Origin of the sequence: Chryseobacterium sp. BIGb0232, from assembly GCF_024810195.1 — a bacterium.
In the GTDB taxonomy this organism is placed as follows: Bacteria; Bacteroidota; Bacteroidia; order Flavobacteriales; family Weeksellaceae; genus Chryseobacterium; species Chryseobacterium pennae.
The window spans coordinates 1-115,343 of sequence record NZ_JANUEH010000013.1; the positions used below are offsets into that span (position 1 = coordinate 1).

General features: G+C 35.9%; 110 protein-coding genes, 1 tRNA gene and 1 riboswitch. Of the genes, 40 read left to right on the forward strand and 71 right to left on the reverse strand.

Features of this window, described 5'->3' with window-relative positions; genetic code table 11:
- The 7 genes from M2372_RS21705 to M2372_RS21735 all read left to right on the forward strand — a co-directional run.
- Positions 1-2,170 (forward strand): RHS repeat domain-containing protein (locus tag M2372_RS21705; RefSeq protein WP_148060826.1); only part of this gene is annotated, 2,170 nt, incomplete at its 5' end.
- Between the two features lie 19 nt (positions 2,171-2,189).
- Positions 2,190-2,693 carry a hypothetical protein gene (locus M2372_RS21710; RefSeq protein ID WP_148060825.1) on the forward strand — a complete coding sequence of 168 codons (504 nt, stop codon included), beginning with the start codon at positions 2,190-2,192 and terminating at the stop codon, positions 2,691-2,693.
- A 333-nt stretch (positions 2,694-3,026) separates the two neighbouring features.
- The gene (locus M2372_RS21715) at positions 3,027-3,164 is read left to right on the forward strand and encodes a hypothetical protein (RefSeq protein WP_185018960.1); all 138 of its coding nucleotides are present in this window, start codon (positions 3,027-3,029) and stop codon (positions 3,162-3,164) included.
- Positions 3,154-3,903 (forward strand): hypothetical protein, encoded by a 750-nt coding sequence (locus M2372_RS21720; protein ID WP_185018958.1) that lies wholly within the window; start codon positions 3,154-3,156, stop codon positions 3,901-3,903. Before M2372_RS21715 ends, M2372_RS21720 begins: the two co-directional genes overlap by 11 nt.
- A gap of 249 nt (positions 3,904-4,152) precedes the next feature.
- Positions 4,153-4,917: a type I methionyl aminopeptidase gene (map, locus tag M2372_RS21725; protein WP_115973594.1), complete on the forward strand. Its 765-nt coding sequence runs from the start codon at positions 4,153-4,155 to the stop codon at positions 4,915-4,917.
- A gap of 108 nt (positions 4,918-5,025) precedes the next feature.
- A complete protein-coding gene (locus tag M2372_RS21730) occupies positions 5,026-6,558 on the forward strand; it encodes a M20/M25/M40 family metallo-hydrolase (RefSeq protein ID WP_123321392.1) in 1,533 nt (510 codons plus the stop codon).
- Between the two features lie 242 nt (positions 6,559-6,800).
- The gene (locus M2372_RS21735; protein WP_123321391.1) at positions 6,801-7,496 is read left to right on the forward strand and encodes a hypothetical protein; all 696 of its coding nucleotides are present in this window, start codon (positions 6,801-6,803) and stop codon (positions 7,494-7,496) included.
- A 97-nt stretch (positions 7,497-7,593) separates the two neighbouring features.
- On the opposite strand, the gene M2372_RS21740 is transcribed toward M2372_RS21735, so the two are convergent.
- From M2372_RS21740 to M2372_RS21750, 3 genes are all read right to left on the reverse strand, one after another.
- Positions 7,594-8,424 (reverse strand): DUF2490 domain-containing protein, encoded by an 831-nt coding sequence (locus M2372_RS21740; RefSeq protein WP_123321390.1) that lies wholly within the window; start codon positions 8,422-8,424, stop codon positions 7,594-7,596.
- Positions 8,425-8,621: 197 nt separating this feature from the next.
- Positions 8,622-9,536: a hypothetical protein gene (locus tag M2372_RS21745; protein WP_123321389.1), complete on the reverse strand. Its 915-nt coding sequence runs from the start codon at positions 9,534-9,536 to the stop codon at positions 8,622-8,624.
- 87 nt (positions 9,537-9,623) lie between these two features.
- Positions 9,624-10,166, reverse strand: a complete 543-nt coding sequence (locus M2372_RS21750; RefSeq protein ID WP_123321388.1) for a helix-turn-helix domain-containing protein — start codon at positions 10,164-10,166, stop codon at positions 9,624-9,626.
- Between the two features lie 356 nt (positions 10,167-10,522).
- Here M2372_RS21750 and M2372_RS21755 point away from each other — a divergent pair, with 356 nt between their 5' ends.
- Complete coding sequence (locus M2372_RS21755) at positions 10,523-12,994, forward strand: TonB-dependent receptor domain-containing protein (protein ID WP_123321387.1); 2,472 nt, start codon at positions 10,523-10,525, stop codon at positions 12,992-12,994.
- 164 nt (positions 12,995-13,158) lie between these two features.
- Here M2372_RS21755 and M2372_RS21760 read toward each other — a convergent pair whose 3' ends face one another.
- The 4 genes from M2372_RS21760 to M2372_RS21775 form a co-directional block, all read right to left on the reverse strand.
- Entirely contained in the window at positions 13,159-13,893 is a 735-nt protein-coding gene (locus tag M2372_RS21760; RefSeq protein ID WP_148060824.1) for a hypothetical protein, read from the reverse strand.
- A 127-nt stretch (positions 13,894-14,020) separates the two neighbouring features.
- Positions 14,021-14,434, reverse strand: coding sequence for a hypothetical protein (locus M2372_RS21765; RefSeq protein WP_123321385.1), 414 nt, complete (start codon positions 14,432-14,434; stop codon positions 14,021-14,023).
- A 446-nt stretch (positions 14,435-14,880) separates the two neighbouring features.
- Positions 14,881-14,967: transfer RNA gene (locus M2372_RS21770), tRNA-Ser, on the reverse strand.
- A gap of 46 nt (positions 14,968-15,013) precedes the next feature.
- Positions 15,014-16,042 carry an asparaginase gene (locus M2372_RS21775; protein ID WP_123321384.1) on the reverse strand — a complete coding sequence of 343 codons (1,029 nt, stop codon included), beginning with the start codon at positions 16,040-16,042 and terminating at the stop codon, positions 15,014-15,016.
- Between the two features lie 164 nt (positions 16,043-16,206).
- Here M2372_RS21775 and M2372_RS21780 point away from each other — a divergent pair, with 164 nt between their 5' ends.
- On the forward strand, positions 16,207-16,881 hold the full coding sequence (locus M2372_RS21780; protein WP_228455796.1) for an RNA methyltransferase: 675 nt from the start codon (positions 16,207-16,209) through the stop codon (positions 16,879-16,881).
- Positions 16,882-16,951: 70 nt separating this feature from the next.
- On the opposite strand, the gene M2372_RS21785 is transcribed toward M2372_RS21780, so the two are convergent.
- From M2372_RS21785 to tsaD, 3 genes are read right to left on the reverse strand one after another with little or no spacing between them, the layout of a single operon-like run.
- Positions 16,952-17,647: a 16S rRNA (uracil(1498)-N(3))-methyltransferase gene (locus tag M2372_RS21785; protein WP_115972859.1), complete on the reverse strand. Its 696-nt coding sequence runs from the start codon at positions 17,645-17,647 to the stop codon at positions 16,952-16,954.
- Positions 17,644-18,039 (reverse strand): hypothetical protein, encoded by a 396-nt coding sequence (locus tag M2372_RS21790; protein WP_123321382.1) that lies wholly within the window; start codon positions 18,037-18,039, stop codon positions 17,644-17,646. The genes M2372_RS21785 and M2372_RS21790 overlap by 4 nt, the downstream gene beginning before the upstream one ends.
- Positions 18,036-19,052, reverse strand: coding sequence for a tRNA (adenosine(37)-N6)-threonylcarbamoyltransferase complex transferase subunit TsaD (gene tsaD, locus M2372_RS21795; protein WP_123321381.1), 1,017 nt, complete (start codon positions 19,050-19,052; stop codon positions 18,036-18,038). Before tsaD ends, M2372_RS21790 begins: the two co-directional genes overlap by 4 nt.
- 4 nt (positions 19,053-19,056) lie before the next feature.
- On the opposite strand from tsaD, the gene M2372_RS21800 reads away from it, so the two are divergent.
- From M2372_RS21800 to M2372_RS21810, 3 genes are all read left to right on the forward strand, one after another.
- Positions 19,057-23,859, forward strand: a complete 4,803-nt coding sequence (locus M2372_RS21800; RefSeq protein WP_123321380.1) for a translocation/assembly module TamB — start codon at positions 19,057-19,059, stop codon at positions 23,857-23,859.
- A gap of 134 nt (positions 23,860-23,993) precedes the next feature.
- A complete protein-coding gene (locus M2372_RS21805) occupies positions 23,994-24,464 on the forward strand; it encodes an Lrp/AsnC family transcriptional regulator (RefSeq protein WP_115972855.1) in 471 nt (156 codons plus the stop codon).
- Between the two features lie 69 nt (positions 24,465-24,533).
- Positions 24,534-24,911 carry a hypothetical protein gene (locus M2372_RS21810; RefSeq protein WP_115972854.1) on the forward strand — a complete coding sequence of 126 codons (378 nt, stop codon included), beginning with the start codon at positions 24,534-24,536 and terminating at the stop codon, positions 24,909-24,911.
- Positions 24,912-24,963: 52 nt separating this feature from the next.
- Here M2372_RS21810 and gwsS read toward each other — a convergent pair whose 3' ends face one another.
- The 5 genes from gwsS to M2372_RS21835 form a co-directional block, all read right to left on the reverse strand.
- A complete protein-coding gene (gene gwsS / locus M2372_RS21815) occupies positions 24,964-26,043 on the reverse strand; it encodes a grasp-with-spasm system SPASM domain peptide maturase (RefSeq protein ID WP_115972853.1) in 1,080 nt (359 codons plus the stop codon).
- A gap of 175 nt (positions 26,044-26,218) precedes the next feature.
- Complete coding sequence (gene gwsG / locus M2372_RS21820) at positions 26,219-27,121, reverse strand: grasp-with-spasm system ATP-grasp peptide maturase (protein WP_123321379.1); 903 nt, start codon at positions 27,119-27,121, stop codon at positions 26,219-26,221.
- Positions 27,122-27,133: 12 nt separating this feature from the next.
- Entirely contained in the window at positions 27,134-28,042 is a 909-nt protein-coding gene (locus tag M2372_RS21825) for a hypothetical protein (RefSeq protein ID WP_123321378.1), read from the reverse strand.
- An 82-nt stretch (positions 28,043-28,124) separates the two neighbouring features.
- The gene (locus tag M2372_RS21830; protein ID WP_115972849.1) at positions 28,125-28,322 is read right to left on the reverse strand and encodes a hypothetical protein; all 198 of its coding nucleotides are present in this window, start codon (positions 28,320-28,322) and stop codon (positions 28,125-28,127) included.
- 581 nt (positions 28,323-28,903) lie between these two features.
- A complete protein-coding gene (locus M2372_RS21835) occupies positions 28,904-30,751 on the reverse strand; it encodes a hypothetical protein (protein ID WP_123321377.1) in 1,848 nt (615 codons plus the stop codon).
- 239 nt (positions 30,752-30,990) lie between these two features.
- Between M2372_RS21835 and M2372_RS21840 the strand changes: the two genes are divergently transcribed.
- The 9 genes from M2372_RS21840 to M2372_RS21880 all read left to right on the forward strand — a co-directional run bounded on the left by M2372_RS21840 (position 30,991) and on the right by M2372_RS21880 (position 35,789).
- Positions 30,991-31,311: a DUF4870 domain-containing protein gene (locus M2372_RS21840; RefSeq protein ID WP_123321376.1), complete on the forward strand. Its 321-nt coding sequence runs from the start codon at positions 30,991-30,993 to the stop codon at positions 31,309-31,311.
- Between the two features lie 20 nt (positions 31,312-31,331).
- A complete protein-coding gene (locus M2372_RS21845) occupies positions 31,332-31,805 on the forward strand; it encodes a hypothetical protein (RefSeq protein ID WP_123321375.1) in 474 nt (157 codons plus the stop codon).
- 16 nt (positions 31,806-31,821) lie between these two features.
- Positions 31,822-32,781, forward strand: coding sequence for a DUF3829 domain-containing protein (locus M2372_RS21850; protein ID WP_123321374.1), 960 nt, complete (start codon positions 31,822-31,824; stop codon positions 32,779-32,781).
- Positions 32,782-32,805: 24 nt separating this feature from the next.
- A complete protein-coding gene (locus M2372_RS21855) occupies positions 32,806-32,982 on the forward strand; it encodes a hypothetical protein (protein ID WP_185018956.1) in 177 nt (58 codons plus the stop codon).
- Between the two features lie 111 nt (positions 32,983-33,093).
- A complete protein-coding gene (locus tag M2372_RS21860) occupies positions 33,094-33,627 on the forward strand; it encodes a DUF4303 domain-containing protein (RefSeq protein WP_123321373.1) in 534 nt (177 codons plus the stop codon).
- Positions 33,628-33,664: 37 nt separating this feature from the next.
- Complete coding sequence (locus tag M2372_RS21865; RefSeq protein ID WP_123321372.1) at positions 33,665-34,204, forward strand: DUF4375 domain-containing protein; 540 nt, start codon at positions 33,665-33,667, stop codon at positions 34,202-34,204.
- Between the two features lie 22 nt (positions 34,205-34,226).
- Positions 34,227-34,775 carry a hypothetical protein gene (locus M2372_RS21870; protein WP_148060823.1) on the forward strand — a complete coding sequence of 183 codons (549 nt, stop codon included), beginning with the start codon at positions 34,227-34,229 and terminating at the stop codon, positions 34,773-34,775.
- A gap of 41 nt (positions 34,776-34,816) precedes the next feature.
- Positions 34,817-35,296, forward strand: coding sequence for a hypothetical protein (locus M2372_RS21875; protein WP_123321370.1), 480 nt, complete (start codon positions 34,817-34,819; stop codon positions 35,294-35,296).
- Positions 35,274-35,789, forward strand: coding sequence for a hypothetical protein (locus M2372_RS21880; RefSeq protein ID WP_228438876.1), 516 nt, complete (start codon positions 35,274-35,276; stop codon positions 35,787-35,789). Before M2372_RS21875 ends, M2372_RS21880 begins: the two co-directional genes overlap by 23 nt.
- Positions 35,790-35,988: 199 nt before the next feature.
- On the opposite strand, the gene M2372_RS21885 is transcribed toward M2372_RS21880, so the two are convergent.
- From M2372_RS21885 to M2372_RS21895, 3 genes are all read right to left on the reverse strand, one after another.
- The gene (locus M2372_RS21885) at positions 35,989-36,936 is read right to left on the reverse strand and encodes a transketolase family protein (protein ID WP_115972839.1); all 948 of its coding nucleotides are present in this window, start codon (positions 36,934-36,936) and stop codon (positions 35,989-35,991) included.
- A 41-nt stretch (positions 36,937-36,977) separates the two neighbouring features.
- Positions 36,978-37,832, reverse strand: a complete 855-nt coding sequence (locus tag M2372_RS21890) for a transketolase (RefSeq protein ID WP_259081184.1) — start codon at positions 37,830-37,832, stop codon at positions 36,978-36,980.
- A gap of 107 nt (positions 37,833-37,939) precedes the next feature.
- The gene (locus M2372_RS21895; RefSeq protein WP_123321369.1) at positions 37,940-38,458 is read right to left on the reverse strand and encodes a hypothetical protein; all 519 of its coding nucleotides are present in this window, start codon (positions 38,456-38,458) and stop codon (positions 37,940-37,942) included.
- Between the two features lie 345 nt (positions 38,459-38,803).
- On the opposite strand from M2372_RS21895, the gene M2372_RS21900 reads away from it, so the two are divergent.
- A complete protein-coding gene (locus M2372_RS21900; RefSeq protein ID WP_123321368.1) occupies positions 38,804-41,038 on the forward strand; it encodes a reprolysin-like metallopeptidase in 2,235 nt (744 codons plus the stop codon).
- A 98-nt stretch (positions 41,039-41,136) separates the two neighbouring features.
- Here the strand turns inward: M2372_RS21900 and M2372_RS21905 are convergent, their stop codons facing one another.
- The 13 genes from M2372_RS21905 to M2372_RS21965 form a co-directional block, all read right to left on the reverse strand.
- Positions 41,137-42,696: a sodium:solute symporter gene (locus M2372_RS21905; protein WP_123321367.1), complete on the reverse strand. Its 1,560-nt coding sequence runs from the start codon at positions 42,694-42,696 to the stop codon at positions 41,137-41,139.
- A gap of 559 nt (positions 42,697-43,255) precedes the next feature.
- Positions 43,256-43,543, reverse strand: a complete 288-nt coding sequence (locus tag M2372_RS21910) for a GNAT family N-acetyltransferase (protein ID WP_185018954.1) — start codon at positions 43,541-43,543, stop codon at positions 43,256-43,258.
- A gap of 3 nt (positions 43,544-43,546) precedes the next feature.
- On the reverse strand, positions 43,547-43,942 hold the full coding sequence (locus M2372_RS21915) for an OsmC family protein (protein ID WP_115972834.1): 396 nt from the start codon (positions 43,940-43,942) through the stop codon (positions 43,547-43,549).
- A complete protein-coding gene (locus M2372_RS21920) occupies positions 43,942-44,160 on the reverse strand; it encodes a (4Fe-4S)-binding protein (RefSeq protein WP_123321366.1) in 219 nt (72 codons plus the stop codon). Before M2372_RS21920 ends, M2372_RS21915 begins: the two co-directional genes overlap by 1 nt.
- A gap of 1 nt (position 44,161) precedes the next feature.
- Positions 44,162-44,740 carry a TMEM175 family protein gene (locus M2372_RS21925; RefSeq protein WP_123321365.1) on the reverse strand — a complete coding sequence of 193 codons (579 nt, stop codon included), beginning with the start codon at positions 44,738-44,740 and terminating at the stop codon, positions 44,162-44,164.
- Positions 44,733-45,269, reverse strand: a complete 537-nt coding sequence (locus M2372_RS21930) for an NADPH-dependent FMN reductase (protein ID WP_123321364.1) — start codon at positions 45,267-45,269, stop codon at positions 44,733-44,735. The genes M2372_RS21925 and M2372_RS21930 overlap by 8 nt, the downstream gene beginning before the upstream one ends.
- 18 nt (positions 45,270-45,287) lie before the next feature.
- On the reverse strand, positions 45,288-46,187 hold the full coding sequence (locus M2372_RS21935) for a pirin family protein (protein ID WP_123321363.1): 900 nt from the start codon (positions 46,185-46,187) through the stop codon (positions 45,288-45,290).
- Between the two features lie 47 nt (positions 46,188-46,234).
- Positions 46,235-46,546: a GNAT family N-acetyltransferase gene (locus M2372_RS21940; protein WP_115972829.1), complete on the reverse strand. Its 312-nt coding sequence runs from the start codon at positions 46,544-46,546 to the stop codon at positions 46,235-46,237.
- 224 nt (positions 46,547-46,770) lie between these two features.
- Positions 46,771-47,646, reverse strand: coding sequence for a pirin family protein (locus M2372_RS21945; RefSeq protein ID WP_123321362.1), 876 nt, complete (start codon positions 47,644-47,646; stop codon positions 46,771-46,773).
- Positions 47,647-47,754: 108 nt separating this feature from the next.
- The gene (locus M2372_RS21950) at positions 47,755-49,158 is read right to left on the reverse strand and encodes an MFS transporter (RefSeq protein ID WP_123321361.1); all 1,404 of its coding nucleotides are present in this window, start codon (positions 49,156-49,158) and stop codon (positions 47,755-47,757) included.
- Positions 49,159-49,298: 140 nt separating this feature from the next.
- Positions 49,299-50,141 (reverse strand): hypothetical protein, encoded by an 843-nt coding sequence (locus M2372_RS21955; RefSeq protein ID WP_228438874.1) that lies wholly within the window; start codon positions 50,139-50,141, stop codon positions 49,299-49,301.
- Positions 50,142-50,440: 299 nt separating this feature from the next.
- Positions 50,441-52,108: an asparagine synthase B gene (gene asnB, locus M2372_RS21960; protein ID WP_123321360.1), complete on the reverse strand. Its 1,668-nt coding sequence runs from the start codon at positions 52,106-52,108 to the stop codon at positions 50,441-50,443.
- 812 nt (positions 52,109-52,920) lie between these two features.
- A complete protein-coding gene (locus M2372_RS21965; protein WP_123321359.1) occupies positions 52,921-54,126 on the reverse strand; it encodes an RsmB/NOP family class I SAM-dependent RNA methyltransferase in 1,206 nt (401 codons plus the stop codon).
- 337 nt (positions 54,127-54,463) lie between these two features.
- Here M2372_RS21965 and M2372_RS21970 point away from each other — a divergent pair, with 337 nt between their 5' ends.
- The gene (locus M2372_RS21970) at positions 54,464-54,808 is read left to right on the forward strand and encodes a zinc ribbon domain-containing protein YjdM (protein WP_045493665.1); all 345 of its coding nucleotides are present in this window, start codon (positions 54,464-54,466) and stop codon (positions 54,806-54,808) included.
- A gap of 357 nt (positions 54,809-55,165) precedes the next feature.
- Here M2372_RS21970 and M2372_RS21975 read toward each other — a convergent pair whose 3' ends face one another.
- Complete coding sequence (locus M2372_RS21975) at positions 55,166-56,101, reverse strand: sulfate/molybdate ABC transporter ATP-binding protein (protein ID WP_123321358.1); 936 nt, start codon at positions 56,099-56,101, stop codon at positions 55,166-55,168.
- Positions 56,102-56,176: 75 nt separating this feature from the next.
- Here M2372_RS21975 and M2372_RS21980 point away from each other — a divergent pair, with 75 nt between their 5' ends.
- Both M2372_RS21980 and pheS read left to right on the forward strand, forming a co-directional pair.
- On the forward strand, positions 56,177-56,836 hold the full coding sequence (locus M2372_RS21980; RefSeq protein ID WP_115972822.1) for a YceI family protein: 660 nt from the start codon (positions 56,177-56,179) through the stop codon (positions 56,834-56,836).
- A 127-nt stretch (positions 56,837-56,963) separates the two neighbouring features.
- Positions 56,964-57,974: a phenylalanine--tRNA ligase subunit alpha gene (pheS, locus tag M2372_RS21985; RefSeq protein ID WP_123321357.1), complete on the forward strand. Its 1,011-nt coding sequence runs from the start codon at positions 56,964-56,966 to the stop codon at positions 57,972-57,974.
- Positions 57,975-58,307: 333 nt separating this feature from the next.
- Here the strand turns inward: pheS and M2372_RS21990 are convergent, their stop codons facing one another.
- From M2372_RS21990 to M2372_RS22015, 6 genes are all read right to left on the reverse strand, one after another.
- Positions 58,308-58,688, reverse strand: coding sequence for a thiol-disulfide oxidoreductase DCC family protein (locus M2372_RS21990; protein ID WP_123321356.1), 381 nt, complete (start codon positions 58,686-58,688; stop codon positions 58,308-58,310).
- A 50-nt stretch (positions 58,689-58,738) separates the two neighbouring features.
- Positions 58,739-59,524: a GLPGLI family protein gene (locus M2372_RS21995; protein WP_115972819.1), complete on the reverse strand. Its 786-nt coding sequence runs from the start codon at positions 59,522-59,524 to the stop codon at positions 58,739-58,741.
- A gap of 4 nt (positions 59,525-59,528) precedes the next feature.
- Entirely contained in the window at positions 59,529-62,069 is a 2,541-nt protein-coding gene (locus M2372_RS22000; protein WP_123321355.1) for a carboxypeptidase-like regulatory domain-containing protein, read from the reverse strand.
- Positions 62,059-62,961 (reverse strand): HTTM domain-containing protein, encoded by a 903-nt coding sequence (locus M2372_RS22005; protein WP_115972817.1) that lies wholly within the window; start codon positions 62,959-62,961, stop codon positions 62,059-62,061. Before M2372_RS22005 ends, M2372_RS22000 begins: the two co-directional genes overlap by 11 nt.
- Positions 62,927-63,523: a hypothetical protein gene (locus tag M2372_RS22010; protein ID WP_123947413.1), complete on the reverse strand. Its 597-nt coding sequence runs from the start codon at positions 63,521-63,523 to the stop codon at positions 62,927-62,929. Before M2372_RS22010 ends, M2372_RS22005 begins: the two co-directional genes overlap by 35 nt.
- Positions 63,524-63,595: 72 nt before the next feature.
- Entirely contained in the window at positions 63,596-63,862 is a 267-nt protein-coding gene (locus M2372_RS22015; protein ID WP_115972815.1) for a hypothetical protein, read from the reverse strand.
- A gap of 807 nt (positions 63,863-64,669) precedes the next feature.
- On the opposite strand from M2372_RS22015, the gene M2372_RS22020 reads away from it, so the two are divergent.
- Complete coding sequence (locus M2372_RS22020) at positions 64,670-65,221, forward strand: hypothetical protein (RefSeq protein WP_123321354.1); 552 nt, start codon at positions 64,670-64,672, stop codon at positions 65,219-65,221.
- An 81-nt stretch (positions 65,222-65,302) separates the two neighbouring features.
- Here M2372_RS22020 and M2372_RS22025 read toward each other — a convergent pair whose 3' ends face one another.
- Complete coding sequence (locus M2372_RS22025) at positions 65,303-66,073, reverse strand: DUF3108 domain-containing protein (protein ID WP_115972813.1); 771 nt, start codon at positions 66,071-66,073, stop codon at positions 65,303-65,305.
- A gap of 151 nt (positions 66,074-66,224) precedes the next feature.
- Here M2372_RS22025 and M2372_RS22030 point away from each other — a divergent pair, with 151 nt between their 5' ends.
- Positions 66,225-67,280, forward strand: coding sequence for an NAD(P)/FAD-dependent oxidoreductase (locus M2372_RS22030; RefSeq protein WP_115972812.1), 1,056 nt, complete (start codon positions 66,225-66,227; stop codon positions 67,278-67,280).
- 12 nt (positions 67,281-67,292) lie between these two features.
- Entirely contained in the window at positions 67,293-67,622 is a 330-nt protein-coding gene (locus M2372_RS22035) for a 2Fe-2S iron-sulfur cluster-binding protein (protein ID WP_047495204.1), read from the forward strand.
- Between the two features lie 75 nt (positions 67,623-67,697).
- Here the strand turns inward: M2372_RS22035 and M2372_RS22040 are convergent, their stop codons facing one another.
- The 4 genes from M2372_RS22040 to M2372_RS22055 form a co-directional block, all read right to left on the reverse strand.
- Positions 67,698-68,279 carry a TIGR00730 family Rossman fold protein gene (locus M2372_RS22040; protein ID WP_115972810.1) on the reverse strand — a complete coding sequence of 194 codons (582 nt, stop codon included), beginning with the start codon at positions 68,277-68,279 and terminating at the stop codon, positions 67,698-67,700.
- A 167-nt stretch (positions 68,280-68,446) separates the two neighbouring features.
- Positions 68,447-69,889 carry an aminoacyl-histidine dipeptidase gene (locus M2372_RS22045; RefSeq protein WP_123321353.1) on the reverse strand — a complete coding sequence of 481 codons (1,443 nt, stop codon included), beginning with the start codon at positions 69,887-69,889 and terminating at the stop codon, positions 68,447-68,449.
- Between the two features lie 122 nt (positions 69,890-70,011).
- Positions 70,012-70,503 carry a hypothetical protein gene (locus M2372_RS22050; RefSeq protein WP_115972808.1) on the reverse strand — a complete coding sequence of 164 codons (492 nt, stop codon included), beginning with the start codon at positions 70,501-70,503 and terminating at the stop codon, positions 70,012-70,014.
- A gap of 20 nt (positions 70,504-70,523) precedes the next feature.
- Positions 70,524-71,129, reverse strand: coding sequence for a hypothetical protein (locus M2372_RS22055; RefSeq protein ID WP_115972807.1), 606 nt, complete (start codon positions 71,127-71,129; stop codon positions 70,524-70,526).
- A gap of 372 nt (positions 71,130-71,501) precedes the next feature.
- Between M2372_RS22055 and recR the strand changes: the two genes are divergently transcribed.
- Both recR and M2372_RS22065 read left to right on the forward strand, forming a co-directional pair.
- Positions 71,502-72,113 (forward strand): recombination mediator RecR, encoded by a 612-nt coding sequence (recR, locus tag M2372_RS22060; RefSeq protein ID WP_115972806.1) that lies wholly within the window; start codon positions 71,502-71,504, stop codon positions 72,111-72,113.
- Positions 72,109-72,948: a glycosyltransferase family 2 protein gene (locus M2372_RS22065; RefSeq protein WP_123321401.1), complete on the forward strand. Its 840-nt coding sequence runs from the start codon at positions 72,109-72,111 to the stop codon at positions 72,946-72,948. Before recR ends, M2372_RS22065 begins: the two co-directional genes overlap by 5 nt.
- A gap of 238 nt (positions 72,949-73,186) precedes the next feature.
- Here M2372_RS22065 and secG read toward each other — a convergent pair whose 3' ends face one another.
- The 3 genes from secG to M2372_RS22080 all read right to left on the reverse strand — a co-directional run bounded on the left by secG (position 73,187) and on the right by M2372_RS22080 (position 77,167).
- A complete protein-coding gene (gene secG, locus M2372_RS22070) occupies positions 73,187-73,540 on the reverse strand; it encodes a preprotein translocase subunit SecG (protein WP_115972805.1) in 354 nt (117 codons plus the stop codon).
- Positions 73,541-73,815: 275 nt separating this feature from the next.
- Positions 73,816-75,846, reverse strand: coding sequence for a pitrilysin family protein (locus M2372_RS22075; protein ID WP_123321352.1), 2,031 nt, complete (start codon positions 75,844-75,846; stop codon positions 73,816-73,818).
- 7 nt (positions 75,847-75,853) lie between these two features.
- Complete coding sequence (locus M2372_RS22080) at positions 75,854-77,167, reverse strand: pitrilysin family protein (protein ID WP_123321351.1); 1,314 nt, start codon at positions 77,165-77,167, stop codon at positions 75,854-75,856.
- A gap of 219 nt (positions 77,168-77,386) precedes the next feature.
- Here M2372_RS22080 and M2372_RS22085 point away from each other — a divergent pair, with 219 nt between their 5' ends.
- A complete protein-coding gene (locus M2372_RS22085) occupies positions 77,387-79,720 on the forward strand; it encodes an ATP-dependent helicase (RefSeq protein WP_123321350.1) in 2,334 nt (777 codons plus the stop codon).
- Positions 79,721-79,966: 246 nt separating this feature from the next.
- On the forward strand, positions 79,967-82,741 hold the full coding sequence (locus M2372_RS22090; RefSeq protein WP_123321349.1) for a TonB-dependent siderophore receptor: 2,775 nt from the start codon (positions 79,967-79,969) through the stop codon (positions 82,739-82,741).
- Positions 82,742-82,842: 101 nt separating this feature from the next.
- Here M2372_RS22090 and tenA read toward each other — a convergent pair whose 3' ends face one another.
- The 9 genes from tenA to M2372_RS22135 form a co-directional block, all read right to left on the reverse strand.
- Positions 82,843-83,493: a thiaminase II gene (tenA, locus tag M2372_RS22095; protein ID WP_123321348.1), complete on the reverse strand. Its 651-nt coding sequence runs from the start codon at positions 83,491-83,493 to the stop codon at positions 82,843-82,845.
- Entirely contained in the window at positions 83,480-84,313 is an 834-nt protein-coding gene (gene thiD / locus M2372_RS22100; protein WP_123321347.1) for a bifunctional hydroxymethylpyrimidine kinase/phosphomethylpyrimidine kinase, read from the reverse strand. Before thiD ends, tenA begins: the two co-directional genes overlap by 14 nt.
- Positions 84,310-84,945 carry a thiamine phosphate synthase gene (thiE, locus tag M2372_RS22105; protein ID WP_123321346.1) on the reverse strand — a complete coding sequence of 212 codons (636 nt, stop codon included), beginning with the start codon at positions 84,943-84,945 and terminating at the stop codon, positions 84,310-84,312. The genes thiD and thiE overlap by 4 nt, the downstream gene beginning before the upstream one ends.
- Positions 84,942-85,739 carry a hydroxyethylthiazole kinase gene (gene thiM / locus M2372_RS22110; RefSeq protein ID WP_185018962.1) on the reverse strand — a complete coding sequence of 266 codons (798 nt, stop codon included), beginning with the start codon at positions 85,737-85,739 and terminating at the stop codon, positions 84,942-84,944. The genes thiE and thiM overlap by 4 nt, the downstream gene beginning before the upstream one ends.
- 61 nt (positions 85,740-85,800) lie before the next feature.
- Positions 85,801-85,894: riboswitch (TPP riboswitch) on the reverse strand.
- A gap of 59 nt (positions 85,895-85,953) precedes the next feature.
- On the reverse strand, positions 85,954-87,795 hold the full coding sequence (locus M2372_RS22115; RefSeq protein ID WP_185018952.1) for a carbon starvation protein A: 1,842 nt from the start codon (positions 87,793-87,795) through the stop codon (positions 85,954-85,956).
- Positions 87,796-87,989: 194 nt separating this feature from the next.
- Positions 87,990-89,027 (reverse strand): alpha/beta hydrolase, encoded by a 1,038-nt coding sequence (locus tag M2372_RS22120; RefSeq protein ID WP_123321345.1) that lies wholly within the window; start codon positions 89,025-89,027, stop codon positions 87,990-87,992.
- A 22-nt stretch (positions 89,028-89,049) separates the two neighbouring features.
- Positions 89,050-89,433, reverse strand: a complete 384-nt coding sequence (locus M2372_RS22125) for a DUF3037 domain-containing protein (RefSeq protein WP_115972796.1) — start codon at positions 89,431-89,433, stop codon at positions 89,050-89,052.
- Complete coding sequence (locus M2372_RS22130) at positions 89,420-90,193, reverse strand: HipA family kinase (protein WP_123321344.1); 774 nt, start codon at positions 90,191-90,193, stop codon at positions 89,420-89,422. The genes M2372_RS22125 and M2372_RS22130 overlap by 14 nt, the downstream gene beginning before the upstream one ends.
- Positions 90,194-90,208: 15 nt before the next feature.
- Positions 90,209-91,462, reverse strand: a complete 1,254-nt coding sequence (locus M2372_RS22135) for a PKD domain-containing protein (protein ID WP_185018950.1) — start codon at positions 91,460-91,462, stop codon at positions 90,209-90,211.
- A 61-nt stretch (positions 91,463-91,523) separates the two neighbouring features.
- Here M2372_RS22135 and M2372_RS22140 point away from each other — a divergent pair, with 61 nt between their 5' ends.
- Together M2372_RS22140 and M2372_RS22145 are read left to right on the forward strand one after the other, a co-directional pair.
- Positions 91,524-92,366, forward strand: coding sequence for a S9 family peptidase (locus tag M2372_RS22140; RefSeq protein WP_123321343.1), 843 nt, complete (start codon positions 91,524-91,526; stop codon positions 92,364-92,366).
- A 183-nt stretch (positions 92,367-92,549) separates the two neighbouring features.
- A complete protein-coding gene (locus M2372_RS22145; protein WP_123321342.1) occupies positions 92,550-93,065 on the forward strand; it encodes a hypothetical protein in 516 nt (171 codons plus the stop codon).
- A 198-nt stretch (positions 93,066-93,263) separates the two neighbouring features.
- Here the strand turns inward: M2372_RS22145 and M2372_RS22150 are convergent, their stop codons facing one another.
- From M2372_RS22150 to M2372_RS22190, 9 genes are all read right to left on the reverse strand, one after another.
- Entirely contained in the window at positions 93,264-94,085 is an 822-nt protein-coding gene (locus M2372_RS22150; protein ID WP_123321341.1) for a flavin reductase family protein, read from the reverse strand.
- An 8-nt stretch (positions 94,086-94,093) separates the two neighbouring features.
- The gene (locus M2372_RS22155) at positions 94,094-94,831 is read right to left on the reverse strand and encodes an FRG domain-containing protein (RefSeq protein WP_115972791.1); all 738 of its coding nucleotides are present in this window, start codon (positions 94,829-94,831) and stop codon (positions 94,094-94,096) included.
- A gap of 57 nt (positions 94,832-94,888) precedes the next feature.
- Entirely contained in the window at positions 94,889-96,136 is a 1,248-nt protein-coding gene (gene fahA / locus M2372_RS22160; RefSeq protein ID WP_123321340.1) for a fumarylacetoacetase, read from the reverse strand.
- Between the two features lie 56 nt (positions 96,137-96,192).
- A complete protein-coding gene (locus M2372_RS22165; protein ID WP_123321339.1) occupies positions 96,193-96,654 on the reverse strand; it encodes a hypothetical protein in 462 nt (153 codons plus the stop codon).
- Positions 96,655-96,727: 73 nt separating this feature from the next.
- Entirely contained in the window at positions 96,728-97,858 is a 1,131-nt protein-coding gene (gene hppD / locus M2372_RS22170) for a 4-hydroxyphenylpyruvate dioxygenase (RefSeq protein WP_115972788.1), read from the reverse strand.
- A gap of 235 nt (positions 97,859-98,093) precedes the next feature.
- Positions 98,094-98,888, reverse strand: coding sequence for a hypothetical protein (locus M2372_RS22175; RefSeq protein ID WP_115972787.1), 795 nt, complete (start codon positions 98,886-98,888; stop codon positions 98,094-98,096).
- 138 nt (positions 98,889-99,026) lie between these two features.
- On the reverse strand, positions 99,027-100,301 hold the full coding sequence (locus M2372_RS22180) for an acetyl-CoA hydrolase/transferase family protein (protein WP_123321338.1): 1,275 nt from the start codon (positions 100,299-100,301) through the stop codon (positions 99,027-99,029).
- 220 nt (positions 100,302-100,521) lie between these two features.
- Complete coding sequence (locus M2372_RS22185; protein ID WP_123321337.1) at positions 100,522-102,033, reverse strand: succinate CoA transferase; 1,512 nt, start codon at positions 102,031-102,033, stop codon at positions 100,522-100,524.
- A gap of 184 nt (positions 102,034-102,217) precedes the next feature.
- Complete coding sequence (locus M2372_RS22190; protein WP_123321336.1) at positions 102,218-103,369, reverse strand: homogentisate 1,2-dioxygenase; 1,152 nt, start codon at positions 103,367-103,369, stop codon at positions 102,218-102,220.
- 122 nt (positions 103,370-103,491) lie between these two features.
- Here M2372_RS22190 and M2372_RS22195 point away from each other — a divergent pair, with 122 nt between their 5' ends.
- Positions 103,492-105,561, forward strand: a complete 2,070-nt coding sequence (locus M2372_RS22195) for a TonB-dependent siderophore receptor (RefSeq protein WP_185018948.1) — start codon at positions 103,492-103,494, stop codon at positions 105,559-105,561.
- Positions 105,562-105,611: 50 nt separating this feature from the next.
- Entirely contained in the window at positions 105,612-106,019 is a 408-nt protein-coding gene (locus M2372_RS22200) for a thioredoxin fold domain-containing protein (protein ID WP_228455795.1), read from the forward strand.
- A gap of 365 nt (positions 106,020-106,384) precedes the next feature.
- Here M2372_RS22200 and M2372_RS22205 read toward each other — a convergent pair whose 3' ends face one another.
- A complete protein-coding gene (locus M2372_RS22205; protein WP_123321334.1) occupies positions 106,385-106,861 on the reverse strand; it encodes a cupin domain-containing protein in 477 nt (158 codons plus the stop codon).
- A gap of 3 nt (positions 106,862-106,864) precedes the next feature.
- The gene (locus M2372_RS22210) at positions 106,865-107,857 is read right to left on the reverse strand and encodes an NADP-dependent oxidoreductase (RefSeq protein ID WP_123321333.1); all 993 of its coding nucleotides are present in this window, start codon (positions 107,855-107,857) and stop codon (positions 106,865-106,867) included.
- A 91-nt stretch (positions 107,858-107,948) separates the two neighbouring features.
- On the opposite strand from M2372_RS22210, the gene M2372_RS22215 reads away from it, so the two are divergent.
- Positions 107,949-108,338, forward strand: coding sequence for a helix-turn-helix domain-containing protein (locus M2372_RS22215; protein WP_115973891.1), 390 nt, complete (start codon positions 107,949-107,951; stop codon positions 108,336-108,338).
- Positions 108,339-108,408: 70 nt separating this feature from the next.
- On the opposite strand, the gene M2372_RS22220 is transcribed toward M2372_RS22215, so the two are convergent.
- The 4 genes from M2372_RS22220 to M2372_RS22235 form a co-directional block, all read right to left on the reverse strand.
- On the reverse strand, positions 108,409-109,263 hold the full coding sequence (locus tag M2372_RS22220) for a glycine betaine ABC transporter substrate-binding protein (RefSeq protein ID WP_123321332.1): 855 nt from the start codon (positions 109,261-109,263) through the stop codon (positions 108,409-108,411).
- Between the two features lies 1 nt (position 109,264).
- A complete protein-coding gene (locus M2372_RS22225) occupies positions 109,265-110,092 on the reverse strand; it encodes a proline/glycine betaine ABC transporter permease (RefSeq protein WP_209920518.1) in 828 nt (275 codons plus the stop codon).
- 1 nt (position 110,093) lies between these two features.
- A complete protein-coding gene (locus M2372_RS22230; RefSeq protein WP_123321331.1) occupies positions 110,094-111,344 on the reverse strand; it encodes a glycine betaine/L-proline ABC transporter ATP-binding protein in 1,251 nt (416 codons plus the stop codon).
- A gap of 545 nt (positions 111,345-111,889) precedes the next feature.
- Positions 111,890-112,255, reverse strand: a complete 366-nt coding sequence (locus tag M2372_RS22235) for a DUF1304 domain-containing protein (RefSeq protein WP_115973893.1) — start codon at positions 112,253-112,255, stop codon at positions 111,890-111,892.
- A gap of 65 nt (positions 112,256-112,320) precedes the next feature.
- Here M2372_RS22235 and M2372_RS22240 point away from each other — a divergent pair, with 65 nt between their 5' ends.
- From M2372_RS22240 to M2372_RS22250, 3 genes are all read left to right on the forward strand, one after another.
- Complete coding sequence (locus M2372_RS22240) at positions 112,321-112,893, forward strand: Crp/Fnr family transcriptional regulator (RefSeq protein WP_123321330.1); 573 nt, start codon at positions 112,321-112,323, stop codon at positions 112,891-112,893.
- Between the two features lie 63 nt (positions 112,894-112,956).
- Positions 112,957-113,388: a DoxX family protein gene (locus M2372_RS22245; protein ID WP_185018946.1), complete on the forward strand. Its 432-nt coding sequence runs from the start codon at positions 112,957-112,959 to the stop codon at positions 113,386-113,388.
- A gap of 5 nt (positions 113,389-113,393) precedes the next feature.
- Complete coding sequence (locus M2372_RS22250) at positions 113,394-113,837, forward strand: carboxymuconolactone decarboxylase family protein (protein ID WP_115973877.1); 444 nt, start codon at positions 113,394-113,396, stop codon at positions 113,835-113,837.
- Between the two features lie 265 nt (positions 113,838-114,102).
- Here M2372_RS22250 and M2372_RS22255 read toward each other — a convergent pair whose 3' ends face one another.
- Positions 114,103-115,071: a cyclase family protein gene (locus tag M2372_RS22255; protein WP_123321329.1), complete on the reverse strand. Its 969-nt coding sequence runs from the start codon at positions 115,069-115,071 to the stop codon at positions 114,103-114,105.
- Positions 115,072-115,343 lie beyond the last annotated feature (272 nt).

The window sequence follows — 115,343 nt, forward strand, 5'->3', positions numbered from 1 at the left end:
GGGAGTACCTACCTTAACTGAGACAATATCTTCAGAAGGAAGAAGCACCAAAGGACTTCCTGTGATGAGCCTGGTAAAGAATATTGAAGATGACAACTGGTCCAAAAACTACACCTATTATGACACCAAAGCAAGAGCTATTGGAACTCATTCTATCAATCATTTAGGGGGTTATACCCAAACAGAATCCAAGCTGGATTTTGCCGGAGTAGCTCAAAATGTTGTTACCAGACATAAAAGACTGGCAACCGATACAGAAACAGTGATCACAGAAAATTTTGAGTACGATCACCAGAACAGGCTGCTTGTCCACAAACATCAGGTGAATTCCAATCCTGTGGAAATCCTTACCCAGAATACATACAATGAACTTTCCCAGCTGGAATCTAAAAAGGTGGGTGGAATTTCTGTAGGAACTCCACTTCAGCAGATTAACTATAAATACAATATCAGAGGCTGGATGACTAAAATTAATGATCCTGCTAACCTGAATGGGAAGCTGTTTGGGTATGAAATAAAATACACTAATCCAGTTAATCCACTCTATGCCACTGCAAAATACAACGGTAATATCGCAGAAATAGACTGGAATACCCCCAACGATAATGTATTGAGAAGGTATACCTATGATTACTATGCAGATAATAAACTGAAGTTTGGGCATTACTCTGAACCCTGGGCAACAGTACCTCAAAACAGTTTTTACAGTGAGTATATTATTTATGACCTTAACGGAAATATCAGTCAGTTATACCGTAATACTAAGAACTCCACTACTGGAGTCGCAATGCAGATTGATGATCTTACTTATAGCTATGCCGGAAACAGGCTTTTGAATGTAAAGGATAATGCTCAAAATAATTTAGGATATGTAGGAGGAGGCAACACCATCTCCTATGATGATAATGGGAATATGACCACTCATCCGGATAAAAAAATATCTTCCATAAGGTATAATTATCTGAATCTGCCCCAGCAGGTTACCCAAGATTCAAAAACAACTTATTATATCTACAGAGCGGATGGAACAAAGGTTAAAAAATCAGGAATTGCTGGCTTAGCTACAGATTATCTGGATGGTTTCCAATATACAGAATCGAATTTGAAATTTGTTCCTACTTCAGAAGGTTATTTTAATTTTGAAAATAATAAGTACATTTACAATTACGCAGACCATTTGGGAAATGTACGATTGAGCTATTTCAAAAATGGTACGGGAATAGAAGTTCTTGAGGAGAATAGTTATTATCCTTTTGGGTTGAAACATGAAGGGTATAATATATTAGGAGGTAATCCAAACTATAATTATAAGTACAACCGAAAGGAGTTGCAAGAGACCGGTGCGTACGACTTTGGAGCTCGCCAATACATGCCAGACATTGGAAGGTGGGTCGTAGCGGATCCGCTGGCGGAAAAAATGAGAAGATTTAGTCCTTATACTTATGCGGGTGATAACCCTATAAGGTATATAGACCCAGATGGTAGAAAATTTATTAATTTTGACGAAAATGGAAACTATACTGGTACTACAAAGGATAATTGGTGGCATAACTTATGGAATGGAAGTAAGGGAAGAGTTGTAAAAAGTGATGGAAGTACACAGCAGAAATTTAGATTTGCTGATCCAAAAAATGATGTTGCTGATATACAATCAGGTAAAATAAATAAACTTGAATTTGTTACAGAAAAACAAGTCCGTACATTAGTTAGATGGTCAGGAGCATTTGATCCTAAAAATAAAGCGAGTAATAGGAGTCTTTCTGAAAGATATGATTATATAAAAAAAGAAGGAATAGGCGGAGGAAAAATGGATTTTGCTTATACACAAGTACCTAAAATGTTTCCAAATGCAAAACCAAGTAACCCTACGACCAATACTTCAAATACAATATTTTTAGTTGAAGGTTTGGCTCATAATCAGAACAATTTTGGGAATTTTTTATTTGGTACATCAGGTCGTGCTATGCAATTCGCAGGATCTGAATTATCGTTAGGAGCACACTATAATAGTGTAGTTAATTCTAACACAAATGGTTATAGTAGTCAGTTAGATTCTTCTGATGATCAACTTTCTATATCTAGTGGAGTACTTTTTTCAGATAAGTATAATTATGGAGATATGCAAACTCAAATAACTGTAGGAACTCCTACACCAGCTAATACACCATAAAACTAAATCAAATTAAAAAATGAAAAAAATTATTTATTATTTATGTCTATTGTTTATAATATCTTGTAAAAATAATTATGAAAAAGAATTTATTAAAAGATATTCGAATTATGATTTTTCAAAATATCAAGGGAGGGAGATTTACGTAAGAGGGTTTTCTTCTAGAAACTCTCCAATAATATTTTTAGAAAGTATGAAGAATAATAATTTTGTAAGACTTACGATAAATTATAATAAACAATCTAAGAGTATTATTGATATAGAAGAAAGTTATCCAAAAGATTCTTTAAAAGAGAATTTAAAAATTAATGCTAATAATCAACTGAAAAAACTAACAACAGACTTTGTTGATATGGATATTTATTATTTAAAAGTAGATAGTTTAGGTAATGTATATGTTAAACCTTCTGCTGAGGAACATTCTCCAGTCATAGGAAAGTTTATTTCAGAAGAATATAGAAAAAAGATATTTGTAAAAAGTATTTCTCTAAAAAATGGATGGTATGAAGAAATTAATGATTAGATAGTTTATCAGAATAAGATTGAATTATTTGTAAAAAACCACTACGATTTCGCAGTGGCTAGTATGATCGAAATACAAATCTCTATTGTATAGATTATTTTATGAAATAGAAAGAGTTGATTTTGCTTATCATTCGGCTAAACTGCTATGTAATATATTGACAAACTGCTACAACCTTCGCTGCCGTATGAATCCTTTCGTGTGATATTTTTATTAACAATTTTTTATCTTTACCAGTATAAAGATCATTTTGAGAAATGTCAGTATAAGTTTTGATAAAGACAACATAAGAGTTCTTGAATCACAGATACCAATGATTACTATCCATTTGGGATGAATCACCTCAATACCGGAAATACATTCTTTGGACAGGGTACTTATAAGAACTACAAGTACAACGGCAAGGAATTGCAGGAGACAGGAATGGATGATTATGGGGCAAGAATGTATATGTCAGATATTGGAAGATGAGGAGTTGTTGAGCCAACTAGCGGAAAAGTCTAGGAGATTTTCACCATTTGCGTATGCAATGGATAATCCATTAAGATTCATTGATCCAGATGGTAGACAAGTCGATGATTGGAGAAACAAGAATGGACAGTTAGTTTATGATACTAAAAATAAAGGGACACCTATTAGATTAATTTCGTGTAGTACTGGAGTTTTTGGTGATGGTGCAGCATATCAATTATCAAGATATTTAAAATCTCCAGTAACAGCTCCTACAAACTTAGTTAGGGTATTAAAAGATGGTAGTTATCAGGTTTTTGGGGGTGGAAGATTTAGAACATTTTATAATACAACAATGAAATATATAGGGTTTATAAAAGAATATGATACAATTCCTGAAGCTTTGGAGTTAGAAGCATACAGAAATGCAGAAATATATAATAGTGTAAATAAAAATAAAATTCTTGATTATTTAAAAAATGGAGAAGTAGCTTTAGCTTGGATGGGTGTTTTTATTAATGTAGAAAGTCAAGACTTTATTGGGCCTCAAATATATTACACTGATGGTAATTGGATATGGCCATCTTATTTAATTTATTACTTAGAAAATGATAAAAACTTTTGTCTAGAAAATAATTTTGAGGAGTATTTACAAGAAAATAATTTTATAAGTCAAAAAATTCCAAAAGATAAACTTACTGAAATTGAAAATGATTTTATTATGAAATTAGAAGATGGAACCACTCTGCAAAGTTTGTAACTTTAAGGATTTAAATAAAAAAAACCGCTAGCGCGAGCGTCATGCTCGTGATAATAATAACAAAAGTCACCCCTCGCTGCCGCACGAATCCTTTCGTATGGGTGAGATAATAATAAACAGCCACTGCTATTTTTGCAGTGGCTGTTTACTTTCTTAATAAAACAAATTTTTATTCTTTAACTTTGTCTTTTTCAGTACCTATGAATATCTTTTAGTATTGAAATTTATATCCAATCAAAAAATAATATAATGTCAATTACCAGCGATGATCAGTTAATCGGAATGCAAAAAGTAAGTGAGGCGGTTGCCTATACTTTAAAAGAAATGACACAATATGCCCAGCCAGGGATGACTACAAAAGAGCTTGATGAATATGGGGCCAAAATACTCGCCGGTTTCGGAGCCAAATCTGCACCTTACCTTACTTATGGATTTCCGGGATGGACCTGTATAAGCGTAGATAATGAATTTTGCCACGGGATTCCTACCGATCAGAGAGTTTTGAAAGAAGGGGATCTTATCAATATTGATGTTTCCGCTGAACTCAACGGATATTGGGCAGATAATGGCGGTTCTTTTGTGATAGGGAAAGATGTCAATCAGCATCAGAAATTGGTAGAAGCTTCCAAAGATATTCTTCAAAAAACCATTGATAACATTAAAGGAGGGGTGAAAATTGCTGATATTGGATTTTTAATGGAGACAGAAGCGAAGAAAAGAGGGTTTAAAGTTATTAAGAACCTCGGTGGACATGGAGTAGGAAGAAGTTTACACGAACAACCTGATGAGTTGCTAAATTATAAAAACCGTTTTGATACCAGACGTTTTAAGAAAAATTCTGTGGTGGCTATTGAAACATTTATTTCCACTTCCTCAAACCTTGCTGTAGAATTAAAAGATGGCTGGACTATGGTAGGGAACAAAGGCGGCTATATGGCACAACATGAACATACTATTTTAATCACTGATGGAAAACCAATCATTCTGACCCAAATGAATGAAATCCTGAACTGATATCTTCCATTCTCCGATTTCCTTTCCTGAACCCCTTTGCTTTAAAATTGTTAATGAGAAAATACTTTGCTATATTTAAAGAACCAAACCATTCATAAACTATTCACTATGAAAAAAGTTCTTTTAACCATTCTTGGAATTCTCGTTATTCTTGCAGCGATAGTATTGATTAAAACATACACCTATCCTTTTAAGAAAAATCTATCAGGAGCCGGAGAAGGATGGAAGCCTGTAAAAAATGATTCCGCAGTATCAAGATTTTCCGGAGGGATAAAGATTCCTACCGTTTCTACAGGTAGCTTGGGCGAATTTAATTATGCCCCTTTTGATCAGTTTAAAGAATATCTGAAAACAACCTATCCATTAGTATATCAAAACACCGAAAACATAGAGGTTAATAAATACGGACTGGTTTTCAGGCTTAAAGGAAGTAATCCAGCATTAGAACCCATATTGTTTCTTTCCCACATGGATGTAGTTCCACCGGGAGATGCTGATATAAAAAATACAGATGAAAATGTTTTCAGACCGGATGATAAACCTTCCGAGTCAGTTTCAAAAGTTGCTGAAGATTGGGAATATGCCCCTTTTTCAGGAGCAGTGGCCAATGGAAGAATCTATGGAAGGGGAGCAATAGACATGAAAGGAATGCTTTTCTCTTTGATGGAGTCTATGAATAATCTGATTAAAAGCAAGCAGATTCCTCAAAGAGATATCTATTTAGCTTTTGGTTTCGATGAAGAGGTAGGTGGAAAGAATGGAGCCATTCAGATTGCAGATTATTTTAAGAAAAAAGGATTGAAGTTCGATGCTGTATATGATGAAGGCGGATTGATCATGAAAAAAGGAAATGTAGCAGGAGTAGATGCGGATGTAGCAGTTGTAGGATGTGCTGAAAAAGGCTTTCTATCTGCAAAAATAAAAGTAAAAGGCCTGGGTGGTCACTCCTCAATGCCGCCTATGGAAAGTGCTATAGGAAAAGCAGCCGTTATTATGCAAAAACTGGAAGATGATCAGATGAAACCTGTTATCACTCCACTGGTAAAAGATTTTTTTGATAATATAGGCGGAGCAATGCCCTTTACAACAAGGCTGGCTTTGGCTAATCAGTGGCTTTTAAAACCGTTGTTGATCTCACAACTAACCAAAAGTAATACAACCAATGCATTGGTACGAACTACAACAGCGTTAACGATGATGAAAGGAAGTGACGGAACCAATGTGCTTTCTCCCGAAGTTGAGTTTGTTGTTAATTTCAGACTACTTCCCGGAAATACAGTGAAAGATGTTCGTGACCATATCGCAAAAGCAACCCAGGGTTTTGATGTTGAAATTGAAGAAATCGACAATACAAGAGAAGCTTCGTCAGTATCTCCATCCAATACAAAAGCGTTCAAACTGATTGAAGCAGGAGTTAAAGAAATTTACCCCGGAGCTATTGTTTCACCCTATCTTACAATGGCTGGAACCGATGCAGGGAAATACGAAATTGTAAGCAAAAACGTCTACAGATTCATGCCGATCAGGATCAATAGTGCCGAACAGCAAAGTATCCACAGTACCAATGAATATCTGAGCATAGAAAACTACCTGAAAATGATCCATTATTTTGAATTCATGATGAAGAATTATGATAAGTAGGACGAGGTGTGTAAGATGCATTTCTAGTTGGATGAATATGTCAATTGGTTGTTAATCAGTTTGTTTTACTTGTTGGTTTTTATAAGAAATGGAATTATAATTGATATTTAATTGCTTAGAATTGTTAATTACTGATTAAAGTTTCTCATCTCAGATTTCTTTTTCTTTTTTCATAAAAAAAATAATACGTCAAGTTTTGTCGCATTACGGTAATAGCTTTGTCCTATCAAAATTACAGAGCTATGGAATTGCCATTTTACTTAAACTTTAACGACTTTGAAAACCATTATTATGATCAGCTTGAAAAATGGTTTGAAGAATATCATAATACCAGTGAGGCAGATTATCTGAAGACCCTTGCAGGCTTATATGCTCCTTATCTCTATTATAATTTTGCTGATGACAGCCTGCAGGCAGATGCCACCATTGAAATTAAAGATTGTTTCTTTCCCTATCATGAAAAGATAGGTATTTCATTCTGTACAGGCTGCGAACATAGTACATCACCCAAAAAAGGAATGAATCATGTTTTTGAATGGAAAACTATTTCCATGATGGAATATGCCCAGCATATCCTGGATAAGATCAACCGCCATTGCTCAAAAAATAAAGAAGCCCTGAGTGGTCATAAAAATATTCTGGATTACATCAATGATTATGATATTGTAACTTCCCGTGAAGGAGCCGGATATTGTGTGAGCTATAACAGACATCAGATGACGATTCCTTTTCTTAAAGCTTATCTTCCGTATTATGGACAGACCGTAGATATAGCGCTGTACAGAGATTTTATTTTCTCCATTGTACAGATCGCAGAATTTATCGATCAGAAATTAAAGATCATTCAGGCTTATGAACATACCATTTATGCCCAGTCAAGGGCAGAAGCTAAATTCAAGGTACAGATGAGCCGCCAGTTTCTGACTCTTTGCAACTAAAATTTTACACCAACATTCATATTTAATTATATTACGGAGAATTTATATTTTCCAGCGAAAATCCCGGTCAGCAATGACTGGGATTTTTAGATTTATTTTAATCAAGATGATCCTGATCGTTGGTCTCTTTCTTTTTATAAGGAATATTCCAGATGAGGTCCGCTGCAATATAGTGAACTCCACCATGGTGAATACTTCTGCTTCCTCTGATCAGATCATCCATATAACCAATATCTACTGTAAAAGGAGAGTTGGGGATATTGAACATATAATAAGCTGCCAGCCGCAGCTCCCGGTATCCGAAAGAATTCCAGTGCTGGTCATGTTCGTTGAAGTGACTGATAGAAAATAATGCTTCAGCACTTATTGCCAGCTTCTGATTATTCTTTGGAGATAAATTATAGGTCAGTTGGCTTTTGACACGCGTTCTGAGTTGGAAATCTTCATCCACTTTATGAAAATCAGCATCAAAAAATTTTCTGAATTCCTGACGAACTGTATTTTTAAGTTTAAATTTTTTACCCAGATCAAAAGTATAGGCATACCGGCCATAAATTCTGAATTCCTGTTCTATATTTTCCCTGTCATAAGGAGCTTCTTTTTCATATTCAGGTTGTCGTCTGTAGCTTAAAGCATAACTGTATTGCTGATGAGGAGCAAAAGAATGATAAAACTCGTGGTTTAATACAAAAATAGCCTGTTTAGCAAACAGATTATCATTGTCAGGGCTGCTTTTACGTCCTATAGCAATATAGCTCATGGTTTGCTTCTTTCCCAAAGAATCAAGATTACGTTTCACTCCAAACGCTGACCAGAATGCAGTGTTGGCATCTCCAAGGCCTGGTGGGCTGATCTGTGCTTTTACAAAGCTTGCTAAAAAACCTGTGATACTTAATAAAATGAAGACTTTTTTTATACCGAACATCATGATAACTGCTTTATTCTTAAAGTTAACATCTGCGAAATCATAAGGTTAGATGAAAATATCTAAGATGCGCAGAGAAAATATTTTGTCATAACAAATTTATAGGGGTTTATGAATATAATGTTTATCCAAAATCCTTAAATACTGTTTAAAAACATGACAAAATAAATAGACGACTTTGGAAAGATTTAGGAATACAATTATTCAATCCCCATTTTTTCCTGAGAACAGTCAATGTAAATTCTTTTATTTAAAAAGATTTTATTCCCCAGCATTCCTGTCATCCCGGAAAATTTCATCAGCATATATTGAGTCTGGGAAAATCCTTCTACATAGGTAACTTCACTGAGTAGAATATCTCTGTTTCCAAGACCAATCAACTCATGACTTCCTGTTGTATGAGTTATTAAAATATGGGGCCTCGACTGAGCTTTTTCCGTTTTAACTTTTGACTGCGGCAGTCTTAAGATTTCCCAGTTTTCCTTATTTGTAAGCAATTCATAAGCACTGGTTCCGGAGTCATAAAGGAATTTTTCATCCTTTCCTTTTAAATTACCGTTAATAATGATTTTCCTCTTTTTGAATTTAAAACCCATAAGATTATTCCGAAACTCATCCGGCTCTTGGGACATATTGAAAACAATATGTTGATCTCTGAAATTGATCATTGTTTTCCTGTTTTCAAGAATATCAGCTCCTAATGTTCCTATAATTTTAACAGGATCATTTTTTTCCAAAGCTTTTCCTGTATTGGATATTTTGATCTTATCAGATGTAATTTTCGACTGACCGATATAAAATGAGGATATCGCCCTTTCATTTCTGAAGGAGATTCCTTTCAGCTTTTGTATTGCTTTACTGTAAAATTCCGTGTCTGCAGCTCCTGTATCAAACTGAAGATAATAAGTTGTGGTGTCTTTAGGAAAATGAATGGGGACCATCAGTGCATTTTTATCATTTCCCATCCATTTGATGGGTACAGCTCCGCTTTCATCTTCAACCCTTAAATAATTCTTTTCAGGAGTGAATTTCTGATCAAAGTAGAGATATCCGCTTAATCCTGCAATAGCAATGATCATTAAAACAGATATCACAATTTTCTTAAATGTTTTCATGCTGATTTTTTAAGCAAGATTCGGAAATCTTACGTGGCTTTTGCACAAAAACAATACGACAGTTTTACGACATTTTTATGTCCTTGATTATAAAAAGTTGGTTTTCAGTTTTATACTTAAATCCTGGTTTTGGTTTAAACTGATTCCATTCTTGATAATGATCAATAATTTTAAAACTAAAAATAGAATTAACGGAATGATAAAAAGTGGAAATTTGAGTGAAAGAAACTTTTGTATAAACGGGCAGATAATCATTAATAAAGAAAAAATAGCTGAGATAATGATCTGTATGCAGATAATACTTTTCCCAAGCTCTCTGCTTTTGAAATCTTTGGTCTGATAGGTTAAAATAGCAGGAAGAATAATACTTCCATATGGAATAATGAGACCGGCAAGAGCAGAAAAATTAATGGTTTTGGCCTGTTGAATGTCAATTTGTTCTTCAGGAATAACAATAAGATTCTCAGGGTGGGTGTTCAAAGCCTGAGCCAGTGTTTTTAAAGTAAACCCTTTAAGAATGCTTCCACCTTCAATCCTTTGAACGGTCCGAAGGGAAAGTCCGGATTTCTCAGCAAGTTCATGCTGAGTCATATTCATTTTCTCCCTCAAAATTTTAACCTGGTTTTTCATGATCTGATAACTGTGGGTTTGTAACTGGCAGCTAATTTAGTAAAAAGGCGTATTCACGTAATAATCTATTGCATTTACACTTCAATAAATTGATGCAAGTTCGATTGTGGATAACTTGTGGATAATTTATTGATAAAATGTGGAAAAGTCCATGTTTTAATTTTAAAAAGACTTTAAACCGGCTTGTATAGGGTAGTGATAAAAATTCTTACCTCAATAATTTAAAGGAATCATTCAAAAGGGAAATGATGATTTTTATCTTTTATTTAGAATAATTCAAATTAGTATGGTGTGAAAACTTGTTTATCCTTTATTTTTGCACTTTTATTTATAATTATTTTAAATAAGACTGAAAAATGATACAATCAAATGAATGTGAGCTTCCGTTGAAGTCAATACCTCCTGTCTTGAAAGTAAAGCGGGAGAACATTTTAACAGGTAAAATAATACAATGGTCTAAACCATTTCTGATTTTTTTCTTTTCCCTGACATGCTTAACCCTAATAGATGCACAGGATCTACAGGGGGATATAACCGGTAAGATCAATATGGTGGATGGGCAGCCTTTAAGAGCGATATCAGTTTCTTTATTGGAGGCAGATCGGCAGACATTGACCGATGATGATGGAAACTATCGCTTTGTAAATGTGAATGCAGGCTCATATACTGTAAAATTGCAGATCTTAGGATCTAAAGAAATACGTATTCCTGTTGAGGTAAAGACAGGGGAAACCACTGCGCTGGATTATCAGTTATCCAAAGAAAATATCCAGGCCATACAGGAGGTGGTCATCATGAAAAATGTGAACAGATTTTCTAAAAAAGAAAGTGGATTCGTTGCAAGGCTTCCTTTAAAAAATCTGGAAAATCCTCAGGTTTACAATACTGTGACCAAAGAACTTTTTCAGGAGCAGGTAGCAGTAGATCTTGGAAGTATTTCTAAAAACGTTCCGGGTGCCGGTGTTCCTATGATTGCCAATCAGGGGAGAGTAACCTTTCGTTCCAGAGGATTTGAAACAGAACCTAACGCTCGGAATGGAGTGGCAGGAGCTGCCTTTTCAGTAATTGATCCTGTCAACTTAGAACGTATTGAAGCCATAAAAGGACCTTCCGCAACATTATTCGGGAAGAGTGTGGCAAGCAGTTATGGTGGAGTTTACAATCGTGTCACGAAAAAACCTTACAATAAATTTGGTGGTGAAGTAGGCTATGTTGGCGGAAGCTGGGATTACAACCGTCTGACAGTAGATGTGAACACTCCGGTGAATAAGGACAGGACAGCTCTTTTCCGTCTTAATGCTGCCGGAACTTTTGAGAAAAGCTTTCAGGATTTAGGATTCACCAATTCATTGGCTATTGCCCCAAGCTTCTCATACCAGATCAATGACCGTATGTCGCTTCTTTTGGATGTAGAGTTTAATCAGGCTAAAGGAACCTCTGTAGTACGTTTTAATCCTTATACAGGAAGTAACAAAACACAGTCTATTGCAGATATGAAGTTTCCTTATTACAAAAACTTCCTGGGTGATGATCTTGCTTATGAAACGCAGATGATGAATATCTTTGCCCAACTGAACTATAAAGTTTCAGAAAACTGGACTTCCCAGACGATTATATCCCGTGCAAGATCTACAATTAATGGTTATATTTCTGCCATTAACGGAAAAACAGATTCTACAGCAAGTGCTCAGGTAATGGTAGGAACTACCTCCTTTATCGCAACAAATATTCAGCAGAACTTTATCGGAGACTTTCATATCGGGCGTTTCAGAAACAGAATGGTGGTGGGCTTGGATTATTATAACAATTCTAATCATTTTGACCGTTATCATACCAATACAAAAGTGTTTAATTTCGTTCATCCTTCAGCAGATTTCAGAGTTAATCAGAATACCATTGATGCCCTTACCGCTACTTCTGTAGCCAGAAGAGAGAATAATAGTGACAATACTTATGCTGCCTATGTTTCGAATGTCTTCAATGTAACAGATCAGTTAATGGTGATGGCCAGTCTGAGAGTAGACCGTTTTCAGTTTAAAGGGGTCTACGATATTGCTACAGGACAAATAAAAGGAGGGTTGAGTAACAGCGGAACCCAGACAGGACCTTATGCACAGACAGCACTTTCTCCTAAACTGGGGCTTGTGTATGAAATCCTGAAGAATAAAGTTTCCCTGTTTGGAAACTATATGAACGGCTTCAATAACGTAAGTGGAGTAGATATTAATGGAAATTCATTCAGACCGGAATATGCCAATCAGCTGGAATTGGGAGTAAAAGGAGATCTTTTCAATCACAGGCTTGTGGGAACGTTAAGTTATTATAACATTCGTGTTGATAATATATTAAGAACCAACCCGGATGATATCAATTATTCTATACAGGACGGAACTCAGCTGAGTAAAGGATTTGAAGCAGAATTAACAGCCAATCCTTTTGATGGGCTTAATATTGTGGCGGGTTATGCTTACAATGACAGTAAATTCACGAACGCCAATCCTTCCGTTAATAGTTTAAGACCTGCATTATCCGGTCCTGCGAATATGTTCAACTTCTGGATCAGCTACAGGGTCCCGCAAGGCAAATTAAAAGGCCTTGGAATAGGAGGAGGTGGAAATATGGGATCTTCTTCCTATCAGACCAATACCCAGACTGCTAAAGTGATTATCCCATCCTATACAATGTTTGACCTGGGGATTTTCTATGACCAGCCAAAATACAGGGTAGGATTGAAATTTGATAATATAACCAATGAAAAAGCCTGGTCGGTACGTTTAACACCACAGGCACCAGCCCGTTTCTTAGGAAGTGTTTCTTTGAAATTCTAAAATAAGATTTTAATAATTGATAACGAAAAGTCCCGGGTTCATAGGATCCGGGACTTTTATTTATAATGATTTTCTGAGTTTTTATTTCATTGATGGATGTTTGTTCAATTTACCGTTTAAGATAACTTCCATCCTCCATCCTCCATCTTCCCGCTTCCGTCCTCCTAATTAATCCAAAGGCAATAATTATTACGGTATCTTATCTTTGCGTAAGAAGTTCCCAAGAATATTCCAGGAGTATTGTCCTGCCAATCCTGCCTGATTATATAAAGTCCGGGCATAGTGGGTTTAAAGAAAGCTTTATTGTTTTCGTTTACCAGAATGTTCTTTTCCCAGTTTTCAGGGTTAAAAATCCTCAGCACTGTTCCTTTCTCTGCCGGTTTCATATCACGGTATGGGAAAATAGTGTAAATTCCATTTTTTTCAAAAAGTCTTATATCCATCAATGGAAGCGGAGGATTGTTACTGGATGGGATTCCCACCTGATAAGCCCCACACATAAAATCAATAGGCCGCACATTTTCCTGTGGATTTTGAGACCGTACCAAGACGGGCTGTTGGTCATTCATTCCTAAAATCCTGTAAGTTCCTTCCTGATTCGGAATAAAGGTTCCTACCCAGTGATCTCCCATAAGTTGCAACTCAATTTTTAATTTTTCTCCCTTTGCATTGTAAAGAAAAAAAATAAAATCTTTGATTCTCTGAAATTCTGGACCGGTAGAGCGGTGTCGCTCACTGAGGTCGTCAATAAAACCATAGCATACCTCAATTTTAACCTGATCTTTTATTTTTCCCGTTCCATGAATTTCCATCCAGTAAGCACTTGCTTTTGTGAGATGGGGGAAAAGAAAAGCGCTTAAACAAAACAGCAAAGAAAGCGCTGTCTTTATTTTATACATATGCATTGAATTATAGTGATCCTGCAAATTTAAGGAAAAGGATGAATCCTATGTTGTAGCTTAAAACCAAAACTGCGATATTTTAAAAAAATACCGCAGTAAACTTGGTTATAATGATTGATTTATGTTATACTCCTGTTCTGCACATAGCATCCCAGGTAGTCCAGAAATGGGCATTAATAGCTCCAATAGGAGGATTGGTGCTGTCTGCCACAATACCTACCATAGAGGCACAGTTGGAGTTACAGCCTATTTCATTGTGACTTCCTGCCTGAGGGGGAATTTGTCTCCATGTACCTGTGGAACCACTTAATAATTCTACTTTAATCTCAAAGATCCCTGATAGATTTGGGGTCTGGATCTGTTTTGTAGGATTATCGCTGGAGATAGAATCGCTCCAGTTTTCCTGTGAGAATGTTACGCGCCATTTGGAAATCATTTTAGCGGTCTCATTTTGAGGGGAAAGATATACCCAGAATTGTGCTCCGCCACCCAGTTGTAACTGGCCGGATGAATTGGCATTTACGCTTGTTGATGTCATCTTAAATTGGTTTTTGTGGTTATTTTATAGACCAAAGTAACGAAGAACAAAACGGATAATGTAGAGTATAAATAACCAATTGTAGAGTTGAGTAGAAATACTTAGATGAATGGAAAATTGATATTCTGAAAAGATTTAAAAAAACTAGTAAAAAAGGGTAAGAGGACCTGAGCATTCATACAGAATGATAATATTTTTTAAACGCAAAGTTTTACTGTTATATTCTGTAGATTTTAGGGAGCAAAGTTGGAATCAATGGAATAAGCTGACACATAAACCAAATCGCTTCATCAGCGACATAGCTACATTTCTTAGCTTCCTTAAAGTATAAAGATTTTTATCATAAAACGTTGTGTCAAATTAATCCACAAATTATTGGCCGTCAAATGTTTAAAAGGGTGTGGAAACAAAAAAGTCTTAAGTGTAAAACCTAAGACTTTTTTTTGCAGAGAGGAAGGGATTCGAACCCTCGATACAGTTACCCGCATACTACCTTTCCAGGGTAGCTCCTTCAACCACTCGGACACCTCTCTATTTGAGATTGCAAAAATAGGATATTTTCTTTAAATACCAAATTTTTTACTGCATTTTTTCAGCCGTAATTTCTCCGCAAAGGCTTTTGGTAAAGTTATCCGCGAAACTTCCGGAGTAATTAGGATTGTCTATCAGGTGCATAGCTTTTGTGATAGCCGTTTCTGCTGTCATATCTCTTCCACTGATCGCTCCGATCCTTGAGAAGATATTACTGTTCTCATACTTGCCAAACGAAATTCCACCAGAGATGCATTGACTTACTACTACGATCTCTGTACCATTATTTCTGATCTCCTGAAGAGTTTCCTGAGTCTTTTCACTGCTGAAAATGGTTCCCGAACCGAAAACCTGTAGGATCAGGACCTTCATTTTAGGAATTTCTCTGAAGTGACTCAGATGCATACCCGGAAAAATTCTCCAGAACAGAACATCCTCAGAGATATATTCGTCAACATGAAATTCAATCTCAGGATCACAACGGAAAAGATTGTCTTTGAGAATATTTAAATGAACTCCGGATTGCCCAAGAATAGGGTAGTTCGGACTTGCATATGCATCAAAATATTCGGCAGAATACTTAAGTGTTCTGTTTCCTCTCAAAAGTTTATATTCGAAATAGATGGCAACCTCCTGAATGACTGCTTCGTCATTTTCATACAGACTTGCATAATACAGACTTGTCAGAAGGTTTTCCTTGGCATCGGTTCTCAGATCACCAATTGGAAGTTGTGAACCAGTCATGATTACAGGCTTTCTTAAACCTTTTAGCATGAAACTTAGAGCAGAAGCGGTATAAGACATCGTATCCGTCCCATGAAGGATCAGGAAACCGTCATAGTCATTATAGTTCTTCAGGATATAATTGGCGATTACTCTCCATTCTTCAGGTCCCATATCTGAAGAATCCAGTGGTTTGGCAAAAGGATGTACGAAAACTTCACATTCCATAAGCTTCATTTCAGGCATCTTTTCGAAGATATTACCAAAATCAAAGGCACGCAGACTGCCGGTTTCATAATCTTTTTCCATACCGATGGTTCCTCCGGTATAGATGAGCAGGACTTTTCGTTTCATGTATTATTTTTAATTAAGAATGATCCCGATTAAGGATCATAGCCCAAAATTACGTTAATTTGCAAAGATTTGAAAATGAATAAAGGCTTATGATTAAATTTTATAAGAATAAGATTGTAATTATAGGCTTTATATAGAGCTATTGAAAAAATAACTAAATGCAGATGAAAGATTTAGCACAAACTTATAAATATTTAAAACAGTTTTTAACAGAAGAAAGATTATCAAAGATTGAACATTTTTCCCAGGAAAGTTCTGATTTTGTACTTCCGGTGGTGGAAGATATCTATCAGTTCCGGAATGCAGCAGCCATTGTACGCTCTGTAGAGGCCTGTGGTTTTCATAAAGTAGTGGCTTTGCAGGAAGAATATAGCTTTGAACCCAATCTTCGGGTTACCAAAGGAGCAGATACCTGGGTTGAGGTTGAAAAAATGCCACGTAATATGGAATCTTTTCAGGAAATTAAAGACCGAGGCTACAAAATTGTAGTGGTTTCACTGGAAAATAATGCTAAAATGTTACCCGAATATGAAATTACGGAACCTATGGCATTGGTATTCGGGACAGAAATGGAAGGAGTTTCTCAGGAGATTCTGGATTTTGCCGATGAAACACTGGCGATTCCGATGTATGGCTTTACAAGAAGCTTTAATGTTTCCGTGGCAGCTTCAATCTGTATGTATGAATTGAAACAGAAGCTGATAAAATCCGGTATTGATTATAAACTAGATGAAGAAAAACTGTTAAGAATGAAAATCCTTTGGACAGTAAACTCTATAAGAAGCGGGCAGCAGATTTTTGAAAAGTATCTGAACGAAAATAACATTGATTGGAAATAATCAGTTAAAATATAAAAAGGAGGTCGCTGAACCTCCTTTATTTTTTATAGATAGATTAAAAATCCATTAGCTATATCATATTATAATAATTCCACGCTGCTACAAATACGCCTGCCGTTTCAGTTCTTAACCTTTGATTTCCTAATGAAACCGCTTTAATTTTCTGTTCAGCCAAAAATGCAATTTCCTTTTCAGAGAAATCACCTTCAGGACCAATTAAAAAAGTAATCTCTTCCATTGTAGGAATACTTTTGAGTTCCATTCTTTCAAGATTTTCATGACAGTGGGCTACAAAAGTATTTTCAGAATTAATATCCTTCAAAAAATCAGTTAGCTTTACCGGATCATTGATCACCGGAAAATGAAATCTCAGACTTTGTTTAGAGGCAGCTACAGCCTGTTTTCTTATCTTATCAATATTAATATTTTTACGTTCCGTTTTTTCTGTAATAATAATGCTGATTTCTGAAATACCCATTTCTACAGCTTTTTCCACAAAAAATTCGATACGGTCAATATTTTTAGTAGGAGCAATGGCAATATGAAGTTTCGGATTGAAATCCTTTAGGTTCTCTTTAATTTCAGATACATCAATAGCAGCTTTCTTTCCTTCTATAACGAGTTTTCCCGAAGCTAACGCTCCATTTCCGTCCGTTACATAAATTTCCTCTCCCTGCTTCATACGAAGAACTTTTACAATATGCTGCTGTTCCTCGTCGTTGATGATTACTTTTTTGCCTTCTATTTCTCCGTAAAATAATTTCATATATCCTGAGTTAAGAATGCAACTCCTGTTTTTATAGTCGTATAAATATCTGTATCACATTCACGGTAAGTACACATGAATATTTCTTCTATCCACTTATTATTAATAAAAATCAGATTTAAATATTCCTGCTTTCTTAAGTTATTTTTTATAGATAAATAATCACCTTCTTTTGGTGTATAGGGAAAGCTGAAAACTTCTTCTGAATTTATTGTTTCAAGAATCTCCTCTTTTACATCCTGAATATATCCTTTTTCAGAGCTTGCCGGAAAATAATCCATAGTGTCTTCCGGATTTTCAATTTTTCCTGTAATGGTTTCTAATACCCAATAATATTTTGAGTTCTTTTTAGAATGCGTTCCCAGTACTTTTTCTTCTAAGAGTATTTTCATAAGTCATATTTTGCGGTCGCAGTAGTTTTCAAATCTGTAAATTCACCTCTTTCGAACTTCAGCTGTGCTACCATAGCAATCATGGCTGCATTATCGGTAGTGTATTCAAATTTTGGAATGTAGATATTCCAGTCTAATTTTTCTTTATTGTCTTCCATTGCCTTTCTTAGTGCAGAATTGGCAGAAACCCCACCTGCAATAGCCACTTCTTTCACCTCAAGATCTTTGGCTGCTTTTTCAAGTTTGTTCATCAGGATCTCAATAATACATTTTTGTACGGAAGCACAAAGATCGTTGAGGTTTTCCTTAATGAACTCAGGATTTTTTCTGACTTCTTTCTGAATGAAATATAAAACGGAAGTTTTTATACCACTGAATGAATAGTCATAATTTTCCAGTTTGGGTTTGTTGAATGTAAAAGCATTGGGATTTCCTTCTTTGGCAAGTCTGTCGATAATAGGACCGGCAGGATAATCCAGATCAAAGATTTTTCCGATTTTGTCAAAGGCTTCTCCGGCGGCATCATCAATGGTTTTTCCGATAATCTCCATGTCAAAATAGTCTTTTACCAGTACGATCATGGTGTGGCCTCCACTTACGGTAAGACATAGAAATGGAAAAGTAGGCGGCACAGGATTTGCATCCTCGATGAAATGGGCCAGAATGTGAGCTTGAAGGTGATTAACTTCAATTAACGGAACATTAAGACTCATAGCCAGAGACTTAGCAAATGATGTTCCTACAAGAAGTGATCCCAAAAGTCCGGGGCCGCGTGTAAATCCTATAGCAGAGATTGCATTTTGTTGTATATTTGCTTTCGTAAAAGATTTTTCAACAACGGGAATAATGTTTTGTTGATGGGCTCGCGAAGCCAATTCAGGAACCACACCTCCATATTCTTGATGGATGGTCTGATTCGCAGCAATGTTTGAAAGAATAGAATTCCCCTTGATGATAGCTGCTGAGGTGTCGTCGCAAGACGATTCAATACCTAAAATTATAGAGTCGCTCATAATAATGGCAAAGTTAGAGAATAATAACGAGAATGAGAATAAAAAATCAGTAACTGAAAACCTAGGGGATCAGGTACAGAAGACTGTTGAAAATGTGGAGGAAAAGGTACGGGAGACTGTGAAAGAAGCATCTGAACTGGCTTCAGACGCTATCAATCATCCTGTAGAAACAGCAGAGGAGTTTGGAAAACAGGCTATGAAAGATGTCACCAGCTACACCTGGTGGGCAAAGCTTTTGCTTATTCTTTTTTGGCTGGGTATCGTTCTTGTTGCAGGAGTTCTTATTACAGTCAATCTTCCGGTAACTAAACAGTGGGCTGCAGATCAGGCTTTAAAATTGGTAAACAATGATTTCAAGTCTGAATTTTCTACTGAAAGTGTAGAGGTGAACTATTTCGGAGATGTTACCATAAAAGGATTAAAAGTAAAAGATTATAAAGGACTCGAGTTTATTAAAGCCCGCGAGTTTTATGCTGATTCAGACTGGATCTCTCTTGCGGTGAATGCTATTTCAGGAAACAGTAATTCTCTAAGCTTTAATTCCCTGAAGCTTGTGAATGCAGATGTAAAAGTGATTACCTATAAAGGAGACAGTATTTCTAATTTTATCAGATTTGTCGACCTTTTTGATGATGGTAAAAAAAGAAATCCAAACAAACCGCCTTTTCAGCTGAATTCCAGAATTCAGATCCTGGATTCCAAAGTTTCTATTGTTAATGAAAATTCTTCCGGAGATCACGGAAAATGGCTTACTGCAACGAACTTTAATTTAAAAGCACCCAATGTTAAGGTGAATGGACCTAATATTTCGGCGCTTATTAATAATATGTCTTTTGTAACTACCAGATGGGGAAAATCCCATACGGTAGACACCTTTTCAACAGAACTGTCTTTAACCAAGCAGTTTTTGTCCTTAAAAGACCTTACTTTAAATACAGATCATACTTTACTTCAGGGAGATATTAAATTTAATCTTCATGATGGTTCATGGGCAGATTTTGAAGATAAGGTTCGCTGGGATATGAATATTGCACAGGGAAGCCAGATGAGCGGATATGATATCAGCTATTTTGTTACAAACTGGGATAATATCAAGCCATTCAACCTTTCAGGAAAAATGACTGGTCCTTTAAATAAATTTCATTTAGAGAACTTTCTGATCCGGAATCCTGATGTGAATATTGCCACCAAAACGATGAAGGTTGATAATCTGCTGAAAGGACACTTTTCCATTGAAACAAAAGACCTTTCTACAGACTTTACTTATAAAGATCTGAAGGCTATGATGCCTACTTTTATCTCCAGCAAGATGAAGAATTTTGCAGATGATTTCGGAAAACTGAAATATAACGGAACGGCAAAAGTAAATCCTGATCAGATTTATGTTGATAACGGAAACTTAATGACGGGAATAGGACAGGCAAAAATTTCTAAGCTTTCTTTAACGGGATACAGCACAGCGATGCCAAAGTATTCCGGTCGTCTTGAGGTAAAAGACCTTAATACGTCTGTTATTACAAAAAATAAATCGGTAGGATTGATTTCCGGTAATTTTGATCTTAACGGACAAAGTTTCGATGTCAATACCATGCGTCTTACCACCAAATCTCAGATTTCCAGCATTGAAATAATGGATAAGGTGATCAATAATCTTTATCTGGACGGCTTATTGGATCATAAAAAATACAACGGGCTGATTACGGTAAATGATGAGCAGGCAAAAGCAACCATCAAAGGATTAATAGATTTCAGTACATCAAAAATTATGATGGATGTAAATGCTGATGTTACCCAATTGAATATGAATTATTTTACCAATAAACCCGGAAGTCAGATTGTAAGCGGCCAGGTAGAAGGTAAAATGTCTATGTCATCCATTAATGATCTTACACTTGACGTTAATGCCAATAATCTTCACTTTGCAACTGCTACTCAGAAATACAGTATCCCAGCTGCAAAATTAAAAACTTTTGTTGAAGCAGGAGGACGTGTAATAGATGTAGATGCTCCTGGAGCTGCTACCGGAAAAATCTCGGGTAAATATAATCTTGCAGATCTTGTAGGAATGGTAGAAAATGGAGTGGGAAGAATTCTTGTGGGGCCACCACCAAGAAAATTATACAGAGATCAGAATTTTGCAATGAAATTTGATGTTCAGCAGGGACTGGTTAATTATTTTTTACCTGATCTGAAGCTTCCTCACGGAGCTTTGGTAGAAGGAGAGTATGATGGGAATTCAAATAACCTGATCCTGAACCTTGATGCCACTGCGCTGAAATATATTATGACCAAAGAAGAGGAAATTACCGATGCTGATAAAGCTTTGGCAGCTTCCAATCCTAACTACCAGATCAATGGCAGAAAGAGCCTCAGCAGAGACAGTGCTATGGTAGACAGTGTTAAAGTAAGGATCAATACTGCGAATCTTGCTCAGCAGGTGTATGCAAGGATCAATAGGTTGGAGTACAATAAAAATATTATTAAAGATTTCGAACTTAAAGGGAATAACGAAAACGGAAATACTCTTCATCTGGCTACCCTATTTAAGCATGGAAGCCCGGATGATGAAATTAATGAAAAACTTAAAGAATATGCCATTAATGTAGATCAGTCTACAGATGCAGCCGGTGATTATGTTTTCAGGTTTGAACCTACTGAAGTTAAATTCAATGAAGTTTCCTGGGCTATTGATACCAGTCCGGAGCTGAATCATTCCATTACCTACAGAAAACAGACAGGCGATTTTGATATCAGAAATCTGAGGATCTATTCAGATAAGAGTGCTTTGTTTATAAAAGAAGCCCAATTTAAATCTGCTAAAGACTTCTATGTAGATGCTGATATCAACGATTTTGCAATAGAGAAACTCCTGGAAATGCAGTCGGGTGGAAATGGAATGGATATAAAAGGTCTGGCTAACGGAACTGTAAAGATCAAAATGGATAAGAATACTTTGCAGCCTCTTGTAGACGTTACGGTGGATGATATCAAAATGAATGGTAATGAGATGGGTGATATCTCAATTTCTGCTACCAACGGATTCTCACTCAACGTTTATGATATTGATGTAAAAGTTCATTCTGCAGGTATATTGGGGAATAACAGTTTAAATCTTACGGGTACTGTTAATAATAATACAGCTTCTCCTGATATTGATCTTACTGCTGAAATGCGTGATTTTGACCTTTCATTTACTCAACAGTTTGTTCATACTATTTTTGGAAACCTCAGAGGGAAAGCAACCGGCGATCTTAAGATTAACGGAAAGCTTAATAACCTTGATTACAATGGTGATATTGCCTTGAAAGGTTTTGGATTAAAACTTCTGTTTACAGGGGTAGACTATTCATTTGATGATACCGTGATCCAATTAACCAAAGGGCTTGCAATTCTCAATAATATTGAAGTTCATGACGGGAGATCCAATTCCAAAGGAAATATTTCTGGAGCGATTCAGTTTGAAACCCTGTCTTCAATGGGGGTATCTCTTGTAATGAGGGCTGATAACCTGTTGATGCTGAATAGTTCTCAAAAAGATTTCGATCTTTTTTGGGGAAGGGTTTACGGACAGGGAGATCTTTATGTGGATGGGCCGGTATCAGGACTGAGTATTACGACACCTAATATGAAGGCTCTTAACGGAAGTACTTTTACCTTTAATTCAGGTTCCACTTCAAATGTTGAAGAATTCAAGATGCTGAGATTCCTGAAAGAAGGAAAAGATGGGTTGATAACCTTGGAAGATAAGAAAAAGACTGGTGCCAACATGAATATTGATTTCAATCTGGCTGTAGATAAAGGAACCACTGTAAATGTTCTTATTGGAGATGATGTAGGAAGTATTACTGTAAAAGGAGTTGCAGAACCTTTGAAGTTCCAGATGAACAGACAGGGAAATATTGCGATGAACGGTACTTATAAGGTAGATAACGGAACATTTATTTCAAAAGCGATTCTTAATAAAACTTTTCAGATTCAGAAAAACAGCAGCATCAGATGGGATGGTGACGCTATGAAACCAGGACTGGATATCACGGCTAACTATGTAAGAATGGTTTCCAATGTAGGGGAATATCTGAGCTTAGGAAAACTGCAGCCTATCAGTGTTTTGCTTCAGGCTAATATTACCGAATCATTGATAGATCCTAAAGTAGAGCTGAATGTTACAGCAATGGATGTTTCCAGCCAGGTAAGAGAAACTTTAGCGGCAAAAATGAGCCAGGAAGGGGAAAAAGTACTTCAGTTTGGTTCCGTTCTTCTATTGAGTACCTTTAATGTATCCAATAGTGGTGGAGTAGAAGTGAATATGGGTAACGTTGCAGAATCACAAGGATATAATATGCTTCTGAAACAGCTGGGATCAGTTCTTAATACAATGAGTAATGAATTCCAGATTGACCTGAATTATGTGAAAGGTGATCAGAACTCAAATATCGGAGATAGGGCCAATGCAGGGGTAAGTGTTGCCCTTTCGCCAAGGATGAATATTAAGACAGGACTGGGAATTCCGTTGTCAAAAACAGATGCAAGTACGACCGGAGCACAGAATAATTATCTTTCAGGAGAAGGATCTATAGAATATGATTTGTCTAAAAAGAATGATGGTACTTTGGTGGTAAGAGGGTATTCTAAGCCAACAAACATCGGAATGATCAGTACGAACGGAGCTGCAAATCAAGCCTATGGAGTAGGGGTCATGTGGAGTAAAAGCTTCAATTCTTTGTTTAAAAAGAAGAAAAAAGACAAAAAAGTGACTGAACAGAAAACTGAAATAAAAACAGATTCTATAAAATCAAATGCTAAATAATCGGAATATTTTAATGATTTTTATCATCCGTGTTAATTATTGTTAATGTTTGATATATTTTTTTTAGTTAAATTATTTTTCGTAAATTTGCAAAAAATACATAGATTTTTTAAAGAAATTGTAATTTAACTAATATGAACTATCAACTGGACGAAATAGACAAGAAGATTCTTGATTTCTTAGTAGAAAACACAAGAATGCCTTTTACAGAAATTGCTAAGCAGATGGATGTTTCTGCTGGGACAATTCACGTAAGAGTGAAAAAGATGGAAGATGCAGGTATTATTTTGGGATCATCTCTAAGCATCGATTATGGTAAGCTGGACTATCACTTTACAGCTTTCATCGGGATCCTTTTGACAAAATCAAACCGTACTCAGGAAGTATTGAAAGAATTGTCAACTATTCCTAACGTAATTGAAGCTAGCGTTATTTCTGGAAAATATAATATTTTCTGTAAAGTAAGAGCTAAAAACACGGATGATGCTAAGAGAATTATCTATCAGATTGACGACATTCAGGACGTAATGAGAACTGAAAGTATGATTTCTATGGAAGAATTCTTGAGTGACAAAAATAGACTGATCAACGCGATCTCTATTTAATTCAAATTTTAAACGAATAACTATAAAAGAACTTATGAAATCTCTCATAAGTTCTTTATTTTTGTACCTATGGAAGAATACAGCTATTTTGACGAAGATCCGAAGAAAGGATGGGGATTTGTACTGGCATTTGCAGCCTTGATGTTGTTTACAGTAATGGGATTGGGAATTGATGTTGATGAGTACCTTCAGCATGAATATCTTGATATCCCAAGATGGTACTTTTATATTATCTTTTCAATTGATGCATTGATGATGATAGGATTGGTCCTGATGTTCTTCTACAGAAAAGTCGGAATTATTATGTTCCCGGCGCTTTTGGTCATGCATTTTTTTATGCACAATTATTACCTGTCTACATTTTTGTATACGGATGTGACAAACCTTTTCCTTTTTACAGGTTTTGGTATGCTGGCCATTATTCCGAAATGGAAGTTTTTTAAATAAGAGTTTTTTCTTATTTCTACATAAAAAATAGCTTTTAAACCATGTTTAAAAGCTATTTTGTTTTCCGGATCCCATAATATTGAATGGTTTTCTGTTTCAACGGATTTTTACTCCAGTCTTTCCATTCGTTGGTATAAGGATTGTAACCACATTTTAACGGCTTCGAAATATCCCTGTTTTCCTGTGTATAATGAGACCGTTCTGTATAAGCCCTACAATCTGTGCAGATATACCTGAATTCGCAGTCTTTGCAGCCTTCTATGGCGTCTTTGGTTATATCCCAGTATCTTTTGAAACCAGGTTGAAGTAAAGCATCCTCAAGGCTTATCTTCTGAATGTTTCCAAAGCTTTCAGCCATTAAAGGACAGTTTTTAATGTTTCCTTCCTGATCTATTCCCATTTTTTTATACAGGCAGGAATTATGATTAATGGCTTCCAGAACCTTGGGAAGATTGGTATTGAAGTATTTCATATCCACTTTTCCGCAGGATGATATTTTTAGAGGTTCCTTTACAAAGTTCAGACTGAACCTGAATTCATCTTTTATTTTAAAAGGCTTCTGCGTACACAAATAGAAAATAAGATTGTAAATCCTTTCTGTGCTATGGTTCAGTTTCTGTATGAATAACCGATCTATTGCTGAGTGAAAAGGAGAAATGATTTCTATTCCCTTAAGGGCAGATGAGCTAAATGTACGGTCTATGTTAATAATCTCCTCTAATGTTAATGATCTTGAACTATAAATTACCATATGCCTGATCTCAAGATTTTCTACAGAGTCTTTAAGCCTGTTTAAAAGCCTGATATCTGCCATCTCGATAAAGAGGTTATTAATACTATTAGGCTCGCTATATTGGTGAGATAAGGCCGGAAAATTACCATCCCGGTCATTCTCTGTAATAAAACCGTATTCATTGTTTAAAAGGATCTCTACATATTCCTTAACAATATCTTGAGATTCATCATTATATGTTTCCAGAATTTCTTCAATGGAATTCTTTTTCAATTGTTCAATAAGGTCATAAAATTCCAGAGGATATAATTCTGAAGCATTTCTCTGGAGATCTGAAATCAGTATCCTGTTGGCTCCTTTTGTAATCAGAATATTACTAAATAAGGTAAAATATTTCATAGCAGTCTGGAGAGTGGTTTACAAGGTTTTTCCCTGAGATAATAATCAGTTTGGTATTTTTTACATATTGAATAATAAAATGAATTGCTATCTAGCTTAGCAGAATTCGTGATTTTGAAGATATCCATATACTGGAAGGTGAGTGGCAGTTTATTTTTTTCTTTGTATAAATTTCTCATAAATATTCAGCTATTTTTCTTTCCAATTGATAGTTACAGATATTTGATAATCCCAGGAACTGTCCTATGGGATTTATTTCCAGAAAATAAAATTTGTTTTCTTTTTTGATAAAGTCTATTGAACCACAATTGAGATCTAAGGATTGCATCAACAGATGGATCTTTTCTTCAATGTGTTTTGGAAGCTGATAGGGAACATTTCTATTAGGTTTCTTATCATTATACTTTCGGAAATCTATTTTTGTTTGTTGGTCATTTTGTGAGAAAATTGCCATGGACCAGCACTTTGTATTCAAATAAAAAGTTCTGATCTCGAAATCTTTTTCAATTTTTTCCTGAAAAAAAGTAATGAAAAAATCATTTTTTTCCTCTTTTTCAACAATTGAGGTATACATAAAACCACCGTAGTCCTTTTTGATTTCCTCCAACATAACATTTCCCCCTATAGTTTTTACGATCGTTTTATTAATCTCTACTTCTTCGGTATTTTCAGCGAGAAAATATTCAGGAACATCAAAACCTAAGTCTTTGGCCCTTTCAAGCACAGTAAGCTTGTTAATATGGCATGTGCTTTCTTTGTTGATATGTTTTTTTGATTCAAGAGTCATTCTGACGTAATCTTCAAGCCAGTGCTGTGTTTCGTACATATCAAGGTTAATTGAAGGATTACTATATTTTAAACGGTTAAAATTTAATTTACCTCTTCTATACCATACACTGTTAATTTCATCAAGAAAAAAACGATTGGTAAGGCTTTGTAAGAATATCCTCTTTTTATGTGTTCTGATTTCAAATACCTCATCTTCATGAATACGGATAAATTTTTTCTTCATGATCATCAGATATCTGATAACTTCATTTGTAGTAGCTTCATTATTTTGCGAAATGATAAGTATCATAGGTGCTTTATTCTATTTTGAAACCTTTCGGTTATTGAGCTTTTGAAAGTCTTTTGTAATGTTAGCAGATTGTTTAAGGCTTGGAAAACCTATTGCTTTACGGTTACGGTTTATCCTTGCAGAATCTGATGCATTAAAATCGGGTGTAGAATAATGTATGAATATACCGTATTGAGTTTCCAGATGATTAATATATTGATGTTTGTCAACCATTTCCATGTAATCTCTAGGAGTACATTCAACGGACTTTACATATTCTAATAGCATTGTTTTAAAGTATTCATAATGTTCATAACCTGCCATATGGTTGAATAGTAGTCCCATTGGCATAAAAACACCGTTATTCCCATACAGACCAATTTTCTGAATTGAGGGAAATCTATTTTTTTTTAAAGTCCAAACTAATAGATCTGCATTCTTCCTATCGTTAATACTAACGATTGTGCCAATACGATGATTATATTGATCTCTGTTAAATGCGATACTGAAAGAATCTACTAATTCTTTATTAAGGCTTTTTTTCCATTGTATCACTTCCTGTTCTATCTGAATGCTATCAATTCCATACTTTTTATAAAGTTTGAAAAAATCCGGATCTGCTTTTTTATATTTCCAATAGGGAGCAACCTGTGTTATAAGCCTGTAAAGACTTTTTTTTCCACCAAAGTTTTTATTGAATTTATCAGAAAGCTTAATATAAGTTTCATATTCCTTAAGTCTTTCATTTTGTTGAAACAAAGGATATTTCCTAAATAATTTTTTATACTGTTTAATGGTTGATAGTGTATCTTTATTTACTCTAAAGCTGCTATCAATGGCATATAATTTATGGTAATAGTCTATATAATTTACTTTTCTAGTCTGGCAGGAAAAGAATAGTAAGACAACAATGAGTATAAAAATATTTTTTATATAATTCATTCTCTTATATTTTGACCGGTTTATGTTGATTGCCTGTTAGTTAGTCAAGAATATAGAGGGAGAGTCTCCCTCCATATATTAATTAATCTATTTCTAACGTAGCAACGAGCTCCCCGTCATTATATAATTTGGTATCACCAGTATTGCCAGGATTTCCGTTTGCTCCTGTTTCTGAAGTGGTTCTAGTATTTGTTCCGCCACCAAATATAACCTTTGAGTTATTCAGTTTTCTGTTTTCTAAAGAAGAGAAGTTTCTCTTCATTCCAACTAATTTTTTCATTTTAAGAGTTTTTGTTTGTTAAATAAAATAGTCTGCCATATGATCCCTGGCATTGGGTGATTCATTCTGATGTTTAAATATGTACTGTACATATACAATCCAAATACAGAATGTTTTATCAACGTCGATGGTTCAAAACTAAAAATAATTACATCACTTAATAGTGATTAAATTTGTGTTTATTTTGTAATATTTTATTATGGAAACCCGTAAAATGTACAGTTATTGAAGTAATTGTACATGATTTATTACATTCAATTTGAGTGTGATTTAACAAGGTGATGGAAAATAAAAAAAAGGATAAAGTTTTGTTGTGAGAAAAGAAAATGGAATCAGGATAATGAAGCTGAAAAGCATGAATTATTTTCTATTGTACATAAATTACATATTAGATACAAGTTGTATCTAATTTTTTTAACCGGATAGATATTAAATGGTAGTTTGAGGAGTGTTTTTGAAAAAATGATGTCTTTATGGGGCAATAATGGAGATATATTTTGAATGTGTGAGCTGCTAAATTTTTGTATATAAACAGTGTCAAATAATAAGTCTATTTTCCGCTAAAAAATACACCGATGGTTTTAAGCTGAAAATACGCCTTGAAAGAAAGTATTCAAGGCCATATTTTCATCCAGTCCAAATTTCTTTTTTAAACGGTATTTAGTCATTCTTACACTCTTAGGTTCCACGTTTAGGAGATTGGCAATTTGTTTTGTATCCATTCCAAGGTAGATATAAGCGCAGTATTTCAAATCCAATGGTGTTAACTTCTGTTTAGCCTTTTCATTGATGTTTTTGAAGAAGTCAGGATGTAATTCCTGGATGGTAAACCTGATCTTTTCAAAATCATTATCTACCCGGTTTTGTTCTTTCACTACCTGGTTGATATTGATATCTGTATCTGAAAGCTTGGTCTGAAGCTGGTGAAGCACCTCATTTTTATGCTGAATATGCAACTGACTGGCCAGAACTTCACTTTGAAGTTTTTGTTGTTGTAAGGTAAGAAGTTCCTGCTCAGCTTTTAGTCTGGCTTGTTCCTCTTCCTGAAGTTTTACCCGCATTTCAGCTTCGTATTTTTCAGTATTCAGCTTTTTTTCCCTTACAATAGAGTAGCGTAATTTATAATGATAAGAACGGAACATAAAAAATGTTCCTATAAGCCCTATTATTACAAGTCCTATATACAGGAACTTCTCTTTCTTAAGGCTTGCTGTTTTTTCTGTAAGAGCTTTCAGTTCGGTCTCTTTTTTCTGGGACTGAAACTGGGCTTCCAGTCTTTTTGCGGTCTCTGCCTGTCCTTCGTTATACAGCAGATTACTGTATTCTGTTACTTTAGCCTGGTATTCATAAGCCTTTTGATAATTTTTCTGTTTTACATACAGCTTAGAAAGGTCAGTAACTATATTAATCATGACGTGATAGTATACAGGTTGCTGTGTGAGTAAGATCTGCTCAGATTTTAAAAGATACTGTTCTGATAATGCATCATCCTGATCACGTGCTGCAAGATTGCTCAGAATTCCTAATGCTCCGGCCTGGATACCTTGGTTTAAAGTCGTATGTTGAGTGAGTTTGAGGATTTCAGCTGTATCATCCTGAATTTCCTTACGGATTTCCGGCGTAATGACGGGATAGCTCAGATAATAATTGGCAAGATTTAATAATGCAAGAGCATGAGCATGAGCTGAAACCTGTCCCGGAAATTCATGATAAAGAGCAACAGCTTTTTTACACATATCTGTTACACGTTTTAAATCCTTTAGATCGCCGGTTTTTTCATAGGGAAAATAATAGCAGACTGCCATAGCAGAATAGGCTGAACTCAACATGTTCTTATTCCCTGAATTTTGGGCTAGTTCTACTGCTTTTCGAGCATATAGGGTTGCATTTTTTGCATCATTCCACTCAGAGTGAATACCATATAGGAGATAATTGAGTTTAGCATTCAAAAGAATCTCTGAAGGCTGCTTTTCAACTTCCGGAAGAATTTTCTGAATAAGTTTAATGGTATTTTCAGACTCTCCCAAGGTATTATTATAATAAATATTCAGATAAGCAGCATAGAGAGAGGCCGTTTTATCATTTGATTTTTGGGCAGTTGCATGAGCAGCATCAATGAGATTTGGAACCTTATCATATTCAGATTGATTAAGTTTAATGATTCCATTCTGAACCAGAGCTTTTACTTCTTCAGTATAATTACGCTCACTTTTGGCCAGTTTTAATTGTTCCTGAATGTATTTTTCAGCAGTAGAATACTGATCACTGACTCTGTAATATTCTGTAAGTTCATTGTAGATTTTAAATTTTTCCTCAGCAGAAGTATTGCTCTTCAACTGGTTCTTAAGTCCATCAATGTATGTATTTTGAGCCGGGCAAAAAATACAGATAAAGAATATGAAAAATAAAAAAGTGAACTTCCGTTTCATGAGGTGAAAGTACAAAAATTGCAAAGACTGATCACTGATTAAAAGTAAAAAAAAGAAATTGTAGTCTTTGTTTAAATTACTGTTAAATAGTTTGTTATGGTGTTTTGTAGACGCTTTGTAGGCACTCCTTCTTTGAGTTGAAGTTGTTTTGTAGTAATACAAAAAATTGGAGATATGCTTTCCTGTCGCAATTTTGAGGCAGTAAAAAATCAAAAAAATATTAATTAAAAAACTTTATTATGGACAACAAGACATTATCTATCGTATCATACATCACCATTATAGGATGGCTGATCTCTTTTGTATTAGGAAAAGAAAAACCAGACAGCTTTTTAAAATATCATCTTAAGCAGTCTTTAGGAGCAGCTATTCTTTCTCTTATTCTGCCAGTAATTCTTGGTATTTTAATTTCGGTTACTCATCTCGGTATTTTGGGAGTAATAGGATTATTACCATTAGTACTGATGATTATTGGAGCCATTAATGCAGCCAATGAAGTTGAAAAACCTTTGCCGTTAATCGGAAAAATGGTTGAAGATAAATTTTCGTTTATCGGATAGAATCTGAAAAACTTACATCAATGGAAGGATTCAAGCATCTAAAAAGGGAAGGAGCAGGCTATCAGGTGAAGCAGTACATATCATTACAACATCTGATAGTAGTGATCTGGGTATTGATTTCTATCATTGTGATTGTGAATACCAGCTATCTCAAGACAGGAATCGGAATGCTGGTATTTTCACTTTTACTAACCATTATTTCCTTTATTCCCCCTAAAATTTATTTTGATCCTGCTTCACAGGTTCTAACAGTTATCAATACAGGGTTGGTACGTAGGAAACTTACTTATGATCTTAATGATTTTGAAGGATTTGAACTGCAGACCATCGGTTTGAGTATGATTCCTTTAGGTTGTTATCTATATGGTAATTTCAAAAATATATCCCATTTTAAGCGTCCGGTCATATCTCAATCCTTCAGTAAGAGAACCATGCAGGAAGTAGTGAATGAGCTGGAAGACCTTAATAAAAAATACAACAGAACACTTATTTAATTTTTAATATCAGATTATGAAGAAATCATTGCTCATTGCAGGAATACTCAGTCTCGGGCTTTCGATGACCTCCTGTGATAAACTAGAGAAAATTAAAGAAAAGCTTTCACAAAATGGGAGTAATAATAATCAGACAAACCCTTTTAGTGTCAATTCAGGAGATGAAAACAGGGATATCGTTGCTTTTAATAATAAGGTTGTGAAAATGGATGAAGCCCAGACGGATTTCATCAAAAATTTTCAGGAGTCATTGATGCAGATGGATGAATATGTAAAGAGTGTAACGGCTAATCCTCAACATATCGGGATGTCCCCCATATTTACGCCTACTATTATGATGTGGGTCAACCAGGACATTAAGGCACCGGATGCATTGGGTAAAGATTATCAGGTACTTGTTGATAAGATGAAGGAAACAGCCTCTGAGCTGGAAGTGCTGAAGAAAGAGCTGGAAACTTATAAAACAGCCGAAGACTGGAAAGATGACAAAGGAAAGAAAATCACTGAGATCACTGAAAAATCCCAAAAACTTATTCAGGAAAACCGTAAGGCAGCCAATGATTTGTTTTCCAAACTTTCTCCCAAGGCAGATAAGGCAGAAATAGAGGTTCTTAAAGGGCATCCGTTGAAAGATCACATCATTCAGTCTAAAGAAGTGATGGAACTTGCCCAAAAGATCGTTGATGATTCTTATGATATTAAAGATCTGAACACTTACAAACAGAAATTTACCCAAGAGTATCAGCAGATGGAAAAATTGTATAAACGGAATATTGATGAAAAAATCCCATCATCTGAAAAACACAAAGAAGGAAGTTATATGGCTTTTAATAATTCGGTAAATGATTTCCTGGGTAAAATGAGAATTGTTCAAAGAAGCCTGAACGAAAATAGTGCTGAACTGAACAAAGATCTTGATGACCTTGAAAGCGAAGCAAATACTGTACTTAGCCGTTATAACAATTTTGTAGACTAATTGATAACAATTAATATTTGGATTATGAAAAAAACACTAGGAATTATTATGATTATCATAGGTTTCTGTTTGACTGTTGTTGTGAAAATAGGACCTTCTAAAGAAACATCCTGGCTGTTCAGATATGGAGAACTTCCTCTATTAATCATTGCAGCGGCCATTATAATTCCGGGATTTATCCTGTACAACAAAAACAGATAATCTTCAATAATAAAAAAAGACTAGCCATAATCATGAAACTGGCTGTACTTTTAAAAAATACAAAGCAGGATAAGGGTAATTTTACCGCCCATTTTAAAGAAGATACGAAGCATGGATTTTGAGACGTTGAAGCAACAGATAGAAGAAGCAGCAAAAAAGGCTTTTTTGGAAATGTATGAAAAGCATGGCGCTGAAAACATTTACAGTTTTGCGTTGTATAGTGATGAAGGAGCAATGACAGTCTGCCCTTCTTCCAATACAGTGGAGACCCTTAAAGAGATTGATGAAGATGATGCCGTATATTATAAATACGAACCTGCGGAATGGACGTACGAAATGGAAGGTGCAGATCAGGATTTTAATGAAATTTGTACCCATCTGAGAACAGAGCTTGATCAACATGAAGAAGATGACGAATGGTTTCAGCAATTTCAGGCTAAGCTTTATACTAGTTGTATTGAAGTATTGGAAAAACTTAAAAATGAGAACTTTTTTAAAAATACTATAGGGAAAGATATTTTCCTGATTTTTACGGTGTCAGATTATGAATTTGAGAAGCAGGATCTGAAAGATATCATTATCAGACTGAACGATAATGAGTATAAAAGTGAATATCTGGAGTGGATGGAAACCTGGGGCAATTAGAAGAATGAAGAATAAAAAAACACATTAATTATATTATATGAAGCAAGATAAAATAATTGTCTCAGACACATCTTATAACAGTAACGATCCTTATGATCTGATCCTATCCAATATTTCTGTGGTGAATCTCCTGAACGAAGAAGGATTTGAGCCAGAAAATATGCATGAAGATTCTATCATCAGTTATTATCTTGATTACTATCTCGCCCAATATTCCAACGGGAATTTTTCCCAGTTTGTATGGAATTCAGGATGGTCACCGGAACTCAATCGGGATATTGAAGAAGGGTTGAAAAAAACTGGCGCGCAAAAGAACCTTATCCTTTTTCTTGAACAGTGTACAAAAGTAGAAAACCTGGAAGAAGGAGAACTTGAAAAATATCTGAAAAGCGAATATTTCGGACCTAATAAGACCAGGGATAAGCTAAAAAATAGTTCATTTTATAGCTTGGAAGAAGATTTAATAGTATTACATTCGCAATGGTTGAGAAATCATCCTGATCTACAGGTTTTGCCTGTTGAAGAAATGTTTTCAGCGTTAGAAAAACTTGTTGGGAGAAAAATTGAAAGATCATAATCATTACAACAAAATCAGTCTTATGGAAGATCTTAAAAAGCTCAATATTGAATTTAAAAATTATCTGGAAGCAATCAGTGATAAGCTTACAGAAGATTTGAGTCATCTGCTGAACGGAGACCATATCAGTTATGTTGGGAACAACGGAAGATCTGATATCAGAGCATTCTATTTCGAGTACGAATATGAATATCTGAATATTGTATTCTGGGGCGTAGACGGCAACAATAAAATCGCGACCAATACAATTTCTTTGCCCACTGAAAAGAATGGCAATGCTGAAGAAAATAGTGATTGGGATGCGCTGATCCCGGAAAAAATATGGATGGCAGCTTCAGATTTTCAGGATCATTATGAAGGGGAGGATTTTGATGATATACTGGATGAATATGATGACGAAAAATATAAACTGTTTGAACAATGGTTTTTTGACTGCTGGAAGAAAGCTTCGGAACAGACCAAAGTAAAAATGGATGCCTATTTTTCTATTCATGATACCTATTTCAGAACAGATTTAAATACTCTGAAGACCATTAATGAAGATGAGATTGCCCTACGCTATGAAAATTGATTCAAACCCAATACTAAACAAAATATAAACCCAAATCTATTATGAACTCTTATAAATTTTACAAACAGGAAGGAAACCAATACATTTTTAAAAATCAACCGGTTTTCGTATCTGTTTTATGTCTTTTCTTTTTAATAATAGCAGGATGGATCTTTAAAGATGTAAGAATCCTCAGCCTTATTCTTATTGCATTGGTAGTACTTATCGCTATTAATTTCTTTACCAAGAAGTTTATTATTGATATGGACCGAAAAACCATTACCGGGAAGCATACCATTTTTGTTCCGGCAAAAACTTATGATTTAAAGGATTTTACCAATTTCCATGTATTGGCTACAAAGTATATGGGTTTTATTACCACGAATGTAATATTGTCTATTTATTTTGAAGTAGAAGGGAAAGAAAAACATCTGACCATTGGGCAGGCTTTGTCGCAAAAAGGAATCCAAAAGATGGTGAATGAAACAGAAGACATCATGAAAATTAATGATTCAGGAAATGAACATAACAGACCGTTATAAATTTGAAGAGAATGGCAGTGAAATAAGCCTTATGCCCAATTACAGCTTCCTGCGCACTTTAATCTGGTGGCTGGCCTTTGGAATGATTGCCCTTTTGGTCATTATCTATTATTTTATGGATAAAATGTCTGCAGATCAGTTCAAAATTGCATTGATAATATGGGGGATTTATATGATCTATTTCCTGTTTGATCTGTTTTTCAGGATTCCTGTGAAGTATATTTTTGATAAATCTGAGAAATGTATTTACAAAAAATGGATCCTTTCTAAAAAAATTATGACTTTTGATGAAATGACCTATTTTATCAATGATGAAACAGGTGGATATTACTATTCCATAGGAAAGAAACGCAATCAGTTTGTGAAAAACTACAGGATCAGCAATTACTTTTCAGGATCAAAAGCTTCAGACAGAAGACAGGAAGAGTATATAACAGAAATATTATGCCCAATTCTTCTAGCAGTGGGAATTCCTTTGAATCAACCGGAATAATAAAAAACAAACGATAAGTAGGGTAGAAACTACAACCATGATAACTCTATGTATAACTATTCCCCTCCTGTGGAGGGGTGTCAAAAATTTAAAGAATTTTTGACGGGGTGGTTAACTCCAACATTGAATCACTCATTCAATAAAAGACTGCGGGCTGTTTCGAAGAAACAGCCCGCAGTTATTATGATAAAGCTAATGATTAGTTAGCTAAAATTCTCTTTACAGCTTCTTTCACTGCAGCAGCATCAATCTTATACTTTTTCATCAGTTCAGCAGGTGTTGCAGATTCTCCGAATGTATCGTTTACTGCTACAAATTCCTGTCTTGTAGGTCTTTTTCTTGCAAGCATTCCCGCAACAGACTCCCCTAAACCACCAAGGTAGTTGTGTTCTTCAGCCGTTACAATCTTCCCTGTTTTTTCAACAGATTTTAAGATGATCTCTTCATCAAGAGGCTTAATCGTGTGGATGTTGATTACCTCACAAGAAATGCCTTCTTTCTCAAGTTCATCAGCAGCTACAAGAGATTCCCATACAAGGTGCCCTGTTGCAACAATCGTTACATCAGTACCTTCCTGAAGCATGATTCCTTTTCCAATTTCGAAAGGCATATCTTCAGGGATGAATACAGGAACAGTGGGTCTACCGAATCTTAAATATACAGGACCTTCAAAATCAGCAATCGCAAGAGTAGCCGCTTTTGTCTGGTTGTAGTCACAAGGGTTGATTACCGTCATTCCAGGAAGCATTTTCATCATCCCGATATCTTCCAATACCTGGTGAGTTGCTCCATCTTCTCCTAGCGTAAGACCTGCGTGAGATGCACAGATTTTTACATTTTTTCCAGAGTAAGCAATAGACTGACGAATTTGGTCATATACTCTTGAAGTAGAGAAGTTTGCAAAAGTTCCTGTGAAAGGAATTTTCCCTGTGATACTAAGACCTGCAGCAATACCCATCATGTTTGCTTCTGCAATACCCACCTGGATAAATCTTTCAGGAGCTTTCTCAATGAATTTCTCCATTTTCAAAGATCCGATAAGGTCTGCACAAAGTGCTACTACATTAGGATTTTTATCAGCAAGCTCAGCTAATCCGGCTCCGAATCCTGAACGTGTGTCCTTTTTTTCTGTATATGTATATTTCATTTTTATTTTTATTAATCGAGAGTTTAACTGATGGTTAGAGATTAGTAGTCAGCAGGAGCTTCTAAATACAATTGTTTGAATGCAGTTTCCAATTGCTCATCATTAGGAGCTTTACCATGCCAAGCATGAGATCCCATCATAAAGTCTACTCCGGCACCCATCTCTGTGTGAAGCATGATGGCCACAGGCTTTCCTTTTCCTGTTTCAGCTTTTGCTCTTTCAAGAATACCGATTACAGCTTCAAGATCGTTACCGTTCTTTTCTTCTAAAACAATCCATCCGAAAGCTTCAAGTTTAGCGTGAAGATTTCCAAGGCTTAATACATCATCTGTATCACCATCAATCTGACGTCCGTTATAGTCAATAGTAGAAATAATGTTATCTACTTTTTTAGCAGCAGCAAACATCAGTGCTTCCCAGACCTGACCTTCCTGAAGTTCACCATCTCCGTGAAGAGTGTAAACAAGAGATTGGTCTCCGTCCATTTTTTTACCTAAAGCAGCTCCCAAAGCTACAGAAAGACCTTGTCCTAAAGAACCGGAAGCAATTCTGATCCCTGGAAGACCTTCATGAGTAGTAGGGTGTCCCTGTAATCTTGAATCAAGCTTTCTGAAAGTCTTCAATTCTTCTACCGGGAAGAAGTTGAATCTTGCCAAAGTAGAGTAGTACACAGGAGAAATGTGCCCGTTTGATAGATAAAAATGATCTTCATTCTTGCCTTCCATCGTAAAAGGAAGATGATAGTTCATCACCTTTCCATAAAGTGCTGTAAAGTACTCTGTACAGCCTAAGCTTCCTCCCGGGTGTCCTGAATTTACAGCGTGGACCATTCTTAAAATGTCTCTTCTGATCTGCGTAGTAAGAGATTTTAACTCTTCAATACTTTTACTCATTATATCTGATTTATTTGCACGCGAATTTACAATTTTTTACCGGCTTACGGAAATGCAAAAATCCGGATATAAAAATCCGGATTTTGATTGATTTGAATATTTTCCTGCTTTTAACAGCCTTCGTTGATGTAAACAGTAATTTCTGTAACGATATTATTAATAAATTTAAATGTTAACTGAGTTCCTGCATCATAGTCCTCAATATTAAAGTATCCTGCATCTTTAACACGTTTACCATTGTCATCAACCTCCGGGCGAACACTAAATATAGGATAATTTCTATAAGCATTAATCAATTCATCTCTGGTACTTCCAACACCCATTCCGCTTTTGGTTTTGAATTTTTTACTGGTAGTGGTCATTCCTGCAATGGTAACAGCATCAGGCTTTGCTGCTCCACCATACCCCTGAAAAACTTCAATACTAATAGCCTCTCCATTGTATTTTACAAAACTCTTTTGCTGTCCGTCAGAAATTTTGATTGTAGTCCCTGCAATTTTTTCTGCTTCACTTTTTTCCATAAAGATCTTGTAAGGCCCAATTCTTAAGGTAGAGACTTCAAAATTCTCCTGAGCAGCCACAGAGTTAAATGTTAATACAAAGATGAAAAGTGAAATAATTTTTTTCATAGTTTTAATACTGTTTTTTTATTTTAATTCTTGCTTTCAAAGATATTGAAATAGATCCCTCTATAAAGGATGAACACAGAATATTTGAGGGCCTTCTGATAAAATTCCGAATTTTTTACCATTAGAAGTGAATACAAAGCAGCCTTGTTGATATTTTCCATGATGTTTATTGTTTTTTAAGTATTTATTTTTCAGATTATTAGAATCTGTATTGTTTTATGAATAGATAGAGAATATTTGTTTTTTTGTATAGGTTTATTGTCTAGATTTATAATTATTTTTGGTTAAATAATTTATTTTTAACCCCCTTTGATTATTTATTTAAGAGTTAAAACCACATACACAATGAAAATTAAACAATTACTCTATTTAGGGATATTTATGATATCCATTTCTTTGGGGAAGGCCCAGGACTTTTTTACAAAAATTAGTGAAAGGTCTGTTGAGGCTAAACCAGGTGACAGGTTGATACAACCAGAAAGATTTCTCAGTTACAGGTTAGATGTAGCAGGAATGAAAAGCTACTTCCAATCAGTTCCGGAATTGAGGGATGCTGATTTTAAAGATAAGGCTCCCATTATTATTTTGCCTATGCCTGATGGAACAAAAGCAAAATTCAAAATCTGGAAATCTTCAGTAATGGCTCCTGAATTAGCTGATAAATACCCTCAATTGGTTACTTTTACAGGGCAAGGGGTTGATGATCAATACGCTACTGTGAAATTAGATTTTACAGAATTGGGATTTCATGCTCAGATAAAATCTGTGGTGGCGGGAGATATGTATATTGATCCTTATGCAAAAAATGATCTGAATAATTATATTATCTACAAAAAAGGCGATTTAATTAATAAGAGCCCGATAACTTGCGGTACTAAAGACGGGAAATTTCAAGCAGAAAAAAAAAACGGACAAAAAAGCGTCACTCCGGGCGTAGGAAATCAAATTAGAATTTTCCGGTTTGCAGTAGCCTGTACAGGTGAATATGCAAAAGCTGCAACAGGGCTAGCTTCTCCTACTGTGGCTCAAACACTGTCTGCTATTGTAACAACCGTAAACAGAGTAAATGGTGTTTATGAGCAAGAAGTGGCTGTGAGACTAATATTAGTTCCTGATGAGACGAGTCTTATTTTTACAAATCCTGCTACGGATCCTTTTAATGGTAATAATAATTCAGACCTGTTAGTTGAGGAAAGTCAGACTCAGATTAATGCAATAATTGGAATTAACAGTTATGATATAGGACATACTTTTAGCACAGGTGGTGGTGGTGTAGCTTATTATGGTATATGTGATCCTGAGTATAAAGGAAAAGGAATCACAGGAAGAAGTAACCCGGTTGGTGATCCTTATGATATTGATTACGTTGCTCATGAAGTAGGGCATCAGTTTTGGGGACCCCATACTTTTAATGCTGTAACTGGAAATTGCGGAGGCGGTAACCGGGATGCTGATGCTGCCGTAGAACCGGGAAGCGGGATTACGATTATGGGATATGCCGGAATTTGCGGATCTCTGAATAATTTGGCTAACAACAGTATTCCTATTTTTCATACCAACTCATTTCAGTCGATCACTACAGCAGTAGCATCAGCAGATTGTCCGGTGATCACTCCTGTCAGCAACACTGCCCCTACAGTAAATGCCGGAAATGATTATACAATCCCTAAAGGAACACCATTTAAGCTTACTGGTTCTGCAACAGACTCTGAAAACAATGCGCTTACCTATTGCTGGGAACAAAATGATAACGGTCCTGAAGGAGATTGGAATACTCCAACCGGAAACGCTGCTATATTCAGATCATTTGTACCGGAAACCGCTTCCTACAGATACTTTCCAAAATTGACAAGTATTCTCAACAATACGGTATCAAAAGGAGAAATTTTACCATCTTACGGAAGAACAATGGAGTTCAGACTTACTGTAAGAGATAATAATGCAGGTTGTGGGGGAGTAGCCAATGATGATGCAATTATTACGGTTGCCGGAAACTCTGGTCCGTTTAAAGTAACTGCACCCAATACTGCGGTAACATGGGGTGCTAGCTCTACACAGACTATAACATGGGATGTAGCCAATACTGCCGCTGCTCCGGTAAACTGTGCCAATGTAAGTATTTTACTCTCAACGGATGGAGGTCTTACTTATCCAACTACTCTGGTTGCCTCTACCCCAAATGATGGATCCGAAGCTATAACTATTCCTGACGTAAATACAACAACGGCTAGAATTATGGTAGCAGGGGCAGGAAACGTATTTTTTAATATTAATCCTATTAATTTTACAATCAGTAAAAATGTATTGGCTGTAAATGATGTAACCGGAAATAAAGATGCATTTGTCATATATCCTAACCCAGGTAAAGAATTTCTTAATATTAAATTTTCAAATACAAATGAAGTTTATGATGTTACCATATATGATGTAAGTGGAAAACTAGTATTCAGTAAGTTGAATAATACACCAGATTACAATAATCTGGGTACTTTTAATGTGGCTCAGCTTATAAAAGGAGATTATTTGATTAAAGTTAAAACAAAAACTTTTGAAAGAACCATAAAATGGATTAAAGAATAAAGAATAAACAATTCACAAAAAAGGCTGTTTTCAAAAAAGAAAACAGCCTTTTTACTTTTTATAAAGATCAAAAGGTTGGGCACTAAAGTCTTTTAATCCTAAACAACTCTTAAATGCTGTTTATCCTTCACTAGCCATAAACCGATAAAGGTAAGCAGCCCATTAAGAACAATAAGCTCTACACCAATTTTGTAATCTGTGTAAGAAGTCACAGCAAAGTTGATTAAATAAGTGATGATAGGAGCAAGGATCGTTACTGTAAGAATTGAATACTTCTTGGAAATATGGAACTTGGTGAAAATTCCGAAGGCAAAAAGTCCTAATAACGGCCCATAAGTATATCCGGCAACCTCCATAATCAGGTATACAATAGATTTGTCGTTCAGAGCTTTGAATACCATGATTAAAATAAAAAACATAATGGTGAATGTCAAATGCACTTTCATACGAAGGCTTTTCTTTTCTTTTTCAGTCTTTGTTTTATCTTCGTTAAGGTTTAATAAATCTACACAATACGAACTTGTTACTGCCGTTAATGCCCCATCCGCAGAAGGGAATAATGCTGAGATTAATCCGATAATGAAAATTACAGAAATGGTCATAGGGAAATATCCGTTAAGAGATAAGGCCGGGAAAAGATCATCACCCATAACATTCTTGATGTTTCCTGCAGCATCTTTGAATCCGAAGATATTGCTTACAGGATCGGTTCCTGTTGTTCCATATTCTGCTCCATGTTGCAAAGCAAAAAGGTAAAGTAATCCACCTAAAAATAGGAATGCAAGATTAACTAACAGAAGAGTTCCTGCAAAAGTTAACATGTTTTTCTTTGAGTTTTGGAGATTATCTACAGAGATATTTTTCTGCATCATTTCCTGATCCAGTCCGGTCATTGCAATCGTAATGAAAATTCCACCCAGGATGGTTTTAAGGAAAAACGTCTTGGAATTAGGATCGAAATTGATAAAGTGAGTATAATTTTTCTGTTCTAAAATTGTGTATGCTTCACCAAAAGACAGGTTCAGGTTAGATAGGATGTATACAATACATGCCACCAGGCTGATAATCATGAAAGAAGTCTGTAAAGTATCTGTAATCACAATGGTTTTTACTCCGCCTTCAAAAGTATAAAGAAGAACCATGAGTAAAAGCACCATGGAAGTTACCCAAAATGGAACCCCTAATCCTTCAAGAAGGAAAATCTGTAAGACATTTACTACCAGATATAATCTTGCTGTAGCTCCGATTGCTCTTGAAATAATAAAAAATATCGATCCGATCTTATGCGCTTCCACATTGAATCTTTTTCCCAAATATGTATAAATGGAAGTAAGGTTCATCTTATAATACAGAGGCAGAAGGATGGCAGCAACAATAAAATATCCAATGAAGAAGCCGATCACCATCATATAATATTCAAAACCTCCATAAATATATTCGGAGCCGGTCATTTTTCCAACTGTTCCTGGAACTGAAATAAAGGTAACCCCACTTAAACTGGTCCCAATCATCCCGAATGCAACGAGCCACCATTTGCTTTTTTTATTACCGATAAAGAAAGACTGGTTGTCAGAATTTCGGCTGGTGAAATATGAGATCACCAAAAGGCCGATAAAGTAGATAAAGACAAACAGCAAAAGGACAGTTCCTGGATTCATGCTTAGATTTTAAATTTTAGCAAATATATAAAAAAGAAGCATCGTGAATCATGAATTTAGTTAAGAGGTAATTTTTATATAATTACTTAGGGGGAAGTAACCTAAGCTTGGGATTAAGCTTATGTTTTTCAGAAAGGTTTGAAGCTGGGAGCTGGAAGCAGGAAGCTATGGCACTTATAAAAGCAATTATTCTCTACGTCTTCATCTTTTTTATAGTGATAAAGAGTAATTGTTTCATTAAAATTAGCTTCGCATTTATTAAAGCGGGGCCTGTTTTCTAAGCTAATGATAACAGTTCGTTTTATCAAATCGATTGAAAATCGATTCCCTCTTTGCTCACTTAAAATTTAATATAATCCAAAATAAACCTTTGCGTGAAGAAAGAACCTAGTGAGGGATAAAGAGTTTCTGCTAAGTGAAACGCCTTTGCGAGCTCTTTGCTGTAATTTAAATAAACTCTTTGCAAACTTAGCGTTAAAAAGAAAATTATTTCCCACTTAAAGAAAAAACCTTCCAGATCTGCTCTGAAAGGTTTGTATTGTAAGGGTAGAAACTGTGACTAATTCACCAAAACATCCTGTAATTCCTCACTCTTCTGAAAACTGGCTTTCGCAAAAGGACAAAGCGGAATGATTTTTTTTCCGTTTTTTCTTGCAAAATCTACAGCAGCCAAAAGCATTTCCTTACCTACCCCTTTTCCGTTGTAGGCTTCTTCCACCTCGGTGTGGTCAATAATAAATCTTTCTTCTCCTGCCCAGGTGTACGTCATTATTCCTGCGCGTCTTCCATCTATGAAAGCTTCAAAACTTCCGTGTTTCTCGTCGTTGTTTTGTTTTACTTCGATCATGTTTTATGAGAATTTAGTTAGTATTTCTATATCGTTGGTTAATATTTTATGTACCGGACATGCATCAGCAATGGTATGAAGTCTTTTTATTTGCTCATCATCCAAAATTCCTTCAAAGGTAATATCTCTTTTGAAGATTGCTTTTTTTGTCAAGGGATAATTTTCAAGTTCCACTTCTACATTGATGTTTTCCACATCCCATTCCTTTCTTTCAATATACATTCTAAGGGTTGCTGCTGTACAGCTTGCCAAAGAAGTAGCCAGAATTTCCATGGGATTGAAACCTTTGTTCTGTCCGCCTTTATCTATAGGTTCATCGGTAATAATCGTATTTTCTCCCGCTGTTACCTCTGTATAATATTTTGTTTTTCCTAAACTTGCTTTTACCGTTACTGCCATTATTTTTCAGTATTGAATTTATAACTTAATGCTCCAGATGGGCATTGATCTATCTGTATTTTTAGTTCTTCCGGGGTTGCATTGGTTGCTTTTATCCAGGGTCTGTCTTTTGGATTGTAGACTTTGGGAAGCATTTTTACACATACAGCCGAGTGGATACACTTCTGAGGCTGCCAGATGACAGTAATGTCGCCGTTGGGATATTCGTGTGTTTCCATATTAATTGTCTTTTAATGATTTTTCGATTCTTCTGTCGGGAATCATCCATATAAGAGCCACTATATAATAAAAACCTATGGCAATATAAGGATAAAAAAATGAAGTAGCGATGCCCAGAATATAAAATATAATGGATATATTCTCTTTATACTTTGAATGTATAGCCTCCTTCAGCTGTGAATTTTCACCCTCACACCGGATAATAACATTCTCCAAAATACTATAGGCAATAGCGCATAATACGAGAACAATACCATAGGTTGCTACAGGGTTTTCTGCAAAACCGGTAGTGCCGATCCATTCTGTAGCAATAGGCATCATGGAAAGCCAAAATAACAAATGAAGATTGGCCCAAAGAATACCTCCGTTTACTTTTTTTACTGTCTGAAATAAGTGATGATGATTGTTCCAGTAAATTCCTACATAGATAAAGCTGAAAATATAGGCTAAAAATTTAGGAATCAGAGGTTTTAGGCTTATCCAGCTGCTTCCTTCAGGTACTTTCAGTTCAAGAACCATGATGGTGATAATGATGGCTAGAACTCCATCACTAAAAGCTTCCAGTCTTCCCTTAGTCATTGGTAATTGAATTTTTAAAGCTTTCAATCTTCATTTTCAGCTCGCTCAGCATATCAGGATTGATCACTCCACTTTCAAGATCAAAATTCTCATAGAACTTGGGTAGGGAAAAAGTATCCTTGATATCCGCTGCAAATTGAGGGAAAAATGTTTTTGCTGTATCCATAACATTTCCACCACCATACCCTCCGGGAGAAGTACTCATCAGAAGCATTGGTTTATTCTGGAATACTTTCACATTAATCCTTGATGCCCAATCGAAAAGATTTTTAAAAGCAGCGCTGTAAGACCTGTTGTGTTCTGCAAGAGAACAGATGATAACATCACATTCTTCAATGGCTTTTAAAAAATGATGAGCTTCATCCGGAAATCCTTTCTTTTCAAGATCTACGGAAAAAACAGGCATTGTGAAATTGTTGAGATCAATAAGGTTGATCTCTTCATGCTGGAAATCTTTTAAAACAAACTTTACCAGTTCCCTGTTGATGGAAGTGGAAGAACTGCTTCCTGCAAATGCTAATATTTTCATGGTTTATGTCAGCTGAAATTATTTTCTGTTTAAAATCGCTTTTGGCAATGGAACGTATTCCTGCTCATCACCAGGAACCAAAGGAAATGCATCATGATTCTGATCGTTCCAGTTTACTTTAGCCTGATCAATTATTTCCTTGTCAGAGTTTACAAAGTTCCAGAAGATAAAACGCTCCTCATCAAAAGGTTCACCTCCGAAAAGATAGACCGTTCCGTTTTCACTCATATCAAATTCACACAGCTTAGTGTCTTTGGCGATCATCAGCTGTTTTGAACCATAAGAGTTTCCTTCAGTAGTTACCGTACCATCCAGAACATACATAGCAGCTTCCCCATAAAGATCCTTTCCTATGTTGATTTTCTTCGCTTCTTTGGTTTTGATTTCAATGAAAAATAATTTGCTGTGTACGGGAACAGGAGAGGTTTTTCCAAATGCTTCTCCCGCAATTAATTTATACTGAATGCCGTCTTCTTCCCAAACCGGAATCTCATCCGCTTCAATATGATGGAAAGTAGGTTCAGACTGTTCAAGATGTTTTGGAAGCCCCACCCAAATCTGAAATCCGTGAAGTCTTTTATCACTGTGTCTTAAATATTCAGGCGTTCTTTCAGAATGTACCACCCCTTTTCCGGCAGTCATCCAGTTTACTGCACCGGGTTTAATCTCAAGAGCACTTCCGATGCTGTCTCTATGGAAAATAGATCCTTCCAGCAGATAAGTTAATGTAGATAATCCGATATGTGGATGAGGGGGAACATCAAGGTTTTGATAATCTTTTAATTCCGAAGGGCCCATATGGTCAATAAATACAAAAGGTCCAACCGCTCTTTTTTCACGGAACGGAAGAAGTCTTCCTACCAGGAAATTTCCGATATCTGCTGCTTTTTCTTCGATGATAAGTCCAATATTTGACATAATGATGTAATGCTTTTTTAATGTGTTAAATAAATGTTGATAAATAGTTACAGTTTATCGTATCCATCAAATTTTTCATCTACGATACGTTTCCATTCAGGATGCTTTTTGATAAAGGCAAAAACATACGGACAGAACGGAAGAAGTTTTTTACCGCTTTCTTCAATATAATTCAGGGTCTTTTCCACTACAGCAGCGGCTGCACCTGTTCCCGCCAGTTCTGGTTCTGCTTCAGTGTGTATTAAAGCAATCTGATGACTTGTTTCACGATAATTGATAAAAGCATAATGTCCATTAACTTCTATTTCAAATCTTTTTTCGGCTTTTACAAGGGGGATATTTTCAAATTCTGGTTTCATAATTTTTTGTATTAAAAAGTTGGTTAAGGTCTAGGTCTAAAGAGGTTAATGTCTTTTGTGCTTATAAAAGAAAGAAACAAACCTTATAGGTTTTCGAAACCTATAAGGTTTATATCCATCCATTATTTAACATTAATCTTTGACATCTTAAACCCAGTATAATGTTATATAAAGTTAGTAAAAAAGAACTCATTTAAGATTAAGGAAAACTTAAATCTATCCTTTTAATCTTCAAGATATCCGAATTTTCCGGTATTGAAATCCTCAAAAGCCTGCATGATCTCTTCTCTTGTATTCATTACAAAAGGTCCATGAGGAAAGATGGGTTCATTAATAGGCTCTCCACTGATGATTAAAACAATTGAATCTTCTTGGGTTTCAATGGTAAAGCTTTCTCCTTCATTTTTAAATAATGCAAAATGATCTGCTTTCACTTGTTCTTCTCCATTGACAGTAATATTTCCTTCAATAACCAAAGCGGCTGTGTTGAAGTGGGCAGGGAAATTAAATTCTGCTTTACCTCCAGCTTTAAGTTTTGCATTCATCATATGAATAGGAGTGAAGGTAAATGCAGGACCTTTGTTTCCATTATAATTTCCGGCAATTACTTCAATAAAGCCATTTTTACCAAGATCTACTTTTTCCATCTTAGAGTTTTCAATGGACTGGTATTTTGGATGGCTCATCTTATCTTTTGCAGGAAGGTTGACCCAAAGCTGAACCATCTGAAAGATTCCACCTTCTTTAGCCCATTCTGTTTCATGGTATTCTTTGTGTAGAACGCCTTTGGCAGCCGTCATCCACTGTACATCGCCTTCGCCAATAATACCACCGCCTCCGGCGCTGTCGTGATGTTCCACTTTACCGTTATAGGCTATGGTTACTGTTTCAAAACCTCTGTGTGGGTGAACTCCTACACCTCTTGGTCTATCTGAACCGTTAAAATGAAATTTTGAATTATAATCAAGCATAATGAACGGATCCATTCTTTTCATATCTAAGCCATGTACGCCCGGAATAAAATTATGAACTCTAAAACCGTCACCTACAAAGTGTGCAGGTCTTGGAGATACTACCATTTCTACTTTTTTAGTTGCCATAATATTGTTGATTTTATGTAAACAAAATTACCATACTTATAAAGCAAATGCATTGATCTGTGATAAGTTCGTATTGTAGTAAAAGACTGATGTACAATTAACCTTTGCTTATTCCTCTTTTGATTTCATATTCTTTCCGTCTGAAATGTGTAGTCTTCTAAATACAAAACCTGATAATATCGTTAATATTCCTACCGTGAGAAAGGTATATCGGAAAGCATTGTGAGTTTCTCCCTGGATGAGGTCAGAGTTTTCAAATATTTTTAAAACAATCAATCCAAAGGCAATTCCGAAACCGATCGCGAGCTGCTGATTAACGGAGATTAATGAATTGCCACTGCTGGTCTGAAAATTCCGGAGATCTGCAATGGAAATCGTGTTCATAGAAGTGAACTGTATAGAATTGAAAAATCCAAGCACAGCAATAATAGGAACAAACCAATATAATGAAGTGTGAATATCTGGAATAGCCAGCATGCAGATTAAAGTTCCAATGATAAATGTATTTACCATCAACGTTTGCCGATAGCCATATTTATCAAGAATTTTAATAACAGATGATTTCCCGAATATAGCAGTCAGAGCCATTGGAGCAATGATCCATCCTGAAGTTACGGCAGACTGTTTATAAGCAATCTGGATCATAAGCGGAAGCAGTAACGGAACAGAGCTGATCCCGAGTCTTGTCGCTAAGTTCCCTACAATCCCAACGCGGAAAGTCCTTACCTGAAACAGGTTTAAAGGGAAAATAGGATGTCCTTCTTTTTTTGCATGTTTATAGTAATAGTAAAGAAACAGGAATCCCAGGATAAATACAATGAGAACCGGTGTTATATTCTGCATATTTCCAAAAAGTTCTAAGGAAATAGAGAGTAAGAGAGAGGCTGCTGCAAAGATTAAGAATCCTTTAAAATCAAAATCTACATCATCAGATCTATAATCAGGCATAAATTTTAATCCTAAAATAATTCCTAAAAAACCAATAGGAATATTAATAAGAAATATCCAGTGCCATGACAAATAATCCACCATATAGCCACCTACCAAAGGTCCGAGAACAGGCCCGATAAGGGCAGGAATAATAGCGAAGTTCATAGCCTTAAGCAATTCACTCTTATCAAAAGTTTTAATGAGTGCAAGCTTTCCGACAGGTGTCATCAGACTTCCTCCAACACCCTGAATTACCCTTGAAATAACAAGATGGGTAAGGTTTTGAGACAGTGAACAGAATAATGAACCCAAACTAAATAGTATCAATGAGAAAATAAATACTTTTTTCGTTCCGAACCGGTCTGCCAAAAATCCACTTGCAGGCATGAAGACAGCCAAAGTCAATACATAACTGATGATAGCGTTCTGCATATTCAGCGGAGATTCATGAAGGTCCTTGGCAATGGAGGGAAGAGAAGTATTCAGAATGGTTGAATCCAGCATTTGCATAAAAATAGCAGTGGCGAGAATCAAAGGAAGAATTTTCTTTATTGAGGTCTGTTGGGGGCTTGTTTCTGTCATTTTGTATAGGCTGGAATATTCAAAAAATTCCAGACTTATTTTTATTGAAGAGAATGCTTGCTTTAAGCAGTTTGATTCTTAGATAAAGAAATCCATATAAAATTAAAAAAGTCCTGTGAAATATCACAGGACTTTTTGATTTATTTTTTAGGTTTTTCTACTCCTTTCCATTCGTCACCGGCTTTTCTATACTGGCTTAAAGTGAAATTTTTGAAATCCTTTGTTTTGTATTCAATATTATCGGTATTCTGCTCGAAAGGCATGATATAATAATATTCTATATCTGTTTTATCAGACTTGTTTCCTTTTTTTACAGAAGGAACATATTTTGAAAACTTATAGTTAGGAAGGTATTGTCTCAATCTTGTGTAGAATGATTTGTCATCTTTTTCACTAGGAATAATATCGACAATGTTAAGATCATCTTTTTTCTTATCCACCCAAAGATAGTAGGTCTTTTCTTCTCCTAAATTTCTGTTGAAAGAATTAAAGGCAAACAATTCTTTCGGAACCAGTTCTTTGATCTTTTCAGGATCAACCTTTGTATAGAATTGTCCTTTTGACGGGTCAACGTAAGTTTCAAGGTTGTACATTAAAACAGAATTGTTCTCAAAATTCTTGTTCTTGAAGTATTGATTTAAAGACAATTCTGCAGTAGCTCTAAGCTCTTTGTCTCTTTTATCCAGTTTTTTTGTCGGATTCTGAGGGTTTACGTATTTTACAAATTCATACAACACTACTGGCTTTATATCCTTAAGGTGAGGATAAGTCTTAAGTTGCTCAGCTTTTACCAACCAGTAGAACTGTTGATAATAGTCATCCTTATCAGCATCTTTCACGCTTTTATAAGCTAAAGCAAGCTTTTTTGAGTTCAGATATTTGCCATATTTTCCCTGTCCAAAAGCAAAACTGATGGATAATAAGGCAAATAAAACAGTAAGGTTTCTTCTCATTTTTTTATAATTGATATTTTCGTTTTCCAAATATAATTATTTATTAGATATTATTTTTGATTGTCAGTTAAATTATGCCATATTGTTATTGTTAATTCAAAAAATAATCCCGTATTGCTACAGGATTAATAAATTATTGTGGTAGAGTTTAGAAACAAGAGGGAAGATAATCCGGATAAGAGGTAAAGACACGAAAAGATAATAGATAATAGACAAAGTGGATAGAACCTGAAATCTTAGATCTTTTTAATGTCAATCATCCATTTGGCTTCGCAAGCGAATCGTGAATTTAGGATCATACAAACTTTACCCCTCAAGCCCTCAAACTTCTAGTACGATGTCTCATGTACTTTCACTGCTCTTCCACTTGGATCATTCATCTTTTTGAAAGCTTCATCCCATTCCAGAGCGATAGGAGTAGAGCAGGCGACAGATGGAACAGATGGAACAGTTGCTGCTGCTGTCTCACTTGGGAAATGCTCTTCAAAAATAGTTCTGTAACGGTATTCCTCCTTGTTTTGTGGGGTGTTTAACGGGAATCTGAATCTTGCGTTAGCCATCATCTCATCAGTAACTTCTTTTTGAGCAACTTCTTTTAACGTATCAATCCATGAATATCCCACACCATCCGAGAACTGTTCTTTTTGTCTCCATACAATAGATTCCGGAAGAATATCTTCAAAAGCTTTTCTTAGTACCCATTTTTCAATTTTCCCTTCAGAAACATTAATCATTTTATCCTGTGGATTAAGCGTCATGGCAATATCCATAAATTCTTTATCAAGGAAAGGAACCCTGCCTTCTATTCCCCAGCTCATTAAAGCCTTGTTGGCTCTCAGGCAGTCATATAAATGAAGCTTTCCAAGTTTTCTTACCGTTTCATCATGGAATTCTTTAGCGTTAGGAGCCTTATGGAAGTACAGATAGCCACCGAACAGTTCATCAGCACCCTCTCCGGACAATACCATCTTGATTCCCATTGATTTGATCACTCGTGCTAAAAGATACATTGGGGTGGAAGCTCTGATGGTTGTAACATCATAAGTTTCCAGATGATAGATAACATCACGTACTGCATCTAATCCTTCCTGAACGGTAAAGTTAACTTCATGGTGAACAGATCCTATATGCTTGGCTGCTTTTTGAGCGGCTGCCAGGTCTGGAGAGCCTACAAGTCCTACCGCAAAGCTGTGCAGTCTTGGATACCACGCTTCCTGAGTATCTCCGCTTTCAATTCTTTGCCTTGCAAACTTTGCTGTAATCGCTGAGATAACAGACGAGTCAAGTCCACCGGAAAGTAATACACCATAAGGGACATCACTCATCAGCTGTCTGTGAACAGCATCTTCAAGCCCCTTTCTTAGTTTATCAATATCTGTTTCGTTATCCTTTACGTGGTCAAAGCTTTCCCATTCTCTGGTATACCATTGCTGAAGCTCAGCTCCATCTTTGCTGTATACCAAATGTCCAGGTAAGAATGTTTCAATGGTTTTGCATATGCCTTCCAAAGCTTTTAGTTCAGAAGCTACATAATAATTTCCGTTTTTATCCCATCCCTGATACAGTGGGCAGATTCCCATATGATCACGAGCAACGAGATACACGTCGTTTTCTGTATCGTATAATGCAAATGCGAAAATCCCATTCAGCTTTTCAACAAAATCTTTTCCGTATTTTCTGTAAAGTGCCAGAATAACCTCACAGTCAGATTGAGTCTGGAACTCATAATCGGTAAATTCTTCTTTTAATTCTCTATGGTTATAGATCTCACCATTTACGGCTAATACTACTTTTCCGTCTTTAGTAAATAAAGGCTGCTTTCCGGAAGTAGGATCTACAATAGCAAGTCTTTCATGAGAGAAAACTACTTTTTCATCCTGATAAACTCCACTCCAATCCGGTCCTCTATGACGGATCTTTTTTGACATTTCTAAAACCTGAGGCCTTAATGTCTCGGTTTTCTGCTTGGCGTCAAATAAACATACTATTCCACACATATTTTTATTATTTATATGACAAAAGTAAAGGGGATGTTTATAAATAACAATTAAAATTACGTGTAAGTTAAAATTTTCAATTAATTAATTTATTTAAAAGAAAAATATTAACTATTTAAGAGAATTGTAATGTTTTTGATTAATTTTTTTCGTTAGGCTAAAATAGATGTTACCTCTATACAAAATAAAAATGACATATTTCTTAATATATGGTAATTTATTATGTGAATTTTAGCCCTTACTTTGTGGCTCGAAATAATTTTTTTTCATCATTTGTGTTTTTACCTTCTTGCAATTCTCATGCAAGAAGGTTTTGTTTTTATAGACTTTTAATAAGTTCTTTTTAAACTCTATTAGTAAGCTAAAAATCCTGTTTTCTTACTAATCTTTATATTCAGACCTTGAAATGATTTTTCCTGCTTAAAAAAGCAAGACAGCATTGTCAGGTCGTCTTTTAAATGAGTAATCGTTTTGTATTCACTGTTGGTGCTACTCCTGATGAATTTTTCCTGCTCATGGCCAGAATGGGAGTCGGATGTTTTTTATATGATAAGAACTGATATAACGGCTCCCGTATGCCTGTGTAGAAGACAGGTAAGGTAAAAGGGCAGCCGGAAATTTAAGTACAGTTCCTTTATTCATAATATTATTTGGCAATAAAGTAATTTGGTTTACAAATGTACTTTACAGCAACAAAACGGTTAATCTATAGAGTTAGTAGGGAATTGGTATGAAATGTTACATTTTAACTACAAAAAACAAAAAAACTACTCCTTAGAGTAGTTTTTTTGTTTTTTGTATGGAGGAATCGGTTAAGAAACTCTTTCGATCAACGCCATATAGAATCCATCATACCCTTCGCTTGGCATTACTTTCTCATCCTTGATCATTTTGAATCCCGGATTGTTTTGAAGGAATTCTTTTACCTGAAGGTTGTTTTCAGATGGCAGGATAGAACATGTGGCATATACCATCTTTCCTCCTTTTTTAAGTATTTTAGAATAGTCCTGAAGGATCTGCTGTTGCTCTTTCTTGATTCTGTCAATGAAGTCCTGATCAATTTTCCATTTACTGTCCGGATTTCTTTTCAAAACTCCAAGACCTGAACATGGTGCATCAATCAATAACCTGTCTGCTTTATCATGAAGACGCTTGATCACCTTATTGTCGGAGATCATACGGGTTTCAATATTGTGTGCTCCCGCTCTTTTAGCACGACGCTTCAATTCAGTAAGTTTCCACTCGAAAATATCTAAAGCGATAATCTGACCTTTATTTCCCATTAGTGCTGCCAGGTGAAGAGTCTTTCCTCCTGCACCCGCACATGCGTCCACAACTCTCTGTCCTTCCTTTACATCAAGGAAATACCCGATCTTCTGAGAAGAGGCATCCTGAACTTCAAATAATCCTTCTTTGAAAGCTGTAGTAAGAAAAACATTCTTTTTCTCTTCAAGCTGTATAGCGTCAGGATAATTTTTAATAGAAAAGGATACAACACCTTCATCCGAAAGGTCCGAAATAAGTTCCTTTGTAGTTGTTTTTAATGAGTTTGTTCTTAAAACAGTAGGTGCCTGCTCATTCAAAGCAATCATTTCTCTTTCCCAGGTAGCTCCCAATTCTTTTTCCAACGTTTCTGCCAACCAGTCCGGGATAGAATGTTCTATTGCTTTTGTAGGAACCGTATTCTTTTTAAGTTTGGTAAGGATATCCGCAATCTTGATTCCGTCAAACTCTTCAAACTTTTTATAATTAGTCTTGCTCCAAAGAAGATAAGCAATGATAAGTTTATAAATATTGTTGGGCTTTACCCCTTCACCCATATAATATTCAAGGCGTTTTTTCCAACGGATAATATTGTAGAAAATCTCAGAAACAACGGCTCTGTCCTGGCTTCCCCATTTTTTGTTTGCCTTTAAAAGTCTTTCAATAACTTTATCGGCATACTTGTTTTTTTCAAAAAATGTTTCTTGTAAGGCATCGTGAATCCCGATAGCCAAGTTTCTGTGAATAAGTTCCATAAATTTGCTTCGCTGTTTGAATCTGCAAAAATACGAATTAAAGTTGAGAGTTGAAGATTGAGTTGGAGAGTTTGACGGGTAGTGGGTTTTAGAGTTGGATAATAAGAGGGGGGAAGGGGAATGGTGAATGGTTTGTCAATTTTTGTAGCCATCAATGATTTTCTGTTCACTTCCGAAGAAAAATTCACTATTGATATTTAAAAGGACTGAAGTTATCAGCTTTGTCCTTCCTGTCTCTCATCTCTTAGTCTGTTATCTTTCCGTCTTTTTACCTCTCATCCAGATTCCCTCTTGACTTCAACCTCCAAAAAGCTATACCTTTGCAAAAATTAAAAATATGAGTGATACAGTACTTTGTCCGAAATGTAGTTCTGAGTTTACGTACCCAAATGATAACATGATGGTATGTTCTCAGTGTTTCTACGAATGGAATCCTGAAGAAGCAGCTTCTGAAGCAGCAAACGAAGGGAAAATATTGGACTCTAACGGGAATGAGCTTCAGGATGGTGATTCTGTAGTGGTTGTAAAGGATCTTCCTGTAAAAGGAGCACCAAAGCCGGTAAAAGCTGGGACTAAAGTAAAAAATATCCGTCTGAGACCAGGAAGCGATCACAATATCGACTGTAAAATTGATGGTTTCGGAGCAATGGCTTTAAAGTCAGAATTTGTGAAGAAAGCATAATAGCTGTTAGTGAATAGCTTTTTGCTGTTAATACTATACTTTTGATTAAAAGTTTTTAGCTTAAGACCATAAAAAAAAGGAAAAAATTGGACAGTGTAATCTTTCAATAAACTTAATTGCAAAATTGCTAATGTCCGTCTAGAAGGCAGAAAGAGAAATAACCAATAATTTCCTTATGCTGTGGAAATACAAATGTAAGAAAAAGTTTGATAACAGATTCTTATGTTTGTATTTTTTTTATTGATAAGTGTAAGTAAATGTATGAGTTATGTGCTTTTTTGTAAGGCTTAAAAGGTCAAGGGAGCTAATGTGCTTAGGTTTAAATATTAATCATTTACTGTCTCGTTATTCTTCGATTTAAATAAACGAAATACTAACTAAGCCTTCTAATTTTTCATCGGTATAGATCACAAGTTCTTTGTTTCTTGCTTTAATTTTATTCCAGTAATAGTTTCCGGCAAACCTGCTTTCCAGTACTTCAGCTTCAGGGCCAGCTTCGGATATTTTTATTTCTTTTGGGTAGTAAGAAAGTTTTGTAAGCTGGAAATCTGCTGCTTCAGTTTCAGTAAACAGATTGACTTCTCCGAATAATTTAGCAACATAGGCATTGTAAGGTTTTCGGTAGGTTTCTTCCGGACTGTCATTCTGAATGAGTCTTCCATCCTGAAGAATAACAATCTGATCCAGCCATGGCATGATGTCCTGAAGTTCGTGGGTAGAAATGATCAGAGAGATCTGCTGCTCCTTTACGTATCGGAAAAGTCTCTCCCTAAGCTCTATTTTTCTTGGAAAATCCAGATTACTGAAGGGTTCATCCAGAATAAGCAGTTTGGGCAAAACGGAAAGTGCTCTTGCAATAGCAACTCTTTGTTGTTGTCCACCACTTAAATATTTAGGAAGTACATCGGCAAACTCCTGAAGTCCGACAACTTCAAGAAGTTCCATGACGGTTTCTCTTTTCTTTGCTAAATTGATATTTGAAATAAATTTACCTACATTTTCAGCAACAGTAGCATAAGGCATAAGGTCAAAATTCTGGGCTACAAATTTCATTTGAGCTTCTCCGGGAACAAGGTTTCCTTTGGGGCCAAGCAATCTGATTCCATCAAAAATAATCTCTCCGCTTTCCCAATTCAGTAATCCATACACCAGGTTTAAAAGAGTGGATTTTCCACATCCGCTTTCCCCTGCCAGGGCAATGATTTTATTGGCTTCAAATCTTAAATTAAGGTTTTGAAACAAGGGATTATCTTTGGTGTGTGAGAAAAATAAATTGTTTATTTCTAATAGCATATTACAAATGTAAGGTTTTTATGAAAACATAATTTTTTTTATTATATTAGCGGAAGTAATAAAAATAAATCAAAAATGAGAAAAAAACTGTTTTCGTTGGCTATTCCTGCTTTATTCGTTGCTGCTGTAGTGGTTTCTTGTAAAAAAGATAAACCGCTTACCAGCGAAGGTAATGAGGTGACTACAACCAAGGATGGTAACCAGTACACTTTGGATACGCTAAACAGTAAGGTTGAATGGAAAGGATACAAAGTATTTAAATCTGAAAATACGAGCCACTTCGGAACAATTAAGTTTGAAAGTGGAGATGTAACGGTGAAGGATGGAAAACTGGAAAGCGGTAAATTTGTTTCTGATATGAACTCCCTGACTTCTGTAGACTTGAAAGACAGTCCTGAAGATATGGGTAAATTAAACGGTCACCTTAAAAGCGGTGATTTCTTCGAAGTAGAAAAGTTCCCTACGGCTTCTTATGAGATTACAAAGGTTACTCCTTCTACAGAAGGTGATTATAATACTCTTTTGGACGGTAATTTAACGATTAAAGGAATTACAAAACCTGTACAGTTTAAAGCTAATGTTTCTGTGAAAGACGGAGAAGTAAGTGTAGCGACTGAGCCAAAAGATATCAAACGAGAAGAGTTTGGCGTGAAGTTCCAGGCTCCGGCTGAAAATGGAGTGATTAAAGATGAGGTAACTCTTCAGATCAACGTTAAAGCTTTAGAAAAGAAATAATTTTTTTATTTAAGTGAAATAAGTGATTGAAGTCTGCCTCCCGAAAAAGAGGCAGATTTTTTTATGACGGACTTATTATTCAACTTAAAAGTCGTATTTTTGCAAAACATTTTGAAAGGGTAAAATAATGATAGAAAAGATAGAAGAACTACTGATCGAAGTAAACGGCTTCAATGCTACCTCTAAGGAAGATATAGAAAGCTTCCGAATCAAGTACAACGGTAAAAAAGGGGTTCTGAATGATTTTTTTGAAAAATTTAAAGAAGTTCCTAACGACCAGAAGAAAGAATTCGGACAAAAGATCAATACTTTAAAACAGGCAGTTGCTGTAAAACTGGAAGATTTGAAAAATACTTCCGAATCTTCTGTTGTGTTAGAAAAAGAAGATCTTACGAGACCTGCTTTTCCATTGGAATTGGGCTCCAGACACCCGATCAATCTGGTTAAAAACAGAATCATTGAAATCTTCAAATCGATTGGCTTCGCAGTTGCTGACGGTCCTGAAATTGAAGATGACTGGCATAATTTTACTGCATTGAACCTTCCGGAGTATCACCCGGCAAGAGATATGCAGGATACTTTCTTTATTGAGCAGAATCCGGATATTCTCTTGAGAACGCATACTTCTTCTGTACAGACCCGCTATATGGAAGAAAATCAGCCGCCTATCAGAATTTTGTCTCCGGGAAGAGTATTCAGAAATGAAGCTATTTCTTCACGTTCTCACTGTATCTTCCATCAGATTGAAGGATTATATATTGATGAAAATGTAAGCTTTGCAGATCTGAAGCAAACAATCCAGTTCTTTACTACTGAGCTTTTCGGGAAATCTAAAATCAGAATGAGACCTTCATTCTTCCCGTTCACAGAGCCAAGTGCTGAAATTGATGTGTATTGGGGATTAAACTCTGAAACAGATTACAGAATCACAAAAGGAACAGGATGGTTAGAAATCATGGGTTGTGGTATGGTAGATCCTGCAGTATTAAAGAATGTAAATATTGATGCTGAAAAATATTCAGGATATGCATTCGGAATGGGAATTGAAAGAATCACCATGCTTCTTTACCAAATGAGTGATATCAGAATGTTCTTTGAAAATGATATAAGAACCTTGGAGCAATTCAAGACACTATAAAAAATAAACCTCCGGAGCTCCGGAGGTTTTTGTTTTTAATTACTGACCTAAGAAACAAAACGTAATTAAAAACTGATTTTATTGAAAAATTTACACGTGTCTTGTTTCTTTCTATAATACGCTGCATATTCATCCACATTTAGGAACATTGTGCCCTTTATTTCTCTGGTATTATATTTTCGCTCTTATTATTAAGACAACTTAAAACCATACTATATTACACGGTTGACAGAAAAAAAACGAAGATCTGTTTCTTTTTCAATGGGGGGCAGTTATTGTACGTCGGGTGAAGTTCTCATCAATAAAATTCAGTCATTAATTTTTTTTTCTTTTTTAATGTTCCGGAATCTGGCAGCTATCCTCAGTACAGTGAATGGGGATGATTTTTCGCTTTATAGCCAGTTCTTTGTAAATAATTTCCCCAATTCCTGAAATTTTTAATAAAAATAAAATAGGAATAAAAACCCATGCAAGGGGAAGTCTTATCAGTATGAGATAAATAGAAATAAAACCATAATTCCATTTTTCCTGATAAGAAGCCATTTCTTTATAGGCTTTCTGTAAATCCAATCCAGGATATTGATTTGAAAGGGCCGGATTTCTTAAGGGAACCTCGTGAATTCCCTGTAGCCAATCGACTTTCTTTACGGTGTTTATAAATCGTGTACAATTGGGGCACCAGTTATCATAAAAAACAATGACTTGCTTACTCATACTGTAGATTTTAGGGTTAATAATTAATCTTTACTATGGGCTTCCAGGTGTTATTGGGAACTTTTATCCATCACACTGATCATTGATTTGGTCAGCTCAGCTTTCTGCTCCAAAAAGATGTTTTCCTTGATAAGAAATTTCTTTTTGTTGGTATTGAAATCCTGTTGTAAGGAAGTGTAGAGTTCATCAAATTTTGAACTGAAATTATTCAGGTACTCAATTTTAGTCATCTGGGTGGTTCTGAAAAAATCTTCAGACCAGATAACCAATCCGGGTAAGCCAAAGAAATTCACAGGGCCGCTGGATACAGGAATGTCATCGGTATACCATGTTGTTATTAAATATTCTTCTTTTTTGGAAACGGCTTTTCGGGCTTTAAATCCTAAAAGTTCTTTTTCTTCGGCAGTTATTTTCCATTCGATATCAGATAACTTTCCTTCTGAGTAGAACTTCTGGTTGAATATGGATTCATTGAGGAAATAGGAGTCCTGATTTTGTCTTACACAATATTTAAATTCGTCATTGATCATCAGTTGTACGTCTTTTTGGTTTTCAGGTTTATTGATCTTTGTGCTGTCCATTTTGTAAATAGAACGGTTGGTTTTGGGGTCAATCAATAAGGTGTAATAAAACTTGTGAGAACTTTGTAATGCAATGTCATTATCCCGGCTCTCCTGAGATACTCCTGCATTATTACTCACCTGATGGGAGCTTAGAGGCATGTTCATATAAGATACTTTAATTATTCTCTGATCAGCGGCCTCTTGTGCGGTTAGCTTTTGAGTACTTAGTATCAGTAATAAAAAGCAAACGTTGATTTTTAAAATAGTTTTCATTGTGTTAAAATTTATATTCTACTCCTGCCATCAGATATTTCATTCTGTATGGATTGATTGTTTCTGTAATGATATTACCATCTGAATACACATTGAGATCTTTAGTCTTGTTATTGCTGGATAATAAATCGAATAAAGCTTTTCCTCTCAGGAAAAAACTTATTTTATCCGAATATTTGTAGGATGATAAAAGGTCAAGATTAGGAGTGTTGTAATTGATTCCTTCAGCAGGGCTGTAAGAGTAGCTTGCTGAGAGAAGGTTCTCGAATTTCCCGATGACACTTTTTACATCTAAAAAAAATGAATTCACAGTAAAGCTGTTTACATTGTTTCGGTTGATATTGATATCCTGAATGTTTTTATGATAGGCAATACTGATATCATTAAATATCCTGGATTTTAAGTTTAAAGAAGTCTGCAAGCTGATGGTATAAGTATTACTATTATACTTGTCGCTGGTATTGTTAATAGGAAAATCACTTCTGTTATAGCTGAATTTTGTAGTGAAGTCAACCTTCCTGTTTTCTGCGGAAAAATAATATCCTTTTCTCCAGGATACATTGAAGTTGTTTTTATATACATGATCAATGATGATATTCCTGTAATAGGTAGTGATGCCATCAAAATTGGTAAAAACAGGCTGTATGATATTTCTGCTTTCCACAAAAGAATAATCTATATTAAAAGATTTAGATCGTGCAATATTAGAAAGATAATAGCCCAGCTTTATCTTGAAATTCTTTGAAATATTATATTGAGAATCTATATTTCCTGTATTTACAGTTGCTAAAGAGGTATATAATGTATCAACTCCTTTTACAAGATCCTCAACTCTGTTGCTTTTGTCAATATCAAGAATAAGATTTGCACCTCCGGAAAGACGGAAGGTCATATTTCCACTGATCATAAGGTCTGTATTGTTTTTGTCCGACTGGTTACGGAAAGAGAAGTTTCTCTGGCCCACTGCAAGAGAATACTCCCATTTTTTATCTTTTCCACGGATACCCGGATAAATATCTGATACAGTATATTCTCTTTGATATTTTTTATCATCTGAAAATAATGCATTATCTACTGACTTTACTTCAGAGAAAAGGTAGAATGTCAATAGATTAGAATGTTTGTAATTGATATTTGCATCAAAATCGAAGACATGATTGAACTGTCTCAGCGACTGATTATTTCTGATCCCTGTATTTAAATAAGATGAAAAATTACTGCTGGATTTCTCATAGAAGTAAGAAGTGCTGCCACTTACCAGAATCTTATCGCTGATTAATCCTCCATAGGAAATCTTATTGTTGATAGCGAATGTATTAGGAATTATCCTTGCTTCATCTCTGTATAAGACAGAATTGGTCGTCAGATCTCCTGAAAGGAAATTTTTCATATGATTATTGATGATTGAATTCTCAATACTCAGGATACTTTTTTCACTCAGTTTAATATCATACATAATTTTACTGTTCAGGTAATTCCCCTGATTGGTAGTAGAATTATCAAGATCTCTTATTGGTTCTTTGTTTTCTGCATAGTAAGATCTTTGAAGAGTGCTTTTTTCCCAGTTTAAATAATTGTATTCAGCAGAAAAATTAAGTCTGCTGTATTTCCATTGTTTTCTCAGTATAAGATTATTGTTGGAATTTTCATCCTTTTTTACAAGATTATCCGAGATGTAATATTGGTTAATACTCTCTCCAAGAATATTTCCTGATAAGCTAAAGATACCGTCAAGTTTATCCGTATTAATGTCCTTTTCCCCTACATTATTGGTGTTGGTAGTAAAAAATGCATTGATGTTATCAGAAAAATACATAGCACTTCCCTTTATAAGATAGGCATTTTTTGCTCCGTATAATCCCTGAAGGCTTTTCTTCAGAATTCCTTTGTAATTGGATTTGGTATTGATATTAAGAACTGATGCGGTGAAATTATCAAAATCTACTTTAAAACCATCCCTGTAATTATTGACCATCTGTATTTTTTCGATGGCTTCCATATTGATATTATCCAGAGCAATCTTATTCTGATTGACGAAAACTTCTCTTTTGTTGACCAGTATTTTTGTAATAGGGACTCCATTGTAGCTGATTCCTCCTTCTTTGGTAACAATAAAGCCTTCAGCCTTATTGAGAGCATCCCTCAAAGAAGATTTCTCAGTGATGCTTGGATGATCTGTTTTTACAGCTACTGTATCTTTATATTTGGTGTTCTTTATTATAATCTCATTAATCTGATTGGTTTTTTCGGATAGAAGTATGCTGATTTTTTGTTCCGCTTTAAGGTTTTTTTCTACATGTTTTTCATATCCCAACTTAGAAACCGAGATATTGAGGTTTTTACCTTCCTTATTGTGAAAATCTATTTTTCCGTTTGCATCGGTTTCTTTATAAAACAGGATATTGTTTTCATTATCCGATAAAGTTACGATAGCACCCGGGATTCCGTTATTCTGACTGTTATGAACGGAAATGTTTATTTTTTCCTGTGAAAAAAAAAATTGAAGACAAAACAATAAAGAAAATGTAAAAATCTTAGAATTCATTTACCACCTGAGTTTTATATTCCTTGGATATTGAAAACCAAGCCAACATATTCCACAAAATCAATATAAACGCAAAAGAATACAGCTTTAAAATGAAGGCGATCCCCAAATGCATAATGATGCACATAATAACAGTGATATACCTCGTTTTTTTGATGGAAACAAGCAGGGGATAAAGAGTTTCCAACAAGACAGTTCCAATCCCGAATATAAGAAAGAAGAAAGGTGGAAGTTTAAAATTATTATCGTAAATAGATGAAAAAGATCTCCATAAAGAAATCCCGTTCCACCATTCTATATCCAATGCTTTTGCAATCCCGGCAAAGAAATAGACAATACACAGGTGAATCTGTATTACCCTTGCATAGTTGAAATCCGAAAGCTGTTTCTGTTTGAACAATATGGAATCTATAGAATACTTCCTGTTGGTAGGGAAAATAAGACAATAGAATAAAGAAATGGTTGCAAACTGATCATATCCATAGCCTACCTCCGCGAATGAGCGATAGATGATAAGCTGTGCCACCAGTGCAATCAATACAGAAAACCGGGTAAAGAGTCCTGCTAATACAAATACTAATGCAGCGATATAAATAATTAAAATATATTTATAATAAATACCTGATAAATTGTTGATGTCGAGGTAATTATACAGCCCGTTCAGATAATCGAAATATTCAGAATATAAGAACAGAAAATCTCTCGGAATGAAAGTTTCATTTGCAGAAAAAAGCAGCCTGATATCCTTATACATAGATAAAATATCCACCAGAGCAATGAATACAACCCCAATTCTGAAGAATGGGAGAAACATCTCTGTTGTCTGATTTTGTGGAATTCTCCAGAAAGTATCAGCTTTATTTAATATAGTATTTATACTCTTTTTCAACATATACTTTGTTTTTTGTTATTTGTCCCTGCCAGATATCATGCGGAATGATAGTGCAAAGCCTGATAATATAGTATTGGGTATTAGTGTCGTTTCCTACAGCTCTTTTTCCTAAATGTTTAAATAATTTATAAGCATAGTCTTCCCTAAGTTTGATATCTTTTGATTTTTTTTGTGTGCTGTCTTTGGCTGCCATTTCCTCCGTTTCTGATATAAAGTTGGAAATATGAGTAGGAAATCCTTCGTATCGTATTCTTCCGGTAACAGTGGTAAATCCAAAATTATCACTGCTTTCAAGCAGTTTGTTATTGATGTCATAACGTTCCATTTCAATGAATTTCTGCGTAGAAACACTGGTTCCAAAAAAACCATAACCGGTATTGATTCCTGTAAAAACAAAATACGGATGCAGATTTCTGTTGCTGAACTTTACAATATCTTTTAAAACCCAAACGTCTACATCCTTAGATTCCTTTACTTTATAATAGGATGAGATACACAAATAAAAAGACATGCTTAAGACTAAAAAGAAATGCAGGGTAAAGTAAAAATATAATTTCCTCATGATCAGTCGTTATATTAAAAGCAAAGCTGTTGAATTCAACAGCTTTGCATAGGTTATTGAATGGAAATAGTTCTAGTACTTGTTAAGAACATTAGAAACCTTTTGTACAGTTTCAATTTCCTGTACAGCAGTCCAGTCTTTGTGGTACTTAGACCAAACTACCTGCTTGTCAGAATGGTTGTCATATGAACTTGTAAATGATTTTGCAGTCCCTGCGTTGAAGATGATATTTCCTGATACAGGATCGTAAACTCCTTTTTGAGACTCTAGTGGCTTAAATGAAAATGCTACTAAGCAAACAGCAGTAGCGCCTGCTGCGAATAATAATCTTTTGTTCATGGTTGTAAATTTTAAGATTTAATAAATTAATTAATTTCACTTTTATCTATAATCCTTCCTGGTCTGTATTGGCCACTACAAACTTAAATGGATGAAAGATCGGATTTTGATATTAGGATATCAATGATGATTGTATCCTGTAAGGAGTATAATATTGAATGGGTAAAGACCTCAGTATGTCATAAACCGGTAGATCCTGGTCTTTGTGAGAGAAGGTATATTGAAATTTAACCTTGCAGAAGAATTAAGCTTGTAACACATATTTTAAAATAATAATGTTACTGTATCTAAAAAGCCGGAAATAAATTCTTCTTGCTCCTTAAATTCCTCATGATAGTTCTCAGAGTTTCAATATTATTAAATTCATAATAATTTTGTTTAATCTTTGTTATTAGTTTTGTTTCGTGGTTCTTTTGCTAAAGTATTCAAAAAAAATAAGAATCCAAATTTTTTTTCACTTTTATTGGAGATAATTATTTAATAAATTGATATTCAGTTTTTTAAATTTATTTACTCTCCTTTAAATTGCCAGGAAATCTATATTTTTCAAATATTGATTTCAGAAATTGATGTTTTTTTTTCTCGTTTAAGAGAATTAATAAAGCTTTTAAATATTGTTTGCAGCTTCTCTTATTATTAAGACAACTTGAATTTAAAATTTATAACACACACTCATTAAAAGTGTAATTAATTCTAACTCTTTGGGTAATTTTGAATAAAATGGTTGTTTTTTTTCATTAAAGTTATATTTTGTTGCAATTAATTTAGTTAGATTTTTATTTTTGATCTAGTTAAATTATAAACATTATGAAAAAATTGTTATTTCCGCTTTTAATTGGGGGAGCATGTCTTAATGCTCAAAAAATTGAAATTTCAGCCAGTTATGGAGCTCCTTCTGTGTATGGGGTTGCGTACGAACTAGCTCCTACCATTGTTCTAGCTTTCGTTCCTGGAACTTCCACAATAAGTCCTTCAAGCAAAGGTGTTGCTGCTTTTGGAGTAATGATGTACAGTGAAAATATGAAGTGGCGCTATGGGATAGATGTTACCAATGAATTCTTTGGAAAAACAGAGTCTGTTTCGAAACAAAACATAACCTCAATACTTCCAAAAATAGATTATTTCTGGCTTAGAAAGAATAAGCTAGGACTATATTCAGGAGGTAGCATTGGCGTTAATTTTGCCAGTACAACTTATGTGAATAAGGATACTAAAAAGGAGAATAAAGATAGCAGTACTGGATTTGGATTTAATGTTGTTCCCATTGGGCTGAGATATGGAGGAGATCTAAGTGTTTTTGTGGAAACTAATATTGGAATGAAAGGAATTGCTCAAGCAGGTGTTTCTTACAGATTTTAAAATATGGAATGTCTTAAGGGATAAAATAAAACAGAGAGTCTGGCTATAGATTCTCTGTTTTGTTTTTATTGTACTCTGAAACTATTTGGTAAACTTTAAAGGATATTTTACGTTTTTATAATCATCAATACTTGCTTTCAGTGAACCCACAGCTAATTCAGCTTTCAAGAGCATCGGTAAGTGATTGGCATCATTGGAAACCCACATGGTAACCCCTTCTTTTTCCTTGAATACTCTTCCGCTTTTTACAGAAGGAATTATTTTTAAGCAATTGATCGTACCGAATTTTGTCTTTAAATTCTCAGTTCCTGTAACTTTAAGCTGAAAAGGAAACATTTCATCATCAATCCATACATTCATATTGATAACAGTTCCTACTTTTAATTCATCCGGGTTTTTGCTTCGAAGATAATAGAAGCAGGAAAGCATATCCTGAACGCCTTTCACGGATTTGATGACCTTTGAACCATTAGCTGGTGTTTTTTTATCAGTTAAAATTAAAGTATTGTTATCGTGATTAAAGGCAGTTTCAAAATGCTGACGATAACCTCCCTCACGTACATTTCTTACGTAGTAGCTTGGTAAACCGGTTGCTGTATCAATGAAACTTTCATATAAGTCTTCTACTTTGAAGAATGCTTTTACCGCACCGGTAGTTTGCCCGGTCCCTTTTACATAAAGGTGAGGAGCGCCTTTATAAGTAGTCTTTTTAGTAGTAAGATTGGCGGTTCCTGCATTTAAGAAGCCATAGTGGATTCTAAGGGTGATGGATTCGCCGTCTGCGATGTTATCAATCTGGGCAGAGCCTAAAAAGAATATAAATACTGCAAAAAGGTTTAAAATTTTCTTCATGATAAGACGTTTACAAAAACATTGCCAAATTTAATATCTTAAATAATAGATATTTGACAAATCTCAGGTTTTTATTTAGAATCAATTAAATATGCTTCGCATTAAAATTAGTAAATTTGCAGTTACATGTATAATTAAATTATCTTAAATTATGATAACCACTGATATATTGATCATAGGGGCAGGGCCTACAGGGCTTTTTGCCGTTTTTGAAGCAGGTCTTTTAAAAATGAAGTGCCATATTATTGACGCACTTCCACAACCGGGAGGGCAATTGGCTGAACTTTATCCGAAGAAACCTATTTTTGATATTCCGGGGTATCCTTCAGTAAACGCTGGAGAATTAGTGGATAATTTGATGGAACAGATCAAGCAGTTTCAACCTGGATTTACATTGGGAGAAACAGCTGTTTCTTACACAAAAGTAGATGATGAGTGGTTTGAAGTGGTTACTAACAAAGGAACTGTTCACAGATGTAAGGCGATTGCTATTGCAGGTGGATTGGGAACTTTCGAACCTAGAAAACCTACTTTTGAAAATGTAGCTGATTATGAAGAAAAAGGACTTGAATATTTCGTTAAAGAACCTGAGCACTTCAGAAATAAGAAAGTGGTGATTGCCGGAGGTGGAGATTCTGCCCTTGACTGGAGTATTTTCCTTTCTAACGTAGCAAGTGAAGTTACTTTGATTCACAGAAGAAATGAGTTCAGAGGAGCTTTGGATTCTGTAGAAAAAGTTCAGGATCTGAAAAACGCAGGAAAAATCAAGTTGATCACTCCAGCTGAAGTAACTGGAATAAGAGGTGATGGTAAAGTAGAAGCAATCACTATACAGAAAGATGGTGAAGATGCTTTTGAAATTGAAACAGATTATTTCATTCCATTATTCGGGTTGACTCCAAAATTGGGGGAGATCGGAAACTGGGGACTGAACATCGAGAAAAATGCAATTGTTGTAAACAATGCCCTTGATTATCAGACTAATATTGACGGTATTTATGCTATCGGAGATATTAATACATATCCTGGAAAACTGAAGTTGATTCTTTGTGGTTTCCATGAAGCAACTTTAATGTGTCAAAGTGTTTATAACAGATTGAATCCTGGTAAGAAATTCGTATTGAAATATACTACAGTAAGTGGAGTAGACGGATTTGACGGAAGCCGTAAAGAAGCAGAGAAGGCTGTTGTGAAAAAAATTGACTAATTTTGCAGAATTATGTCAGATGTTAATATTAAAATCACCGACAGAGAAGGTGTAACCCACGATGTTATTGCTCCAACGGATATGTCCATGAACCTAATGGAAATCATCCGTTCTTATGAATTGGCTGAAGAAGGTACTATTGGTGTATGTGGTGGAATGGCGATGTGTGCTTCATGCCAGGTTTATGTAATCAACGATCCTGGTCTGGAACCGATGGGAGATGAAGAAGATGCGATGCTTGCTGAAGCTTTCCATGTGAAAGACAACAGCCGATTAGGTTGTCAGTTGCATATTGCAGATGCCATGGAAGGACTTGAAGTGGAAATTGCTCCTTATCCTTAAAAATATTTTTTAATCTTAATAAGAGACCCGTTTGGAAAATCCGAACGGGTTTTTTATATTTTTTTGATTGAGAACTTATATTTCCTCTTTAGAAATCCACTTTCCAACCGTAGGAGCCTGATAATTTCTCATTTTTTCCAGCAATTCATCTATATTGTCACTGATCAGAAGCATATCTCTGTTTACCTGCTTCAAAAAGCCCTTATCTACCATATTCTGAACTAAGTTTATCAGGTCATTGTAGAATCCGTCAATATTCAAAATGGCGATCGGTTTTTTGTGAAGACCAAGCTGTGCCCAGGTAATCATCTCAAAGAATTCTTCCAAGGTTCCGTAGCCGCCGGGAAGGACGATAACCCCATCACAAAGCTCATTCATTTTGGTTTTTCTTTCGTGCATCGTTTCTACAAGAACCAGTTCAGTAAGGTTTTTATGGGCAATTTCCTTGGCCTGTAAAAAGTTAGGGAGAACGCCAGTCACTTTTCCGTTTTCACTTAATGCTCCGTTTGCAATCGTTCCCATTAAACCGGTTTGAGAGCCACCGTAAATGAGTTGTATATTTTGTTTTGCTAAAGTCTGACCAAGTAAAAATGCCTGTTCTTCATAGGTTTTATCTGTACCGAAACTTGAGCCGCAAAATACTGTAATACTTTTCATATTTAAATGTCTTTATGATTAAAGCTAAATAAGGTAAGAAATTATTTATTGATATTTATGTTTACCCCACTTGTTCTTAATTTCTTAATATAGTTTAATGATTTGATAAAATTAAAAATATCCAAAGTCAAGAGACTTTGGATATTCAATATAGTTATTTTACTATTCTATTTCTGAGGAATATTCGCTAAAATATCTTTCAAGAAGCTCCAGAATTTCTGAGCAGATGGAATGTTTGCTTTCTCATCAGGAGAGTGTGCTCCTCTGATCGTAGGTCCGAAACTTACCATTTCCATTTCAGGATAATTAGCTCCAATGATACCGCATTCTAAACCTGCATGGCAAGCTACAACATGAGGCTTCTCATTGAACTTCTCTGTATAGATCTTTTCCATGATCTGTACGATTTCAGATCCTGGTCTTGGTTTCCATCCTGGATATGAGCCGCTGAATACAACATTCATTCCAGCTAATTCTGCTACAGATTTCAATTGTTCTGCTGTAGAATATTTAGAAGAGTCCACTGAAGATCTGGTAAGGTTAAGAATCTTTAATTCTCCACCTTTCAATTCAACTCTTGCTACGTTATTGGAAGCTTCTACAAGATCAGCTACATCCGGGCTCATTCTGTATACTCCGTTATGAAGAGCTTTTAAAGTAAGAATCACTTTTTTAGAATCACCTTCTGAAATCGCTTTGTCTGAAGAAGTAGAATTTTCAATATTGATCTGAAGAGCTGGTTCTACAGACGCAAATTCCTCTAAAATTTCTGTTTTAAGAACTGTAACTTCCTGGATGAACTCCTGAGCATTTCTTACGGAGATCATAGCAACTCCTTCTCTTGGAATGGCATTTCTTAATCCACCACCATCAATAGAGATCAGTTCAATATTTTGATTTTCTATTCCTTTGTAAAGAAGTCTTCCAAGGATAATGTTTGCGTTTCCGAAACCTTTATGGATATCCATTCCTGAGTGACCTCCCTGTAATCCTTTTACTTCAATTCTTACAGTCTGTCCTTTCGGAGCTTCTGTTGCATAGTTTTGAGTTATAGTAACATCAACACCTCCGGCACAGCCGATGTCAATTTCATCGTCTTCTTCCGTATCAAGGTTTAATAGGATCTCTCCGGTAAGCTGTCCTGGTTTTAAACCGATAGCACCTGTCATTCCTGTTTCCTCATCAATAGTGAATAAAGCTTCCAATGCAGGGTGAGGAATATCTGAACTTTCAAGGATAGACATAATGGTAGCCACTCCTAAACCGTTATCAGCTCCTAAAGTGGTTCCTTTTGCCTTTACCCAATCTCCGTCAATTTCCATTTTGATTCCTTCTGTTTCAAAATCGAAATTAACATCATTGTTTTTCTGGCAAACCATATCCAAATGTGACTGAAGTACAATAGATTTACGGTCTTCCATTCCTGCAGTAGCAGGTTTTTTAATAATTACATTCCCTACTTCATCTACAGTAGTTTCCAATCCTAAGTTTTCACCAAATCCCTTGATAAAAGCAATTACTTTTTCTTCTTTTTTTGATGGTCTTGGAACAGCATTTAATTTGGAGAAGTTTTTCCAGATTATCTGCGGTTCTATATTAGATAATTCCATTGAAATTTATTTTTCTCAAATTTACAAAATAAAAAATGCTTCCGTAGAATACAGAAGCATTTTTATGAGTTATAAAAGAATGAATAAGCAAATTTGAGAATGAACTTATTCACTTTTTGCTATTAACAGCCACATTCTCCGTAGATCGGTGTTGTAATAACACTGCCGTCTGGTTTTTCAATGGTTAGGGTACCTTCAAAGAGTAAGGCTTCTTCACCTTTTATCTTTTTACCTTTTACAGAGATTTTGTAATCATTATTTTCTATTTCTTTGGTCAATTCCTCATCCACTTCCATATCACTTGAAGAGATAAGGTTCATGGCGAGTCTTTTACCATCAAGGTTCATATAAGCAGTTTTTCCGGCATCATCAGCGTAAATATATTTTTCAGCTTCAAAATCAGCCTTGTTTCTTGCAAAATAGCATGAGCATTCTTTGATTTCTTCAGGAAATGAGATATTTTCAATCTGAATTTTCCCGGAAGGAATACTTGCTGTGGCAGAATCTTTAACCATGTTTGAAGAATCGGCTGTAGTACTTGCAGAAACTGTTTCTTTGTCCTTTTTACAGGCAACTAAAAGAAATGCAGAAAGTAAAATGATTAGGTATTTCATGTGTTTGTGGTTTTAAAATGTTAGCCTCTTGCTCTTTCAAGAAGGGTCATCATTAATAATGAAAGAATCACCAAACTTTCTTCCTCATCATCAATATCGATTAATCTGTCTAATTGGAATCTTCTTCCAAAGAATGAAGGCATTTTTTTAAGTTTGAAGTATGCTTTTCCGTCAATACCGGTAACAGTATAAGATGGGTTAAGGAAGTATCCTGTAAACATTCCAATGATAGGAAGTTCTCCTACAAAGCTGTCCCAGAATCTTACCCATGCGTTGTCTTCCTGTACTTTGAATTTGGGCTGGTCGTTAGCATCCAGGATATCATAGCTTGATTTCCAAAGAGAACGCATCCCTTTTCTTGCTAATCTACCGTAGTTTTTGTTGTCAACAATATCATTTAACGAATAAGACGCGTTGAAGTCAATCCATTTATTGGCTCTGATTCTGAAAAGTTCTTTTGATTTGCTTTCATCATTGAAAACAATAACGTCTTCTTTCAGTTTGAACATTTTCTGACGTACGTAAGCTACGTAATTCCCATTTTTGTCAGTAATGTTGAAGTCACTGGCTAGTGTCGAAATTTTAAACTTGAAATCCAGTGGATAATTTAGGTTGTTAAGTACCATGTGTTAGTTTATTTTTTTCATATTTAATTAAGCCGCAAATATAACTGTTTTTTTAGAGTTATGGAGTATGGGGATAGAATAGGGAATTAAAATATCGAAATGAGACATTGTGGAAATTGGGAAGAGGAGATGTAAAAATGATGATAATAGATGATAGACGAATAGAATAGATGGAAACCGTAAAAACAACAGGAATTATCTTGGGTTTTACATATCAATAGATAATTTTGCCTTGCGGGTGAATAGTGGGTGATCATGGGTTACTAAGATTGACAAGCGTAGCGAATTGATATTGAACACTCCTTTTCAATACATCAAAAACTCCTCTTTAGGATAGATAATTTTCCTCAAATAATCCTTATTTTTGTAGCTATGGATTACCCAAGTAAAGTATTGGCAAAGGCAGTTGATGAAATTTCAGGTTTGCCTGGAATCGGAAGAAAAACGGCTTTAAGATTAGCATTACATTTATTAAAGCAGCCCAGCTCCAGAGCGGTGAGCCTTGGGAATTCCCTGATTAATCTTGTCAATGAAATAAAATACTGTAAAGAATGTCATAATTTTTCTGATTTTGACATCTGTGAGATCTGCAGTAATGAAAAAAGAAGCGGTGAGCTAATTTGTATTGTTGAAGATGTACGGGATGTTATTGCTATTGAAAATACAGGTAAATATGGAGGGAAATACCTTATTTTGGGTGGGAAAATCTCCCCGATGGAAGGAGTAGGCCCAAGCCAGCTGAATATTCCAAGTATTGAAAGAAAGCTGAATGAGGGGAATGTAAAGGAATTTATCTTTGCGCTGAGTGCTACCATGGAAGGGGATACTACTGCCTATTATATTTATAAAAAGTTTAAAAATTTCAATGTGAACTTTTCAAGTATTGCCAGAGGGATTTCAGTAGGAGATGAACTGGAATATGCAGATGAAATTTCACTTGGAAGATCTATTATCAACCGATTACCTTATAACGAAAAGGATTAATATGAAGCTGTCTATTATTATTGTTAATTACAATGTTACCCAATTACTCAGAAACTGCCTTTTATCTATTCAGAAATATGTAAAAGAGGTAGAGTATGAGATAATGGTAATAGACAATGCTTCCACAGACAGGTCCTGGCAGGATCTTATTCCTGAATTTCCTGAAGTGCACTTTATCTCTTCAGAAATTAACGGTGGTTTTTCAAAGGCAAACAATGAGGCAATACAGGCGGCAAAAGGAGAATATCTACTGCTTTTAAATCCTGATACTGAGCTGGAAGGTTTTTATATGAAGGATCTTTTAGATTTTTCAGATGCGCAGCAGGCTTTCGGATGTCTTGGAATCCGGATGCATGATGCCGAAGGAAATTTCCTGCCGGAGAGCAAACGATCAGTACCGGATATGTTCAATTCCTTTGAAAAATTATTTACCAGTTTTAAGAAGAATAATTCCAAATCCTATTACAGGAATGATATAGCAGAAACGGCTGTGGCTGAAGTGGAAGTTATTACAGGAGCCTTTTTATTGGTAAAAAGAGAGGTTTACGAAAAGGTAGGCGGATTGGATGAAGCTTATTTTATGTATGGTGAAGATATTGATCTCTGCTACACTTTATTGAACAAAGGCTATAGGAATTATTATTATGGAAAAGCGTCCCTTCTTCATCACAAGGGAGAAAGTACAGTAAAGGATGATGTTTATCTGAACCGGTTCTATGGGGCCATGCAGATCTTTATTGACAAATATTATAAAGAATCGAAGCCGATGCAGTACTCTTTTCTGAAAGCTGGTCTAAAGCTGCGTCATAAGATTGAGAAGATTAAGCTGAAGTAGGTAGGAGAGGAGTTGGAAGCTGTAGGTCTTTGGTGAAAAAATATCTATAATTTACTTTATAACTTCTATGAAAATAAGATAAGTATATACGATTTATACAGTTTGGGTTATCTGAATGTAACGAAGTAAATGAAGAATCTAAGAATAACCATCCCCAAAAATTAAATTTTGAAAAAGTATAAAAATAAAAAAGCAACTCAATCTGAGTTGCTTTTGTTCTATGTAGAAAATAATCTTCTTATTTAGCCGGTGCAACTGGTGCTGATGCCGGAGTAGTGGTTGTAGAAGAAGCCGGAGCAGATTGTTTTGCCGGAGCTTCTTTCTTAGCAGGTTGCTGAGCTGGGGCCACTTGTGACGGTTTACCAGTAATAACAACGCTTAAAAGGATAAGAACGATGATAGTTCCGCCTAGAGTCCATGTTGCTTTTTCCATGAAATCATTGGTTCTCTGTACTCCAAACTGAGCAGATGATGCCCCTCCGAAAGTACTGGAAAGACCTCCTCCTTTTGGGTTTTGAGCCATAACAACAATCACTAATAAAATACTAGCAATCATAATAAGAACCATCAATAGTGTAAATATAGTATCCATTAATTCTGATATCTTTTTGAATGGGCAAATTTAATCTTTTTTTACTGAATGACAAAAAAAGATATCGGTAAATATGGCACAACAACAAAAAAATTAAAAATCAAACAATGATTTTATGCTTAGAATAGAGGAAGAAACAAATGAGAAGGTAAGAATCGCCATATTCAAATGTATGAGTTGTTAATTTTTCTCACAGCTTTAATGTCCAGTGAAAGCAACTACAAAAAAAGCTGTCCCAATATTGAGACAGCCTTTTTCTATAAATTCTTTGTATATTATTTAAAGTCAGAATCTTTAGCCTGGTTAAGCTGATAAGACTGTACAGCCAGGTTGATTTCCATTCCACCCATATTCTGGATAATAGTGAATGGAAGCTTTACTCCTGAAACTTCTTTATAATCAGCAAAGTTTGTAGGCATAGAACCTCCTTCTCCAACTTTTATCTCACCCGTTTTTAAACCGGTTTTTACGCTGTAGTAATAAGTCTGTTTTGGACCTTTTATCACATAAGAATCTTCATTGTTATATTTTTCAATTCCTGCTAACTTTAATTCCGTTGATTTTGTAAAAGTAAGTTCCGGGAAAATTTCCGGTTCTGCCATAGAAGCTTTTTGTTTGTCATTCAGAGGCATTTTTTTACCCTGTACTTCAGCATATCCGTCTTTGCCGTCAAAAGCGATCTTCTGAAGGGTGTTGCCCATCATTTTCATTTCCATCATCATCTTTCCTCCTTTCCCCTGGATCAGTTTCATATTCATATCCATTCCCTGAACTTTGGTTGTGGCATCCAGAGTAACGGAAGAAATTTTTTGAACAGCAGCTAGACCTCCGATTGCACTGATGTATTTATCTGCTACAGAACCAATAGTTACGTTGGCATCAATTTTCTGTGCTGTAGGTTTGGTTACCGGATTAGCTTCTTTATCGAAATATTTTACAGGATATCCTAATTTTTCAAGTCCTTCAGAAATATCAGAGGCTTTACCTGCGATGAAGATTCTACTCTGGTTTGGAAGAATTGTTGCTTTTACAGCATTAGATACATCAGCAGAAGTAACCTTATCAATTGATTTCAAATAATTGGTATAGAAGTCAGCAGGAAGATCCTGAACTTTTTGATTCAGAGCAAACTTGGCAATAGTTTCAGGTTTTTCCAAAGACATAATGAATGAACCTTTCAGTTTTGCTTTTGCATTTTCTAATTCTTCAGGTTTAACGGTAGAAATGGCGTTTAGTTCGTTCATCATTTCCTTAACAGCCTTATCCGTAACCTCATTTCTGACACTTGTTTCTGCTGAAAAATCAGGTGAATACTTGCTTGCATTCATACTGGAATAAGCTCCATAGGTAAACCCGTTCTTTTCTCTAAGGTTCATGAAAAGTCTTGCTTCACCGCCACCGCCAAGAATATAGTTGGCCATAGTAGCAGGAAAGTAGTTAGGATCTTTCATTTTAAGATTGTTCAGGTTGTTTACAGACAGTACAGATTGCACAGCAGACGGAACATCAACCACATTGATCTCTGTCTTGGTAACATTCGAGGCTGGTTCTAAAGCTGCAAACTTAGTATTTGACTTTTTCCAGTTTCCGAATGCTTTTTCAACCAAAGGTTTGATCTGGTCAAATTTTACATCTCCAACAATGACTAAGTAAGCATTATCCGGAGCGTAGTATTTATTGTAAATATTTTGAATATCTGCTAGTTGAACCTTGTTGATAGATTCAATAGTTGCAAACTCTCCTCTTGAAGTATTTTTTCCATACATCAAAGCATTAGATACTTTTTCAGCAATAGAGGAAGCATTTTTTTCATCTGCTTTTAATCCTTCAGTAATTCTTTCTTTTGCATTTTTAAGCTCTTCTGCAGAGAATTTTGGATTTACAATAGCATCAGCCATCAATCCCAATACTTCAGGGAAGTACTTTGAAAGAGAATTAGAAGAAGCTCCATTGGAAGAGAAGTTGATATTAGCTCCTAAGAAGTCAACTTTTTTATTGTATTCATCCTTGCTAAGGTTAGTTGTTCCGTTATCAAGCTGTTCCGCCATAATCATGCTTACTCCCGTAATATTTCCCTCGTTATAAGGAGGTCTGTCCATCGAAAGTGTAGTATTTACTCTTGGCAGTTTGTTGTTTTCAACGACCATTACAGTTAATCCGTTGCTAAGCTGAAACGTTTTTGGTTTGGCAATGTTGATCGCAGGAGTAGGTCCTGGCTTTGGCATTGCATTAAGATCAATTTTTTGGGCAGAAAGCATTCCTGCAAATAAAAATGCCGCTGCTATATAAGTGAATTGCTTTTTCATGGGTAAATTATTTTTTCTCAGGAACGTAATTGATAATGATTCTTTGGTTGGGATTCAGATACTTTTTAGCTGCATTCTGAATATCTTGTTTGGTGATGGATCTGTAGATATCAATCTCTTTATTAATGAGATTGGTATTCCCCATTAACACATGGTTTGTTGCTAAAGAAGCAGCAATTCCCTGAATGCTTGAGTTCTGATTGACAAACTGGTTTTCAAACTGATTTTGAATTTTTTGATAATCTTCATCAGAAATTAAAGTAGTCTGAAGTTTTTTAATCTCTGCATCAATATCAGTCTGCAATGTCTGTTTAGACGTTTGCCCCATTGGGATAGCAAAGAAGGCAAAAATACTGTAATCTTCAAGCCCCTGGTTGAAAGCAGCTACCTGAAGCGCTTTTTTATCCTGATCTACTAATTTTTTATATAAAACAGAAGATTTACCATTGCTTAAATAAGAAGAAAGCATGTCTAAAACATAAGCGTCTTTTTCTTTATTGGCAGGTGTTCTGTAAGCAAAAACATAAGCAGGAAGCTGGATGTTCGGGTCTGTTGCAGTAACTTCTTTTTCCTGAGTGATCGGAGCATCTTTAGGGAAATCTTTTGGATACAATGTTCCTTTTGCAATGCCCCCATAATATTCTTCAATCCATTTTTTAGTCTGCTCAGGCTTAATATCTCCTGCAACGACTAAAGTAGCATTGTTCGGGATATAGAATTTCTTATAAAAAGCTTGGAATTCTTCAAGCTTAGCAGCGTTAAGATCTTCCATAGAGCCAATCGTTGGCCAGTTGTATGGGTGATTGGTAAACAGGTTCTTTTGAATTGTAGAGAAAAGATTTCCATAAGGCTGATTATCCATTCTTAATCTCTTTTCTTCCTTTACCACTTCTCTCTGGGTATCTACTCCCACCTGATTGATAACGGCATGGCGCATTCTTTCAGCTTCCATCCAAAGTCCGAGTTGTTCGTTATTGGAAGGGAAAGTTTCGTAGTAATAGGTTCTGTCGTTAGTTGTATTTGCATTGTTCTGTCCTCCGTTTGAAGAGACGATCTTAAACCAGTCTCCTCTCTTAATATTTGGAGTTCCTTCAAATAAAAGATGTTCAAAGAAGTGGGCAAAACCGGTTCTTCCCTTTACTTCATCTTTTGCTCCTACATGATACATCACACCTGTAGTGACTACCGGAGCCGAATTATCCTGATGAAGAATTACATGAAGGCCATTGGGAAGGTCATACTCTTCGAATTTAATTTGCTGTGCATTCAGCATGAACCCGAAGAAAGCTACGGCAGCAGCCGAAAGAAGTCGCTTTTTCATAAAGTTAGAAATTGTTTATCAATGAGTAGGAAAAGTGAATTAAATGTTACACTTTTGATTGGTTGTGAATGGTGAATCGTCAATTTGCCCCACGTGTCAATTTCTATATTCAGGTATCATTTACTATTCATTTTCAAAGCAAAACAGACTATTGACATTTCATAATTTGAATTCTCCTCTGAATACATTAATTTTGTGGTTCCAAAATTTTTTTGCAGTATGGACTATTTGAAAGGACTCAATGAATCACAATATGAAGCCGTTACTTCTCTACAGGGCCCCCTGATGGTACTTGCCGGAGCAGGTTCGGGTAAAACACGTGTGCTTACGATGCGTATTGCCCACCTTATCCATAACGGAATAGACCCTTTCAATATTCTCGCGCTTACCTTTACCAATAAAGCAGCCCGTGAAATGAAAGAACGTATCGCAAAGGTTGTAGGAGACAGCAATGCAAGAAGTCTTTGGATGGGAACTTTTCACTCTGTTTTTGCCAGGATTCTAAGAATTGAAGGGCATAATCTTGGATATCCTTCCAATTTTACCATTTATGATCAGCAGGATGCATTGAATGTGATTAGAAAAGTACTGAAGGATATGAATATCGATGCTGACCTTTATAAACCCAAAAAAGTTCAGGCAAGAATTTCAACCTATAAAAACAATCTGATTACCGTTAAAGCTTATTTCAACAATCCGGAATTGATGGAAGCTGATGAAAAAGCAAATATGAAATTTATCGGTCAGATTTATCAAAAATATGTAGAGGCATGTTTCAGAAACGGTTCTATGGATTTTGATGACCTTTTGTTGAAAACTAATGAACTTTTAACCCGTTTTCCGGAAGTATTAGCTAAATATCAGGACAGATTCAGATATATCATGGTAGATGAGTACCAGGATACCAACCATTCCCAGTATCTTATCGTAAAAGCGCTGGCTTCAAAGTTTGAAAATATCTGTGTGGTAGGAGATGATGCCCAGTCTATTTACTCTTTCCGTGGAGCGAATATCTATAATATCCTGAATTTTAAAAAAGATTATCCGGATGCCATCACAGTATCTCTGGAACAGAATTACCGCTCTACACAAAACATTGTGAATGCAGCGAATGTTGTTATTGCTAAAAACTTACAGCAGTTTAAGAAAAATGTTTTCAGTGATAACGAAGAAGGAGATAAAATTAAAATATACCGTTCCCTTTCTGATGCTGATGAAGCTAATTTTGTAGCCGGAAATATCTGGGAACTACGTAACCGTGATCAGAGGAAGTATAGCGATTTTGCTATTTTATACAGAACCAATTCTCAGACAAGAGCATTTGAAGATGCCCTGAGACGTAAAAATATTCCGTACAAGGTATATGGCGGGCTTTCTTTCTATCAGAGAAAAGAAGTTAAAGATTTAATCGGTTATCTGCGTCTTTTAATCAATGAAAATGATTCAGAAGCATTGATGAGAATCATAAACTATCCGACCAGAGGAATTGGAGACACTACACAGAATAAACTGGTCGTTTTTGCAGATGCTCAAAATATTGCTGTATCAAAAGTTCTGGATAATTTACCAATGTATGCTCCTCAACTAGGATTAAATAACGGTGTTTTAAACAAACTGAATGATTTCTGGTCGATGATTAAAGCATTTCAGGTATTATTAAAAACAGAAACGGCTTATAGTGTAGCGATGGAAGTGGCTAAGCGAAGCGGTTTGATCAAATTCTTGAAAGATGACCAGACGCCTGAAGGTATTTCCAGAGTAGAAAACGTTCAGGAATTAATGAACTCCATGCAAGGGTTTATTGAAGAACAGATGCAGCTGGAAGACGGTGACCCAAGTCTTTCCAACTTCCTTGAAAATATTGCACTTTCTGCAGATACACAGGATAAAGAACTGGAAGATGATATGGTTTCATTAATGACGATTCACCTATCCAAAGGTCTTGAATTTCCGGTTGTTCATTTGGTAGGTCTTGAAGAAAACCTTTTCCCGAGTTTCATGAGTTCGGCTACCAGAGAAGATCTTGAAGAAGAAAGACGTCTGTTTTATGTGGCGTTAACCAGAGCAGAGAAGCAGGTGTTCTTCTCATATGCTGTTTCCCGTTTCCAATGGGGGAAAATCACTGATGCGGAACCCTCAAGATTCCTGAGCGAAATTGATGATGAATATATAGAATTCCTTAATCCTGCGCTGGAAAAGAGGTTTATCAATAATTCAGGAGTAAAATCCAATATTTTTGATGAACATCCTTCTGAAGTGAAAGCTTTTAAAAAGGTAGAGAAAAAGTCGATTAATAAGGGAGACGATTCCAAACCTGCTCCGGAAGTAAGAAAACTGAAACCGGTAAGTACTGCCAAGATCATTAATCCAAGCGGTGCCTCTTCTCAGGATATTGAAGTGGGTGATAAAGTAAGACACGACCGTTTTGGTATCGGGGAAGTTGCTTTCCTTGATGGAACAGATCCTCAGAATATCAAAGCAAAAGTAGTATTCATACATGAAGGAGAGAAAAACCTGATCCTGAAATATGCTAAGCTTACAAAGATCTCTTAAAGTAGAGTTTCTCAGACAGAGATATATTTTATAAAATTTAAAAACGGATTCAAAAAACATGAATCCGTTTTTTTATGGAGAATTTCCGCCATGTATTTAAAAAAACAGTAATTTTAAATAAGGGATAGAAAGAAACGATGATCATTTTTTACAAAAACAAAGTCTATTGACTTTGTAGACTAATAAATATGCTTTACATTTGCACCTGCAAAAAACATAAATATCTAATCAAATTGACGAAATGATATGAGAAATAAAAAAACTATTCTTTCCGCTTCTGTTCTCTTTTTTCTGGGAGTTTTTACCTACGGACAGGAGAAAGACAGTAATACAAAAAAAGACAGTACTCAAACCAATAAAGTAGAAGAAGTGGTGATCCTGGGATCCAGAGCTGGTGCACGATCAAAAGCAGACAGTCCGGTTCCTGTAGATGTATTTAACCTGAAGGAAGCTTCGGTGGTGCTTCCACAGTCTAGTATCGGACAAATTTTGAATGCCATTGCCCCCTCTTTTACTTCTACGGTTCAAACCAATTCTGACGGAACGGATCATTTGGATCCTGCCCAGCTGAGAGGATTAGGACCTGATCAGGTATTAGTTTTGGTTAACGGAAAAAGAAGACACACTTCTGCGTTGGTCAATGTGAACGGAACACCGGGAAGAGGAACGGTAGGAACCGATTTAAATGCCATTCCTTCCTTTGCCCTGAACAGAATTGAAGTCTTAAGAGATGGAGCTGCTGCACAATATGGTTCTGATGCCATTGCAGGGGTAATGAATCTTGAATTAAAAAGAGATACCGGAAAATTAACCGGCCAGATCAGCTATGGTGGAAATTTAACGCCTGCAGCCAATGACCATACCGGAAATTTTGACGGACAGAATATACAGCTAGACCTGAATTATGGAAATAAAATAGGAACGAAAGGCGGTTTTTTCAATATTACCTGGTCTTCACAGTTCAGAAATCCTACCTATAGAGCAGGGACTGAATCAGGAGCAATCTATAATGCTTACAACGCTATTGAACAACGTGCATTGAAAGATGGGGTGAACCTTTCTTCTCTGTTTAGTAATATCAATAATACTCCCAATTCGCAGCAGATCATCGATTATGTTCATCAGTATGCTCAAGGGGTCAATTATTTTACTCCTGGTCAATTGTCCGGTATACAAGGAGCAACGACTATTCAGGATATAAAAGATGGAGCAGGAAATGTTATTCAGAAAGGGCTTCAGTCTTTATTAAATTTTGATGTTACTGATCAGGAACTGGCGTACAGAGGTCTTACCAGAAAAGACTTCAATATGCAGGTAGGTCAGTCTAAACTAAATAATCACCAGCTTTTTATTAATGCTGAGGTTCCTGTAAGTGATAACTGGAAAGTGTATACTTTTGGTGGATATAGTTTAAGACATGGTGTTTCCGGAGGATTTTACAGAAGACCGAGAGAAAGCAGAACTTTTACAGGTTTATACCCTAATGGTTATCTGCCACAGATCGGAACTGACATTCAGGATATCTCACTAGCAGCAGGTATTAAAGGAAAATGGGAAGGTTGGAATATTGATTTCAGTAATACTTTCGGACAGAACTCTTTTACCTACAATATCAGAAATACGGGGAATACTTCTTTAAGATTTGCTTCTCCTAATGAATTTGATGCTGGGGGATTAAGATTTACCCAAAACACGATCAATTTAGATTTCTCTAAAAAGTATGATGTCCTGGAAGGATTGAATGTGGCATTTGGAGGGGAGCACCGCTTTGAAAACTTTAAAATGACGGCTGGTGAAGAAGCGTCTTATACCACTTATGATGTGTTGGGAAATCCTTGGAACAATGCTACCCAACGACCTACAGATTTCTTTGGAGCTTCTCTTCCGGGAGGTTCACAGGTATTCAGTGGATTCAGACCTGAAAATGCAGTAAACAAAAACAGACAATCACTGGCAGCCTATGCCGATGTAGAATTGAACTTTACAAACTGGTTATTGGTGGATGCAGCGGCGAGGTATGAAAACTATTCAGATTTTGGATCTACATTTAACTATAAATTAGCATCAAGAATCAAGGTTGCTCCTAATTTTAATGTGAGGTTTGCAGGATCTACAGGATTCAGAGCACCATCTATTCACCAGATTTATTATAATGTTACTTCTACATTGTTTACAGGAGGTCAGCTTCTTGAAGTGGGAACATACAGCAATGATTCTCAATTGGCAGCACAGCTGAATATCCCAAAATTGAAGCAGGAAACTTCAAAATCTGCCAGTTTAGGATTTACATATAAAATTCCATCTGTGAATTTGACCTTCACAGCAGACGGATATTTTACTAAAATTGATAACAGAATCATTCTTACCGATCAGTTCTTAAGAAAAGATGTTCCTAACGATGCCCAAAAAGAGTTTGATAAATTAAACGTTAATGCAGCTCAGTTTTTTACCAATGCTATTGATACGGAAACAAAAGGGCTGGATATCGTTATTTCACATAATGCACGATTCTCAGGTATAAAACTGGATAATAGTTTTGGGATCAATTTAAATCAGACTAAACAGGTAGGAGAGATTCATTCAGCAGGGCTGTTGAAATCTCCAGCTCTTGAAAAAGTTTATTTCTCTGAAAAATCTAGAATTTATCTTGAAGAGGCTGTTCCTAGAGTGAAAGCAAGTCTTTCTCATACGCTTACATGGAAGGGTGCAAGTTTCTATCTTAGAAATACGTATTTTGGAAAAGTGACAGGAGCAGATGTTCTTGATGCTAACGGAGATGGAATTATTGGATTTAATGAACACCAGACGATAGGAGATAAAATCATTACTGATATTTCTGCGGCCTATCAGTTTACTAAAAATATTGGATTGACTGTAGGGGTTAATAACCTGTTTGATATTTATCCTACCAAAAACCTGCCGGCTTCAAGTAACAACGATCAGTTTATTTACTCACGTTCCACTTCACAGTTTGGGCAGAATGGACGGTATGTATTCACAAGACTTAATTTCAATTTTTAATTAAATTTTATACATATAAAAAAACGGAATCAACTTTTGGTTCCGTTTTTTGTTGTTATGGGTGATAAGATAATAGATAGTTGAGGTATTTTATCCCTTCTTTACTCCCATCTTCTCAGTTCATAAGCAGCCTCCCAGAAATGGAATTCCATTCTGGATGCCATGATAAAAGCTTCTGTCATTCTTTTTCTGGTTTCTTCGGTACTGTTTTCAGCAATTTTATCGCAGATGGCAATAGCTTCATCCACTGCTGCTGAAAATTCTTCTCCGGCATACGTAGCAATCCATTTTTCATACGGGTTGTTCACCGTATTCTGAATCTCATAAATATAATTTCCAACTTCACGATAGATCCAGAAGCAGGGGAGAACTGCGGCAACTGCAATTTCCACAGACTCCAGAGCGGCAGTACTTCTCAGAAAGTGAATATAATGGTGACAAGCAGGTTCTAAAACTCCTTTATCACTCAAACCAAAATCTTTGAAGTAAGATTCATGCAGGGCATTTTCTACTACAATGGCATTTTCAGCGAAACGCATAAAAGTGAGTACATCCTGAAGATCAGGAATCTTTGCTGCTATAAGGGAAAGCGTTCTTCCAAAATGTTCCAGATATAAAGAATCCTGAGCCATATAAAAACGGAATTTATCCTGTGGTAAACTACCATCCGATAATTCTTTGATAAAAGGCATATCAAGGATAGATTGATAATGTTTTTCTATTGCGTTCCAAGTTTGTTCAGACCATTTCATTTTTGATAAGTTTTTGAGGATTAAAAAAGTGATTCAACGGTCCGTTTCCATGACCTGTTTGTGCATCTATTCCGTTTTCTATGGCTTGGTAGATATATTGCTGTCCTAGAGAAACAGCCTCGTAAAGGGACTTGCCCTGAGCAATATAGGCGGCAATAGCAGATGACAGTGTACAGCCTGAACCGTGGGTATTATTGGTGTTAAATTTTATTGTTTCAAAAGAATGAAAATTCTCGTGTTCATCATAGAAGAGGGAAGTAATGGTTGAGGTTTCCTGATGACCACCTTTAAGGAGAATTGTTTTACATCCCAGTTTTTTGATCTTTTTTCCGGCCGTGTATAAATCTTCCAATGTTTCTACTTTCATATCTGCTAAAATGGAAGCCTCATCCATATTGGGAGTGATCACATCAGCAATGGGGAAAAGTAATGTTGTGAGTGAGGTGATGGTTTCTTCTTCAATTAAACGATGCCCGCTGGTGGCAACCATTACAGGGTCAAAGACAATAGGTATTTTAGGGTATGCTGCCAATGTGGAAACAATGGTCTCTACGAGTTGAGGCGTATGAACCATTCCAATTTTTATAGCATTAGGAACAATGTCGTCCAGAATTGCTTTTATTTGATCAGCAACTGCTTCTACAGGAATAGGGTATATTTTTCGTACTCCTTGTGTGTTTTGTACAGGCAAGGCCGTTAATACTGATGTTGAAAAGCAGCCTAGAGCAGAAGCTGTTTTAATATCAGCCTGGATACCGGCACCGCCGCTTCCATCGAAACCTGCAATAGTTAATACTGAAGGGTATTTGTATTTTTTCATTTTACAATTTCATTTTTTAATTCATACGCTGCTTTTTGGGGATCAGCAGCACTGCATATTGCAGAAACTACGGCAAGACAATCTGCTCCGGCGCTGATGACAGCTCTAGCGTTTTCAAGATGAATATTTCCTATTGCGACCAAAGGTTTTTTCGTAATCTGCCTGATTTGAGTAATGCCTTCCAGTCCCCATTCTATAACAGTATCTGTTTTGGTTTTTGTTTTAAAAACAGGACTTATTCCCAGATAGTCGGCTGCAGCAGTTTGTTCATTGTCAAGCTGAGCCAGATGTTCTATAGAATATCCAATTATTTTATTGTTGATCAAAGGTCGTTGTCTTAGATCCTGAGGAGTTGCATCACTGTTGCCAACATGTATTCCAGCTGAATTTACTTTTTCAGTAACGGTGATATTATCGTTGATGATAAGAGGAACACCATATTTATCTGTAATTTCAATAAGCTGCAGAGCTTTTTGAAGGAAGACTTCGGTGCTGTCATTTTTTTCACGAAGCTGTATCATATCCACACCCCCTAAGATTGACTGTTCTGCGACTTTCAGAAAATTTTTCCCCATACAATCTGTTTCAGAAATCACAAGGTATAATGAGTAAGGAAAAATATTGATACTCATGATATTTCAATTTCTAAATGGTTGGTAAATTCCTCTTCGGTAATGTTGTATAGCTTATCTATCAAGTTGACTTGAAGACTGCCCGGACCTTTGCTTTCACGAACAGTCAGTTCGCCTGCTATTCCCAATAATGACATTGCAGCGGCGGTACCTGATACTTTATCTTCTGCAATACCTATGAATGCGCCGATTAAAGCTGTTGCAGAACATCCCAGACCCGTTACTTTGGTCATGAGAGCATGTCCGTTTTTGATCTGTATAGATTGATCTCGGCTCAGGATAATATCCGTTTCACCCGAAATGCATACAATAGTGTTATATTGATTAACCAGGATTTGTGCGGCTTCAACAGCATCATTACTTGCTGCGGTGCTGTCTACTCCTTTGGTTACTGTTGTATTCGTTTTAGCGAGTGCAATAATCTCAGAAGCATTGCCTCTGATCACTGTAGGATGGAATTGTAATAGCTGATGCAATATCTGATCGCGAAAAGAGGTCGCTCCTGCACCTACCGGATCCAATATCCATGGTTTATGGAGTATATCAGCAGTTTCAGCAGCCATAAGCATAGATTCAGCCCAGTATTCATCGAGGGTACCAATATTAATAACCACCGAATGGGATATATTGACCATTTCTTTGATTTCAGAGTGGGCGTGTGCCATAATCGGAGAAGCTCCTGCAGCCAAAAGAGCATTGGCCGTATTGTTCATCACTACATAGTTGGTAATATTATGAACAAGAGGAGACTTTTGTCGTACAAGTTGAACTTGTTCCCAAAGATTTTTTTCCATTGTTATGATTAAAAATAAAAATAGCTTTAGGAAAAAATCCGGAACAAAAGACATCAAGAAATCATGTCATTTTGCTTTTCCCTACGTCGGTGTAAGCCGTATCAGGTTCAAAGGGACTCTCTCAATTCTTTTCAGAATACCCCCTAAAGCAAAACAAATGTATAAAAATTATCAGAGGAAGCAAAAACCTTTAATGGATTTTGTAGAAAGCCTATTATCTCTCTACCAGTTCTTTCACCGGTTCTCCATAATGATCAATCTCTGTTTTGTTAATTTGCAGTAACTGATACCATTTTCTGAAAGCTCCTATAAATACAATAAGCATAAGGATCATTGCTGTTGCTGCCAATGCGGCAAGTAAATACTGCCCTTTGGGAATATAAATAGAGGTTACCTGAATATAACCGGCCCAGAATGTAATGATGGCCATAAACACGCCGGGAATAGCTGAACACAATGCATACTTTCCCCTGTTCATTCTTATCAGCATCGTTGTACAGACAATAAGTCCACAGGCCGCCAATAGCTGATTACTGATTCCGAATAACGGCCAGATACTGTTTACATTCCCTGTATACACCAGATATCCCCAGGCAAAAGTGAAAAGAAGACTGCTGATGATGATTCCGGGAATCCAGTTTTTATCATTAAATTTTGGAACTACAGATCCCAGCATTTCCTGCAAAAAGAAACGGCCCACCCTTGTTCCTGCATCAATAGCAGTAAGGATAAAAACAGCCTCAAACATAATCGCAAAATTATACCAATAAGCAGTCAGCTGATCCATATATGGGATTTTATTGAAGATATGAGCCATCCCAACGGCAAGGGATACGGCACCTCCTGTTCTGCCATAGAGGTCAATTCCAATTTTCTGTGAATAGTAATCAATATCTACACCGTGTAGAGAAGGATGAGTGGCAAGGAATGAATCATAAGCCTCTTTCGGGGTATTGATGGCAAAATAATCCCCTGGCATTAATGTACAGGCGGCAATAAGGGCCATTAATGCTACAAAACCTTCTACAAGCATAGCCCCGTAGCCTACAAAAAGAATTTCTCTTTCTTTATTCAGCATTTTGGGCGTGGTACCCGTAGCAATTACAGCATGGAATCCGGAAATTGCTCCACAGGCAATAACAATAAAAATAAAAGGAAGTACCGGGCCTCCTATAATGGGGCCTCCACCGTTTACAAAAGCTGTGATAGCAGGCATCTGCACCGTAGGATGTATAACAATTACCCCGATAGCCAGCATAATAATAGTTCCTATTTTTAAATAAGTGGAAAGGTAATCCCTTGGAACTAAAAGGAGCCATACCGGTAATACGGAAGCAATAAAACCATACAACGGAATGGCAATGGAAATTGTTTTAATATTCCATGAAAATAAATTATTCATGGTTGGATTCTGCATCAGCCCATGACCTCCGATAATTCCGGCAATCAATAGAATACCTCCTAAGATACTTGCAAACAGAACACTATTTTTTTTATAGCGCATAATCAATCCCATAATGATGGCAATAGGCATGGTAATCACTACGGTAAAAAGAGACCACGAAGCTTCATGCATTGCATTGATGCATGCCAGAGATAAGCCCGCCAGTGTAAGAACCAGGATAAAGAGGATCGCAAAACCTGCTACTGTTCCTGTTGCTTTCCCTATTTCTTTTGAGGCAATAGTCGCAAGGCTTTGACCTTTATGTCTCACGGAAGCAAAAAGGACAACCATATCATGAACACCACCTCCCAGTACACAGCCTATTAAGATCCATAGTGCACCGGGAAGATATCCGAACTGTGCAGCGAGAACAGGTCCTACTAGTGGTCCGGCTGCTGCGATAGCAGCAAAATGATGCCCAAAGAGTACATTTTTATTCGTTGCTACATAATCTTTACCATCTGCAAATTCTACAGCGGGAGTCATATTTTCATCATTAAGTTTAAGAACTTTATTGGCAATAAAAATACCATAGAAGCGGTAAGCTATCGCGAAAATAAGAACAGAAACAAATATGAGGGTAAGCGCGTTGATATTGTTTAAAGAATCCATGTTTCTTATTTTTTTTAATGAATAAATAATTAAAATATTGTTTTATTGTAAATAATGTAAACAATGGCCAAGGTAATTATTTTTCAGGTAAAAAATATGAATATGTATATCAATCTAGCATATTTGTTGTTTTGTGTTTATTTAAATATTTTATTTACAGTTGTTTGTGTTTTCTTGATCTTAGAGGATGTATATTATTTCTTTTGGGAGATAATAAAATCAACCATCTGATCGGTCATTTTATCCAGAGTCTCTTTATCTGTGGTTGAAAAGCTATGAACCCCGTTCTCAATAATAAGTAAAGAAGTCTGTATTTTTTCTCTTTTTAATTTCCTGTGTAGTTTTTTGGCCTGGCTTAAAGGAACCACTTTATCTTTATTTCCCTGTACAATTAAAGTAGGAACACCTTCTGAAGCATAATTAACAGGAGAAACTGTTTTTAAATAGTCTATAGCTCTTTGCTGGTCTTTATTCAGATCATAGCCGGAAATTCCTTTTACGAGTCCCTGCTGCAGACTAACAATCTTTTTGGACATCATTTTTATCATAGAAACAGGAATTGTACCCAGCCCGGTATGGAAAAGCTTATTCAGATCTGCGGGACCATAATGATCAATCACATAATTTACTTTTGCAGAATAAGAAGAAAGTTCCTGACTTCCAATAAAAGTATTGTCGGGCGTATAGGCTGCCAACAGTGAAAGCTGCGCTCCGGCAGAAGCTCCGAAAAGACCAATATTATTAGTGTCAAAATTATACTTCTCCGCATTTTTTCTAACCCATCTTACGGCATCTTTAGTGTCTTCCAAAGGTAATGGGAAATGGGTATTGTCGTTAAGAAGTGTGTAATTGATGCTGATAATGGCATATTGCTTTGGGGTGAGTTTTTTTATGGTTGTTTCTACATAATCATCTGCATGAATCACTTTATCACCTTCTATCCAGCCACCACCATGTACATAGATTAATACGGGGATTTTTTCAGCAGAAATATTTTTCGGCATATAAAGATCCAATGCAATGGGATCTCCTTTTTTATTGGTTTTGTATACAATATTTTCGGTAAGCGCTGTGATTTCCGGAAGTAGGATACTTTTTACACGAGGAGTTTTAGGAGGCGGTCCTTGTGAAAAAGATTGTGAAAAAAATAAACTGGAAAAGATTAAAAATAAAACAAAAAACAGGTTTGTAAAAAACCTGTTGATTGATATGTTGTTTATAGATGATTTCATAAGAACTTTTTTAAGAAGTATGTTATTTTACTAACTCCTCAAAAAGTTTACCAAAAGTAGTATTTAAGTCTTTAGATTTCCCCGGATGAGGTCTTGAAGTTTGTACAACAGCACTTCTTACAGCAGTCAGCCATCGGAAACGTTCAGGAATATCAAACAGAGCAATAGGTCCGCCCTCTTTATCGCCATTAGCTATTTTCTGAAAACTTTCAAGGTTTTGGATGACATCATCATAATCCAGTTTGCTGTGCATTAGCTTGAATTTATCAGGACATAAATAGAATTCCACCCGTATGAATTTTTCCTTTTTAGAAAACATCACAAGTCCTATATTGAAAAACTCTTCTCTTTCAACCTTTGGTACCAAGCGTATTACCGCGTATTCATATATTTTATCCTCTTGCATTTTTAGCTTCGTTTAAAAAGATTTGAGAATTTTCCAGTCGGGTTTTCATGAACTGAAAATAAATTTCACGGATCTCATCAGGAGTTTCATCGGCATCATTCCAATGTAACCAGTCCTCAGGAATAGCATTGACAATATCCCTGAAAAGTATTTCATTCAGTACCTCATGTGCAAACTGATCCGCTTCATCCAGCATTTTGGCTTTGGTAAGAAGAACATGGTCTTTCACATATTTGAACGGAGTCTTTGCTGCCGCATCAAAATTCTGCCATGAATGGTGGAAATAGAACGAAGCTCCGTTATCAATGATCCAGAGTTCCTTATGCCACATCAGCATATTTGCGTTCTTATAGGTACGGTCGATATTGGTAATAAATGCATCCAGCCAAACGATCTTTGAGGCCAGAAGCGGGTCAACACTTACTCCGGGATCATAGGTGATAGAGCCGGAGAGATAATGTAAACCGAGATTAAGCCCCTCAGAAAACTTGAGCAGATCCTGTATCTCTTCATCAGCTTCCGTTCTGCCGAAGTCTGCATCAAGATTCACAAAAACCAGCTCAGGAATCTTTAATCCTAAAGCCTCTGTAATCCTTCCTCCTATAAATTCGGAGATGAGCATTTTAACTCCATGACCGGCGCCACGGAATTTTAAGACATATTTAAAATCATCATCAGCTTCTGCCAGAGCAGGAAGTGAACCTCCCTCTCTTAATGGCAGAATGTAACGCATTACAGTTACTGTTCTTAAATTCTGCATGAAGCAAAAATAAGCTTATTTTTTAATAATTTTTTTAGTGAATTCTTTTTCTCCCGTTTTATACTTTAAAAAATAAACTCCGGCAGATAAATGATGGAGCTGTACAGTATATCCTGAATCTGTTGTATTCAGAAGATAAGATACCATTCTTCCACTGGCATCAGTAAGAGAAAGGATCTCTGCTTTCTTTCTGGTGATAATAGTAATAAAGTTTTGTGTTGGATTAGGATAAATCTGAGCAGGATCTTCTATGTCTGTTTCTTTTGTACTAAGGCTGCCGAGGGGTAATAGTTTGGTTTTGGTACTATTGCCTCCACAGGCATTGGTTGTAAGCTGTACATTGTAATTTCCTTGAGCAGAATATGTGTGCTCAGGATTCTCCAGGGTAGAAGTTGTTCCGTCTCCAAAATCCCATAAATAGGTTGTTGCATTTTTAGATTTGTTGGTAAACTTTACTGTAAAGCCTCCCGTGAATTCATATTTGAATCTGCTGTATACATCATTGGAAAGGATATTCCAGGGGTCCATTGAATCATAAACAACATCCTTTACCGTATTTTTGATGAACTGTGCTTCTGCTGCAGTAAGGTTTCCGTTATAAGGAGCAAGGGTAGGATCTTTTTTAAATATAACTGCATAAAATGTATATGCTGCTGCCATTGAGCCTATATAGCTGGGATGTGATTTGTCCTGATCATAAAGCTCCATTGCCGGATCCAGCTGTCTGATTGTCCGCCAAACTTTACCTACGGGAGACAATAAGGCTTCATTCATTTTTGCCATTTCAATATAATGTTGAGAAATCAAATCATCCATTCCCTCATAAGTACAAACTGAAGGCTGTACATTACAACGGGAATCATCTCCGTTTTTACGTCCCCATGTCATATAGAAAATAACATTGCCACACCCGTTTGTACTTTTAATAAGGTCTGAAAGCTGGGCTGCATAAGGATACACTAAGTTTTGCACCTGCTGATCTGTAAAAGAAGGAAGCTGGCTTTGTTCCTGTAATACCACATAGTCCCAATTTCCCTGCATGAGAGTTGTTACTGTAGTACTGTTAACATGCTGTTGAAGAGTTGAACCTCCGGGAGTCTGGCTTTGGTGTTCCAGAATATCCCCTGTAGATTGGGCAATATCTTGGATTAAAGCGGGTAAGTCGTTAAAATAGGTATAACTATTCCCAATAAAGAAGACTTTTTTGCTGGTCTGACTAAAGATGGCAGAAAACGCAATTAAAAATAAAAAGAGTAGAGTTTTTTTCATAAATTTCAATTAAAATTAGTATTCTAAATATAAAGAATATTGAATAAAAGCCAATTATTTTATGAATTTGATTAGTGAAAAGAATATTTATTTAGAAAATAAAGAAACAAAAGGTTTTCTTGCTGATGCTTTTTATAATGACACTCAAAAAAAACTGCCTTTAGTCGTTTTTGTGCATGGGTATAAAGGCTATAAAGACTGGGGAGCATGGGGGTTAATGGCTGAAATGTTTGCCCAGGCCGGTTTTTTCTTTGTGAAGTTTAATTTTTCCCATAACGGAACAACGGTAGATTCTCCTCATGATTTTGCTGATCTTGAGGCTTTTGGAAATAATAATTATACAAAAGAACTGTCTGATTTGGGGGTTGTTATCGACCATTTTATCCAGGACCCGCATGTAGATTATGAAAAAGTAATCCTGATAGGACACAGCAGGGGAGGAGGCATCTCTATTATCAAAACTTTTGAAGACGAAAGGATCAACGGATTGATTACGCTGGCTAGTGTAGATACGCTAGACCGCTTTCCAACAGGTGATTCTTTTGAAAACTGGAAAAAGGAAGGCGTTTATTATGCCCTGAATGGCCGTACAAATCAGGAAATGCCCCATTACTATCAGTTTTATGAAGATTATGAACAGAATATACACCGTTTTGATGTAGAACGGGCTGCGGAAATGGCTAAGGCTTATATGCTGATTATCCATGGAACAGAAGACGAAGCTGTAAATGCAAAGCATGCAGAACATCTTCATATTCTTAATCCGAATTCAGAGCTTTTTCTTATTGAAAACGGAAATCATACCTTTGGAGCAAAAGAACCCTGGACAGATCCCGATTTGCCAAAGGATCTGGATACAGTAACAGAAAAGTGCATTGATTTTTTAAATAAAAACATAAAATAGAGATCTGATGAAAAGATTGATATTTTTTGGCACAGTTCTTTGTTCTGATTGAAGATGGAAAGATCAATGAGTTTATAGAAAAAGGAAAATTACCGTTTTGGAAGCACTGAATACAAGAAAGAATATAAAATAAAACGGCTGAAATTACGTTGTATTATATTAACCACCATACTAAATATTATTATGAAAAAAGTTATTACAGGCAGTATTGCATTGCTATTATTGGGAGCTGTTGTTTCCTGTAAAAAAGAAACTCCAATCCAGTCTTCTGTAAGTACAGACACACTGGCTACAGTAATGACAAAAGATTCTACTGTGGCTCCAAAGACAGATTCAGTAACTGCTGCAGCCCCTTCTACAGCTGCTACCATTGAAGCAATTACCAAAAATGAAGGAAAGTACCCCCATGATATTAAATTATTTGAAGATAAAAGCTTTGCCGAAAGAGTGAAAAAGCTCGTTGGAAAAGAATATGATGAAATGGTAAAAAACTTCGATGTAGAAGGACCTATCGTATCTGATAACGGGATTTATAAACTTCACGGATGTAAACAACACGATTGTCCGGGATATGCTACCTACATGTATTATGATTCTAAAAATGATAACCTGAATGTTTCCATTGATAAAAACAGTAAAGTAACAGACTTTGCAGAAAAGGGGAAAATCACAGTAACAGATGCTTTAAAATCAAAATAAAAATTAAGGCTATCAACCTATTAAAAATACAAAATAGGCTGTCTCAAAAGTGAGGCAGCCTATTTTATATTTCATTATTTTCTTACTAATTTTAAAAGGCTTCTGAAGTTTTTTATTGTTATCATTTCACTTGTTGGAGTGAGAATGGTAGCCTTTTTATCTTTGTCTAGCAGGCATTCAGAATACGCTGCATTCAGATTATCTGATTAAAATCTTCCAGGCTTCTTCAATTTTACTTTCCAGTAATAATTTTTGAGCATCCTGATGAACATTCTCATCCGAATGATATTCTCCTAAAGGCAATACCTCAACATTAGCAAGCATTCCCAGATCGTTTCCTGTAAATACTTTGCTGTATTTGATATCATCCGGCAAAAGATCAAATCCAATTCCTTTTGTTACCAATGGTTTTGGAACTTCAAAAAGACTGTTTTCATTACTTCTGGAATACCAGTTGCTTCCTAAACGGGCTACCATATCAAGCTTTTGCTGATCTAGATTTCCCGCTTCATTCAGGTATTCTTCTCTGATATGAATTTTCTGAACCTCACAGATTACAAGATTTCCTGCTCCACCTTGGTCTCCTAAAGATTTCACCTCTAAAACTTTACATTCAAAGTTTACAGGACATTCCTCAATCAGTTTGGGTTTCACCAGATCAGCATCTTTCATAGTAAGTCCAGACTTTACAAACTCATTAATTCCTGTTTCATATTCTGTAGAAGCTAAAGATATCTGCTGTACAATCGGGAAATTGACTGTTCCGATCACTACTTCCGGTACTTCCAATACATTTTCAAGAGTATGTTTTGTTGTATTGTCACGCACCCTCCTCGATGGTGAAAAGATCAGAATCGGAGGAACCGTACTGAACATATTGAAAAAACTGAATGGAGATAAATTATTGTTTCCGTCTTTATCCACCGTAGAAGCCAATGCAATAGGACGCGGTGAAACGGCGGTCTGCATAATGGTTTGAAGCTGTACGGAGGTGATTTCAGAAGGGATTACTGTTTTCATGTTTTTGTTTAATAGTTATTTATTTGTAATCCTAAATTGCAATATAATGCTGCTCCATACAAATCCGGGAATAATGTATTATGATTGATATTCATTTTATTTAAAGAGATTAAGCATTTTTCTCTTTGGTCATTTTTGATCTTAATTTTATACATTTTAATTTTCCCGTCCTTATTTAGAGCATATTTTTTTGTAACTAGAGTTTCAATATCATCTTTCGATTTAAAATTGACAAAAAGACCACTTTGATTAATTAATCTGTTATTATAATCTGTTGTAGGTTTAAAAACTTCCAAAGAATCATCATGATTCTCAATAATATTTTTTTGAGAAATAGCATATATTATTCTATATTCACCATCATATTCTTTCTCATAGAAAGCAAAATATGCAGCAACATATGGAGATAGTGTAAAATCTAAAAGTGGAGTATGTAGAAAATTGTGTTGACCAATAGCCCATAATTCATTTTCATCATTTATTACATCTTTATAGTAATTAGTTTTACCTCTTAAGGAGATTTTAAATGCCTCTAACAGTTTGGTTTTTTGTATGATAAATTTGTCCTCTGATAAAGATTTTAGATTCCTATGTAATGTTGGCTCTAATTTCCATTTTTCATCTTTTTGTCCACGATAAACATAATTTTTTCTTGTAATATCTGATATTATAAGATCATGAAAATCATTCCAATCGTCTAATATGAATTCTTTTATACCATTTTTTAAGCTAAGAGGCTTCTTCATATATTTGAAAAATAAAATTTAGAGGGATTTAATATTTAATAATAAAAACAATTAGTTTTAAAGTGTTGGAATAATTTTACCGGTAACTTCACCGAAACCTACTCTCACACCCTCTTTTTCAGCCCATGCCTTCATGGTAACCGTATCATTATCTTCAATGAATTTTCTTTCTTCACCATTGCTTAATGATAAAGGATTCTGCCCTCTCCAGGTTAATTCCATCATAGAACCGAAAGATTTTGGATCACTTCCTGAGATGGTTCCACTTGCATACATATCACCTACTTCTACATTACAACCGTTTACGGTGTGGTGAGCCAGTTGCTGGGCCATATTCCAGTACATGTGCTTATAGTTGCTTTCACAGATTAAGTTTTCTTCCCCATTTTCAGGTTGGATATACACCTCAAGGTTGATATCATAGTTTTTATCACCTTCAAATTTTAAATATTCTAAAACTTCAGGATCCTGTGTAGGAGAACCAGTTCTGAATGGTTCTAAAGCTTCAAGGGTAACGACCCATGGAGAAATAGATGAACCGAAGTTTTTCGCAAGGAATGGCCCTAGAGGAACGTATTCCCATGCTTGGATATCTCTTGCAGACCAGTCATTGAAGATCACCATTCCGAAGATTGCATCTTCAGCATCCTGAGTAGAAATACTTTCTCCCATCTCCGTATTTCTGTTGATGATGAAAGCCATTTCCAGTTCAAAATCCAATTGCTTGCAAGGTCCGAAAACAGGTTTGTCTGCATCAGCAGGTTTCGTCTGACCTTTCGGACGGTTGATTTCCGTTTCGGAAACAACGATTGAGGATGCTCTTCCATGGTAACCTACCGGTAAGTGTTTCCAGTTAGGGAATAATGCATTCGCAGGATCACGGAGCATTTTTCCTACATTGGTAGCATGTTCAATGCTACTGTAGAAATCTGTATAGTTTGGAATGTGAACCGGCATCATCATTTTTACCTTATCAAGGTCATAGAAAGCCTCTTCAATTGTTTTCTGGTCTTTTGACAATGCAGAACCTTCCTGTAATAAAGATTGAATTTTGATACGAACCGCATTGGTAACTGGTTTACCTAATTCAATAAATTCATTGATGGTGTAGGCTTCAAAAACATTGTCATTTAAGCCTTCAATATCTTCAAAATAGCCAAGGTCGTAAAGGGTCGCAAGATCAATAACCTGATCTCCGATTCTTGTGCAGCATCCGATGTATTCCTTGTTGAATACTGCCACTCCGAAAGGAATATTATGTATAGAAAAATCCGAATTTGAGGAATAGTCTACAAATGATTTCATAAGTTTAGATTTTAGTTAGATTAAAATATCATCCTGAGAAACGTTCCCCAAGATGTTTATTTTGCCTTTTTTGAGTAAGAGGCTTCATCAATCCATCGGTCTCTGGTATTGATATCGATAAGATAGAGGATATTGTCCTGTTGAGTAAGCAATAACGTTTTTGTAACTGGCATCGGGATTTTTTTACCTTCAAGTACATCTGCCCGCAAAGAAACGATGTTCTTTTTTCTGACAATATCGCCGGTAAAGACATTAGAACTGCTTTCACCAGTGGCTTTATCATCAAAAACCTCTACATAGGTTGCACTGTTTCCTTTAATAACAATAAAATCTCTTTCTGTGTGGTCTGCTTCATCTTTAATGAAAACAAACTTTTTGTTGTTGATATCTACCTTTTCAAGATTCTGATTGATACCTCTTCTTGCTTCAAGTCTGTCCAGAATTGCATTCAGTGATCCGTATTGTGCTTTTACGCCTAAGGTTCCAAAGAATAAAATTCCAATTAAAAGTTTTCTCATTATGCTGTGTTTTATAAAAAAGTTTTGTCAGAACCTTGCATCCTGACAAAACTTACTATTTCTGATTGTAAAATTAAAGATTTCCTCTTCTTTCCTGCTCTCTTTCTAATGCTTCGAACAATGCTTTGAAGTTTCCGGCACCAAAACTCTGTGCACCGTGTCTTTCAATGATTTCGAAGAATAGAGTAGGACGGTCTTCTACAGGCTTGGTAAAGATCTGTAATAGATATCCTTCTTCATCATGATCAATAAGTATACCTAAGTCCTGAAGTTTTTTAAGATCTTCATCAATATGGCCAACTCTTTGAGGAACCATGTCGTAATAAGCTTCTGGTGGAGCAGAGAGGAATTCTACACCACGCTTCTTAAGCTCGGTTACAGTATGGATAATGTCTTTTGTTGCTACAGCAATGTGCTGTACTCCTTCACCTTCATAGAAATCAAGATATTCTTCTACCTGAGATTTCTTTTTGCCTTCTGCAGGTTCGTTGATAGGGAATTTTGCATATCCGTTTCCGTTTGACATTACTTTAGACATCAATGCAGAATATTCTGTGTTGATCTGTTTGTCGTCAAAAGAAAGGATGTTCACAAATCCCATTACTTTTTCATACCATTCTACAGTAGGGACCATTCTGTTCCAGTCTACATTTCCTACGCAGTGATCTACATACAGTAAACCAGCTTCTTCAGGTTGGTAGGCACTTTCCCATTTCTCATACCCTGGCATGAAAGCACCATTGTAATTCTTTCTTTCTATAAACATGTGAACAGTTTCTCCGTACGTATAGATACCGGACATTCTTACCTCACCATGCTCATCAGTTAAAGTTACAGGCTCTAAATAAGGCTTACCACCTCTTTTGGTTGTTTCTTCGAATGCTGCATACGCGTCATCTACCCAAAGTGCCAAAATTTTTACTCCGTCACCATGTTTTTTTACGTGTTCGCTGATAGAAGAGTCAGATTTAAGCCCTGTGGTAAGTACCAATCTGATTTTTCCCTGTTGAAGCACATAAGATGCGCGGTCTCTTACTCCTGTTTCAGGACCCGCATATGCTACAGACTGAAAACCGAAAGCGGTTTTGTAATAGTGGGCCGCCTGTTTTGCATTTCCTACATAAAACTCAATGTAATCTGTACCGTTGATCGGTAAGAAATTCTCTGCTTGAGCAATCTTCTCGGCAAATGTAAGTGTTGACATATTTTCTCTTTTACTTTTATTTTATTGGTATGCAAATTACAAAATTCTTGGATATAGCGAAAATATTACCGTTGATTCATTGAATATATTTAACATAAAGTTCAAGAAGTGTTCACTTAAGTATATTTAAGTTTCTTATGTTTGAAATAAGCTGCTTACATTTGTAGAACAAAAAACAAGTGAGAAAAAAATATTTCGAACATGAAAGCCGCAGATCATCTCTGCGGCTTTCTTATTATGATACGGTTTCTATCTTTCGGTTGAGCATTCCTGCATCCGGATTGTAATTGTCCCAGATTTTCCAGGTGTTGTCTATTTTTTTGAAAAAATAGATTTGTGTACTGAGTTGGTTCACAAAATGCTCCTCTCCGGTTCCACCTGTTTTAAATAAAAGATTCCAGAATTCCTGGGATTCCAGTATTTTTTTATCCGGTTCATCTGTCACTACATGAATGTCAAAAACTTCATAGTTGGAACGGTTATTTTTTGTTACCAACTGAAAATCTTTGTCACAAAGTTCTTTACTGAATTGTGAAACCCTTTCCAGAAAAGGAGAATCATTAAATACCAGATCTTTAAAAACTTCGGTATTATGATTGGGAAACTGCTTATAGAATTCAAAAGCTCTCGCACAATAATCATATACCAACCTGGTCAATAATGACAAATCACCTGTTTCCAGCTGGTTTGGTTTCTTATGCCTTACAGAAAGGATATAGTCATTAAGATCTTTGTGCCCCAGAAAAATGCATATTTTATCCAGTGTTTTTAAGAATCTTAAATCACTGTGGGTTTTATCCTGATAGTCATTTTCAAAAAAACGCTGTAGGGTAACATGAGAAATAGTGTTCCCGATCTCAAATTTTTTACCTCCTTTAAGTTCTTCTGCATCAGAAAGTTCATCTTTAATAATTTCGGAAAGAATAATATAATGGCTTCTCTTCCATTCATTCACATTCCCCAAAACTGAATTCCTTACTTTTGAATGCTTTACCACTTCTTCTCTTATCGAATTATATATAGTCTTCAATTTCCTTGTTTTAGAAAGATTTTTATCAAAAACATTGCCAAAATATTAAGGCTTTTTTATGTTTTGCTGGTATAAGTTAAATATATATTTTTAAATTCTAAACAAAAATTAAAGTTAAAAAGTATTAATGTTTGATTATCAGTGTTTAAACCTTTCAAAAGCAGCTCTTTCAAGCATTTCTCTGTCATCAGGGTGGGCAATACTAATGAGCTCCTGCGCTCTCTGACGAAGATTCTTTCCATACAGATAAGCGGTACCGTATTCTGTAACCACATAATGGATATGCCCTCTTGTGGTAACTACACCTGCCCCCTGTTTCAGGAAAGGAACAATCCTTGAAATTCCTTTTTTAGTTCTTGCTGTGATGGCAATAATAGGTTTTCCATCTTCACTTAAAGCAGCCCCACGCATGAAGTCCATTTGCCCGCCAATGCCACTATATTGTAAAGTTCCGATAGAATCGGCACATACCTGTCCGGTAAGGTCAATTTCAATGGCAGAGTTGATGGCTACCAGTTTTTTGTTCTTCATGATATTGATCGGGAAGTTCACTTCACTTACATCTCTGAATGCAAAGACGGTGTTATCATCCACATAATCATAGAGCTTTCTGGTTCCGAAGCAGAAGCTGGTAATGGTTTTATTATCGTTGTAGCCTTTATATTTATTATTGATTACATCATCCTGAATAAGGTCTATCACTCCGTCACTCAGCATTTCGGTATGAATGCCAAGGTCCTTATGGTTATGTAAACATTGTAAAACAGCATCAGGAATAGTCCCGATACCCATTTGAAGGGTAGATCGGTCTTCAATAAGTTCCGCTACATTTTTTCCAACCAGCATTTCTTCAGGGCCTACTTTAGAACTGTAATCTACAGTATGAAGCTCTTCTTCATGCCAAACCAGCTTATGGATTCTGCTGATGTGGATCATTCCATCCCCATGAGTTCTTGGCATTCTTGGGTTTACCATTGCCACAATAGTTTTCGCTGTATCTACGGCAGCCCTTGCAATATCTACTGAGGTTCCCAATGTACAGAACCCATGTTTGTCAGGTGGAGAAACAGTGATCAGAGCAACATCAAGCGGAAGGATATTCTTTCTGAATAAGATTGGGATTTCACTTAAAAATACAGGAACAAAGTCTCCTCTGTCTGAATTTACAGCATCGCGCACCGGCGTAGATACGAATAGGGAATTGACAAAGAATTTGTCTTTATACTCCGGTTTTGCAATTTCTATATTTCCCTGTTGGGTAATAGAAACCATTTCTACTTTATCCAGTCTGTGAGCCTGTCTTGCCAGTTCGTCAATCAGATAATTGGGAGTACATGCACTGCCGTGGAAAAATACACGGTTACCGCTTTTTATCGTATATATCGCTTCTTCTGCGCTGATGTAATTATTCATATTTTATCTTTTTATTATAAAATTCCTGACTAATTTCTATTTCATAAAATGCCTAACCTCTCTCTCAAAGATAACCTTTATATCCTTATTTATTTTAAATATTTTCAATGATTTTAGAAGATTTTTATCATATTAATTCATATAATTCTAATAAAAAAGTAAAGGACCAAATGATTAACATCTGATCCTTTTATAGATTTTAGTAAGCTTGTGAAAGTTTCTAATTGGAAACTTCGGTTGCCATGGTTTGCTTCATGCTTCCTGTTTCAGAGAAACGTAAATGCCAGCTGAACGCTTCTTCCAGTAAGTGAGGAGTATGCCCTCCACGTTCACAGGCTCTGTCAAAATAAGACTGTAATTCTTCCCTGTAATCAGGATGAACACAATTGTCAATAATTTTCTGAGCTCTTTCTCTGGGTGCAAGGCCTCTTAAATCAGCCAATCCGACATCTGTTACCAAGATATCAACATCATGTTCAGTATGATCTGTATGAGAAACCATTGGAAGGACGTGTGAAATATTATTCCCTTTGGAAGCTGCCTGCGTTACAAAAATACTTAAGTAAGCATTTCTTGCAAAGTCTCCCGAGCCTCCGATTCCGTTCATAATTTTTGTTCCGCCAATATGCGTTGAGTTTACATTTCCGTAGATATCAAATTCAATCGCTGTATTGATTGCGATTACTCCAAGTCTTCTTATTAATCCTGGTGTATTGGAAATATTCTGGGGTCTTAGAACAAACTTGTCTTTATATTTTGAAAGGTTTCCAAGTACGCGCTCATAGCATTCTTTAGAAACGGTAATAGATGATGCAGATGCAAAACTTAATTTACCGGAATCTATCAGATCAAAGGTACTGTCCTGAAGTACTTCGGAAAACATCGTTAAGTCATAAAAATTACTGTCTTTAAAACCTGTAAGTACAGCATTAGCTACTTTTCCGATTCCTGCCTGAAGAGGGAGCAGTCTGTCTGTAAGACGTCCTAGCTGTACTTCATTCTCAAAGAATCCGAGAAGGTGTTTGGCGATAGCTGTTGTTTTCTCGTCAGGTTCTGCAATATCTGCGGGACTGTCTTTAAGATTGGTGAAAACAATGGCTTCAATTTTATTGGGATCAACAGGAATACTTTTTCTTCCGATTTTATTCCATGGAGCAACGATAGGAATTACATTTCTGTAAGGATAATCTTCAGCCTGGTAAATATCGTGGATACCATATACTTCTTCAGGAACTTCCGTATTGATTTCAATGATGATTTTTTTAGCCAAAGCAGCAAAGGTCACTGAATTTCCTACTGAAGTGGTGGGTACAATACTTCCATCTCTTTCGATATAAGCAGCTTCTATAACGGCTACGTCAATGCTCTGAAGATTTTTGGTGTGAAGAAGTTCGGCACTTTCACTTAAATGCTGATCGATAAAGAGAATTTCACCTTTATTGATTTTGTTTCTTAAAGTAGGATCTACCTGAAAGGGCATTCTCTTTTTTAAGACATTGGCTTCCGCCAGTTTCCCGTCTGTGCCGTGTCCCAATGAAGCTCCGGTCATTAAAGTGACTTTAAGATCTTCTGTTTTTCCTCTTTCTGCAAGTGCCGGCAAAATGGCTTTGCTGTCACCTGCTTTGGTAAAGCCGCTGGACCCTATGGTCATACCGTCTTTAATCATTTTTACAGCGTTTTCAGCTGTTGTTACCTTTTCGTGTAAACTTTCTAATCTGATTCTTTCTAACATGTAATATTGATTTTTATTAAACCACCATTACTTAGGATGCGTTATGAAAAATAATGATGGTAATATATGTGAACCATACCTTACAAATTTACGAAAAAAGCTGCTTTAAATAAAGGATTTAAAGCAGCTTTTATATGTATTCAGTAATAGTTTTTTCTTATTTTATGAAAACACTTTTACAATTTTATTCCAACCATGAAGTTTTGTAAGACGGATCTTCCACTTTTAAAGCTTCTTCCGTAATTTTTAAGGGACGGAAAGGGTCTACCATTACGGCATATTCTTCCGTGAATTTTTTTCCGATACTTCTTTCCATAGCTCCTGGATGAGGTCCGTGAACAATTCCTCCCGGGTGAAGAGTGAAATCCATTAAATCGATGTGATTACGGCTCATAAAATCACCTTCTGTGTAGAATAATACCTCATCAGAATCAATATTGGAGTGATTGTATGGGGCAGGAACAGCAAGCGGGTGGTAGTCATACATTCTTGCACAGAATGAGCACACTACAAAGTTATGGGCTTCAAAATTCTGGTGAACCGGTGGCGGTTGGTGAATTCTTCCCGTAATGGGTTCAAAGTTTTTGATATTAAATTTATAAGGGTAGAAATATCCGTCCCAGCCTACAACATCAAAAGGATGTGTTGCATAGATGAAGTCTGTGATCTGGTTTTCTTTCTTTACTTTAATTAAGAATTCTCCTTTTTCATCTTTAGGTTCTTTGAAAACAGGAGCAATAATGTCTCTTTCGCAGAAAGGAGAATGTTCCAAAAGCTGTCCGAATTCATTTCTGTATCTTTTCGGAGTGTAAATAGGAGAGTGGCTTTCCAGTACAAAGAATACTGTATTTTCAGATTGTAATTCCACTTGGTAAATGGTTCCTCTCGGAATAATAAGATAATCGCCGGTTACAAATTCAAGATCTCCTACAAACGTTTTCAAAATTCCGGTGCCTTCATGTACAAATAAAAGTTCGTCGCATTCTGCATTTTTGTAGAAATAATCCATCGATTTCCTTGGCTTGGCCAATCCCATTTTCAGGTCATTGTTCATCAAAAGGATCTTACGGCTGTCCATGAAATCATCCTCAGGAGTTACATTCATTCCTTTGAACATTCTTGGCGTAATATTTTTATCCACTGCAATTTTCGGCGTTACATCTTTCGGTTCCCCGATTGATTTGATCTGCGTAGGACGGTGAATATGATACAATAGAGAAGAGATTCCATGAAAACCCTCGGTTCCGAAAAGCTGTTCATAGTAAAATTTATCTTCCGGAGATTTAAAGACTGTATGCCTTTTTTGTGGGATGTTTCCCGATAGATGATATCTCATTTTACTTTGATATGTAGTTTCTCAAATTTAATCATTTTTCATGAATTGGCTCAATCAAATATTTATGAACAAGTTTTGTATTTCAAAAATAATTGTTAGATTTGTCTAACAATTTTAATTTCATGAAACGAATATTATTTTCTATTACTTTTTTATCCTCTTATTGTTTTGCCCAGGAGACAGACAGTTTAAGTTTAAATCAACATAAAAAAATGGATTCTGTAAAGGTTTCCAAGAAGGAGTTCAAGACAAGTAATATTGATGATGTAGTGGTTACCGGAACCATAAAACCGATGAGCAGATCTAAAAGCCCGGTGGCGGTAGAGATCTACAGTCAGAAATTTTTCCAGAAAAATCCTACTCCAAGTATTTTTGAAGCCATCAGTATGGTCAATGGGGTAAAGCCGCAGCTGAACTGTTCCGTCTGTAACACCGGAGATATTCACATCAATGGTCTTGAAGGGCCATACACAATGATTTTGATTGATGGAATGCCTATTGTAAGCTCTCTTTCCACAGTATATGGATTGAGTGGAATTCCAAACAGTCTGGTGGATAGAATAGAAGTGGTAAAAGGTCCGGCATCTTCTATTTATGGTTCTGAGGCAATGGGGGGAGTGATTAATACTATCACTAAAAATGCTTTAACAGCTCCAAAGCTGAGTATAGATATGATGACCAGCTCATGGGCTGAGAATAACCTGGATCTTTCCACAAAGTTTAATATTGGAAAGAATGCAGCTTCATTATTAAGTTTAAATTATTTCAGCTTTCAGGAGAAGATAGATCAGAACAAGGATAATTTTACAGATACTACTCTGCAAAGCCGAATTTCAGTGTTTAATAAATGGAATTTTAAAAGAAAGGAAAACAGACAGGCGAGTTTTGCTATGAGATATTTATATGAAGACCGTTTTGGAGGTGAAATGCAGTGGAATAAATCTTTCCGCGGAAGTGATGAGGTGTATGGAGAAAGTATTTATACCAACAGAGCGGAAGTTTTCGGGTTGTATGAATGGCCAATGAAAGAACATATTGTCACTCAGTTTTCTTATAATTACCATGATCAGAATTCTTTTTATGGAGCTAATCCTTTCAATGCGCTTCAGAAGGTAGCTTTTGTGCAAACCTATTGGGACAGAAGTTTTGGAAAGCATGATATTACAGCAGGGGTAACTTTTAAAAGAACTTTTTACGATGACAATACTCCGGGAACGCTGGCTTCTGATGGCGTAACCAATGCTCCAATGAAATCTCCTATCTGGGGTATGTTTGTGCAGGATCAATGGGAGATTAATGATAAGAACACTTTGTTATTAGGCTACCGTTATGATTATGATAAGGTGCATCATTCTGTGCATTCTCCAAGATTTGCCTGGAAGTTTTCTCCGAACCCATATCATACACTAAGATTTAATTTCGGAACAGGATTCAGAGTGGTCAACCTTTTTACAGAAGATCATGCAGCATTAACAGGTTCCAGAGAAGTGTTGGTGAAATCAGACCTGAAGCCTGAGCGATCTGTCAACGGAAATGTAAACTATATCTGGAAAATTCCGGTAGGAACAAGAATGGTGAATCTTGATGCATCTGCATTCTATACCTATTTCAGTAATAAAATTGTAGGTGATTTTGATTCCGACCCGAATAAAATTATTTATGATAATCTCAACGGATACGGAATTTCCAGAGGAGCTTCATTGAATGTGGATTTCAGTTTTTCTTTTCCCTTAAGTGTTAACCTAGGTGTAACGTATCTTGACGTCTATCAGAAGTTTGATAATGAAGATCAGAAAACCCAGCAGCTTCATGCTCCAAAGTGGAGTGGAACCTATAATTTAACCTATAAATTTCCTAGTAATCTGACGATAGATTTTACAGGCCAGTTTTATGGGCCAATGAGACTTCCGGTTTTACCGAATGACTTCCGTCCTGAATACTCACCATTTTATTCGTTGGCTAATATTCAGGTTTCAAAGAGCTTTAAGTCCGGATTTGAAGTTTATTGTGGTATTAAAAATTTATTCAATTTTACTCCTAAAGATCCTCTGATGAGGCCTTTTGACCCGTTTGATAAACATGCTGATGATCCCATCAGCAATCCAAATCATTATACTTTCGATACCGCATATGGCTACGCTCCCATGCAGCGTATCAGAGGATTCCTGGGGGTAAAATATACACTAAAATGAGACCTTTTGCTTTATTTTTAATGTTTGTGCCCTGTCTTTATTTGTCTCAGATGAAGACAGGGACTTTTTCTGAGCTGGAGTATCTGCAAAAAGAATCTCCCAAGCCCGTTGTGATCCATCTTTATACAGATTGGTGCTCAGTTTGTAAAATAGAATCTTATCGTTTGAATAAAGATAAAGATCTGGTGGAAATAATGAACGATCATTTTTACCTGATTCATTTTGAGGCTGAAAAGACCAGGGAAAAAATCAGTTTTCAAGGAAAAGAATTTGAATATTTATCCAATGGAAATTCGGGAATTCATGAATTAGCCTTGGCTTTGTCTAAAAATAAAGAACAGCCTGTGTATCCGTTGTGGATTTTTCTGGATAAGAATCAGAATTTAGTATACTACCAGGAGGGATTGCTTACTCCGGAAAAAATGAAACAGAAATTGTTGGAGATTTCTGCTTTGTAATATGTTGGAATACGCTAAGGCGCGAAGTTTTTTCTTTTTTAATATGTTTTTAAGGCGCTAGGATTTTATCTCCGATAAAATTGAACGCTGCTTATTTTAATGCCACGAATGCACGAATAATTTATATACAGTTCAGAAACTATGTGCCTATTTGGTAAAGATTATTAAACTACATAGACATTATTCATAAGGTTCTGCAAGTATCATTTTATTCGTGCATTCGTGGCAAAATATTAGCAAATTTATCTTCGCTGAAAAATCTTAGATTTTCTTGCGTCTTTGAGATTTCTGACAAAAATTAAATTTCCACAGGGTTTACCAATCTTTTTCATCTGTGTAATTTGTGAAATCTGTGGGAAAGCTTTTTATTCTTGAATTTCTGCGTCTATTAAAACGGCTAATTGTATACAGGGCTGATCAGATCTGTTGCTCCATGCGTGGTTGGTGCCTCGTTGGATTACGATGTCTCCAGGTTTGAGAAGAGTTTCTCCTTCTTCCATAATAAGATGAAGTTCACCCGAAAGAATGATGATATAATCCAATGTTGGGGTCTGGTGCATCATTGGGTGAGGTTCTCCTTTTTTGAATTCAACGCCTAAATCTTTATCCGGTGGGACAACTACATACCGGAAATAGGTTCCGTTTTTAGGTGTTTGCGGAAATCCTGTGTTGGGAATTCGGTTTTCAAAGTCTAAACTAGCCGGCATTGTTTGAGTATTCCAGATGTCTGATATAATTAATCCCGGAAAATGTTCTATTGCGTTTTCAACCGGCTGATCTTCTACAATGATAGATTTTCCATCTTTAATTCCTGTTACGATACGTCTTGGTATTTTGTTCATTAGTTATGAATTTTGCATGATGAGTTTGTGACCTTGAGTCTGGTTGTTTTTAAGCATGGAGTGGGCTTTAAGAACAGTTTCCAAAGAAAGAGTACCTATTATTTTATGTTGAGATGGAACGATGGAGCCATTTTCAATAAGTTCCGTAATTTCTTCCAGACTGTTTCTGTAATAATCATACTGCTTCACCATGCCGTAGGTGTAATTGGAGATATTCATAATCAAGGTTCCTTTGTTGAAAAGAAGTTCATGAGCTTCGTGGGTAACCAGGGCGGTGACATCTACATAAGTTCCATTGATTTTTAAAACTTCAGCCGTAACTTCAGACATGTAATTTCCAACCAGATCAATTCCGACATCAAAAAGTTGCAGCTGATTAGCTTTTAAAATATTGTTTACAAGATTTTCTTCTTTGTAATTGACAATTTGATGGTCTTTTACCCCCAGGTTGAGAAGCATTTGTTTATTTTCCTCACTACCAACAGTTGCAATGAAGTTGTTTATATGATGAGCCAATAAGATTTTAATTAAAAAAGAACCTACTCCTCCGGCAGCACCGGTGATAAGAATAGTTTGCTCCGGCTGTAATTTCAGTCTTTTAAAAATTTGTAAAGAAGTCAATCCTGCTGATGGAATAGAAGCTGCCTGTTCAAAGGAAATATTTTTAGGTTTGAGTGAAACAATGGCTTCCGGAACTGAAATGTATTCTGCATAAGTACCATTGCTTCCCATAGAACCGCTGCCACAGAATACTTCATCTCCAATGTTGAACTGAGTGACATTATTACCTTTTTCTACAACAATTCCGGATAATTCCCTCCCTAATATAGGAGAGCTGATTAATTTTCTTTCCAGTTCGTTCTCCAGCATCTGATAGTCAATAGGATTGAAGCCACTGGCTTTGATCTGAATTAATACTTCATGAGCTTTAGGCTGAGGTTTTTCAGCAAAACCATCTTCAAGCTTAAAATCTTGATTTAAAATAACTGCTTTCATATTGTTAATTTGATGTACAAATGTAAAACGGGAATAGTTTATATTTGCTACTAGTTAACAAATGGTTACTAGTTACCTTGATGAAACTATTATGGCAAAAATTATTGAAAACGGAACCGAAAGAGAAGCAACTTGTACAGAAGAATTATTCGCCATGCGTGATAGTCTGGATGTTCTGGGTGGAAAATGGAAATTGATGATCCTTCGTTATCTGACTAACAGAACGGATCAGCAGATTCATTTTAAAAAGCTGGAGCGTGGTATTGACGGAATTTCTGCTAAAATGTTGAGTAAGGAACTGAAGGAATTAGAAACCAACCTTCTGATTACAAGAACAATTCAGGATACAAAACCTATTACAGTCACTTATGCTGTTACAGAGTATGGGAAATCTGTATTTCCGGTGACGGAAACCTTGGTGAACTGGGGGATAATCCACAGAGAGAAAATTAAGGAGTCGATGAACTCTTCTGAATCTTAAAAAGAGCAATAAAAAATCCCCAGACTCGTTAGAGTTGAGGATTTTTAATCATCATAAATGATTGGTTGAATTACTTTTTATCTAACCATGTATTGACCAGTTCAGCATGTTCTTCCACCCATTTTTGTGCAGTGGCTTCTTTATTTCTACTGTGTTCCATTTGGATTAGTAAATCAGACATTGTTTCATCATCAAAATGGAGTTTAGAAAAGAATGTTGTCAGTTCCGGATGATCTGTACTAAAGCTTTTTCTTGCATAGGTTTTGATCTGTTCTGCTTCACCATATATTTTTTTTGGATCATCAAGAAACTTAAGTTTCATTTTACCAAACATCCAGTGGGGCTGCCATCCCGTTACTACAATCCATTGTTTACGCTGTATAGCGTTCTGTAATTCAGTGATCATGGCAATGGTAGAGGAATTGATCTGTTTGTAATCCAATTTATAATCAATAATGGCTTTATCTGTTCCTGTTGTTAATCCTGCCCCTTTTTCAATCCCAATGATTCTGTGACTAAACTGTTCCTGATGCTGGTTAAGGTCTTCAATAGATTTAATGGGAACATATTCCGGAACTACCAGTCCTATACGGCCATTGTCATAATTGGTTCCAATATGCATTAATCCGGGAAATTTGGCCAGCTTTTTAGCATGAGTATAAGGAAGCCAGACTCCCATGAAAAGGTCGGTATCTTCATTGTTCATTGATGCCAGAATCATATCGGTAGAGGCCTTTTGAATAATGACATGATAGCCCTGCTGGTCCAGAATGGCTTTGGCAACATGAGTCATAGCTACATCTTCAGCCCAGCCATCTACCATTCCTATGGTAATATATTTAGAGTTTTTTATGTTTCCACATGAATTTAATGCAGCCAATGCGATCATTAAAATGGGAAAAAATAGATATTTTAATTGTTTCATCTTATTGTTTTTTCTTTACAAATCCCTGGGTAATCCTATCGAGGATAATAGCTAAAATAACAACGGATAATCCACTTTCAAATCCCAATCCGATATCCAGATTATTAATTCCTTCCAATACTTTTTCACCCAGACCACCTGCAGCAATCATTCCTGCAATCACAACCATAGATAAGGATAAAAGGATGGTTTGATTGATCCCTGTTAAAATAGTTTTCATTGCTAAAGGAAGTTCCACCTTAAACAGGATCTGACGGCTGGTTGCTCCAAAAGCACGGGCAGCTTCTACAATATCTTTAGGAACAGATTCAATTCCCAGTGTTGTTAAACGTACCGCTGGTGGCATTGCAAAAATGATTGTTGCAAAAGCCCCGGGTACTTTTCCGATACTGAAAAATAGTACAGCAGGAATCAGGTAAACAAAGGCAGGCATGGTTTGCATTAAATCCAGTAAAGGGCGGATAATTTTTGCAGCGATTTTGTTTTTAGCAGCTAAAATTCCCAGAGGGATAGAAAGAACAAGTGCGGTAATGGTTGCTACGAAAATAAGCGCCAGGGTTTCCATGGTTTCTTTCCATAATCCCATCAAAAATATCAAACTCAATCCTGCTGCTGTAACAATGGCAATGCCTTTTCCAGCTTTCCATAATGCTAAGAGGGTAATGAAGAGGATAATGACATAAAAAGGAGTATTGATCAATACCCATTCAATACCCATGATAGAGGCATTTCCTATATGCTTTATAACATCAAATACTGGTTTCCCATTTTCTGTGAGCCAATTGATTGCAGTTTCTACATATTGACCTATATCTATAATTTTATTCATCTTATTGGTTGTTTGCGATTTCTTTTAATTCAATGATTTCTTCTTCGTTAAATTTGGTAGCTTCTATGACAAGAGATAATTGGGTAACAAGACCTAAAAATTTATTGTTTTCATCTACAACAGCAATGGCAGATTTACTTCCTGAAATTAATGGTAACATTTCTTCTACTGTCACTTCAGGATATACTGAAGGGACATTGCTATTGATAATGGATTCCACCGTAGGTTCTTTCTTTTTGGCAATTCTGACAACATCATTAAGCGTTACAAAACCAAGGAAATTATTTTGGAAATCTACAACAGGTAAGTTTTCCAATCCTGTTGCTTTCATTTTTCTTAAAGCTCCTTCAGGACCGTCTTTTTTAAAGCGAACTACTGTAGCTTTATCGAACATCAAAGATCTGGCGGTGATAATTGTTTTACGGTCTACTTTCTCTACGAAAGCTTTTACATAATCACTTGCTGGGTTGGTCAAAATATCCTCAGCAGTTCCTATCTGTTCTATAACCCCATCTTTCATAATGACGATACGGTCACCGATTTTAATGGCTTCGTCCAAATCGTGGGTAATGAAAACAATAGTTTTTTGTAATGTGTTTTGCAGTTCCAGCATCTGATCCTGCATTTCAGATTTTATTAAAGGATCCAGTGCAGAGAAAGCTTCATCCATAAGTAATACTTCCGGATCATTGGCCAAGGCCCTTGCTAATCCAACTCTTTGCTGCATTCCCCCCGAAAGTTGGGAGGGATATTGGTTTTCGAAACCATTCAATCCTACAATATCCAGGGCTTTCTGTGCTTTTTCATCACGGGAGGCTTTGCTTTCGCCTCTGATTTCAAGCCCAAAGCCTGCATTGTCCAAGATGTTGTGATGAGGCAGTAATCCAAATTTTTGAAATACCATGCTCATCTCTGTTCTTCTTACTTCCAGAAGTTCTTTATTGTTTTTACTGGTAATATCATCGTCATTGATATATACTTTTCCCGAAGTAGGCTCATTCAGCCTGTTAAGACAGCGGAGTAAGGTAGATTTTCCACTTCCGGATAATCCCATAATCACAAAGAATTCTCCTTCATAGATTTCAAAACTTGCTTTGTTGATTCCTACCGTGCAGCCTGTTTTTTCAAGAATTTCCTTTTTGGAAAAACCTTTGTCTAAAAGTTCCTGTGCTTTTTCTTTGTTTTTACCAAAAATAATAGTCAGATCTTCAACTTTAAGTTTTACTTTTCTACTGTTTTCATTTTTTTCCATATTCAGAATTTTTAATTAATAATTGATATACAATGTGGGGTATATCATTACATGATTAAACATTTAATCTTTTTGGTGTTGTTCTTTTGGTGACGAGTATAAAAAATAATTTGCCAAGCTTATAATGATAAAAGCTTATAACAAAAAAATAAAAGCATAAAGCACTTTGCCTTATGTTTATTTTAAATATTTCAATAGATTTTACTCTAGAAAAAAGAGTGTCTTATGTAAAAAGAAATTAATCTTTTACATGAATTCTACAATTAAATTACTGATGAGGTAATAAAAGATATGTGTACAGAACAACTTGAATTCCTACATTTCATCATAATGAAGGCTTTGTAAAAAACCTGTATATCAGATTTTTACGACGGTGCAAATTTACGGATTTTATTTTAAATGGATTTTTTGGGACCTAAGAAGCTGGTTTTAAGTCAGGTTATGAAGTGATATACTCATGGTAAATTTCCCCTTATCATTAAAGATAAAAGTGGTTCGATAATCCTGAATTTTTGGAAAAGATTCCTACGAAATAATCAATGAAATTACTTCAATAAAACAGCAATGATTGCCAATATTGCAGGGAGTGCCTGAACAAAAAAGATCTTCTTAGTAGCAGAAACAGCACCATAAATACCCGCTACCGCCACGCATCCTAAAAAGAATAAAGCTATATTATCCTGCCATTGCGGATCTTTAATCAGAAAAGACCAGATCAGCCCGGCAGCCAGAAAACCATTATACAATCCCTGATTGGCAGCCAGTCCCTTCGTTGGTTTGAACATTTCTGCAGGCAGGGCAGCTTTGAAAACTTCTTTTCCTTTGGTTTCCCATGCAAACATTTCCATCCAAAGAATATAGAGATGTTCCAGTGCAACAATTGCGATAAGGATTTTAGCAACGACTTCCATGATTTCATATTTTGTCATTGTAAAACTAAAAAAATAAAGTTAAGTTTGAGTATTCAATTCTAAAGATGGATAATTTCAAGGCACATTTAAATAAATTTATTACTGTAACAGACGAAGAGTATATTTCAATTTTTTCATTCTTTGAAGTATTAAAGGTGAAGAAAAAGCAAAGTCTGATGCTGGAAGGTGAGATTTGCAGAAATATGTATTTTGTGGTGGAAGGCTGCCTTAGAAAATATTTTATTAATGAAAAAGGAGTAGAACATACCACTCAGTTTGCTATTGAAAACTGGTGGATTACTGATACTTTTGCTTATGAAAGACAATTGCAGACGGATTTCAACATTCAGTCTGTGGAAAAGTCTACGATTCTTGTCATTGATTTTAAAAATCAGGAATTATTATTGGAGAAGCATCCGGTGATGGAAAAATATTTCAGAATTATTTACCAAAGGGCTTATGCTGCCTCTGAAAGAAAACTCCGTTATCTGGCTGAATATTCGAGGGAAGAATTGTATGTGCATTTCAGTACACTGTATCCTTGGTTTATTCAAAGAATTCCTCAATATCTTATTGCTTCATTTCTTGGTTTTACTCCCGAATATTTAAGTGAAATTAAAGCAAAATTACGTTCTTAAACCAGTTTAAGTTTTTTACGGATCAGATATCGGAAATTTGTCATGTGATTAAAAGCTAATGCAATGACAAATACACAAAATCAATTTCCTCAACTATTTTTAAGACTGGCTCTTTCGGTAACCATGCTTTCTGCAATCGCCGACCGATTCGGACTATGGAGTGCTGAAAACTCATCATGGGGAAACATGACGAAGTTTGAAGAGTATACACGATCGCTGACCTTTTTTCTTCCGGAAGTGTTGAGTGCTTTTTCAGCGTATGCCGCCACATGTTTAGAAATTCTATTTCCATTGATGCTGATTATAGGTTTTAAAACCAGGATTGCAGCCTATGGAAGCAGTATCTTATTATTGATTTTTGCAGTATCAATGGCTATAGCACTAGGTCCTAAGGCACCTTTCGATTATTCAGTCTGGGTGGGAAGTGCAGCTGCTCTTTTATTGGCTGTTCAGCAACAATATTCTTTTAGTATAGATCAATTAACCAAAAAATAAATATAATGAGCGCAAGATTAAACATTGCAACAGTAGATTCAGCAGCTTATAAAGCAATGCTAGGATTAGAGGGGTATTTACAGACAACTTCTTTAACTCATATTCAAAAGGAATTAATTAAAATCAGAGCATCACAGATTAATAAATGTGCTTTCTGCCTTGATATGCATACAAAAGATGCCATCAAATATGGTGAAACGCCTCAAAGAATTTTTATTCTGAACGGATGGACAGAAGCAAAAGAATTCTTTACAGAGGAAGAGCAGGTACTTTTGTCTATGACAGAGGAAATCACCCTGATCAGCCATAAAGGATTAACCGAGGAGACCTACCAAAAAGCGAAGGCATTCTTTGATGAAGCTCAGATTGCACAGATTATTATGGCCATTGTGACCATCAATGCATGGAACAGAATTGCAGTGAGTACGCATCTTCCAGTTGCAAAATAATAGCAAAGTAAGGATGTTGGAAGTTAGGAGTGGGATATTAATGAAGCCTGCATCATTTACAGACATTTACTTTATTTAACAAAATGGCCTTTCAAAACTGAAAGGCCATTTTAATGCAAGAAGCAGAGTGACAATGTAACACTGTTTTAAATATTAATTCTAAAAATAAATTCTAAAGGTTAGTTTTATTTTTTTCAAAACCGGAATTACTTTGTCTCTCTTTTCTTTTATAGTAGGTTATAGGTTTTAAATGAGACCTCCATGTCTAGTAAATAGCGACAGGATTTACATTCACCTGAGTAGATCCTACATACAGAGGCTGTCCCAGTACGAATAAAAATTCCCAAACTTTTTGTTTAACCAAAGGGCGGCTGTCAATCAGCTCCAGATTATAGATTCCTTTTTTAGCCAGCATAAATTGATTGATGGGGAATTCTTCTTTACTTTTTGGATTTGGATATACTTCAGAAGCCCAGGTATCACCGCCAAAAGCAACAATCCCCTGATCAGCTAACCACTTGGCTGCATCCATTCCAATCCCCGGTTCCGTTTCTAAGAACTGTTTATTGTCTTTGCCGATCAGTTCAAGCCATCCTGTATTGAAAAGAATAACATCTCCTTTTCTTAATGTAAGGCCCTGTTTCTTTAAAACAGCTTTGATATCCTCAACGGTAAATTCTGTTCCGCCTGGTACAATTGCTTTTCCATAATGGGCGACCATATCAAGAACTACACCTCTGGTAACAAAAGGGGGGACTTTTTCGACACCTAGTTTTTTTACACCTTCTACAGTTACAAAATCAGTTGCTTTATTTCCGTTATAGTAAATATTGTCAATACCAATATGCCCGATCCCGTTAAGCTGAGTTCCTACACCAGTCCATCCATTCACCAATTCGTCATTGAATGTAAACTTATTGGGGCCTATACTTTTTCCACCCTGTTCTCCAGGTTGAATGTTGTATAGATTGAAACTTCTGTGTCTGAAAGCGGGTAAGTTTTTATCAATAGGAACAGCAAGTGCTAATGTTTTACCTTGTTTTACCAATCCAAGTGCCTGTTTTACTACTTCAGGAGTTAATAAATTAGCAGCTCCTATTTCATCCTGAGATCCGTAAGCAGAAGGATACCATGATTGATCTTCAGGATTAACAAGAGTTTGAGCCTTTAATGAAATACTGTTTATAGTCAACAGGGTGACCAGTCCGAACATTTTGATCAGATTCTTTTTCATTTTTAATGATGTATAGGGTGAATTAAGAAGGGAAGTTGGAAGCTGGAAGAGGGGAGTTATTGAAGCCTATGAATAACTGATATTCCGTGTATTGAAATGATGCTTCCGGTTTTACTTTCCTTTAAAGAGAAAGGGAGCTGGAGGAGGAGAGAGTACGTTTTTGAAGCCGGTCAACAGCTGATATTGTATTGATCAGGTTGTTGTAATGATTTAAATTGACAGACTGTAAGTTAACAATACACGCTAGTGTTTTCAATTTCATCTTTCCATAT

Excerpts from the sequence above, each read along its gene's own strand:
- M2372_RS22125 (WP_115972796.1), bottom strand. The coding sequence starts at position 89,433 with ATGCAAGAGGATAAAATATATGAATACGCGGTAATACGCTTGGTACCA.
- M2372_RS21790 (WP_123321382.1), bottom strand. The coding sequence starts at position 18,039 with ATGAAAATACTCTTAGAAGAAAAAGTACTGGGAACGCATTCTAAAAAG.
- M2372_RS22090 (WP_123321349.1), top strand. The coding sequence starts at position 79,967 with ATGAGAAATAAAAAAACTATTCTTTCCGCTTCTGTTCTCTTTTTTCTG.
- asnB (WP_123321360.1), bottom strand. The coding sequence starts at position 52,108 with ATGTGTGGAATAGTATGTTTATTTGACGCCAAGCAGAAAACCGAGACA.
- M2372_RS22195 (WP_185018948.1), top strand. The coding sequence starts at position 103,492 with ATGAAACGAATATTATTTTCTATTACTTTTTTATCCTCTTATTGTTTT.
- M2372_RS22025 (WP_115972813.1), bottom strand. The coding sequence starts at position 66,073 with ATGAAGAAAATTTTAAACCTTTTTGCAGTATTTATATTCTTTTTAGGC.
- M2372_RS21750 (WP_123321388.1), bottom strand. The coding sequence starts at position 10,166 with ATGAAAAACCAGGTTAAAATTTTGAGGGAGAAAATGAATATGACTCAG.
- M2372_RS21730 (WP_123321392.1), top strand. The coding sequence starts at position 5,026 with ATGAAAAAAGTTCTTTTAACCATTCTTGGAATTCTCGTTATTCTTGCA.
- M2372_RS22005 (WP_115972817.1), bottom strand. The coding sequence starts at position 62,961 with ATGTTGAAAAAGAGTATAAATACTATATTAAATAAAGCTGATACTTTC.
- M2372_RS21920 (WP_123321366.1), bottom strand. The coding sequence starts at position 44,160 with ATGGAAACACACGAATATCCCAACGGCGACATTACTGTCATCTGGCAG.
- M2372_RS21775 (WP_123321384.1), bottom strand. The coding sequence starts at position 16,042 with ATGAAACGAAAAGTCCTGCTCATCTATACCGGAGGAACCATCGGTATG.
- M2372_RS21735 (WP_123321391.1), top strand. The coding sequence starts at position 6,801 with ATGGAATTGCCATTTTACTTAAACTTTAACGACTTTGAAAACCATTAT.
- M2372_RS21860 (WP_123321373.1), top strand. The coding sequence starts at position 33,094 with ATGGATTTTGAGACGTTGAAGCAACAGATAGAAGAAGCAGCAAAAAAG.
- M2372_RS21995 (WP_115972819.1), bottom strand. The coding sequence starts at position 59,524 with ATGAAAACTATTTTAAAAATCAACGTTTGCTTTTTATTACTGATACTA.
- M2372_RS22225 (WP_209920518.1), bottom strand. The coding sequence starts at position 110,092 with ATGAATAAAATTATAGATATAGGTCAATATGTAGAAACTGCAATCAAT.
- M2372_RS22255 (WP_123321329.1), bottom strand. The coding sequence starts at position 115,071 with ATGAAAAAGAATCTGATCAAAATGTTCGGACTGGTCACCCTGTTGACT.
- M2372_RS22020 (WP_123321354.1), top strand. The coding sequence starts at position 64,670 with ATGAAAAAATTGTTATTTCCGCTTTTAATTGGGGGAGCATGTCTTAAT.
- M2372_RS21835 (WP_123321377.1), bottom strand. The coding sequence starts at position 30,751 with ATGAAACGGAAGTTCACTTTTTTATTTTTCATATTCTTTATCTGTATT.
- M2372_RS21830 (WP_115972849.1), bottom strand. The coding sequence starts at position 28,322 with ATGAAAAAATTAGTTGGAATGAAGAGAAACTTCTCTTCTTTAGAAAAC.
- recR (WP_115972806.1), top strand. The coding sequence starts at position 71,502 with ATGGATTACCCAAGTAAAGTATTGGCAAAGGCAGTTGATGAAATTTCA.
- M2372_RS22180 (WP_123321338.1), bottom strand. The coding sequence starts at position 100,301 with ATGAATAATTACATCAGCGCAGAAGAAGCGATATATACGATAAAAAGC.
- M2372_RS21740 (WP_123321390.1), bottom strand. The coding sequence starts at position 8,424 with ATGATGTTCGGTATAAAAAAAGTCTTCATTTTATTAAGTATCACAGGT.
- M2372_RS22035 (WP_047495204.1), top strand. The coding sequence starts at position 67,293 with ATGTCAGATGTTAATATTAAAATCACCGACAGAGAAGGTGTAACCCAC.
- M2372_RS22080 (WP_123321351.1), bottom strand. The coding sequence starts at position 77,167 with ATGAAAAAGCGACTTCTTTCGGCTGCTGCCGTAGCTTTCTTCGGGTTC.
- M2372_RS21845 (WP_123321375.1), top strand. The coding sequence starts at position 31,332 with ATGGAAGGATTCAAGCATCTAAAAAGGGAAGGAGCAGGCTATCAGGTG.
- M2372_RS22185 (WP_123321337.1), bottom strand. The coding sequence starts at position 102,033 with ATGTTAGAAAGAATCAGATTAGAAAGTTTACACGAAAAGGTAACAACA.
- M2372_RS21940 (WP_115972829.1), bottom strand. The coding sequence starts at position 46,546 with ATGAAACCAGAATTTGAAAATATCCCCCTTGTAAAAGCCGAAAAAAGA.
- M2372_RS22155 (WP_115972791.1), bottom strand. The coding sequence starts at position 94,831 with ATGAAGAAGCCTCTTAGCTTAAAAAATGGTATAAAAGAATTCATATTA.
- M2372_RS21945 (WP_123321362.1), bottom strand. The coding sequence starts at position 47,646 with ATGGCAACTAAAAAAGTAGAAATGGTAGTATCTCCAAGACCTGCACAC.
- M2372_RS22040 (WP_115972810.1), bottom strand. The coding sequence starts at position 68,279 with ATGAAAAGTATTACAGTATTTTGCGGCTCAAGTTTCGGTACAGATAAA.
- M2372_RS21855 (WP_185018956.1), top strand. The coding sequence starts at position 32,806 with ATGAAAAAAACACTAGGAATTATTATGATTATCATAGGTTTCTGTTTG.
- M2372_RS21805 (WP_115972855.1), top strand. The coding sequence starts at position 23,994 with ATGAACTATCAACTGGACGAAATAGACAAGAAGATTCTTGATTTCTTA.
- M2372_RS22030 (WP_115972812.1), top strand. The coding sequence starts at position 66,225 with ATGATAACCACTGATATATTGATCATAGGGGCAGGGCCTACAGGGCTT.
- M2372_RS22240 (WP_123321330.1), top strand. The coding sequence starts at position 112,321 with ATGGATAATTTCAAGGCACATTTAAATAAATTTATTACTGTAACAGAC.
- M2372_RS21840 (WP_123321376.1), top strand. The coding sequence starts at position 30,991 with ATGGACAACAAGACATTATCTATCGTATCATACATCACCATTATAGGA.
- tsaD (WP_123321381.1), bottom strand. The coding sequence starts at position 19,052 with ATGAGCGACTCTATAATTTTAGGTATTGAATCGTCTTGCGACGACACC.
- gwsS (WP_115972853.1), bottom strand. The coding sequence starts at position 26,043 with ATGAAATATTTTACCTTATTTAGTAATATTCTGATTACAAAAGGAGCC.
- M2372_RS22210 (WP_123321333.1), bottom strand. The coding sequence starts at position 107,857 with ATGAAAGCAGTTATTTTAAATCAAGATTTTAAGCTTGAAGATGGTTTT.
- M2372_RS22135 (WP_185018950.1), bottom strand. The coding sequence starts at position 91,462 with ATGAAAAAAACTCTACTCTTTTTATTTTTAATTGCGTTTTCTGCCATC.
- M2372_RS22245 (WP_185018946.1), top strand. The coding sequence starts at position 112,957 with ATGACAAATACACAAAATCAATTTCCTCAACTATTTTTAAGACTGGCT.
- M2372_RS22190 (WP_123321336.1), bottom strand. The coding sequence starts at position 103,369 with ATGAGATATCATCTATCGGGAAACATCCCACAAAAAAGGCATACAGTC.
- M2372_RS22250 (WP_115973877.1), top strand. The coding sequence starts at position 113,394 with ATGAGCGCAAGATTAAACATTGCAACAGTAGATTCAGCAGCTTATAAA.
- M2372_RS21935 (WP_123321363.1), bottom strand. The coding sequence starts at position 46,187 with ATGTCAAATATTGGACTTATCATCGAAGAAAAAGCAGCAGATATCGGA.
- hppD (WP_115972788.1), bottom strand. The coding sequence starts at position 97,858 with ATGTCAACACTTACATTTGCCGAGAAGATTGCTCAAGCAGAGAATTTC.
- M2372_RS21880 (WP_228438876.1), top strand. The coding sequence starts at position 35,274 with ATGAACATAACAGACCGTTATAAATTTGAAGAGAATGGCAGTGAAATA.
- gwsG (WP_123321379.1), bottom strand. The coding sequence starts at position 27,121 with ATGATACTTATCATTTCGCAAAATAATGAAGCTACTACAAATGAAGTT.
- M2372_RS21875 (WP_123321370.1), top strand. The coding sequence starts at position 34,817 with ATGAACTCTTATAAATTTTACAAACAGGAAGGAAACCAATACATTTTT.
- M2372_RS21915 (WP_115972834.1), bottom strand. The coding sequence starts at position 43,942 with ATGGCAGTAACGGTAAAAGCAAGTTTAGGAAAAACAAAATATTATACA.
- M2372_RS21715 (WP_185018960.1), top strand. The coding sequence starts at position 3,027 with ATGAATCACCTCAATACCGGAAATACATTCTTTGGACAGGGTACTTAT.
- M2372_RS22075 (WP_123321352.1), bottom strand. The coding sequence starts at position 75,846 with ATGAAAAAGCAATTCACTTATATAGCAGCGGCATTTTTATTTGCAGGA.
- fahA (WP_123321340.1), bottom strand. The coding sequence starts at position 96,136 with ATGAAATCATTTGTAGACTATTCCTCAAATTCGGATTTTTCTATACAT.
- M2372_RS22215 (WP_115973891.1), top strand. The coding sequence starts at position 107,949 with ATGGCAAAAATTATTGAAAACGGAACCGAAAGAGAAGCAACTTGTACA.
- M2372_RS21885 (WP_115972839.1), bottom strand. The coding sequence starts at position 36,936 with ATGAAATATACATATACAGAAAAAAAGGACACACGTTCAGGATTCGGA.
- M2372_RS21780 (WP_228455796.1), top strand. The coding sequence starts at position 16,207 with ATGAAAGATTTAGCACAAACTTATAAATATTTAAAACAGTTTTTAACA.
- M2372_RS22145 (WP_123321342.1), top strand. The coding sequence starts at position 92,550 with ATGAAAAAAGTTATTACAGGCAGTATTGCATTGCTATTATTGGGAGCT.
- M2372_RS22150 (WP_123321341.1), bottom strand. The coding sequence starts at position 94,085 with ATGAAAACAGTAATCCCTTCTGAAATCACCTCCGTACAGCTTCAAACC.
- M2372_RS21800 (WP_123321380.1), top strand. The coding sequence starts at position 19,057 with ATGGCAAAGTTAGAGAATAATAACGAGAATGAGAATAAAAAATCAGTA.
- M2372_RS21900 (WP_123321368.1), top strand. The coding sequence starts at position 38,804 with ATGAAAATTAAACAATTACTCTATTTAGGGATATTTATGATATCCATT.
- M2372_RS21870 (WP_148060823.1), top strand. The coding sequence starts at position 34,227 with ATGGAAGATCTTAAAAAGCTCAATATTGAATTTAAAAATTATCTGGAA.
- thiD (WP_123321347.1), bottom strand. The coding sequence starts at position 84,313 with ATGAAAAAATACAAATACCCTTCAGTATTAACTATTGCAGGTTTCGAT.
- pheS (WP_123321357.1), top strand. The coding sequence starts at position 56,964 with ATGATAGAAAAGATAGAAGAACTACTGATCGAAGTAAACGGCTTCAAT.
- M2372_RS21895 (WP_123321369.1), bottom strand. The coding sequence starts at position 38,458 with ATGAAAAAAATTATTTCACTTTTCATCTTTGTATTAACATTTAACTCT.
- M2372_RS22235 (WP_115973893.1), bottom strand. The coding sequence starts at position 112,255 with ATGGAAGTCGTTGCTAAAATCCTTATCGCAATTGTTGCACTGGAACAT.
- thiE (WP_123321346.1), bottom strand. The coding sequence starts at position 84,945 with ATGAGTATCAATATTTTTCCTTACTCATTATACCTTGTGATTTCTGAA.
- M2372_RS22000 (WP_123321355.1), bottom strand. The coding sequence starts at position 62,069 with ATGAATTCTAAGATTTTTACATTTTCTTTATTGTTTTGTCTTCAATTT.
- M2372_RS21810 (WP_115972854.1), top strand. The coding sequence starts at position 24,534 with ATGGAAGAATACAGCTATTTTGACGAAGATCCGAAGAAAGGATGGGGA.
- M2372_RS22015 (WP_115972815.1), bottom strand. The coding sequence starts at position 63,862 with ATGAACAAAAGATTATTATTCGCAGCAGGCGCTACTGCTGTTTGCTTA.
- M2372_RS21765 (WP_123321385.1), bottom strand. The coding sequence starts at position 14,434 with ATGACATCAACAAGCGTAAATGCCAATTCATCCGGCCAGTTACAACTG.
- M2372_RS22050 (WP_115972808.1), bottom strand. The coding sequence starts at position 70,503 with ATGAAATACCTAATCATTTTACTTTCTGCATTTCTTTTAGTTGCCTGT.
- M2372_RS21930 (WP_123321364.1), bottom strand. The coding sequence starts at position 45,269 with ATGAAAATATTAGCATTTGCAGGAAGCAGTTCTTCCACTTCCATCAAC.
- M2372_RS21910 (WP_185018954.1), bottom strand. The coding sequence starts at position 43,543 with ATGATCGAAGTAAAACAAAACAACGACGAGAAACACGGAAGTTTTGAA.
- tenA (WP_123321348.1), bottom strand. The coding sequence starts at position 83,493 with ATGAAATGGTCTGAACAAACTTGGAACGCAATAGAAAAACATTATCAA.
- map (WP_115973594.1), top strand. The coding sequence starts at position 4,153 with ATGTCAATTACCAGCGATGATCAGTTAATCGGAATGCAAAAAGTAAGT.
- M2372_RS21925 (WP_123321365.1), bottom strand. The coding sequence starts at position 44,740 with ATGACTAAGGGAAGACTGGAAGCTTTTAGTGATGGAGTTCTAGCCATC.
- M2372_RS22205 (WP_123321334.1), bottom strand. The coding sequence starts at position 106,861 with ATGAACAAAATACCAAGACGTATCGTAACAGGAATTAAAGATGGAAAA.
- M2372_RS21825 (WP_123321378.1), bottom strand. The coding sequence starts at position 28,042 with ATGAATTATATAAAAAATATTTTTATACTCATTGTTGTCTTACTATTC.
- M2372_RS22010 (WP_123947413.1), bottom strand. The coding sequence starts at position 63,523 with ATGAGGAAATTATATTTTTACTTTACCCTGCATTTCTTTTTAGTCTTA.
- M2372_RS21990 (WP_123321356.1), bottom strand. The coding sequence starts at position 58,688 with ATGAGTAAGCAAGTCATTGTTTTTTATGATAACTGGTGCCCCAATTGT.
- M2372_RS21755 (WP_123321387.1), top strand. The coding sequence starts at position 10,523 with ATGATACAATCAAATGAATGTGAGCTTCCGTTGAAGTCAATACCTCCT.
- secG (WP_115972805.1), bottom strand. The coding sequence starts at position 73,540 with ATGGATACTATATTTACACTATTGATGGTTCTTATTATGATTGCTAGT.
- M2372_RS22120 (WP_123321345.1), bottom strand. The coding sequence starts at position 89,027 with ATGAAATCATCTATAAACAACATATCAATCAACAGGTTTTTTACAAAC.
- M2372_RS22085 (WP_123321350.1), top strand. The coding sequence starts at position 77,387 with ATGGACTATTTGAAAGGACTCAATGAATCACAATATGAAGCCGTTACT.
- M2372_RS21785 (WP_115972859.1), bottom strand. The coding sequence starts at position 17,647 with ATGAAATTATTTTACGGAGAAATAGAAGGCAAAAAAGTAATCATCAAC.
- M2372_RS21965 (WP_123321359.1), bottom strand. The coding sequence starts at position 54,126 with ATGGAACTTATTCACAGAAACTTGGCTATCGGGATTCACGATGCCTTA.
- M2372_RS22220 (WP_123321332.1), bottom strand. The coding sequence starts at position 109,263 with ATGAAACAATTAAAATATCTATTTTTTCCCATTTTAATGATCGCATTG.
- M2372_RS22045 (WP_123321353.1), bottom strand. The coding sequence starts at position 69,889 with ATGGAATTATCTAATATAGAACCGCAGATAATCTGGAAAAACTTCTCC.
- M2372_RS21865 (WP_123321372.1), top strand. The coding sequence starts at position 33,665 with ATGAAGCAAGATAAAATAATTGTCTCAGACACATCTTATAACAGTAAC.
- M2372_RS21760 (WP_148060824.1), bottom strand. The coding sequence starts at position 13,893 with ATGTATAAAATAAAGACAGCGCTTTCTTTGCTGTTTTGTTTAAGCGCT.
- M2372_RS22200 (WP_228455795.1), top strand. The coding sequence starts at position 105,612 with ATGAAGACAGGGACTTTTTCTGAGCTGGAGTATCTGCAAAAAGAATCT.
- thiM (WP_185018962.1), bottom strand. The coding sequence starts at position 85,739 with ATGGAAAAAAATCTTTGGGAACAAGTTCAACTTGTACGACAAAAGTCT.
- M2372_RS21710 (WP_148060825.1), top strand. The coding sequence starts at position 2,190 with ATGAAAAAAATTATTTATTATTTATGTCTATTGTTTATAATATCTTGT.
- M2372_RS21980 (WP_115972822.1), top strand. The coding sequence starts at position 56,177 with ATGAGAAAAAAACTGTTTTCGTTGGCTATTCCTGCTTTATTCGTTGCT.
- M2372_RS21745 (WP_123321389.1), bottom strand. The coding sequence starts at position 9,536 with ATGAAAACATTTAAGAAAATTGTGATATCTGTTTTAATGATCATTGCT.
- M2372_RS22130 (WP_123321344.1), bottom strand. The coding sequence starts at position 90,193 with ATGCAGAATTTAAGAACAGTAACTGTAATGCGTTACATTCTGCCATTA.
- M2372_RS21905 (WP_123321367.1), bottom strand. The coding sequence starts at position 42,696 with ATGAATCCAGGAACTGTCCTTTTGCTGTTTGTCTTTATCTACTTTATC.
- M2372_RS21850 (WP_123321374.1), top strand. The coding sequence starts at position 31,822 with ATGAAGAAATCATTGCTCATTGCAGGAATACTCAGTCTCGGGCTTTCG.
- M2372_RS21970 (WP_045493665.1), top strand. The coding sequence starts at position 54,464 with ATGAGTGATACAGTACTTTGTCCGAAATGTAGTTCTGAGTTTACGTAC.
- M2372_RS22230 (WP_123321331.1), bottom strand. The coding sequence starts at position 111,344 with ATGGAAAAAAATGAAAACAGTAGAAAAGTAAAACTTAAAGTTGAAGAT.
- M2372_RS22165 (WP_123321339.1), bottom strand. The coding sequence starts at position 96,654 with ATGAGAAAACTTTTAATTGGAATTTTATTCTTTGGAACCTTAGGCGTA.
- M2372_RS21975 (WP_123321358.1), bottom strand. The coding sequence starts at position 56,101 with ATGCTATTAGAAATAAACAATTTATTTTTCTCACACACCAAAGATAAT.
- M2372_RS21950 (WP_123321361.1), bottom strand. The coding sequence starts at position 49,158 with ATGACAGAAACAAGCCCCCAACAGACCTCAATAAAGAAAATTCTTCCT.
- M2372_RS22140 (WP_123321343.1), top strand. The coding sequence starts at position 91,524 with ATGAATTTGATTAGTGAAAAGAATATTTATTTAGAAAATAAAGAAACA.
- M2372_RS22055 (WP_115972807.1), bottom strand. The coding sequence starts at position 71,129 with ATGGTACTTAACAACCTAAATTATCCACTGGATTTCAAGTTTAAAATT.
- M2372_RS22115 (WP_185018952.1), bottom strand. The coding sequence starts at position 87,795 with ATGGATTCTTTAAACAATATCAACGCGCTTACCCTCATATTTGTTTCT.